100 protein-coding genes and 4 tRNA genes (1 of these 104 cut by a window edge) are annotated in these 115,014 nt (G+C 62.4%); 63 read left to right on the top strand and 41 right to left on the bottom strand.

Annotated features, from left to right (window positions below):
• Positions 1-21: 21 nt before the first annotated feature.
• A complete protein-coding gene (locus BLR92_RS12200; RefSeq protein WP_089728918.1) occupies positions 22-1,269 on the bottom strand; it encodes a NupC/NupG family nucleoside CNT transporter in 1,248 nt (415 codons plus the stop codon).
• A gap of 127 nt (positions 1,270-1,396) precedes the next feature.
• Positions 1,397-2,161 (bottom strand): glycerophosphodiester phosphodiesterase family protein, encoded by a 765-nt coding sequence (locus BLR92_RS12195; RefSeq protein WP_245704196.1) that lies wholly within the window; start codon positions 2,159-2,161, stop codon positions 1,397-1,399.
• Positions 2,162-2,323: 162 nt separating this feature from the next.
• Here BLR92_RS12195 and BLR92_RS12190 point away from each other — a divergent pair, with 162 nt between their 5' ends.
• From BLR92_RS12190 to BLR92_RS12180, 3 genes are read left to right on the top strand one after another with little or no spacing between them, the layout of a single operon-like run.
• Positions 2,324-2,899, top strand: coding sequence for a hypothetical protein (locus tag BLR92_RS12190; protein WP_089728916.1), 576 nt, complete (start codon positions 2,324-2,326; stop codon positions 2,897-2,899).
• Between the two features lie 26 nt (positions 2,900-2,925).
• Positions 2,926-3,438 carry a GNAT family N-acetyltransferase gene (locus tag BLR92_RS12185; protein ID WP_089728914.1) on the top strand — a complete coding sequence of 171 codons (513 nt, stop codon included), beginning with the start codon at positions 2,926-2,928 and terminating at the stop codon, positions 3,436-3,438.
• A 5-nt stretch (positions 3,439-3,443) separates the two neighbouring features.
• Positions 3,444-4,190 (top strand): SDR family oxidoreductase, encoded by a 747-nt coding sequence (locus BLR92_RS12180; protein ID WP_175488799.1) that lies wholly within the window; start codon positions 3,444-3,446, stop codon positions 4,188-4,190.
• A gap of 23 nt (positions 4,191-4,213) precedes the next feature.
• Here the strand turns inward: BLR92_RS12180 and BLR92_RS12175 are convergent, their stop codons facing one another.
• The gene (locus tag BLR92_RS12175; RefSeq protein ID WP_089728911.1) at positions 4,214-7,183 is read right to left on the bottom strand and encodes a LysM peptidoglycan-binding domain-containing protein; all 2,970 of its coding nucleotides are present in this window, start codon (positions 7,181-7,183) and stop codon (positions 4,214-4,216) included.
• 228 nt (positions 7,184-7,411) lie between these two features.
• Between BLR92_RS12175 and BLR92_RS12170 the strand changes: the two genes are divergently transcribed.
• The gene (locus tag BLR92_RS12170; protein WP_089728909.1) at positions 7,412-8,389 is read left to right on the top strand and encodes an NADPH:quinone reductase; all 978 of its coding nucleotides are present in this window, start codon (positions 7,412-7,414) and stop codon (positions 8,387-8,389) included.
• Positions 8,390-8,427: 38 nt separating this feature from the next.
• Positions 8,428-8,844, top strand: a complete 417-nt coding sequence (locus tag BLR92_RS12165; protein WP_089728907.1) for a septal ring lytic transglycosylase RlpA family protein — start codon at positions 8,428-8,430, stop codon at positions 8,842-8,844.
• An 82-nt stretch (positions 8,845-8,926) separates the two neighbouring features.
• Here the strand turns inward: BLR92_RS12165 and BLR92_RS12160 are convergent, their stop codons facing one another.
• From BLR92_RS12160 to betI, 4 genes are all read right to left on the bottom strand, one after another.
• Positions 8,927-11,377, bottom strand: a complete 2,451-nt coding sequence (locus BLR92_RS12160) for an acyl-CoA dehydrogenase (protein ID WP_089728905.1) — start codon at positions 11,375-11,377, stop codon at positions 8,927-8,929.
• A 228-nt stretch (positions 11,378-11,605) separates the two neighbouring features.
• Positions 11,606-13,288 carry a choline dehydrogenase gene (gene betA / locus BLR92_RS12155; protein ID WP_089728903.1) on the bottom strand — a complete coding sequence of 561 codons (1,683 nt, stop codon included), beginning with the start codon at positions 13,286-13,288 and terminating at the stop codon, positions 11,606-11,608.
• 69 nt (positions 13,289-13,357) lie between these two features.
• The gene (gene betB / locus BLR92_RS12150; protein ID WP_089728901.1) at positions 13,358-14,827 is read right to left on the bottom strand and encodes a betaine-aldehyde dehydrogenase; all 1,470 of its coding nucleotides are present in this window, start codon (positions 14,825-14,827) and stop codon (positions 13,358-13,360) included.
• The gene (gene betI, locus BLR92_RS12145) at positions 14,787-15,434 is read right to left on the bottom strand and encodes a transcriptional regulator BetI (RefSeq protein WP_175488798.1); all 648 of its coding nucleotides are present in this window, start codon (positions 15,432-15,434) and stop codon (positions 14,787-14,789) included. The genes betB and betI overlap by 41 nt, the downstream gene beginning before the upstream one ends.
• Positions 15,435-15,682: 248 nt before the next feature.
• Between betI and BLR92_RS12140 the strand changes: the two genes are divergently transcribed.
• The 5 genes from BLR92_RS12140 (at position 15,683) to BLR92_RS12120 (ending at position 17,198) form a co-directional block, all read left to right on the top strand.
• Positions 15,683-16,585, top strand: coding sequence for a choline ABC transporter substrate-binding protein (locus tag BLR92_RS12140; protein ID WP_370659224.1), 903 nt, complete (start codon positions 15,683-15,685; stop codon positions 16,583-16,585).
• A 99-nt stretch (positions 16,586-16,684) separates the two neighbouring features.
• Positions 16,685-16,761, top strand: a tRNA-Met gene (locus tag BLR92_RS12135).
• A 153-nt stretch (positions 16,762-16,914) separates the two neighbouring features.
• Positions 16,915-16,990, top strand: a tRNA-Asn gene (locus BLR92_RS12130).
• A gap of 28 nt (positions 16,991-17,018) precedes the next feature.
• Positions 17,019-17,094: transfer RNA gene (locus BLR92_RS12125), tRNA-Asn, on the top strand.
• Positions 17,095-17,122: 28 nt separating this feature from the next.
• Positions 17,123-17,198 (top strand) — tRNA-Asn (locus tag BLR92_RS12120).
• A 24-nt stretch (positions 17,199-17,222) separates the two neighbouring features.
• Here BLR92_RS12120 and BLR92_RS12115 read toward each other — a convergent pair.
• Positions 17,223-17,915 carry a Vgb family protein gene (locus tag BLR92_RS12115; RefSeq protein WP_245704195.1) on the bottom strand — a complete coding sequence of 231 codons (693 nt, stop codon included), beginning with the start codon at positions 17,913-17,915 and terminating at the stop codon, positions 17,223-17,225.
• 1 nt (position 17,916) lies between these two features.
• Complete coding sequence (locus tag BLR92_RS12110) at positions 17,917-19,137, bottom strand: helix-turn-helix domain-containing protein (protein ID WP_089728893.1); 1,221 nt, start codon at positions 19,135-19,137, stop codon at positions 17,917-17,919.
• An 84-nt stretch (positions 19,138-19,221) separates the two neighbouring features.
• On the opposite strand from BLR92_RS12110, the gene BLR92_RS12105 reads away from it, so the two are divergent.
• On the top strand, positions 19,222-20,001 hold the full coding sequence (locus tag BLR92_RS12105) for a DUF899 domain-containing protein (protein WP_245704194.1): 780 nt from the start codon (positions 19,222-19,224) through the stop codon (positions 19,999-20,001).
• 358 nt (positions 20,002-20,359) lie between these two features.
• On the opposite strand, the gene BLR92_RS12095 is transcribed toward BLR92_RS12105, so the two are convergent.
• The 14 genes from BLR92_RS12095 to BLR92_RS12030 form a co-directional block, all read right to left on the bottom strand.
• Positions 20,360-20,623 carry a cytochrome C oxidase subunit IV family protein gene (locus BLR92_RS12095; RefSeq protein WP_089728889.1) on the bottom strand — a complete coding sequence of 88 codons (264 nt, stop codon included), beginning with the start codon at positions 20,621-20,623 and terminating at the stop codon, positions 20,360-20,362.
• Positions 20,620-21,282: a cytochrome c oxidase subunit 3 gene (locus tag BLR92_RS12090; RefSeq protein WP_089728961.1), complete on the bottom strand. Its 663-nt coding sequence runs from the start codon at positions 21,280-21,282 to the stop codon at positions 20,620-20,622. Before BLR92_RS12090 ends, BLR92_RS12095 begins: the two co-directional genes overlap by 4 nt.
• The gene (locus BLR92_RS12085) at positions 21,257-22,870 is read right to left on the bottom strand and encodes a cytochrome c oxidase subunit I (protein ID WP_089728887.1); all 1,614 of its coding nucleotides are present in this window, start codon (positions 22,868-22,870) and stop codon (positions 21,257-21,259) included. Before BLR92_RS12085 ends, BLR92_RS12090 begins: the two co-directional genes overlap by 26 nt.
• 34 nt (positions 22,871-22,904) lie before the next feature.
• A complete protein-coding gene (coxB, locus tag BLR92_RS12080) occupies positions 22,905-23,936 on the bottom strand; it encodes a cytochrome c oxidase subunit II (protein ID WP_089728885.1) in 1,032 nt (343 codons plus the stop codon).
• Complete coding sequence (locus tag BLR92_RS12075) at positions 23,933-24,751, bottom strand: SCO family protein (RefSeq protein ID WP_089728883.1); 819 nt, start codon at positions 24,749-24,751, stop codon at positions 23,933-23,935. The genes coxB and BLR92_RS12075 overlap by 4 nt, the downstream gene beginning before the upstream one ends.
• Positions 24,748-25,221 carry a hypothetical protein gene (locus tag BLR92_RS12070; RefSeq protein ID WP_089728881.1) on the bottom strand — a complete coding sequence of 158 codons (474 nt, stop codon included), beginning with the start codon at positions 25,219-25,221 and terminating at the stop codon, positions 24,748-24,750. The genes BLR92_RS12075 and BLR92_RS12070 overlap by 4 nt, the downstream gene beginning before the upstream one ends.
• On the bottom strand, positions 25,214-26,290 hold the full coding sequence (locus tag BLR92_RS12065) for a hypothetical protein (RefSeq protein ID WP_175488797.1): 1,077 nt from the start codon (positions 26,288-26,290) through the stop codon (positions 25,214-25,216). Before BLR92_RS12065 ends, BLR92_RS12070 begins: the two co-directional genes overlap by 8 nt.
• Positions 26,287-26,862 carry a c-type cytochrome gene (locus BLR92_RS12060; RefSeq protein WP_089728879.1) on the bottom strand — a complete coding sequence of 192 codons (576 nt, stop codon included), beginning with the start codon at positions 26,860-26,862 and terminating at the stop codon, positions 26,287-26,289. The genes BLR92_RS12065 and BLR92_RS12060 overlap by 4 nt, the downstream gene beginning before the upstream one ends.
• Positions 26,859-27,404, bottom strand: a complete 546-nt coding sequence (locus tag BLR92_RS12055) for a DUF3341 domain-containing protein (protein ID WP_089728877.1) — start codon at positions 27,402-27,404, stop codon at positions 26,859-26,861. Before BLR92_RS12055 ends, BLR92_RS12060 begins: the two co-directional genes overlap by 4 nt.
• Positions 27,397-28,755, bottom strand: coding sequence for an NrfD/PsrC family molybdoenzyme membrane anchor subunit (nrfD, locus tag BLR92_RS12050; protein ID WP_089728875.1), 1,359 nt, complete (start codon positions 28,753-28,755; stop codon positions 27,397-27,399). Before nrfD ends, BLR92_RS12055 begins: the two co-directional genes overlap by 8 nt.
• Positions 28,752-31,829, bottom strand: a complete 3,078-nt coding sequence (locus BLR92_RS12045) for a TAT-variant-translocated molybdopterin oxidoreductase (protein ID WP_089728873.1) — start codon at positions 31,827-31,829, stop codon at positions 28,752-28,754. The genes nrfD and BLR92_RS12045 overlap by 4 nt, the downstream gene beginning before the upstream one ends.
• The gene (locus BLR92_RS12040; RefSeq protein WP_089728871.1) at positions 31,817-32,470 is read right to left on the bottom strand and encodes a cytochrome c3 family protein; all 654 of its coding nucleotides are present in this window, start codon (positions 32,468-32,470) and stop codon (positions 31,817-31,819) included. The genes BLR92_RS12045 and BLR92_RS12040 overlap by 13 nt, the downstream gene beginning before the upstream one ends.
• 124 nt (positions 32,471-32,594) lie before the next feature.
• Positions 32,595-34,319, bottom strand: coding sequence for an NAD-dependent DNA ligase LigB (gene ligB, locus BLR92_RS12035; protein ID WP_217636581.1), 1,725 nt, complete (start codon positions 34,317-34,319; stop codon positions 32,595-32,597).
• 87 nt (positions 34,320-34,406) lie between these two features.
• Positions 34,407-36,458 (bottom strand): carboxy terminal-processing peptidase, encoded by a 2,052-nt coding sequence (locus tag BLR92_RS12030; RefSeq protein WP_089728869.1) that lies wholly within the window; start codon positions 36,456-36,458, stop codon positions 34,407-34,409.
• A gap of 278 nt (positions 36,459-36,736) precedes the next feature.
• Here BLR92_RS12030 and BLR92_RS12025 point away from each other — a divergent pair, with 278 nt between their 5' ends.
• Positions 36,737-38,047 carry a M18 family aminopeptidase gene (locus BLR92_RS12025; RefSeq protein WP_089728867.1) on the top strand — a complete coding sequence of 437 codons (1,311 nt, stop codon included), beginning with the start codon at positions 36,737-36,739 and terminating at the stop codon, positions 38,045-38,047.
• 87 nt (positions 38,048-38,134) lie between these two features.
• On the opposite strand, the gene BLR92_RS12020 is transcribed toward BLR92_RS12025, so the two are convergent.
• A complete protein-coding gene (locus BLR92_RS12020) occupies positions 38,135-39,787 on the bottom strand; it encodes a thiamine pyrophosphate-binding protein (RefSeq protein WP_089728865.1) in 1,653 nt (550 codons plus the stop codon).
• A gap of 313 nt (positions 39,788-40,100) precedes the next feature.
• Complete coding sequence (rne, locus tag BLR92_RS12015; RefSeq protein ID WP_089728863.1) at positions 40,101-43,175, bottom strand: ribonuclease E; 3,075 nt, start codon at positions 43,173-43,175, stop codon at positions 40,101-40,103.
• A 572-nt stretch (positions 43,176-43,747) separates the two neighbouring features.
• On the opposite strand from rne, the gene rluC reads away from it, so the two are divergent.
• The 3 genes from rluC to sppA are packed head-to-tail and all read left to right on the top strand — an operon-like array spanning position 43,748 to position 46,462.
• Entirely contained in the window at positions 43,748-44,692 is a 945-nt protein-coding gene (gene rluC / locus BLR92_RS12010; protein ID WP_089728861.1) for a 23S rRNA pseudouridine(955/2504/2580) synthase RluC, read from the top strand.
• Between the two features lie 21 nt (positions 44,693-44,713).
• Entirely contained in the window at positions 44,714-45,364 is a 651-nt protein-coding gene (locus BLR92_RS12005) for an HAD-IA family hydrolase (protein ID WP_089728859.1), read from the top strand.
• Positions 45,365-45,394: 30 nt separating this feature from the next.
• Positions 45,395-46,462, top strand: coding sequence for a signal peptide peptidase SppA (sppA, locus tag BLR92_RS12000; protein WP_089728858.1), 1,068 nt, complete (start codon positions 45,395-45,397; stop codon positions 46,460-46,462).
• Here sppA and BLR92_RS11995 read toward each other — a convergent pair.
• Positions 46,459-47,067: a Maf family protein gene (locus BLR92_RS11995; protein ID WP_089728855.1), complete on the bottom strand. Its 609-nt coding sequence runs from the start codon at positions 47,065-47,067 to the stop codon at positions 46,459-46,461. The two genes, sppA and BLR92_RS11995, sit on opposite strands and share 4 nt — an antisense overlap.
• A 122-nt stretch (positions 47,068-47,189) precedes the next feature.
• Between BLR92_RS11995 and BLR92_RS11990 the strand changes: the two genes are divergently transcribed.
• The 16 genes from BLR92_RS11990 (at position 47,190) to BLR92_RS11915 (ending at position 61,005) form a co-directional block, all read left to right on the top strand.
• On the top strand, positions 47,190-47,717 hold the full coding sequence (locus BLR92_RS11990) for a YceD family protein (RefSeq protein ID WP_089728854.1): 528 nt from the start codon (positions 47,190-47,192) through the stop codon (positions 47,715-47,717).
• 32 nt (positions 47,718-47,749) lie between these two features.
• Positions 47,750-47,920: a 50S ribosomal protein L32 gene (gene rpmF, locus BLR92_RS11985; RefSeq protein ID WP_089728852.1), complete on the top strand. Its 171-nt coding sequence runs from the start codon at positions 47,750-47,752 to the stop codon at positions 47,918-47,920.
• A 36-nt stretch (positions 47,921-47,956) separates the two neighbouring features.
• Entirely contained in the window at positions 47,957-49,051 is a 1,095-nt protein-coding gene (gene plsX, locus BLR92_RS11980) for a phosphate acyltransferase PlsX (protein ID WP_089728850.1), read from the top strand.
• 5 nt (positions 49,052-49,056) lie between these two features.
• Positions 49,057-50,019: an ACP S-malonyltransferase gene (fabD, locus tag BLR92_RS11975; protein ID WP_089728848.1), complete on the top strand. Its 963-nt coding sequence runs from the start codon at positions 49,057-49,059 to the stop codon at positions 50,017-50,019.
• A gap of 17 nt (positions 50,020-50,036) precedes the next feature.
• Positions 50,037-50,780 (top strand): 3-oxoacyl-ACP reductase FabG, encoded by a 744-nt coding sequence (fabG, locus tag BLR92_RS11970; protein ID WP_089728846.1) that lies wholly within the window; start codon positions 50,037-50,039, stop codon positions 50,778-50,780.
• Positions 50,781-50,879: 99 nt separating this feature from the next.
• Positions 50,880-51,113 carry an acyl carrier protein gene (acpP, locus tag BLR92_RS11965; RefSeq protein ID WP_011506901.1) on the top strand — a complete coding sequence of 78 codons (234 nt, stop codon included), beginning with the start codon at positions 50,880-50,882 and terminating at the stop codon, positions 51,111-51,113.
• A 172-nt stretch (positions 51,114-51,285) separates the two neighbouring features.
• Positions 51,286-52,524 (top strand): beta-ketoacyl-ACP synthase II, encoded by a 1,239-nt coding sequence (gene fabF, locus BLR92_RS11960; RefSeq protein ID WP_089728843.1) that lies wholly within the window; start codon positions 51,286-51,288, stop codon positions 52,522-52,524.
• A gap of 6 nt (positions 52,525-52,530) precedes the next feature.
• Positions 52,531-53,337 carry an aminodeoxychorismate lyase gene (pabC, locus tag BLR92_RS11955; protein WP_089728841.1) on the top strand — a complete coding sequence of 269 codons (807 nt, stop codon included), beginning with the start codon at positions 52,531-52,533 and terminating at the stop codon, positions 53,335-53,337.
• 15 nt (positions 53,338-53,352) lie between these two features.
• Complete coding sequence (gene mltG / locus BLR92_RS11950; protein WP_089728839.1) at positions 53,353-54,363, top strand: endolytic transglycosylase MltG; 1,011 nt, start codon at positions 53,353-53,355, stop codon at positions 54,361-54,363.
• Between the two features lie 47 nt (positions 54,364-54,410).
• Positions 54,411-55,052, top strand: coding sequence for a dTMP kinase (gene tmk / locus BLR92_RS11945; RefSeq protein ID WP_089728837.1), 642 nt, complete (start codon positions 54,411-54,413; stop codon positions 55,050-55,052).
• The gene (locus tag BLR92_RS11940; protein WP_089728835.1) at positions 55,043-56,026 is read left to right on the top strand and encodes a DNA polymerase III subunit delta'; all 984 of its coding nucleotides are present in this window, start codon (positions 55,043-55,045) and stop codon (positions 56,024-56,026) included. Before tmk ends, BLR92_RS11940 begins: the two co-directional genes overlap by 10 nt.
• A 30-nt stretch (positions 56,027-56,056) precedes the next feature.
• Positions 56,057-56,392 (top strand): PilZ domain-containing protein, encoded by a 336-nt coding sequence (locus BLR92_RS11935; RefSeq protein ID WP_089728833.1) that lies wholly within the window; start codon positions 56,057-56,059, stop codon positions 56,390-56,392.
• 129 nt (positions 56,393-56,521) lie between these two features.
• Positions 56,522-57,349: a TatD family hydrolase gene (locus tag BLR92_RS11930; protein ID WP_089728831.1), complete on the top strand. Its 828-nt coding sequence runs from the start codon at positions 56,522-56,524 to the stop codon at positions 57,347-57,349.
• Positions 57,350-57,404: 55 nt separating this feature from the next.
• A complete protein-coding gene (locus BLR92_RS11925; RefSeq protein ID WP_089728829.1) occupies positions 57,405-57,974 on the top strand; it encodes a DUF1285 domain-containing protein in 570 nt (189 codons plus the stop codon).
• Positions 57,971-60,181 carry an ATP-dependent helicase gene (locus BLR92_RS11920; protein WP_089728827.1) on the top strand — a complete coding sequence of 737 codons (2,211 nt, stop codon included), beginning with the start codon at positions 57,971-57,973 and terminating at the stop codon, positions 60,179-60,181. Before BLR92_RS11925 ends, BLR92_RS11920 begins: the two co-directional genes overlap by 4 nt.
• A complete protein-coding gene (locus tag BLR92_RS11915; protein ID WP_089728823.1) occupies positions 60,178-61,005 on the top strand; it encodes a sulfurtransferase in 828 nt (275 codons plus the stop codon). The genes BLR92_RS11920 and BLR92_RS11915 overlap by 4 nt, the downstream gene beginning before the upstream one ends.
• Before the next feature lie 62 nt (positions 61,006-61,067).
• Here BLR92_RS11915 and BLR92_RS11910 read toward each other — a convergent pair whose 3' ends face one another.
• Positions 61,068-62,723: an electron transfer flavoprotein-ubiquinone oxidoreductase gene (locus BLR92_RS11910; protein ID WP_089728957.1), complete on the bottom strand. Its 1,656-nt coding sequence runs from the start codon at positions 62,721-62,723 to the stop codon at positions 61,068-61,070.
• 376 nt (positions 62,724-63,099) lie between these two features.
• Between BLR92_RS11910 and BLR92_RS11905 the strand changes: the two genes are divergently transcribed.
• From BLR92_RS11905 to BLR92_RS11870, 8 genes are all read left to right on the top strand, one after another.
• Positions 63,100-63,852 (top strand): electron transfer flavoprotein subunit beta/FixA family protein, encoded by a 753-nt coding sequence (locus BLR92_RS11905; RefSeq protein ID WP_089728821.1) that lies wholly within the window; start codon positions 63,100-63,102, stop codon positions 63,850-63,852.
• Positions 63,849-64,787, top strand: a complete 939-nt coding sequence (locus BLR92_RS11900; RefSeq protein WP_089728819.1) for an electron transfer flavoprotein subunit alpha/FixB family protein — start codon at positions 63,849-63,851, stop codon at positions 64,785-64,787. Before BLR92_RS11905 ends, BLR92_RS11900 begins: the two co-directional genes overlap by 4 nt.
• A 244-nt stretch (positions 64,788-65,031) precedes the next feature.
• Positions 65,032-65,880: a DUF3450 domain-containing protein gene (locus BLR92_RS11895; RefSeq protein WP_245704191.1), complete on the top strand. Its 849-nt coding sequence runs from the start codon at positions 65,032-65,034 to the stop codon at positions 65,878-65,880.
• Between the two features lie 26 nt (positions 65,881-65,906).
• Positions 65,907-67,280, top strand: a complete 1,374-nt coding sequence (locus BLR92_RS11890) for a MotA/TolQ/ExbB proton channel family protein (protein ID WP_089728817.1) — start codon at positions 65,907-65,909, stop codon at positions 67,278-67,280.
• A complete protein-coding gene (locus tag BLR92_RS11885; RefSeq protein ID WP_089728815.1) occupies positions 67,264-67,797 on the top strand; it encodes a MotA/TolQ/ExbB proton channel family protein in 534 nt (177 codons plus the stop codon). Before BLR92_RS11890 ends, BLR92_RS11885 begins: the two co-directional genes overlap by 17 nt.
• Entirely contained in the window at positions 67,790-68,194 is a 405-nt protein-coding gene (locus BLR92_RS11880; RefSeq protein ID WP_175488796.1) for an ExbD/TolR family protein, read from the top strand. Before BLR92_RS11885 ends, BLR92_RS11880 begins: the two co-directional genes overlap by 8 nt.
• A 53-nt stretch (positions 68,195-68,247) precedes the next feature.
• Complete coding sequence (locus tag BLR92_RS11875; RefSeq protein WP_089728953.1) at positions 68,248-69,012, top strand: energy transducer TonB; 765 nt, start codon at positions 68,248-68,250, stop codon at positions 69,010-69,012.
• Positions 69,013-69,018: 6 nt separating this feature from the next.
• Positions 69,019-70,254, top strand: coding sequence for a heme biosynthesis protein HemY (locus tag BLR92_RS11870; RefSeq protein WP_089728811.1), 1,236 nt, complete (start codon positions 69,019-69,021; stop codon positions 70,252-70,254).
• Here the strand turns inward: BLR92_RS11870 and xthA are convergent.
• Both xthA and BLR92_RS11860 read right to left on the bottom strand, forming a co-directional pair.
• The gene (xthA, locus tag BLR92_RS11865; RefSeq protein ID WP_089728809.1) at positions 70,251-71,066 is read right to left on the bottom strand and encodes an exodeoxyribonuclease III; all 816 of its coding nucleotides are present in this window, start codon (positions 71,064-71,066) and stop codon (positions 70,251-70,253) included. The two genes, BLR92_RS11870 and xthA, sit on opposite strands and share 4 nt — an antisense overlap.
• On the bottom strand, positions 71,066-71,341 hold the full coding sequence (locus BLR92_RS11860; RefSeq protein ID WP_245704190.1) for a hypothetical protein: 276 nt from the start codon (positions 71,339-71,341) through the stop codon (positions 71,066-71,068). The genes xthA and BLR92_RS11860 overlap by 1 nt, the downstream gene beginning before the upstream one ends.
• A gap of 170 nt (positions 71,342-71,511) precedes the next feature.
• Between BLR92_RS11860 and rhlB the strand changes: the two genes are divergently transcribed.
• Both rhlB and dinG read left to right on the top strand, forming a co-directional pair.
• Positions 71,512-72,786, top strand: a complete 1,275-nt coding sequence (gene rhlB, locus BLR92_RS11855) for an ATP-dependent RNA helicase RhlB (RefSeq protein ID WP_089728807.1) — start codon at positions 71,512-71,514, stop codon at positions 72,784-72,786.
• 11 nt (positions 72,787-72,797) lie between these two features.
• A complete protein-coding gene (gene dinG, locus BLR92_RS11850) occupies positions 72,798-74,948 on the top strand; it encodes an ATP-dependent DNA helicase DinG (protein WP_089728804.1) in 2,151 nt (716 codons plus the stop codon).
• 88 nt (positions 74,949-75,036) lie between these two features.
• Here the strand turns inward: dinG and BLR92_RS11845 are convergent, their stop codons facing one another.
• On the bottom strand, positions 75,037-76,116 hold the full coding sequence (locus tag BLR92_RS11845) for a 3-deoxy-7-phosphoheptulonate synthase (protein ID WP_089728803.1): 1,080 nt from the start codon (positions 76,114-76,116) through the stop codon (positions 75,037-75,039).
• Positions 76,117-76,412: 296 nt separating this feature from the next.
• On the opposite strand from BLR92_RS11845, the gene rpoE reads away from it, so the two are divergent.
• The 7 genes from rpoE (at position 76,413) to BLR92_RS11810 (ending at position 82,762) form a co-directional block, all read left to right on the top strand.
• Positions 76,413-77,018, top strand: coding sequence for an RNA polymerase sigma factor RpoE (gene rpoE, locus BLR92_RS11840; protein ID WP_089728801.1), 606 nt, complete (start codon positions 76,413-76,415; stop codon positions 77,016-77,018).
• Positions 77,019-77,222: 204 nt separating this feature from the next.
• The gene (locus BLR92_RS11835; protein WP_089728799.1) at positions 77,223-77,936 is read left to right on the top strand and encodes a sigma-E factor negative regulatory protein; all 714 of its coding nucleotides are present in this window, start codon (positions 77,223-77,225) and stop codon (positions 77,934-77,936) included.
• Positions 77,936-78,943 (top strand): MucB/RseB C-terminal domain-containing protein, encoded by a 1,008-nt coding sequence (locus BLR92_RS11830; RefSeq protein WP_089728798.1) that lies wholly within the window; start codon positions 77,936-77,938, stop codon positions 78,941-78,943. The genes BLR92_RS11835 and BLR92_RS11830 overlap by 1 nt, the downstream gene beginning before the upstream one ends.
• A gap of 25 nt (positions 78,944-78,968) precedes the next feature.
• A complete protein-coding gene (locus BLR92_RS11825; protein ID WP_089728796.1) occupies positions 78,969-79,454 on the top strand; it encodes a SoxR reducing system RseC family protein in 486 nt (161 codons plus the stop codon).
• A 107-nt stretch (positions 79,455-79,561) separates the two neighbouring features.
• A complete protein-coding gene (locus BLR92_RS11820; RefSeq protein ID WP_089728794.1) occupies positions 79,562-81,010 on the top strand; it encodes a DegQ family serine endoprotease in 1,449 nt (482 codons plus the stop codon).
• Between the two features lie 349 nt (positions 81,011-81,359).
• Positions 81,360-82,358: a YncE family protein gene (locus BLR92_RS11815; protein WP_089728792.1), complete on the top strand. Its 999-nt coding sequence runs from the start codon at positions 81,360-81,362 to the stop codon at positions 82,356-82,358.
• A gap of 92 nt (positions 82,359-82,450) precedes the next feature.
• The gene (locus tag BLR92_RS11810; RefSeq protein WP_089728789.1) at positions 82,451-82,762 is read left to right on the top strand and encodes a high-potential iron-sulfur protein; all 312 of its coding nucleotides are present in this window, start codon (positions 82,451-82,453) and stop codon (positions 82,760-82,762) included.
• Between the two features lie 164 nt (positions 82,763-82,926).
• Here BLR92_RS11810 and BLR92_RS11805 read toward each other — a convergent pair whose 3' ends face one another.
• From BLR92_RS11805 to BLR92_RS11790, 4 genes are all read right to left on the bottom strand, one after another.
• A complete protein-coding gene (locus BLR92_RS11805; RefSeq protein ID WP_089728788.1) occupies positions 82,927-83,169 on the bottom strand; it encodes a hypothetical protein in 243 nt (80 codons plus the stop codon).
• Positions 83,170-83,586: 417 nt separating this feature from the next.
• Positions 83,587-83,829: a hypothetical protein gene (locus BLR92_RS11800; RefSeq protein ID WP_089728786.1), complete on the bottom strand. Its 243-nt coding sequence runs from the start codon at positions 83,827-83,829 to the stop codon at positions 83,587-83,589.
• Positions 83,830-84,115: 286 nt separating this feature from the next.
• On the bottom strand, positions 84,116-84,910 hold the full coding sequence (locus BLR92_RS11795) for an anti-sigma factor family protein (RefSeq protein ID WP_089728784.1): 795 nt from the start codon (positions 84,908-84,910) through the stop codon (positions 84,116-84,118).
• Positions 84,907-85,446, bottom strand: a complete 540-nt coding sequence (locus BLR92_RS11790; RefSeq protein WP_089728782.1) for an RNA polymerase sigma factor — start codon at positions 85,444-85,446, stop codon at positions 84,907-84,909. The genes BLR92_RS11795 and BLR92_RS11790 overlap by 4 nt, the downstream gene beginning before the upstream one ends.
• A gap of 252 nt (positions 85,447-85,698) precedes the next feature.
• Here BLR92_RS11790 and BLR92_RS11785 point away from each other — a divergent pair, with 252 nt between their 5' ends.
• The 8 genes from BLR92_RS11785 (at position 85,699) to pdxJ (ending at position 93,784) form a co-directional block, all read left to right on the top strand.
• A complete protein-coding gene (locus BLR92_RS11785) occupies positions 85,699-86,799 on the top strand; it encodes a catalase family peroxidase (RefSeq protein ID WP_089728780.1) in 1,101 nt (366 codons plus the stop codon).
• Positions 86,796-87,368, top strand: a complete 573-nt coding sequence (locus tag BLR92_RS11780; RefSeq protein WP_245704189.1) for a cytochrome b — start codon at positions 86,796-86,798, stop codon at positions 87,366-87,368. Before BLR92_RS11785 ends, BLR92_RS11780 begins: the two co-directional genes overlap by 4 nt.
• Positions 87,369-87,702: 334 nt before the next feature.
• Entirely contained in the window at positions 87,703-89,520 is a 1,818-nt protein-coding gene (lepA, locus tag BLR92_RS11775; protein ID WP_089728778.1) for a translation elongation factor 4, read from the top strand.
• Positions 89,521-89,531: 11 nt separating this feature from the next.
• Positions 89,532-90,335 (top strand): signal peptidase I, encoded by an 804-nt coding sequence (lepB, locus tag BLR92_RS11770; protein ID WP_089728776.1) that lies wholly within the window; start codon positions 89,532-89,534, stop codon positions 90,333-90,335.
• 226 nt (positions 90,336-90,561) lie between these two features.
• Positions 90,562-91,248 (top strand): ribonuclease III, encoded by a 687-nt coding sequence (gene rnc, locus BLR92_RS11765; protein WP_089728774.1) that lies wholly within the window; start codon positions 90,562-90,564, stop codon positions 91,246-91,248.
• Positions 91,248-92,147, top strand: a complete 900-nt coding sequence (gene era / locus BLR92_RS11760; protein ID WP_089728772.1) for a GTPase Era — start codon at positions 91,248-91,250, stop codon at positions 92,145-92,147. Before rnc ends, era begins: the two co-directional genes overlap by 1 nt.
• 2 nt (positions 92,148-92,149) lie before the next feature.
• Positions 92,150-92,866 (top strand): DNA repair protein RecO, encoded by a 717-nt coding sequence (recO, locus tag BLR92_RS11755; RefSeq protein ID WP_089728770.1) that lies wholly within the window; start codon positions 92,150-92,152, stop codon positions 92,864-92,866.
• 123 nt (positions 92,867-92,989) lie between these two features.
• Positions 92,990-93,784, top strand: a complete 795-nt coding sequence (gene pdxJ, locus BLR92_RS11750) for a pyridoxine 5'-phosphate synthase (RefSeq protein WP_089728768.1) — start codon at positions 92,990-92,992, stop codon at positions 93,782-93,784.
• On the opposite strand, the gene BLR92_RS11745 is transcribed toward pdxJ, so the two are convergent.
• Positions 93,754-96,093 (bottom strand): ATP-binding protein, encoded by a 2,340-nt coding sequence (locus BLR92_RS11745; protein WP_089728766.1) that lies wholly within the window; start codon positions 96,091-96,093, stop codon positions 93,754-93,756. The genes pdxJ and BLR92_RS11745 overlap by 31 nt on opposite strands.
• A 166-nt stretch (positions 96,094-96,259) precedes the next feature.
• Between BLR92_RS11745 and cysM the strand changes: the two genes are divergently transcribed.
• The 5 genes from cysM to ppc are packed head-to-tail and all read left to right on the top strand — an operon-like array spanning position 96,260 to position 104,352.
• On the top strand, positions 96,260-97,156 hold the full coding sequence (cysM, locus tag BLR92_RS11740; RefSeq protein WP_089728764.1) for a cysteine synthase CysM: 897 nt from the start codon (positions 96,260-96,262) through the stop codon (positions 97,154-97,156).
• 1 nt (position 97,157) lies between these two features.
• Positions 97,158-98,546, top strand: coding sequence for a 23S rRNA (uracil(1939)-C(5))-methyltransferase RlmD (gene rlmD / locus BLR92_RS11735; protein WP_089728763.1), 1,389 nt, complete (start codon positions 97,158-97,160; stop codon positions 98,544-98,546).
• Between the two features lie 20 nt (positions 98,547-98,566).
• On the top strand, positions 98,567-100,861 hold the full coding sequence (gene relA, locus BLR92_RS11730) for a GTP diphosphokinase (RefSeq protein WP_089728761.1): 2,295 nt from the start codon (positions 98,567-98,569) through the stop codon (positions 100,859-100,861).
• Positions 100,858-101,694 (top strand): nucleoside triphosphate pyrophosphohydrolase, encoded by an 837-nt coding sequence (mazG, locus tag BLR92_RS11725; protein ID WP_089728759.1) that lies wholly within the window; start codon positions 100,858-100,860, stop codon positions 101,692-101,694. Before relA ends, mazG begins: the two co-directional genes overlap by 4 nt.
• 9 nt (positions 101,695-101,703) lie before the next feature.
• Positions 101,704-104,352, top strand: a complete 2,649-nt coding sequence (gene ppc, locus BLR92_RS11720) for a phosphoenolpyruvate carboxylase (protein WP_089728757.1) — start codon at positions 101,704-101,706, stop codon at positions 104,350-104,352.
• Between the two features lie 150 nt (positions 104,353-104,502).
• Here ppc and BLR92_RS11715 read toward each other — a convergent pair whose 3' ends face one another.
• The 3 genes from BLR92_RS11715 to BLR92_RS11705 are packed head-to-tail and all read right to left on the bottom strand — an operon-like array spanning position 104,503 to position 109,323.
• Positions 104,503-105,390 carry a ketopantoate reductase family protein gene (locus BLR92_RS11715; RefSeq protein ID WP_340148220.1) on the bottom strand — a complete coding sequence of 296 codons (888 nt, stop codon included), beginning with the start codon at positions 105,388-105,390 and terminating at the stop codon, positions 104,503-104,505.
• Positions 105,387-107,321: a DNA topoisomerase III gene (locus tag BLR92_RS11710; protein ID WP_089728755.1), complete on the bottom strand. Its 1,935-nt coding sequence runs from the start codon at positions 107,319-107,321 to the stop codon at positions 105,387-105,389. Before BLR92_RS11710 ends, BLR92_RS11715 begins: the two co-directional genes overlap by 4 nt.
• Before the next feature lie 58 nt (positions 107,322-107,379).
• Positions 107,380-109,323 (bottom strand): hypothetical protein, encoded by a 1,944-nt coding sequence (locus BLR92_RS11705; protein WP_245704188.1) that lies wholly within the window; start codon positions 109,321-109,323, stop codon positions 107,380-107,382.
• Between the two features lie 107 nt (positions 109,324-109,430).
• Between BLR92_RS11705 and BLR92_RS11700 the strand changes: the two genes are divergently transcribed.
• Positions 109,431-111,251 (top strand): SEC-C domain-containing protein, encoded by a 1,821-nt coding sequence (locus BLR92_RS11700; RefSeq protein ID WP_089728753.1) that lies wholly within the window; start codon positions 109,431-109,433, stop codon positions 111,249-111,251.
• A 7-nt stretch (positions 111,252-111,258) separates the two neighbouring features.
• Here the strand turns inward: BLR92_RS11700 and BLR92_RS11695 are convergent, their stop codons facing one another.
• Positions 111,259-112,638: an AmpG family muropeptide MFS transporter gene (locus tag BLR92_RS11695; protein WP_089728750.1), complete on the bottom strand. Its 1,380-nt coding sequence runs from the start codon at positions 112,636-112,638 to the stop codon at positions 111,259-111,261.
• A gap of 185 nt (positions 112,639-112,823) precedes the next feature.
• Here BLR92_RS11695 and rfaH point away from each other — a divergent pair, with 185 nt between their 5' ends.
• Positions 112,824-113,369: a transcription/translation regulatory transformer protein RfaH gene (gene rfaH, locus BLR92_RS11690; protein WP_089728748.1), complete on the top strand. Its 546-nt coding sequence runs from the start codon at positions 112,824-112,826 to the stop codon at positions 113,367-113,369.
• 16 nt (positions 113,370-113,385) lie between these two features.
• On the opposite strand, the gene BLR92_RS11685 is transcribed toward rfaH, so the two are convergent.
• Positions 113,386-114,879, bottom strand: a complete 1,494-nt coding sequence (locus BLR92_RS11685) for a putative bifunctional diguanylate cyclase/phosphodiesterase (protein ID WP_089728746.1) — start codon at positions 114,877-114,879, stop codon at positions 113,386-113,388.
• Between the two features lie 96 nt (positions 114,880-114,975).
• On the bottom strand, positions 114,976-115,014 hold the final stretch of the coding sequence (locus tag BLR92_RS11680) for a transglycosylase SLT domain-containing protein (RefSeq protein WP_245704187.1). The gene runs 573 nt beyond the window's last position; 39 of the gene's 612 nt are visible here — the last part of the coding sequence; its start codon lies beyond the right edge, outside the window; its stop codon occupies positions 114,976-114,978.

Raw genomic sequence — 115,014 nt, 5'->3', positions numbered from 1 at the left:
GGTCAAGTCAATCACGGTGCTCTACAACGACAGGAACAACCCGGCCAGCGCCGCGCTCATCAGGTTGGAGAGCGTGCCGGCGGCGACGGCCTTGATGCCCAGGCGGGCGATGTCGCTGCGCCGGTTGGGCGCCATTATCCCCAGCCCACCCATCAGAATGGCGATGGACGACAGGTTGGCGAAGCCACACAGCGCGAATACCACGATGGCCATGGCGTGCGGGCTCAGCGCATCCGGCTGGCTGGCGAGATCGGCGAAGGCGACGAATTCGTTGAGAATGATCTTCTCGCCGATGAAGCTGCCGGCGACCACGGCTTCTTCCCAGGGTACGCCGATCAAGAACGCCAATGGCGAGAAAAGGTAGCCGAGCAGCATCTCGAGGGTGATGTCGCCATAGCCGAACCAGCCGCCGATCCAGCCGAGCATGCCGTTGGCGAGTGCGATCAGCGCGATGAATGCCAGTAGCATGCCGCCGATATTGATCGCCAACTGAACGCCGGCAGAGGCACCCTCGGCCGCCGCCTCAATGACGTTGGCCGGCTTCTCGGTGGTGTCTGCCTCGATCGTCTCATCGACGCTCTGGGTGCGGGTTTCGGTCTCGGGGACGATCATCTTGGCCATCAGCAGCCCGCCCGGCGCGGCCATGAACGAGGCCGCCAGCAGGTACTCCAGCGGAATGCCCATGGCGGCGTAGCCGCCCAGCACGCTGCCCGCCACCGAAGCGAGGCCGCCAACCATCACCGCAAACAGCTCGGAACGCGTCATGCCGGCGATGAACGGCCGCACCACGATGGGTGCCTCGGTCTGGCCGACGAAGACGTTCGCCGCTGCCGAGAGCGACTCGGTGCGGCTGGTGCCCAGCAGCTTTTGCAGCGCACCGCCGAGAATATTGATGACCCAGCGCATGACGCCGATGTAGTAGAGGACCGCGATCAGCGATGAGAAGAACACCACGATCGGCAGCACGCGCAGCGCGAATACGAAGCCGCCACCATCGAAAAGCTCGAACATCCGGTCGCTGACCAACCCTCCGAACAGGAAGCTCATGCCGGCCTGGGCGCTGTCGATGACCGCCTGTACGCCGTTGCTCATGGCCAGCAGCAGTTGCTGGCCGAAGGGGATATACAGCACCAGCAAGGCCAGGCCGGCCTGGATGGCCAGGGCGCCGAGGACGGTGCGAAGACGAATGGCTCGGCGATTCTCCGACAACGCCAATGCCAGGAGCATCACGGTGACGACACCGATCACGCCCATGAGAGTCTGCTGCATGCTAGAACCTTCTGGTTTTGCGTTGTTGTGTGGCTCTCGATGGCCACACCTGCGTCCCTGCGAGAGCGGCAAGAGCAGCACGAAAGCGTGGCGGGCATGATACCGCAGCGGGCAGTCGGGGCAAACGCTAGTATGAAAGTCGTGGGACGCCGATCAGGTTAGCGGGGTCGTCGCTGATCGCGCTGTCCATGCCCCATTCGCGCAGCCGTGCAAACGCGGCTGGGTCGTTGACGGTGTAACAGAGCAGTTTGCAGGGGCTGGCGGCGATGGCGCAAGCCACATTGAGCGTCAGGCGGCGCCAGTCGACATGCAGGCTGTAGGCATCGAGACGTTGCGCCTCATCGAGCCAGCGACGTGGCGCTTTATCGTAGAGCATGCCCAGGCGCAGGCGCTTGGGATCGCTTTCCAGGCGACGCATGGCATCGAGCGCCGCGAGGCTGAACGACGATACGATCAACCGTTCACCAGGCAGCGCGGCCATCGCCCTGGGCACGGCGGCATCGACCAGTGCCTTGGCATCGCGGCCACGGCACAGCTTGATCTCGAGATTGAGGCCCATGCCCAGCTCATCGATCAATGCCAGCATGGCGTCCAGTGTCGCCATGCGCTCGCCGACGAAGTCACCCGAGAACCAGGCGCCGACATCGAGCCGGTGAGCGGCTTCGAGGCTCAGCCGTTGCAGCTTGCCGCGCCCCGAGGAGCAGCGTCGCAAGCCACTGTCGTGCCAGATGACCGGCGTACCGTCGCCGAGCAGTTGCACGTCGAGCTCGACCCAGCGGCAGCCGGCGGCGTGGGCGGCGCGCACCGCGGCCAGGGTGTTTTCCGGTGCGTGCGCCGATAGGCCGCGATGGGCGATGGTCGATGGCAGGTCGGGGAATGCGGCATCACTCACGGGGGCGAATCCTTTCAAGGCAACCGGAAGCTGAACATCGGCGAAGCCGTGAGTCTCGTCAAGTTTCGCTTGGGCTGGACTGGCATGCTTGCACAATGGGTGTCGATGGCGGCGATATGCTAGGCTTCGACGCCATTGCGATTGACGGTGATTGGAGAGTCGATGAAGGTCGTACATGTAAAGAACGAACGCCAGCGTGAGGCCTGCCTGGCGCGGCTATGTGCCGAAGTCTACGGTCACGAGGCCGGCATCGCGCCGCTGGTGACTTTTGCCGGCACCTTCGGGGTGTTGTTCCGCCAGGAGGCGGCTCGCGTGCTGGCATTGGTCGATGGTCAATCGCAGCCGGTGGCGCTGGCCCTGCTGGTGCTTGATGAACTCGGCGAGAGCATGGAAGTGGCACTGCTCACGGCGCTGGACAGCGAGCGTGTGAAGCAGCCCGCCCAGCGCCTGATCGAAGAACTGGCGCTCAAGGCGCCGCTGCGGGTCAATGCCACCGACGACGAGCAGGAGGCGATGTTCCGCGCTTGCGGTATCACGCGTTGGCTCGATGGCGCCGATGGCCAGCGTATCGGCCTGGGGCCCAAGCATAAGGAGGTGGACAGCGCGGACGGCCTGGCCAAGACCATGCGCTATGACGAGCGCGCGGTGGTGCAATCCTTCAAGCAGGACAAGACGCTCTTCGAAGATTACAAAAAACGCTTCGTGCGCGGGATTGAGTCGTTTCCGGCGACCCTCTAGAAGAATGGCGCGGTTGGGAGGCTACGATGGAAATCACGCTACGCCAAGCTAGCGCCGATGACGCGCCTGGGCTGGTCGGGATTTACAATCACTACGTCGTCGGTTCCATCGCCACCTTCGAGGAACGGCCCATCGCGGAAGCGGAAATGGCTGCGCGTCTGGCGAGCGTGCAGGCCGCCGATCTGCCCTGGTGGGTGGCCATCGACGAAGCCGGCGCTGTGTTGGGTTACGCTTACGCCACCCGCTGGAAGCCGCGCAGCGCTTACCGTCATTCGGTGGAAGTCACGGTTTATCTCGCCGATGGCATGCTTGGGCGTGGGCTAGGTAAACGCCTGGGCAGGGTGCTGCTGGAATCGCTGAGCGAGCGTAATATTCATGTGGCGCTTGCTGGCATCGCATTGCCCAACCCGGCGAGCGTGGCGCTGCATGAAGCGCTGGGCTTCGAAAAGGTCGCGCATTTACGCGATGTCGGGCGCAAGTTCGAGCGCTGGATCGATGTCGGCTATTGGCAGCGAGTCCTGCCATCGCAGTGGGAGTGAGTAAAGTGAAGAGGATCATGCTCATTACCGGCGGAAGTCGAGGCATCGGTGCCGCCACGGCAAGACTTGCCGCCCAGCGCGGTTACGCGGTGTGTATCAATTATCGCAGCGATCGCCAGGTCGCCGAGGCGTTGCTCGACGACATCCGCTCCGGCGGTGGCGAGGCCATTGCGATTGCTGCCGATGTCTCTCGCGAGGATGACGTAAAGCGCCTGTTCGCCGAGATGGATGAGCGGCTCGGCCCGGTGACGACGCTGGTCAATAATGCCGGCATTCTCGAGCAACAGATGCAAGTGGAACAGATGACCGCCGATCGGCTCGAAAGGGTGTTGGCGACCAACGTCATCGGGCCGTTTCTCTGCGCGCGGGAAGCCGTGACGAGAATGTCGACGCTTCATGGTGGCAATGGTGGTGCCATCGTCAACGTCTCGTCGGCTGCTTCGCGATTGGGCTCGGCGGGCGAATATGTCGACTACGCGGCATCCAAAGGCGCGCTGGATACCTTCACGATAGGCCTGGCGCAGGAAGTCGCCGAGCAGGGCATTCGCGTCAACGCGGTGCGTCCCGCCTTCATCGCCACCGACATGCACGCCAGTGGCGGCGAGCCGGATCGGATCGAACGCGTCAAGCACGGCGTACCGATGCGTCGCGGCGGCGAACCCCTGGAAGTCGCCAACGCCATCCTGTGGCTGCTTTCCGACGAAGCGAGCTACACCACCGGCGCGTTCATCGATATCGCCGGCGGCAAGTAGCGCCGGCTTATGCTATTCGTCCATCAGGCATAGGCCTGCGGCGACTCGATATCGAGCTGCGGCAGTATGGCATCGAGTTCGAACGCGGACCTGGGCGTCAGAGTGCCGCTTCTCGACTCGCCCAATGAGGGCGAAGCCAGTTCGAAGCCGTCGGCATGCTCATCGAACTGCGTGATATCGCCGTCGAATTTGTCGAGCGTGTTGTGCAGGTTGTCGCGCAGCGCGGTAAGCATGACCGGGCCATTCTCGTCGTCGGCAATAGCGTTGATCCACTCCACGGTGTCTTCGGGTTCTAGGCCATGCAGTTCGCCATAGCGCATCAGCAACGGTACTGCGCTATATCCCTCGCCGCTTTGGTCACTCAGCGCCTGCGCGGCTTCTTCATTGAAGCCGGCATGGCTCAGGAACTCGGCCGTGGTGGGAGTTTGAAAGCGGTTGTTGTGTTGCACGTTGCGAATACCATCCCAGGCGAACAACCCTAGGGTGGCCGCGGTGGCGACAGCGAAGCCGATCGGCCCGGCCAGGGATGAGGTGCCGAATACCGAGTAGCCGACGCCGCCAGCCACGGCGGCGTTGAGTCCTGCGCCGACGACATCGCCCCGGCTCAATCGTGCCAATGCGTCGACGCCTGCGAGCCCGGCGCCGAGAAGATGTACGAACTTACCGCCTAGCTTTAGGGCGTTGGTTGCCCCCGATCCCTCGGAAGGTTTGAGCAGCGAGTCGACAAGCTGCGCGCCATCGACACCCACGCGCGCCGAATCGAGCGCGACTTGCAGGGCGTTGCGTAACGATGGGGCTTCACCGTAGGCCTGAATGGCGTTGGCCAGACCGGAGCCGACGATAGCCATCGCGGAAGTCCTGAAGGCGCGATTGAAAGGTGTATCGCGGAAGATGGCGTCGATCTTGTCCAGCGTGTTGTTGAGATTGCGCGCCACATCGATGCTGTAGCGCTGTGGATCGAAATTGCTGTCGTGGGTTGGCACCAGGCCATGGAAAAGGTCGGAGATCTCGTTCAGATCACTCGAGGAAATACCCAGCAATGTCGCGAACTGAGGGTTGTTGTCGAGGGCTTCGTCCAGTTGCGCGTGGGCATCTTGCAGCGATGCGAGGTCGCTGGGGTCGATGTCCGCTGCCGGCAGGATCACGTTCTCGCGTAGGTAGGCGCCCGCCAGGTTCATGGCCAGCGGATTGTCGTCTCCGGTGATACCCAGCTCGGTGAAGGTTGCTATCAATTCATCGCCGGCTTCGCCACGGACCAGTTCGGGGCGCTCCTGCAGCGCTGTCGAAACCGCCAACTGCGAGTTACTGTCATCGAGCAGGCCATCGATTCGCGCCTGATGATCCGCACGCAGGTCGTCGGGCAGGCTTTGCAATTGCTGAATCTGTGTGAGCAGTTCGACGCCACTGTCGGCGAGCTGGCCCTGCAGCGTTTCTAATTGCGCCTGCCATTCGGGGTTCGCCTGCATATAGTCCGTGATCGCCGTTTCGAGCTGCTCTTCCGTCATCGCCGCGCCACCATTGACGGCCAGGAAGCTCAGTTCGTCGAGATGCGCGGCGTAGTCTTCGGCCTGGCCGGCGATGGCATGATCGCCGAACTGCTCGACCGCCGAGACGATCTGCTCGGTGAAATCGCCATGCATGCCGTCCAGCGTGGCTACCGCAAGGGCGTAGGCGGGAATGGCATCACCCTGGGAGACCGAGCTGAGTGTCGAGGCGCGCAGCGTATTCATGTCGAAAAGCGCGTGCTCGGCGAGCTGCTGTATCGCCGCATCGCCGGTTGGCGTCCCGGCAACGCGATCGAGCACGGTCATCAGCGTGGTCGTCCCTTGTGGGCCGATCGCATAGCCGGCGTAGCCATTGTCCATGAGCCGTTGCTGAGACTCTTCGATTCTCGGCACCATCGCATCGACGACTTCGGCGACAAGCTCGGGAGAGAGTCCTTCCGTCAGCGTGTCGAGGCGCTGCATCGTCTCGAGCATCGAGGCTGCGGGCCGCTCGCTGTCATCGATTTCGTCGTTGATGGGCTCGGCGGCCCAGTCGGCGGCATCGTCGATGATGGCCTGGGCCTCGCTGGAGCGATCCAGGGCATCCTGAACCCGCTCGGGAGCCTCGGCATATCCTGACTCGTATTGGCGTAAGGCCTCGGCGGGATCGTTCGCGGCTTCGGCATCGGCGATGATATCGGCGCCTGCGGCCTCGGCGATCGCTCGGGCCCCGCTCGAGCGATCCAGAGCCGCTTGCACGGCAGGCGGCGCCGCATCGTATTTATTCTCCAGCATCTCCAGAGCTTCGTCCGGGTCGTCCACGGCTTCGGCATCACTGATGATCTCACGGGCTTCCGCCTCGGCCTCCGGGCCGGCATGGCTGGTTTCCTCGAGTTCGATGCCCGTGGTTTTCGCCGCCTGCTCGATCGCCATTTGCGTCGGCCCGGCGTCCGTCCAATCGCGATCGTAAAAGCGCTGTAGCGCGGCCTGTCGTTCATCGGCGGGCAGCGATTCCAGATAGCTCGTAATGTCGGAAGACAGTTGCCCGATTTCCGCGTCGTAGTCGACCGCTGAGGGATCGTCGGCATATTCGAGCTCGTTGCCGCGCTCGCGCAGGCTGCGGGCGAAATCGTCTTCCGCTAGCGGTACGCCATCCGCGCCGCGCGCCGAGGTCGCGGCCTCTTGTGGTGAGATAGTGGGCACGAACACGACGTCGCCCGGATCGATGCTATTCGGGTTTGGCAGGTCTTCGCGCCGGTTGAGATCGAGGAGTTCGTCGAAGTCGACGTTGTGTTCCTCGGCGATCCGCGCGAGGCTATCGCCGTCTTCGACGATGAAAATGCGCTCTTCGGTTTCGTCCAGACGGCTCGAGCCACCGGCGTCGGAGCGTGCGTCGAGCGCACTCTCGATGGTTTGTTCGAAGCGCCGCTGCTGGGCCTCGCTCAAGGCCGTTACCAAGCCATCGTCTTGATAACGACGCAGTGCTTCCATATCGATCCGATATGCCATGATGGCTGCCGTCCTTAGCTGGAGATGTCGGACGATAGTGGAACGAACACATTTAACGACGATGTCGGCTATCTGACGTTTTGTTGAATCTTTTGTGATGGCCTTGCGCTTCGAGTTGCGCAAACCCAGTCGGCCGCGCGGGCGGCTATGGCTGAATGGGCTTGACCTGTCTTGCCAGCGGCGCTTGTATGGTGGGCTGGTCCCGTTAGCCGAATAAGGAATGTTGCCATGACCCAGCGTATCCAGTTTTCCCAGACCGGTGGACCCGAGGTGCTCGAGATGACCGATGTCACGCCCGCCGAGCCCAAGGCCGGCGAGGTGCGCGTCAAGAATCACGCCATCGGGCTGAACTTCATCGATATCTACTTTCGTACTGGCGTCTACCCGGCGCCTGGCCTGCCTTCCGGGTTGGGTACCGAGGGCGCCGGGGTGGTGGAGGCTCTCGGCGAGGGCGTGACGCACCTGAAGGAAGGCGATCGTGTCGCCTATGCCCAGGGCCCCTTGGGGGCGTATGCCGAGCAGCATGTGCTGCCCGCCGAGAAGGTAGTGAAACTGCCCGATGCCATCGCCTTCGAGACGGCGGCGGCGTGCATGCTCAAGGGGTTGACGGTGCAGTATCTGTTGCGTCAGACCTTTCGCGTGCAAAGCGGCGATACGATTCTCTTTCATGCCGCGGCCGGCGGCGTGGGCTCGATCGCCTGCCAGTGGGCGAGGGCGCTGGGCGTGAAGCTGATCGGTACGGTCGGCTCGCAGGAGAAGGCCGACCTGGCGATGAGTAACGGCGCCTGGAAAACCATCGACTACACCCGTGAGAACGTCGTCGAGCGGGTACGCGAACTGACCAACGGCGATGGGGTGCCGGTCGTCTACGATTCGGTGGGCAAGGATACCTGGGAAACCTCGCTGGACTGCCTGCGAAAGCGCGGCCTGATGGTCAGCTTCGGTAACTCATCGGGCTCGGTGGAAGGCGTGAATGTCGCCATTCTCAACCAGAAGGGTTCGCTCTACCTGACCCGACCGAGCCTCAATGGCTATGCCGACACTCGCGAGCGTTTCGAGCAAATGTGCAGTGAGCTGTTCACGATGCTGGAGAGCGGCAAGATCAAGGTCGATATCGCCCAGCGTTACCCGCTGGAAAAGGCCGGTGAAGCGCAGCAGGCGCTAGCCTCACGCAAGACGACCGGCTCCACGATTCTGTTGCCCTGAGTGGGCTTTTTGCAAGAAACCGGTAAGGAAACATGTGCATGATCAGGGAAATGTCACCACAGCGTTGGGCGATGGCGATACTGACGATAACCACCGTCGGGTTGCTTGCGGGTTGCGCGGGAACGCCTACCGCGTCATCGCCGTCGTCTGCCGCGTTGTCATCGTTCGACCAACGCGGTCAGGCTTCCTACTACAGCGATGCCTACCAAGGCGAGCAGACCGCCAGTGGCGAGCGCTACGACCGCAACGCAATGACCGCGGCGCACCCCTCATTACCGTTCGGGACTCGAGTGCGAGTCACCAACCTCGACAATGGCTGCGATGTTTCCGTGCGCATCAACGATCGTGGGCCTTATACCTCGGGACGCATCATCGATCTTTCCTATCAAGCCGCAGAGCAGTTGGGGATGATTCGTAGCGGAACGGCGCCGGTTGCGGTGGAGGTAATGAATTAACGTTGACTTGGAAAAGGTTGCCTTGTAGAAACGCATCGCCCCGGCCATCCAGGCCGGGGCGATTGCATTGGCAAAGATGCTGTCAGGCGGCGTCGTGCCAGACCACCTTGCCTTTCTCGGTGGCGAAGGCGTCGAAGGGGAAGTCGTCGACGCTGAGCATTTCCAGTACCTCGGCCTCGAAGCGACGCATGAAGACGGCATCTTCCTCGTTGACCAAACCGGCATCCAACGCGGCTTCCAGACGCTGCTCGGGGTGCAGGGCCTCGGCGGGCAACGTGCCCTTGGCATAGGCCTTGTTGATGGCGCGATAGATCGGCTCGGCCCGGCCGTACTCGGCGAGCAGCGCGTTGTAGCGCGCCAGCGGATTGTCCTGCTCGCCTTCCTGGTGAGTGTTCCAGGTATTGGCGATCAGTTTGTGGCGCAACGGCGTATCGCTGGAAATCGCCTCGGCAATCTCGCGGGTGAGAGCGTCTTCGGGTTTTTTCCACTTGCGGCCCAGGGGCATGACCACCGCCGCCAGGGTTTTGCCCAGCGCGCGATTGGGCAGGTTGTCGAGTAGCTCGACCAATGCCTGCTCGGCGCGGAACAACAGCGTGCGGCAACTATAGTGCAGCAGCGCGGCCTCGTGTTCGACGTTATCCCCGGCGTGCCACTGCTTGAGCACCATTGAGGTCAGGTACAGATTGGACAGCACGTCGCCGAGGCGCGCCGAGAGCATTTCGCGCTTCTTGAGGGTGGAGCCGAGACTGGCCATGGCGGCATCGGCGCACAGCCCGAAGGCGGCCGAGAGGCGCGCTACATCCTTGGCGTAGGGCGCGGCGACTTCATCGAACGGCACGCTGGGCTTGGCGATGCCCAGGCCCAGGGTGAAGGCGCGAGCGGCGTTGCCGAAAATCAGCCCGGCGTGGCTGAAGAAGGCCTTGTCGAAGGCGCGGGCATCGTTGGCGTCCTTGGCGGCCAGCTCTTCCAGCACGTAAGGATGACAGCGAATCGCCCCCTGACCGAAGATCATCAGGTTGCGGGTCATGATGTTGGCGCCTTCGACGGTGATTGATACCGGCACGGCGCTCCAGGCCTGGCCGAGGTAGTTGCGCGGGCCCAGGGTGACGGCGCGGCCGCCGTGAACATCCATGGCATCGGCCAGGATGCTGCGCTGGAACTCGGTCAACTGGCTCTTGAGAATCGCCGACGGCACGGAGGGCTTCTCGCCGTGGTCGATCAGGTTGGCGGTCTGCATGACCGCCGCCTGAGCGATGTAGGCATGCGCGGTGAGGCGTGCCAGCGGTTCCTGCACGCCCTCCATGTCGGCCACCGGCATGTTGAACTGGCGGCGAATGCGGGCGAAGCCACCGGCCCAGCCGATGGCATAGCGACCCACGCCGGAGGCGCCGGAGGGCAGGGTGATGCAGCGGCCTACCGACAGGCACTCGACCAGCATGCGCCAGCCCTGGCCGGCCATGTCCGGACCGCCGATGATGTAGTCGAGCGGGATGAATACGTCCTTGCCGACGATGGGGCCGTTCATGAACGGGCTACCGATCGGATGATGGCGGCGACCGATTTCCATGCCCTCGGTGTCGCGGGGGATCAGCGCGCAGGTGATGCCACGGTCGGCTTCGTCGCCGAGCAGGTTATCGGGATCGAACATGCGAAATGCCAGGCCGACCACCGTGGCGATCGGCGCCAGGGTGATCCAGCGTTTCTCGAAGGTCAGGCGCAGGCCGAGAACTTCTTCGTCGTTGTGCATGCCACGGCAAACGATGCCGACATCGGGCAGGGACGTAGCGTCGCTCCCCGCGCGCGGGCCGGTCAGGCCGAAGCAGGGGATCTCGCGACCGTCGGCCAGCCGCGGCAGGTAATAATCCTTCTGCTCCTCGGTACCGTATTTGAGCAGCAACTCGCCTGGCCCCAATGAATTGGGCACGCCCACCGAGATCATCAGCGTTTCGTCGACGACCAGCTTCTGAAGCACCGCCGATTGCGCCTTGGCCGAAAAGCCCAGGCCGCCATATTGCTTGGGAATGATCATGCCGAAGAAGCCTTCCTTCTTTAGGTATTCCCATAGCGCCTCGGGCAGGTCGGCGCGCTCGCGCGAGATCTCCCAGCTATTGCACATGGCGGCCGCAACCGAGCATTGGTGCTCGACGAAGGCACGCTCCTCTTCACTCAAGCCGTCATCGCGGTAATCGAGCAGGCGCTGCCACTGTGGCTTGCCCGAGAACAGCTCACCGTCCCAGGATACGGTGCCGGCTTCCAGCGCCGAGCGCTCGGTGTCGGAGACCTTGGGCGCGGCATCCTGAAAGAGCGCGAAGACGCGTGGCGAGAGCCAGGCTCGACGCAGCGCCGGCACGCCGCACGCGGCCACCACGGCGGCGCCAATCAACAGGATGATGCCCAACAGCGGGGCGCCGAACAGCAGGCCGACGATGCCAAGCACCGCCAGTACGCCCAGCGCCGCGTAGGCGCCGGCTTCGCGGCGCATCATCGCCAGCAGGCCGGCGATGGCCAGCACGATCAGGATGAGTTGCAACATGGAGGTCTCCGTGGTCGATCAACAGCGTTAGGCAATTTCGAACACTTGTTTGAATTCTCAAAGATAGTTCATTTGTTGCCGGTTGACCAGCACCGCGTGACTAGCTTTTCGTGCATTGTGGCGATAGTGCGCGGGGACGATGCAAATAAGCAAACGATGCACAAAAAAGACCCCGCGATAGCGGGGCCAAGGGGAAAGTCGAGGCAAGAAGAGCCTAGTCGCCGAAGGTCAGGTTGTAACGACGTCGCGGGCGGGCGCATTGCCGGCCACGTAGTAGGGCACATCGGCTTTGGGCAACGGCTCGCGGCCACGCACCTTGTCGGCTATTTTCTCGGCGATCATGATCGTCGGCGCGTTGAGGTTGCCGGTCGCGATCAGCGGCATGATCGAGGCGTCGATCACGCGCAACCCCTCCAGGCCATGTACGCGGCCGGCGCCATCGACCACGGCCATGTCGTCAGAGCCCATCTTGCAGGAGCCGGCGGGATGGTAGGCCGTTTCGGCATGCTGCCTGACGAATTCGTCGAGTTCGGCGTCGGTTCGTACGTCTGGCCCCGGCGAGACCTCGCGCCCGCGATAGGCATCCATCGCCGGTTGGGCGATGATTTCGCGGGTAATACGGATGGCGTCGCGGAATTCCTGCCAGTCCTTCTCGTCGGCCATGTAGTTGAACAGGATGCTTGGCGCGGCGTTGGGGTGGCGCGAGGTGAGGCGAATGCGTCCACGGCTCACCGAACGCATCGAGCCGACATGGGCCTGGAAACCATGCGCCTGGACCGCGCTCTTGCCGTTATAGCTGATGGCGATCGGCAGGAAGTGATATTGCAGGTTGGGCCACTCCTCGGCGTCGTGGGTGCGGATGAAGCCGGCCGCCTCGAACTGGTTGCTGGCGCCGATACCCTTGCCGAAGAACAGCCACTCGGCGCCGATTTTCGGCTGGTTATACCACTTGAGCGCTGGATACAGCGAGATGGGCTTCTTGCATTCGTACTGGATGTACATCTCCAGGTGGTCCTGGAGGTTCTCGCCGACGCCGGGCAATCCATGCACCACCGGGATGTCGAACTCGGCCAGATGCTCGGGGTTGCCGACGCCCGAGCGCAGCAGGATCTGCGGCGAGGCGATGGCGCCGCCGCAGAGCAGCACTTCTCGACGCGCACGAACCTCTTGCGCCTGCCCTTGGCGTGCATAGGCCACGCCGATGGCGCGCTTGCCCTCGAACAGGATACGATCGGTCACGGCGTGGGTTTCGATGGTCAGGTTGGAACGGCCCTTGGCGATATCCAGGTAGCCCCGCGCGGTGGAGGCGCGCCGCCCGTTGGGCGTAGTGGTGCGATCCATCGGCCCGAAGCCTTCCTGCTGGTAGCCGTTGACGTCGTCGGTGGCTGGGTAGCCGGCCTCGATGCCCGCCTGAATGAAGGCGCCGTAGAGCTCGTTGTTACCCTGCTTGGGCGTGGCCACCGACACCGGGCCATCGCCGCCGTGGTAGACGTTGGGACCGATATCGCGGGTCTCGGCCTTCTTGAAGTAGGGCAGACACTCGAGATAGTTCCAGTCTTCCAGCCCCGGCGTCTTGGCCCAGTTGTCATAATCCAGCGCATTGCCGCGCAGGTAGCACATGCCGTTGATCAACGACGAGCCGCCCAGGCCCTTGCCGCGCCCACACTCCATGCGCCGCCCGTTCATGTAGGGCTCGGGATCGGTCTCGAAGGCCCAGTTGTAGCGCTTGCCCTGTAGCGGGTAGGCCAACGCGGCGGGCATCTGGGTGCGGAAATCGAAGCGATAGTCGGGGCCACCGGCTTCCAGCAGCAGCACGCTGACATCGGCGTCTTCGGTCAGCCGTGTGGCGAGCACGTTGCCGGCCGAGCCGGCGCCGATGATGATGTAATCGTATTCACGAGCCTGGTTCATTAAGGGCTCTCCTGTCTGGAATCGGGCTTGCGGGCCGCCAAGGCAGCCCCATTCAACGGGTGAGGCGTCTCAGAACGCCGACTCGAAAGGCCCCATCTCGATCTGCACGGACTTGATCTGGGTATAGTGGTCGAGCGACGAAAGGCCATTCTCGCGGCCGATGCCGGACTGCTTGTAACCGCCCACCGGCATTTCCGCCGGCGATTCGCCCCAGGTGTTGATCCAGCAGATACCGGCCTCGAGGCGCTGAATCACTCGGTGGGCGCGATTCAGCCCCTCGGTGAATAGTCCCGCCGCCAGGCCATAGTGGGTATCGTTGGCGCGGCGGATGACCTCTTCTTCGTCGTCGAATGTCAGAATCGCCATCACCGGGCCGAAGATCTCCTCGCGCACGATGCGCATGTCGTCGTCGCAATCGGTGAATACCGTGGCGGCGGCCCAGGCGCCTTTTGCGAAATCTCCCTCATCCATGCGATTACCGCCGGCGAGCAGTCGTGCGCCTTCCTGCTGACCCAGCTCCAGATACGAGAGCACCTTCTCGAGGTGTTCGAAGCTGACCAACGGGCCGAAATTGACCTCTGGATCGAGCGGATCGCCGGGCTTGATGCGTGCCACGCGCTCGGCGATCCTGGCCTCGAAGGCGTCTTTCACCGAGCGGTGCACGAACACGCGGGTGCCGTTGGTGCAGACCTGGCCGCTGGAATAGAAGTTGGCCATCATTGCCGCATCGGCGGCGCGATCCAGGTCGGCGTCGTCGAACACGATCAGCGGCGACTTGCCGCCGAGCTCCATGGTCACTTCCTTGAGCGTCGAGCCGGCGGCGGCCGACATCACCTTCTTGCCGGTGCCGACCTCGCCGGTGAAGGTGATCTTGTCGATGCCAGGGTGCCCGGTGAGCATGGCACCGACATCACCCGCGCCCTGAATCACGTTGAACACACCATCGGGCAGGCCAGCCTCGGTGAGAATCTCGGCCAGCATGAGCGTCGAGAGCGGGGTGACCTCACTGGGTTTGAAGACCACGGCGTTACCGGCGGCCAGTGCCGGGGCGCTCTTCCAGCAGGCGATCTGCAGCGGGTAGTTCCAGGCGCCGATAGCGCCGATCACGCCCAGCGGTTCGCGGCGGGTATACACGAACGATGTCTCGCGCAGCGGAATCTGCGTGCCTTCGATGGCCGGAGCGAGGCCGGCGAAGTATTCCAGCGCATCGGCGCCGGTGACGATATCCACCACGCTGGTTTCGCTGATTGGCTTGCCGGTATCCAGCGTTTCGAGGTGCGCCAATTCATCATTCCGCTCTCTCAAAAGCGCAACGGCGCGATTGAGAATGCGACCGCGCTGCATGCCGGTCATCGCCGCCCAGACTCTTTGTCCCTCGCGTGCCGATTCGACGGCACGATCGACATCGACTTGCGATGCTTGTTGAACACTGGCCAGCACGTCGCCATTGGCCGGGTTGATGGTATCGAAGGTATCGTTGGAGGTGGCATCCACCCGGTTACCGCCGATATAGAGCTGCTGGATTGCGAATGTGGCCATGGTGTCCTCCTGAATGATGTGGGCTACGCGCCAATTGCTCGTTGAGATAGTCATAGGCCAGGCGGCGCGCGCGATCGACGTCGAGACCCTCGGGAGCCAGGGCGCCGCGTAGCCACAGACCGTCGATCATCGCCGCCAGCCCCCGCGCGGCATTGCGTGCCTGCTGCCTGGGCAGGCAGCGACGGAACTGGCAGCACAGGTTCGAATACAGGCGCCGGTCATTGACCCGCTGCAGGCGTTGTAAATTGGGGCGATGCATGCTCGACGCCCAGAATGCCAGCCAGGTTTTCATCACCGACTGGCTGACCTGGCTGCGGTCGAAGTTGCCGTCGATGATCGCGCGGATGTGGGCCTGTGGGGTGTCCTCGGGCAGCGTCATCCGGCGCTGGGTCACGGTATGCCCCAGGTCACCGAGAACCTGGCGCATGGTGGCTTCGAGCAGGCCATCCTTGCCGCCGAAGTAATGACTGATGATGCCGGCGGACACGCCTGCGTGCTTGGCGATGCGCATCACCGTGGTATCGGCCAACCCAACATCGTCGATGGCTTCCATGGTGGCTTGAATAAGCTGGCGTCGGCGTATCGGTTGCATACCGAGTTTTGGCACCGGACAGTCTCCTGTACTGGGCTGCCGTGAATCACGGACCGTTGGTTGATAGTGTGCTATGTTTTTATTGAACGTTCAATCAATAAAAATTATTGTTATAGTGGAAAGCGAAACGCTCCATCGCATGAAACGATTTTATCGGATTCCCCGCTGGACTGTCTGTCCGGCGGCGAGATGATCACAGACGCAGGAGACGCCAAAAAATGAATGCCAAGACCCCCACCAAAATGATTGCCAGTGGCCTGCTGATGGCCATGGCGCCCATGGCCATGGCCGAGGTACCGCAGAGCTGCCAGACGGTGAGTTTCGCCGAAGTGGGCTGGACCGATATCACCGCGACCACCGCGCTGACCCGCGAAGTTCTGGAAGGGCTGGGCTACGAGACTACCAGCAACACGAGCTCGGTGCCGATCGCCTACGCCGGGATGAAGAACGGCGACTTCGACGTGTTCCTGGGCAACTGGATGCCGTCGATGGCATCGATCAGCGATCCCTACATCGAGAAGGGCCAGGTCGACCGTTTGAATGCCAATCTCGAAGGCGCCAAATACACCCTGGCGGTACCGCAATACGTGCATGATGCCGGTGTCACCTCGGTGGAGGACCTCGACGAGCATGCCGCCAAGTTCGACAGCAAGCTCTATGGCATCGAGGCCGGCAACGATGGCAACCTGTTGATCCAGAGCATGATCGACGATGACGCCTTCGGCCTCGGCGACTGGCAATTGATCGACTCCTCCGAAGCCGCCATGCTGGCGGAGCTCGGCGCCAAGACCGGCCGTGACGAGTGGATGGTATTTCTGGGCTGGGAACCGCACCCGATGAATACCAACTTCGATATCGCCTATCTGGCGGGTGCCGATGATTACTTCGGTCCCAACCTGGGCGGCGCCACGGTCTACACCAATACACGTGCCGGTTACGTCGATGAGTGCCCGAACGTCGGTACCTTGCTCAACAACCTCAAGTTCACCCTGGATATGGAAAACCAGATAATGGGCGCGATCATGGATGGTGGCGAACAGCCGCGTGCCGCTGCGCGTAGCTGGTTGCAGGCGCATCCTGACGTGCTCGATGGCTGGCTCGAGGGCGTCACGACCGTTAGCGGCAAGCCGGGCCTGCCGGCGGTCAAGGAGGCGCTGGATATCTGAAGCGGACGTATTCCTGACGGCGCCGGAGGTGAAAAGGCAGGGTTGCCAAGGCGATTGGCAGCGGGCATAATTCGCCCCCGTCGCGCATGATGCGGCCATGGCTACGTAGCTCAGCTGGTTAGAGCACATCACTCATAATGATGGGGTCCCCTGTTCGAATCAGGGCGTAGCCACCAGAACACCGAAGCGCCCGCCAGGCTCAGCCGTGGCGGGCGCTTTCGTTATGCCGGGTCAAGCGTATCGTTATGCGATGGAGTAGGGGCCGTAGAGCGGGTCAGCCTTGACGAATACAGCGCGATGGGTATACTACGCCGCGTGTTCAAGGATGTTCCCCGATAGCTCAGTTGGTAGAGCAAATGACTGTTAATCATTGGGTCGCAGGTTCGAGTCCTGCTCGGGGAGCCAGCATCCACGAACACCGCGTCTCGGCGATTCCCCGATAGCTCAGTTGGTAGAGCAAATGACTGTTAATCATTGGGTCGCAGGTTCGAGTCCTGCTCGGGGAGCCAGCCTCCCGCCGATACCTCACATTGTCATTCCCCGATAGCTCAGTTGGTAGAGCAAATGACTGTTAATCATTGGGTCACAGGTTCGAGTCCTGTTCGGGGAGCCATCACCTTTTTTACTTCATGGTGCGCTAGTCGCTGCTGACTGCAGAGTCTCGCCTGGGCCGGCGGACGGTTCTCACCTTGCCGCTGTTTCCGCCACCACAGAAGAACCGATCGCCACCATCGGACTCTAGCCCCGAAACGCCCACGCCAGGCGGCATTTCGAGCCTCTCCAGCACCTCTCCCGTTCGAGAATCGATCTGCCTCAATTCGCTCTCGTCACCTTCCCAGGTGCCGTGCCAGAGCTCTCCATCGACCCAGGTGACCCCGGTGACGAAGCGGTTGGACTCGATGGTGCGAAGAACCGCTCCCGTTTGGGGGTCGACTTGCTGGATCTTCCGCTCCCGATGCTGCCCCACCCAGAGCGACCCTTCGGCCCACGCTAGCCCCGAAATTCCGCCGCCGGGGGGCGTCGGGATCGTGGTCAGCACCTGGCCGGTCTGCGGGTCGATCTTCTGGATGCGATCCTCGGCGATCTGAAACAGGTATCGGCCGTCGAAGGCCGTTCCTGCATTCGCGGCGACATCGATCGAGCGTAGTGTCTTCCCGCTCGCTGGGTCGAGGGCGTTCAGCTTGTCGCCGGACGCGAACCAGATGTGCTGACCGTCATAGGTGACCCCATGCACACTATCGGCACCCGGAAAGGGGCCATGCTCATGAAGAATTTCGGCTGCTGATCGTTTCATGTCTGCATCCTTTTCACTTGGGATTGAGGCTTCCATGTTAGTCACCGGCTAGTGGAGCGGGGAGTAACAAGGTTGTCGGGAACCCCGGCACGGGTGGGGTCAGCCAACGACGAGCTCGACCGCGACCAAACGACTGCACCTTGCCTGTCGCTGCAAGTGAGTCGAGCGCGCGCTGCACGGTGCGCTGGCTGGTGCCGAGAGCAAGTGCCAAGGCCGAGCTCGACCACGACTCACCGTCGGCGAGAAGGGCGAGCAGCGCCGCATGTCGCTCTTCGACGGGCGGCGCCAGCACGACGATCTCGCGTGCGTTGAGCGCCACCAATTTGAATCCTCGCCTTGTCGCGCTTACGCCGGCCAGCATCCGAAGCTCCGCGCGGAGTCGCCCGATTTCGACCCGCAACCGCGCACGGTGCGATTCATCGCTGAATGTCGTTCGGAATGCCCGCGCGATGAGCGTGTCTCTCGCCACGTCCTTGGGCCATGCTTCGCCCAGCGTGCGTGCGAGCGCGAACAGCACGGGACGCGTTGCGAGCGAGACCGTTAAGCTTGCGCCACGCACGACATGACGGCACGCGTCCACGACGAGTGTTTTCGATGCCAGTAGCGTTTCAACTTCCTCGAGTGGAAGGAGTCGCTCCTCGTCGTGCGCAATCAGGCGTGCCGCGGGCGTGGCCAGCACGAGAGTTGCGCTTTCGACCTCTGCCATCAACGCAGGGATACCGGCATCGCGCGCGTCGTGCTCGGCTCGAGCGAGTGCAGCGCGTGCCGTCTTCGTCCGCAGGCGGCGTATCGCGAGCCCCGTAACGACCAGCTCGTGGGCGGCCCTCAACGCGGGCGGGAAGTGTGTGGGATCGAACTCGGCGAGCGTACGTTCGGCCTCGTCGAGGCGCCCGATCAGGAGCAGGCGTCGGGCTTTGAGATTCCGTGCATGCGCGGCGTTCACCCGGTCGCCGTGCTCTTCGAGTGTCACCCGCGCTATGTCGAGCGCCTTCACGGGCCAGCCGAGGTCGCGCGAGACCAGCGCGATCTCGGCCTCGGCGACGACACACCGCGCGCGGGCCACGGCCTCTTTCGGGCCGAAGGCGCGCGCCGCACTGCGCAGGAGCAGCTTCGATCGATCGAACTCGCCGAGTTGCGCCATCGCGATGCCGCGAAGCGCGAGCGCCGGCGCATCGTCGCGCAGCGCGACGCGCTTCAATGCGCCGAGGGGATCACCCGACGCCAGTGCATGCGCCGCAGCCGTGATCAGCGAGTCCATCGGAATCCCGTCACACTTGTTACTCCCACCGCTCGATGTCCAATGCATAGGCTATCTCATCACCAACGACCATTCAGGAGAAGAATGATGACGAAGCACATGATCGGGACACGTGAGGAATGGCTGGCAGCGCGGCTCGAGCTGCTCGAGGCGGAAAAGGAGCTCACGCGCCGCAGCGATGAGCTGGCGCGGCGACGTCAGGAGCTGCCGTGGGTCCGTGTCGACAAGGAATACCGATTGGAAACCGATGAAGGGAGCGCCTCGCTGGCAGACCTCTTCAGAGGGCGTTCGCAGCTCCTCGTCTACCACTTCATGTTCGGGCCTGACTACACGGCAGGGTGTCCGTCCTGTTCGGCGATCGCAGACGGGTTCGACGGCTTTGCCGTCCACCTCGAGAACCACGATGTAGCGATGAGCGCGATCTCACGCGCTCCGCTCGACAAGCTGCAGGCATTCAAACGGCGGATGGGATGGACGTTTCCCTGGGCGTCCTCACACGGCAGCGATTTCAATTTTGATTTCAGCGTGGGGTTCACCGAAGAGCAACGGCGCGAAGGGAGAGTCGAATACAACTATCGGGGCGAGGTGGCGTTTGAGTGGCGCGCGGGCCAGGAAGGTGGCGGCGAGGGAGCGGAAGCCAAGTTCGCCGCGATGAGTGGAACTGACGTGGCCACGTACCATCGAGAGAGGCCGGGTATGAGCGCGTTCGTGCTCGAGGACGGCGTCATCTACCACACCTATTCCACCTATGCGCGCGGGCTGGATGGCCTCTGGGGCATGTACCAGTGGCTCGATCGCGCGCCCAGGGGGCGCAACGAGACGGGCGCCTGGTGGCGCCACCACGACGAGTACGACGAGCGCTGAGCCAAAATAATGGATTTCGTTGGCGCAAGCGGGGGATGGGAGATATCACGACATGGTTACCGGCAGACGCGCCTGCGGCGCCATCCGTCATGAAAGCCGCACCGAGGACTCCTTCGGCGCAGCCGACTGGTTATGCCTTGCGGCCGCGCCGACGTTCGCAATCATGGCACTGCTTACGGGTGTTCTTGGTGACGGCTCGCTGGATATGCTCTGCTCAGCTGCGCACAGTACGTCGCCGCTGAGCGGAATGGTTCCGATGTACTTGCTGATGAGTGTCTTCCACTCGGCGCCCTGGCTGAGGCTGATCTCCAACTGGCGAAGCCGTCCATGGAGTCGATGAAATGGGTATCATGAAGTATTAGCGCGTCAGATAATCGGCGAGCGTCAGCACGACCAGGAAGCCCAGCCACAGCACGCCGCCCACGCCGAAGACGCGCAGCAGGGCATTGGCGTGGCGCAGTCCCATGAACAGGATGATGACCAGCGACGCCATCGCCAGCGCGCATAGCGCGACCGTGGTCCAGGCGAGCCAGCCAGCCAGCCAATGGGTCGCCGCCACGGCGCAGGCGAGCAGTGCCAGTAACGCTAGCCAGGTCAGCAGGTAAAGGCGGTAGTCGGTCATGAGCGCAGTAAATAGAGTAACGAGAAAACGACGATCCACAATACGTCGACGAAAGCCCAGTAGAGCCCGCTGATCTGGACTTGCCGCGCGATGCGGGGCGGGTCGCGCCAGCGCCATGTCAGGATGGCGATGACACTGAGTAACCCAAGGCCAACCAGCATGTGAAAACCGTGCAGGCCGGTCAGGGTGAAGTAGAAATTGAAGAATAGCTCGGCCTGCTGAGGATGCTCACCCGGATATTCGAAGGGCAGCCCGAGAACGGGCATCAGGTGGTGTTCGTATTCGTGATACCACTCATAGCCCTTGATACCGATGAATATCGCGCCTAGCGCGATGGTCGCGAGCAGCATGACCAGCGTGGCGCGCCGCCGGGTGTTATTGACCAGTTGTTCGGCGAGCGCCATGGTCAGGCCGCTGGTAAGCAACAGCGCGGTATTCAGCGAGCCGAGCATCAGATCGAGATGGCCGGCGGCGGCGGCAAAGGCCTCGCCATGGATCACTCGAAATACGATGAAGCCGGCGAAGACACCGCCGAACAATAGCAGTTCGGTGGACAGGAACAGCCACATGCCGAACAGGTTGGACTGGACCTGCTGGTCGATGTCATTGAACTGTTCGGCGACCTGCCCGGCTTCATTCAGCGGTTGGGTCGTAGGCATAGGCCGACTCCGTGACACGCGGTATGCGGTGGAAGTTGTGCTTGGTCGGCGGCGAATCGGTCCACCATTCCAGGCCCTTGGCTCGCCATGGGTTGCCGCCGGCAGCGGGCCCGAAGCGCAGCGACCAGAACAGGTAAAACAGCGGTAGTAGATAACCGATCGCCAGCACGCCCGCCCCCAGCGACGACATGACATTCAGCACCTGGAAATCGACGGGATACTCGTGGTAACGGCGTGGCATGCCCAGGTAGCCGAGGATGAACTGCGGGAAGAACGTCAGGTTGAAACCGATGAACAAGGCCAATGCCGCGACCTTGGACCACAACTCCGAGTACATCCGACCGGTCATCTTCGGCCACCAGAAGTGCAGGCCGCCGAGATAACCGGTGACCATGCCGCCGACCATGATGTAGTGAAAATGCGCGGTGACGAAGTAGGTGTCGTGAACGTGAACGTCGATGGCGATGGACGCCAGAATGATGCCGGTAAGCCCGCCAATGGTGAACAGGCCGACGAAGGATAGCGCGTAGATCATCGGTGCTGTGAAGGTGATTCGCCCCTTGTAGAGCGTGGCCGTCCAGTTGAAGGTCTTGATCGCCGAGGGCAGGGCGACCAGGAAGGTGAAGAACGAGAACATGATGCCGGCGTAGATACTCTGACCGGCGACGAACATATGATGGCCCCAGACGATGAAACCGAACACCGCGATCGACATGATCGAAATGACCATGCCGTGATAGCCGAACACCGGCTTGCGCGAGAAACAGGCGATGATCTCCGAAACCACGCCCATGCCGGGCAGGATCATGATGTAGACCGCCGGGTGCGAATAGAACCAGAACAGATGCTGGAAGAGTAGCGGGTCGCCGCCCAATGCCGGGTCGAAGATACCGATGCCGAGCAGCCGCTCGACGACGATCAGCATGAGCACGCTGGACAGCACCGGCGTTGCCAGCACCATGATCAGGCTGGTGGCATAGTTGGCCCAGACGAACAACGGCAGGCGGAACCAGCTCAGCCCGGGGGCGCGCATCTTGTGCGTGGTGACGATGAAATTCAGCCCGGTGAGAATCGACGAGAAGCCGACGATGAACACGCCTGCCGCCGCCGCGATCACCGCGCTATTGCTGAACATCGTCGAGTAGGGGGTATAGAAGGTCCAGCCGGTATCGACGCCACCACCGATCACCGCCGCCAGTGTGAACAGCCCACCCAGGGTGTAGATATACCACGACAGCAAATTGAGCCGGGGAAACGCCAGGTCCCTGGCGCCGACCATCATCGGTATCAGGAAATTGCCGAGCGTGGCGGGAATCGAGGGAATCAGGAAGAACCACACCATCACGATGCCGTGCAGCGAGAATAGCTGGTTATAGGTATCGGCGCTGACCAGGTCGCCGGGTGGCGTGATCAACTCGAGACGGATAAGCAGCGCGGCGGTACCACCGAGGAAGAAAAACGCCGTGATCGATGCCAGATACAGCCAGGCGATGCGCTTGTGATCGGTGGTTAGCAGCCAGTCGCGCAGACGGAAGCCTTCGCTGAGATAGTGCTCGCGAGGCCAGCGTGGGTCCGTGGCTACGCTCATGGCTTTCTCCCTTCGCTCATGGCTCTTGGCCCGCTCATGGCTGCGCTTCTCCCTGGGTTGGGTTCTGAGATGGGTTGGTCTTCCAGTCCAGCGGCTCGAGTGACTTGATGTAAGCGATGATCTGCAGGATTTCACCCTCGCTGATCTGACCGGAGTAACTCGGCATGATCGGATCGAAACCCGCCACCACGTGTTTTTGCGGCTGCACGATGGAGTCGTGCAGGTAGGCTTCATCGGCGATCATCGTGGCTCCGCCGGCCAGTGGCACCGCGCGGCCGAAGACACCGGCCAGGCTGGGTGCCTGAATGCCGGTCTTGCCCATATGACAGCCGCTACAGCCGTAGCTCTGGAACAGCTGCGCTCCGCTCACCGCTGGTGCTTCGCTCTCGCCCTGGCGGGTCAGCCATTGCTGGTAGTCGGCCTGCTCCATGACCACGATCTTGCCGCGCATCTGGGCGTGATAACTGCCGCAGTATTCGGCGCAGAACAGCCGATACACGCCCGGATTGTCGGCCGTGAACCAGACCTCGCGATAGCTACCGGGCAGCACGTCGCGCTTGAGGCGAAAGGCCGGCAGGTAGAAGCTGTGAATGACGTCCTGGGACGTGACCCGCAAATTGATGGTCTCGTCGACCGGGACGTGAATGGTGTTGATCTCGCGTGTGCCGTCCGGGTGTTGGACCTTCCACATCCATTGTTTGCCAATCACATTGATGGTCATCGCCGCGGATGGACCCCGAAACATGTCCAGATACAAGCTGCTGGCCCAGCCGAATAGCCCCATGAAGATCACCAGCATGATCGCCAGCACGCCGAGTTCGACGCGGCGATGAGTGTGCTCGCTGGATTGGCTCTCGCGATTGGCTCGGCTGTTGGCACGATAGCGATAGCCGAGGACCGCGATCAGCGCGAAGACGACCACCGTCAGCAGGCCGCATATCACGACCAACGCGATATACAGCGTATCGATTCGGCCAGCCATCGCGGATGCCTGCTCCGGCATCAGCGTCAGGCCCTTCGATACCTCGGGCAGGTAGTCGGGTAACGCGCTTGTCTCTGAACTCATGAGTGCTCCCGCCGTCGCATCCAGATTACCGCGCCTACCAGGGCCAATGCCGTGCCGCCACCAGCCACGCGCAGCAGATTCATCACCGCCAGGGTGTACTCGCCGGTTTCGGGGTCGTAGCGATAGCAGCGCAGCAGTATCCGATCCACCGGGCTGCCGATTTCACCCTGGCCGGCCTTGGTCAGTGCCAGGCGCAGATCCGGTGTCGCGGGGCGGATTCCCAGCAGGTATTGGCTGATGGTGCCGCCGGGCGCGATGATTGCCAGCCCGGCTGGGTGCGCGTACTGGCCGCTGGCTTCGTCATAGGCATATTCAAAGCCCAGCGAATTGGCCAGGGCATCGATGGCCGGTTTGCGCCCGGTCAGCAGGTGCCAGCCATCGGTCAGCTCGCCATGGCGACGGTGCAGTTCGTGCTTGATGCGCTGGGCATCCGCCGGCCCTTCATCGGGGGCGATACTGACCACCGCGACGCGGTAGGCATCGCGATCGAACGGTAGATTCTCGGTCGCCGCGGCGATGCGGTCGAGCAGCATCGGGCACAGTTGCGGGCAGTTGTACCAGGCCATGGCCAATATCAGCGGCTTGTCGCGGATCAGCGAATCGAACGCCAGGTGATTCCCTTCGGCATCTTGAAAGCGCAGCCCGCTGGGCAGTTTCGCGCCGATATGCTGTTGGTAGTTGACCTGTTCGATCATCGCCTGTTGCTTCTCGGGCGTTGGCACGGCCAGCACGCAAGCGGGCAGCAGCGACAGTGCGAGACAGAAATAGCCCGCCACGTAGCCCGTCAGGCCATGAACGGCGCGTCGTGTTCTCATGGGCTTGCCTCCTCGGCGCCGTTGGCGGGCGGTGGCGCTACCCACTGAGTCGCGGCATCGGGATCCGGATTGGGCGGCAGGCGCCGGTCGGGCACCGGCCCCTGGCGTGGCGGTAGGCCGCGCTCGACCAGTAGCGTCATGGCACGTTCGATGGGTAGACGAACGATATTGGCTTGACGATCGACCCAGCCGTAATGGGACATTTCGCGTGTCATGCGTGCTTCGAATGCCGCCAGGTCGGATTGTGGCGATGGTTGTAGGGCCGGCGCGGGGCTCTCTACCGGAGCCATGAGCGAAGTTTTGTCCGCAAAGGGATCATCGATAGACGGCGGTGTCGACCAGACCGTGTTCAACAGCACCCAGACCAGACCCAGGCCCAGTGGTACGAAGACGACCATGAATACGATTACGACAAGCGGTACGCGTGCGGGGGCATCGCGCATCTCGTGGCGCGGTTCACTATCAGCCATGACGACCCCCCTGCTCGATTGCACGTCCCGTCAGGTTCTCGCTCAGGTTCCTGTTCAGATTCGTGGACAACGCGCGTGACAGCCATAAGTAGCCAAGACCGCCAACCGCAATCAGCGCGGCCGGCCCCAGCCAGGCCTGGTTTGCCGGCCATTTGGAAAAGGCTGGCCACAGCATCCATTGCATATGCAGGACATGGCCGACCAGGCAGATCGCTGCCGTCACTTGTAGCCAGCTCGCGCGGCGCTTGAGCGATGACGACAGCAGCATCAAGAAAGGCACGAACAGGAACAGCGCGAATGCCAGGCGTCCGATAGGCCGCCAGGAGCCGCTGGTGCGTTGCAGATACCAGCCGATTTCGTGCGGCATGTTGCCGGACCAGATGATGATCAACTGTGAAAAGGCCATGAACGCCCAGCCAAGCAACATGCCGAGCCACAGGTTGGCGATATCGCTGCGTATTGCCGGGCGCAGCATTGGCGCACACAGCAGCAGGCCGAGCGCCATGGCCGAGGAGACGGCTAGCGTCATCAGTTCGAGGCCGAAGACATCCGAATAGAATTTCGGCTCCAGCGACATGAACCAGTCGAAGCCAAAGAAAGTGAAGGCCAGTACCCATAGGATGGCACCGGGAGCGTGGGCGCGACGATGCTGGCGCGGCTGGCACAACCACCAGGCCAGTCCGCCCCAGATCAACGCGTACAACAGATTGCGTATGACGAAGAATGGCATATTGAGATACAGCAGCTTGTGGCGCACGACCTCCGGCAACGTCTCCACCGGCGCCGTCCAGGGCATCAGCCAGCTCATGCCAAGCAGCGGCACGAGCATGGCCAGCAGGAACAGGTGCGTGGTCGACGCCAGCGCTTGCCATAGATAGCGACTCTCGTTGCCCCAGGCACCACCGGTCAGGCCATGGATCAACAGCACCGCAACCGCACCAAGCGGCAACATGCCCCAGGTCAGGGTCGCCACCAGCCAGGCCTGAAGGAAGGAACGCAGGTCGATGGCTACGCCCAGCAGGCAAACAGCCAGAGCGACGATGACGATAATCATGATAGCGCGTCTCATGGCGTCACCTTAGTTGCGTCGCCACGCTTCAGCCGTTGACGAACATCGGCGGGCACATCGGCCAGGCTGGCGTGGCGCGCGAGTTGCAGCGCGCGGATATACGCCGCGATGGCCCAGCGATCCTCTGGCGCCACGCGGTCGCGGTACGCATACATCACCCCGAAGCCGTCACTGATGACGTCGTAGAAATGCCGTAGCGGTGCCTGGCGCAAACGCTCGCTGTGAAAGGTCGGTGGCTGAGGAAAACCGCGCTGTACGACCATGCCGTGGCCGCTGCCGGTGCGTGCATGACAGGGCGAGCAATAGATATTGAAACGCTCGCGACCGCGTTCGAGCAGTTCGGCGGTCAGTGGCATCGGCAATTCGTCCGGTACCGGGCCGAGACGGGCATCGCGAGCGACGCTGCCGGGCACCGGAGTCAGCGCCGATTGGTCGTCGGCCCATTCTGGCGCCGCCTCGAATGTCTCGTACTTGGCCTGATCTTCCATGTGCGGTTGATCGCAGGCGGCTATGCTCAAGGTCATGCTCAAGGCCAAGAGGGCAGCGATACATGGGCGTGCGAGGCGCGTCATCGTGGCACCTCCTGAATTTCCTGCGCATGCAATTCTCGCAGGCGCTCCGACAGGCGCTGGCGGTCGTCACTGTTCTCGAACGAGAGCAGCACGAAGAACGCATCGTCGCTGGCGCGCAGGAAACTCTCGGCCTCGAAGGCGGGGTGATAAGGCTGGGGCAAACGGTTGCCGGCGATCATCGCCACCACCGCGCCGATGACCGCGGCGAGCAGCCCTAGCGCGACCACCACCGGGATAAACGCTGGCCAGCTATGTAGCGGTTTGCCGCCGACCACATAAGGGTAATCGACAACCGCGCTATACCACTGCATGTAATAGCCGGCGATCACCACGCCAATCGTCAGCGCCAGTGAGACGATCGGTACCCAGCGTGGCCGAAACGCCAGCTTCTCGGCCACACCCGCGACCGGATAGGGGCTGAAAACCTCCAATCGGCGGTGGCCGTCGGCGCGCAGGCCGGTCAGCGCGGCGAGCAGCGCCTCGGCGCTGTCGAAACGTGCCAGCAGCGAGACGGCCGAAGCGGCATGACGCGGATCAGCCATCGTCTCGCCCTCCGCGCCGAAGGGCGATCAGCGCACGCATGTCGTGCATCGACATCAGCGGCATGATCCGCACGAACAGCAACAGCAGGAAGCCGAACAGCCCCAGCGAACCGAAGTAGGCAGCCCAGTCCCAGCCAGTGGGCCAGTTGATATCCCAATTGGCGGGCATGTAGTCGGCATGCGTCGAGGTGAAGACGATCTGAAAGCGCTCCAGCCACATGCCGAGATTGCTGGTCAACGCCAGGCACAACATGGCGATGCCGGAGCGCCGCACGCGCTTGAACCACAGTAGCTGTATCAACACGGCATTGCAGAAGATCATGCTCCACCAGACCGGCGCATAGGGACCGGTCCAGCGGTCGATATACACGTAGCGGTAATAATCCTCGCCGGAATACCAGGCGGTGAACATCTCCTGGGTATAGGCATAGGTGACGGCCAGCCCGAACAGCAGCATCATGCGGCCGAGATAATCCAGATGGATATCGGTGACCAGGTCGCGCAGGCCGAACAACGAGCGTAGCAACACCGCCAGCAGGGCCACCGTGGAAAAGCCCGAGAACAAGGCGCCACACACGAAATAGGGCGGAAAGATCGTGAAGTGATAGCCCGGCACGATGGACACCGAGAGATCCAGCGAGATGATGCCGGTAACCGTGACCACGATCGGCGTAGCAACCGCGGCAAGAATCATCGTGGCCTTTTCGTAGCGCGCCCAGTGGGTGGCCGAGCCGCGCCAGCCGAGCGCCAGGATCGCGTAGAAATATTGCTGGAAGCGATGGGTCGCCCGGTCGCGCAGCGTGGCCAGATCCGGCAACAGGCTCATGAACAGAAATAACGACGTAAACACCAGATACATGGTGATGGCGAAGAAGTCCCATACCAGTGGGCTGCGCCACTGCGGCCACAGGTCCATGGTGTCCGGATAGGGCAGCAGGTAGTAGAAGAACTCCGCCCGCCCCAGATGCAGCAGCGGGTACATACCGGCGCAGACGATGGCGAACATCGCCATGGCCTCGGCAAAGCGATTGATCGAAGCACGCCATGGCTGTCGCGTGAGCAGCAGCACCGCCGAAATCAATGTGCCGGCATGGGCAATACCGATCCACCAGATGGTATTGACGATCGGCAAGCCCCAGGCCACTGGAATATTCAGGCCGAAAATGCCCACGCCGGTGGAAAACAGCACCCAGATTGCCACCAGTAGCATCAGGGTAAGCAGCGCGCAGATGACCAGCGCTATCCACCAGCCCAGCGGCGAGCGCTGATGCAGCACCAGATCGCTGATGCGCTGGGTCAGGCGGGCGTGAGTCAACTCCCTCGGAAGCAAGGGTTGCGGCTCGTGGCTCATGCGCGCTGCCCTCCCGAGGTATCGGTTGATGGGGCGGATGGCGTGTAATGGCCGACCGTCGTCCGCGCCTTGTGCGTCGCTTGATCCACGGCCATTGCCGTCGTACTGGATTCCAGCGCCGGATTGGGGTTGGTGACGGCAGCGAGATAAGTGGTGCGTGGGCGCACGTTGAGATTCGCTAGCATGGCGTAATGCAGTGGGTGCTCTTTTAGCCGTGCGACCTCGCTATCCTCACGGTTGAGATCGCCGAAAACGATGGCCCGGGTCGGGCAGGTCTGCTGGCAGGCGGTCTGCAGTTCGCCCTCGTTCAGTCCACGGCCTTCGAGCTCGGCATCGAGCGTTCGGCGCATGATGCGCTGTACGCAGTAGGTACATTTCTCCATCACTCCTTCCGCGCGCACGGTAACTTCCGGGTTTTGCACGGCCTTGGGCAGACTGTAAGTGGCTTCCTGGCCAGTGTATTGGAACCAGTTGAAACGGCGCACCTTGTAGGGGCAGTTCTGCGAGCAATAGCGGGTTCCCACGCAGCGGTTGTAGACCATCGCGTTCAAGCCGCTGGCGGTATGCTGCGTGGCGCCGACCGGGCAGACATACTCGCAAGGGGCATTTTCGCAGTGCATGCAGGTCACCGGCTGAAAAACCAGTTGTGGATCGTCGAGCGGGCCTTCGAAGTAGCGATCGATACGAATCCAGTGCATCTCGCGGCCGCGCTTGACCTCCTCGGGGCCGACGATGGGGATATTGTTCTCCGCCTGGCAAGCGGTCACGCAGGCATTGCAGCCGATACACGACGACAGATCGATCACCATGCCCCAGGCGTATTGCGACTTGCGCTCGGCGGGCCAAGGCTCGGGGTACAGCGACTCGTGGGGAATCTCATGCTGGGCGAAGCGCGGGTTGTTTCGATACGTCTCCAGGCTGGCGACCCGGATCAGGTCGCGGTCCTCGATGGCATGGTGATTCTGGGTGGTCGCCAGTTCGCGATGTTCGCCGGTCGCTTCCAGGCTGGCCGGCATCGCCCAGCGCGTGGCAACGCGCTGAAGCCGATAGGCGTCGCTGCCGATGCCTTCGGCGACATGCCCGGCGCCAGGGCGCCCATGGCCGAGGGTAAGCGTCACGCTATCGTCCGGCATGCCCGGCAGAATGTAGACCGGTACCTCGACATGGCGCTCGCCGACAGCGAGGCGCACCACATCGCCCTCGCCGAGCCCGCGCGCCTCGGCCAGCGCCGGGGCGATCAACAGGGCATTATCCCAGGTCAGCTTGGTCAGCGGCCTCGGTAGCTCCTGCAACCAGCCGTTGTTGGCATGGCGACCGTCCCATAGCGCGGGGTCGGGACTCAACTGCAGAACGAGCTCGGCATCGGTGGGCGCGCTTTCCGGTAGCGCGTTTTGCCAGTTGGGCTGTGGTGCCACGCTGCCTGGTGCGGCGGCGCTGTCGGCGATCATGCCGTCATGCAGCCAACGCCGCCAGCGGGCTTCAAAATCTCCATTGCCGTCGCGCTCGCGCCAGAAGGCCATCAGCAGTTCGCGTGGGTCGCCTTCGACGCCGTCCAGCAGGCCGCGATAGAACTGCAACGACGTAAGACCGCCGTGCAGCGGGCGAATCATCGGTTGCAGCAGGCTGATGGTGCCGTCGTGAGCACGGGCATCGCTCCAGGTTTCGAGTGGATGCGTGGCGGGGATGTGCCAGTGCATGAGTCGCGCGGTTTCATCGAAAGTTTCGCCGAAATGGCAGCGCCAGGGCACTTGGCCACAGGCCTCGGCGAAGCCCAACTCGCCCGGCGCGTTATAGGCCGGATTGCTGCCCATCACGATCAGGCTGTCGATATCGCCGGCCCGCATGGCCTCCACCAGCGCAGCAAGCGGCATGGCGCGATGGCTGGCATCTACAGGCTCGATAGCTGTCACGGTGTTGCCGTAAGCTCCCAAGCGATGGTTGATGGCCTGGACGATGGCATGCACCGCGGCCGGTTGCTGATCGCCGGCGACCAGCGCCACGTCGGGCGCCTGGCGCCTCAGGTCGTCGGCGACGGCGCTTAGCCAGGCGTCGTCGAGGGCTGGTTCGCTGGCTTTCAGCCCTGCGATACCCAGCGCCGTGGCGAGCTGGCGGGCCAGTATCTCGATACGATCGGCGCGTAGCCTGAGGCGATGATCGGCGACACTGCCGGTGATGGTAGGCGTGGCTTCGGCGACATACAGGCGGGTTAGCGCGTTGTCGTTGTCGCGCGGACGCCGGCCGGCCATCAGGTCGCGAGCGTAGCGCAGGAAACCTGGCTGACTTTGCAGGAAATCGGCATCGAGCGAAACCACCACCCGAGCGCGTTCGAAGCGGTAAACGGGCTCCACCGTGGTGCCGAACAACTGCTGAGTGCCGTCGTACAGCGAGCCGCGATCGACAGCGACGTGCCGGTGCCAACGCGCGCGGGGCCAACGCGCCAGCAGCGCCTGCAATTGGGCGAGTTCGCTCGGCGAGGTCAACGAGCCGGTGACGATGGCCAATCCCTCGCCCTGGCTGGCGCTCCATGCCCTTCGCTGGCTTTGCAAGTCGGTGAGAAAATTCCGGTAGGGTGCGACGTGGCCGCGCTGTTTGACGGCGCTGGCGCGGTCGGGGTCGTAGAGCGACAGCACGGATGCCTGCGAGAAGATGTCGCAGGCACCGAGCGTCGAGGGGTGCTCGGGATTGCCCTCGAGTTTTACCGGGCGGCCTTCGTGAGTCTGGGCCAATACGCCATGCGCGTAGCCGTCGATCAATGCGCTGGTGGCGTACTGGCGGGGGATGCCCGGCGTCAGGCCCTCGGGCATGTCCACATAGGGCACGATCCGTTCTTCGGGCTGGTTTTCGCAGCCCGTCAGCCCGGCCAGCGCGAGGCTCGCGGCCATCAGCTTGAGCACTCGACGGCGCGCCACCGGGGCTTCCCATAGTGCATGCCAGCGTGGGAATTCATCGGCGAGAAATTCAGCGAATTTCGGCTGTTCGGCCAATTCCTCGAGACTGCGCCAATACTGCACGCCGCGCCGACCGTCGAGCTCGCCACGCAGCGATTGCCAGTTGCTGGCCTTCATCGGTGGCATGTCGCGCACTCCTTGAGGGTGTCGGGGTGAATGCGGTAACGCTGCATCAACATCTGGCCGGAGGCGCCATCGGTCGCTGGCGAGTAGCCCATGCTGGTGATTTCATCAAGTGGGCGCAGGTTGGGGGCGGGGTTGCGGTGGCAACTCAGGCACCACTTCATGGTCAGCGGTGCTTTTTGTACTGTCATCGGCATCTTGTCGACGCGGCCGTGGCAGGACTCGCAACCGACCCCATTGTTCACATGAGCGCGATGGCTGAAGTAGACGTAGTCAGCGAGATCGTGAACGCGGGTCCAGCTCAGTGGCGTTTCGGTGGTCAGGCTTTGGCGAACCGGCGCTAGCATTTCGGCATTGGTCCACTCTTGGGAGTGGCAGGTCATGCAGGTCAGGGTCGGTGGAATGCCGGCGAAATCCGAGGTTTCAACGCCGCTATGGCAATACCGGCAATCCAGCCCCAAGCCGCCGACATGATGTTGGTGGCTGAACGGCACGGGTTGTTCGGGAGCGTAACCGACATCCGTTTGATAGGGAGAGCGGTAAACGACATAGGCGAACACGCTGATCGCCACGAGCAATGCCAGAATCCCCACCAAGATGACGACGGCCAGCGAATTCGCCCGACGGCGAAACAAAGGCGCCATCCTGCTTCCTTTGGGTTCTTCTTGATGTCCTTGTCGACACCGCCGTGGCGATGCCAGCTACTTAACTATAGGAAATCGTTATCAGTGCTCGCTAAATAACGATCGGTCCTAAGATTATTAGCTATTAGCGTAGCAGACCCCGTTCGGTAAGCCGTGAAAGCAGGGCGTCGATGGTCGGATGATGGAAGAATTGCATGAGCTGAGCGGCTCGGGTTTCCCCGATACCGGGTTGTCGTTGCCACTCCGGGGAATTGCGTTGGCGAAGCTGGGCTAGATCGACATGCCCGCGGGCATCCAGCAGCGCGTCTGATGGCACCGGCGGTAGCCCCAATGCGCGGAGCCAGGTAAGCGGAGCCTGCCGAAGGTCGGCCTGGAAGGTGGCATGCCATTGCTGGGCGCGTCGCGCTCCGACACCGGGTAGCGCTTTCAGTGTGACGATGTCGAGAGTCATCCAGTCCAGGAGGTCGTCGACCAGCCCACCCTCGACCAGGATACGCCAGCTACCTTCGGCGATGCCGGGCATGTCGAGCCCCTGATCGCTGGATAGCCAGGTGAGACGGGCCAGGAACTGTTGCCGGCAGCCATCGCCGAGCGTCAGGCAGCTCAACTCATGGTAGTCCTCCGTCGATGGAGCGCTTAGTTCGGGGCGAGGGATGGCTGCCAGCGTCACCTCATCGACCTGCGGAATGATCATTCCGGCAAGATGGATCGACACCTGATCGCCGGGGCGCACGTCGAGTTCTCGCCAGTGAGCCAGCGAGCCCAGGCTGACGCGGCTTACCGTACGATCGTTCAACTCGATGGGTGCCAGATGAGCGACCGGCGTGATGCGTCCGGTGCGGCCGATGCTGAATTCGATGGCGGTCACCAGCGCCAGGCTGCGCTGTGCCGGATGCTTCCAGGCGATGGCCCAATCCGGCGGTTCGGCTTGCCAGGTTCGTGGAGCGGGGCGCTGGCCCTGACGTACCACCACGCCATCGGTGGCAAAGGGCAGTTCGTGGCGATACCAGTGCTGGCGCTGCTCGGCCACGCCCGCCAGGCTGTCGGCGGGTCGCGTGTATTCGCGTGAGTCGGTGAGCCCCCATCCGGCCAACCGCTCGAGCCGGGCAAGCATGCTGGCAGGCCCGTCGGGCCAATCCCAGACGAATAATCCAATCGTGGCTGCCGCTTGCGTCGTTAGCCGTTCTCGGGCCATGAGGCCAACCACGGCGGCGCGCGCGCCGGCGGTGCCATCCTCGGATTGGATATGGCCGGGACGCCGAAGATACAATTCGCCCTGCAGTACGACGCGTGCTGGCGCGTCGCTCAGTCGCTTGGGGATGGCGTCGATGCGCCGGGCCTTGGCCAGCCAGTTCTGACCCCGCTCGCCATCGCCGCGGCTGATGGCCGCTGTCAGCTCACCCTGGCGATAAACCAGAGTGATCGCCACGCCGTCGACCTTGGGCTGAATCCACAAGGCGTGCGCCGCGTGGTGTTGCAACCAGTCCGCCATGGCCTGGCGATCATCGGCCTTATTCAGGCCGGTCTGCGGAATCGGGTGGGTGAGCGGTACGTCGGAGATCGGTTCCGTGGCTGGCGGCGAGGAAGGTGCGAACCCGAAACAGCTGCGCCAGTGGGCCTGGCGACGCTTGGCGGCATCGTAGACGCCGTCATCGACCAGGCGCCGACCCTGGCGGTAGTAGGCGTGATCCCAGGTGGCGATACGCGTCTGCAATCGATCGAGTGCGTGACGTGCTTGAGTCTCGTTCCACTGTGGACAGGGCGCCTCTTGCGCGTTGGCAGTGCCTGCCAGCGCCATCAGACAGAGCAGCAGGAACGTTGCCCATCTGGCAGGCAGGAATCGAAGCATGAACACTCTCTGGCCGTGCAGGTAATCCCGCGTTGCGCAACACAAGCGAAGTTACCCACGGCGGGACCGTGGGCAACTGGTGAGGACTCAGGCGGTGCCGATCAGGCGGGCATAGTCGAGCAGTATTTCGGCGCTTTCGACCACTTGGGCGCGGTCGACCGGCTCGACATTGTCTTGGTCTTCGATGTTGTTCGCTTCACGTGCCTGCGCCCAGTCTTCCAGCGGTTCGAGCCCGAGGGCGCGGCGACGCTGATTCTCCAGCGCCAGTTGCTCGTTTTCCTGGGCCTGCATTTCACGCTTGCGCTGTTCGCGGTTGAGGCTGATGGTCGTCTGCTGCTCGCGCAGCTGCCCGATCAACTCGGCCTGACGCTCCAAGTAGACGAAATTGGGGTTCTCGGCGATCCGCGCTTCGTGACGTGCCTCGAGCGTTTCCAGATAACGTTCGGGCTCACCGTACTGGCGATACTGAACCGCGCGCACGGTATCCCATGGCAGAGCATTGTCGAGACTGCTCTCGCCGATCAGGTCGGGGTCGACCAGGCTGGGGAACAAGATGTGTGGCAGCACGCCGCGATGCTGGGTGCTTGCGCCGGAAATCCGGTAGAACTTGGCACGAGTCAGCTTGATCTGGCCGTGGCTCAGTTCGTTGAGCGTCTGTACCGTGCCCTTGCCGAAGGTGCGGCTGCCGATGATCAGGCCGCGTCCGTAATCCTGAATGGCGCCGGCGAGGATCTCGGAAGCGGAGGCCGACAGGCGATTGACCAGTACCGCCAGCGGGCCATCGTAGAGCGTGCCGCTATCGGTGTCGCCGTACAGGCTGATGCGACCGCGCGCATCGCGAACCTGTACGGTGGGGCCGCGGTCGATGAACAGGCCGATCAGCGAATTGGCTTCCTGCAGGGCGCCACCGCCATTATTGCGCAGATCGAGCACGATGCCGTCGACACTGGCTTTCTTGAGTTTGACGATCTCCTCGGCAACATCGCGCGTGGTACTGCGGTAGTCTTCCTCGCCAGCCTGCCAGGCGTCGAAGTCGACATAGAAGGTGGGAATGTCGATGACCCCGATACGGTGTTCGCCATCGCCACGTTGTAAGGTGATTATTTCGCTGCTGGCCGCCTGATCCTCCAGCTTCACGGTGTCACGGACGATCTTCACGACATGCGTTTGGGTGACGTCCACCGCCTTGGCGGGGATGATATCCAGGCGCACGGTGGAGCCCTTGGGCCCACGAATCAATTGCACGACATCATCGAGGCGCATGCCGACCACGTTGACCATCGGGCCTTCTTTACCCTGGCCAACGGCGACGATCCGGTCGGCCGGCTGCAACACGCCGCTTTTATCGGCTGGGCCGCCGGGTACCAGGCTGGCAACCTTGACGTATTCGCCTTCGCTTTGCAGCAAGGCGCCGATACCCTCCAGTGACAGGCGCATCTGGATATCGAAGGATTCGCTCTGGCGCGGCGACAGGTACGCAGTATGTGGATCGATGGTGCCGGTGACGGCCGCCAGGAACAGATCCAGCACGTCCTCCGGGTTGGTCTGGCGCAGCCGCGAAAGCTGGCCTGTGAAGCGCTCGTGCAGCGTGTCCTGAACTTCCTCGGGAGTCTGGTCGCTCAATGATAGCGACAAGGCGGCGTTCTTCAGGCGCTTGGTCCATAGCTCGTCCAAGGCTGACGGGCTACCGGCCCAAGGCTCGTCCTCGCGCTCCAGCGCCAGGCGCTGGTTACCGCTGTAATCGAAATCGAGACCGGACTCGACCTGATCGATCAACCATTTCAGGCGTGCTTCCAGGCGTTCATGGTAGCGGCCATACAAGGCATAGACGCCTTCGAGCCGTCCTTCGCTGAGCGCATCGTCGAGAGACGTAGCGAGATCCGTGAAGGCATCAACGTCTCGCTGGAGCAGATAGGCGCGCTGTGAGTCGAGAATGTCGAGAAAGCGCTCGAAGGCCCGTTGTGACCATTCGTCGTCGAGATCGATATCGGAATAGTGGCCATAACGCAATGACTCGGCAACATCGACTGCGGCTTGGCGCTGGGCATCCGTGGGGCTAATCCCGGCGAATGCCGGGGCACACAGCACAAGCAGTAGTAAAACGGCTACCGTGCGCCGAGTGGCTGCAATCAGGCTCATCAATGAAGCACTCCCGGTTTCATGTACACTCTGTTCCCTAGATGACCGGTATGAGCTGTGCATGCCGGTTAGCCATTGTAGCACCTGTGTCGCCATACACAGACCCCCAACGGCCCGTCAGACATGACACTAAACGATTGAAAGAAAAATTAAGATATGCCCCGGCCTTTTTCGTTAAATTGCGAGCTATCACGTTTCACTGAAACACAAAAGATCGTTTCGAATGGCCTCTAGTCGTTTACGAACGGGCCAGCCGGATAGATTCCCAGAGGACGAACATGCCCTACGACCCTACCTTAGAACGATTACTGACATTTCTGCAGTCTTCTCCGACGCCTTGGCATGCTACGGCGAATATGGCGCGTCGCCTGGAGCAGACAGGCTTTCGGCGTCTCGACGAGACGCAGCCGTGGGCCCTGAGCCCCGGTGAGCGTATCGTGGTGACTCGCAATGACTCGTCGTTGATCGCCTTGCAGCTACCCGAAGGCCCGCTCGATGCATTGCGGCTGATCGGTGCGCATACCGATAGTCCTGGCCTGCGTCTCAAGCCGAATGCAGCGATTGTCGGACGCGATTGGTTGCAACTCGGGGTGGAGGTGTACGGCGGGGCATTGCTGGCGCCGTGGTTCGACCGTGATTTGGGTCTGGCCGGGCGCGTGCATGTGCGGCGCGCGGATGGTCGTCTGCAGGGCATGCTACTCAATATCGAGCGCCCGGTGGCGATCGTGCCGAGCCTGGCCATCCACCTCGATCGCGAAGCCAACAATGGCCGTGCCATCAATGCGCAGACGCAGATGGCGCCGGTACTGCTGCAAGGCGGCGAGGGCAAGGACTTCGACCGACTGCTCAAGCGTTGGCTTTACGAGCAGCACGATTTGGAAGACATCGACATCCTCGATTTCGAGCTGTGCCTCTATGATACTCAGCCACCGAGACGGGTCGGTGTCGACGGGGAACTGATCAGTAGCGCGCGTCTCGACAACTTGTTGTCCTGCTTCATCGGCATGGAAGCCTTGCTCGATAGCGATGGGACCCAGGGCGCGGTACTGGTGGCCAACGATCATGAAGAGGTGGGTAGTGCCAGTACCTGTGGCGCGCAGGGGCCGTTTCTGGCGGATGTGCTGCGCCGGGTGCATGCGCAGTTCGATAATGCGCATGAAGGCGACGGCGAGGAGAGCTGGTTCCGGTTGCTGCAGGCGTCGCGGCTGATCTCCTGCGACAATGCTCATGCGCTGCACCCCAATTTCCCCGACAAGCACGACGCGGCCCATGGGCCCGCGATCAATGGCGGGCCGGTGGTCAAGATCAATGCCAACCAGCGTTATGCCACCACCAGCGCCACCGCCGCGTTGTTTCGCGATCTGTGTCGCGAGGTGGGGGTGTCGTCGCAGACGTTCGTCTCGCGTGCCGACATGGCATGCGGCAGTACGATCGGGCCGATCACCGCGGCTGAACTGGGCATTCCTACGCTGGATGTCGGCGTGGCGCAATGGGGCATGCATTCGATACGCGAGACAGCCGGTAGCAGGGACCCGGATTATTTGATCCGGGTGCTGACGGCGTTCATCAACCGTCGCGAATTAAGTTGAGCTGAAATCTCGAAAACCGTGTCCCGCGTTCATTCCTGAACGAATGAGACGTGGAAGGGAGCGGTTACGAGAAATCGCCGAGTATACTCAAGCTCTTCCGGTGAGGTGGAGTTTTGGTGACAGGGCCTCCGGCGACACTCTCAAATCGAGAATGGCCGGTTTGCCCGCTTTCCGGGCCTCCTCGAATGCGTCCAGGAAATCCTCGTCGTTAGTCACAGTTGCGCCATGGGCACCATAGGCGCGGGCAAGTGCGGCAAAATCAGGGTTCGTCATTTGCGTGCCTGAGGGTCGACCAGGATAATGTCGTTCTTGATGCATCCGGATCGTTCCGTACATGCCGTTGTTCGATACCAGAACGATAACATTGGCACCATATTGGCAAGCAGTTCCAAATTCCTGCGCAACCATCTGAAAGCAGCCGTCTCCGGCGAGGCAGATCACATCGCGATCAGGGTGGCGCAGCTTTGCGGCAACCGCGGCTGGTAAACCATAGCCCATCGAACCCGAGGTGGGAGCCAGCTGCGTTCGCCAGCCACGGTAACGGTAATAGCGATGCAGCCACGCCGAATAATTGCCCGCGCCATTGGTCATGATCGCATCATCATCGAGCACTTCGTTGAGCCTGGTGATTACTTGCTCCATCCGTAGGCTGCCCGGCGTTTCCTGCGGTTGCTGCCACTGCTCGTAATCCGCTCGCGCCATGCGAACCCATTCGTCCCGGCTTGCTAGGGGTGCGTACGCGAGGTCAGCCAGTTGTTGAACCAGCGCGCCTGCATTGGCGATGACAGCCAGTTGTGGACGGTAGACCCGACCAATCTCGGAGGGATCGCTATGGACGTGAATCAACGCTTGTCGCGGTATCGGCGGCGTCACAAGGGTATATCCACTGGTGGTCATCTCACCCAAACGGGCACCTAACGAGAGGATGACATCGGCTTCTCGTACCCGGTTAGCCAGGGTGGGATTGATACCAATGCCGATATCGCCGACATAATTGGGATGGCGGTTATCGAGGTAGTCCTGGCATCGAAACGCTGCCCCGACGGGCAGCACGGCTTTCTCGGCGAACCGACCAAGCGCCGCGGCCGCCGCGGCCGACCAGCCACCACCTCCCACGATCACCAGCGGACGATCAGCCTTCGACAGGCGGTCGAGGATCGCGTCGATGTCGTCCTGCGATGCCTTGCCAGAGGGCAGAGCAGCCGAAGGCACCACTGTTGTGTTGCAAGCTGATGTCAACATGTCTTCTGGCAGGGCCAGCACTACCGGGCCTGGCCGTCCGCTCTGCGCGACATGGAAAGCATGACTGACGTACTCGGGAATGCGATCCACACGATCGATTGTCGCTACCCACTTAGCCAGGGGGCCGAACATGGCGCCATAGTCCACTTCCTGGAATGCTTCGCGATCCCGTTGGCCGCTGGCGACCTGGCCAACGAAGAGGATCATTGGCGTGGAATCCTGAAACGCGACATGCACGCCGCAAGAAGCATTGGTCGCGCCAGGTCCTCGGGTCACAAATGCAATGCCTGGCTTTCCAGTCAACTTACCGTCAGCCTCGGCCATCAAGGCCGCACCACCTTCGTTGCGGGCGACGATCGTATCGATCCCGGACTCGTACAGCCCGTCCAGCGCGGCAAGATAGCTTTCGCCGGGAATGCAGAAGACCCGGTCGACGCCCTGGGCTTTCAACGAGTCAATCAGGATGTGTCCGCCTTGCTGGCGAGCGGTCTCAGTCATGGTGCCTCCGGATGAATGCCACAGAGAGTCTTCGCGCGCAGCCAAGCGTTGCGCGGCACGCTCGAACCGGTCACGCGTCGCCCGCCTGCTTGATTTCCTGGAAAAATCTTTCAACCAGGTTGCAATCCTTGTAGCAGTGCCCGCTCGCACAGTCATTGAAAATAAATTTGATATTCGACCAAAGGAGGTGAGGCCCATTTCTCGAACGTCGAAGTTAGCACATGGCTCAAAACACAACGCCCGCGAGTCCTGGGACTCGCGGGCGTGCGGTGTAGCTGACCGTAAAGCTCGATCGTAAAACCCGACCGTAAACTCAGTGGCCGTCTTCGGCCTGGCTATGCCGGTGCTTCTCGCGCGGATCGTTATGGGCTCGACGAGCACGGCGACGACGGGTTGCCGGCGCGGCATCGTTGCTCGCCGGTTTACTCGCCTTCTCGGTCTCGTCTGTCGCGCTTGCGGCTTGTTCCGGCTCGGCGCTGGGCTTGGCGGATTCGGGCTTTTGCGCCGCTTCCTGCCCAGTGCGGGCGTCGACTTGAGCGGACTCGGCAGGCGTGGTGTGTTCGGCGTTAGTGTCAGCCGGTGCTTCCGGCGCCGGTTCCGCGCCATACAGCTTGGGCGGTTGCGGAGCCTGGGCCGGTTGGGCATTCGCTGCGGGCTCGTCGGTTGCGGGCTCGGTATTAGCCGCCGGGGCTTTCGCTTTCACGGCGGCCTTCCCGGGCGCATCCTGGGCCTTTGCGTCGTCGCCTTGTGCTGCCGTTGAAACCGGCTTGGCCGTGGCTTCACGCTTTCTCGCCCTGGCCGGTTTTTTCTCGGGCTTGGCGGCAGCGCTCGGTGCTTCGGTTTCGGCATTCTCGACCACAGACGACTCGTCGGCCTGTTGCCTGGCCCCTTCGCTCGTGCCTTCCGAGGGCTGGGCCGCGGCGGGTTGTGCTTCAGGCGTTTCAGCAAGAGTCTGCTCGGCAGATGCTTGCGGTGTTTCCTGGCGCTGGGCAAAGGCCGCGCGATCCGCGGTTTCGCCGTTATCGGCAGGCTCAGGCTGCTCGGGCTTGCGTTCGGCCTTTGCCACGCTCTTGAGTTCGGGCTCGGGCTTTTCCGCTGCCACTTCGGCGACCGGGGCAGGCGGCTCGGCGCTGGCTTCGGCCTGCAAACGCGCCTGCTCGGCGGCGGCCTGAGGATTCAAGGCGTGCTTGCGGCTGCGCTGGCGCGGGTTGTTGCGCGTGCGCTTGGGCTTGCCGTCGGTCTCGGTCGGTGCCTTGGCCTGTTCTTCGGGCTGGGGTTTGGCGCTGCCCTTGGTTTCGTCGCGGCGCGGTTTGGTATCGGCCTTCTGGGCCCGTTCGGCCTTCTCGGCTCGCTCCGGTTTCTGTGCGGTTTCTTCCTGGCGAGACTTGCCGCGCTGAGCCGGCTTGCCTTCGCTCTTGGCGGGGCGGTTGTCCTTGGTGGCGGTGCGGCTATCAGTCTCCGAGCGGTTGCCGCGCGGTGCGCGCCGATCGTCACGCTGTTCTTCGCGCTTGTCGTCACGCCGGCGGCGGTTGCCACCGCTACGTCCGCCGCGCTCGCCACGTGATTCGCCGCCGTCGCGCGGTGCCGCGCCCTGGCGCTGGCTAGGGCCGCTCGTGCGACGCCCACGCTCCTTGTCGGTATCGGAGGAGGGCGTTTGCTCGTCGCCACCCAGCAGCTTGCCAAAGAAGCCTTTGAACAGTGTCAGCACGCCCGGAGAGGCGCCGTCGGCTTCGACAGTCGCGGGCTTGCGGGCTTCGACCGGCTTCTGCAATGAATCCGGTGCCGGCGCGCTGTGGCTCACGGTCTTGACCGCGGCTTCGGCGCGTTGCACGGGCTTGGCGAACGCCGAATCGGGCTCCTTGCCGACCTCGGTCTCGGTGGACAGCTCAAAGCTGGGCTTGTCGCTGTCCTCGTCATTGAGATGGTCGTCGCGCAGGCGCTGCACGTCGTAGTGCGGCGTATCCATCTCGGGGTTGGGCAGCATGATGACGCGGACATCCTGGCGGCGCTCGATGTCGACCAGGCTGGCGCGCTTCTCGTTGAGCAGATAGGTCGCTACCGGTACCGGCAGGATGGCGCGAATGTGCGCGCTGCGCTCCTTCATGGCCTCTTCTTCGATCAGGCGCATGACCGAGAGTGACAATGAACGTATGTCACGGATGGTACCTTGGCCGTCGCAGCGCGGGCAAACCACGCCACTGGTTTCGCCCAGCGAAGGGCGCAGGCGCTGGCGGGACATTTCCATCAGGCCGAAACGCGAGATACGCCCGATCTGCACGCGCGCGCGGTCGAGCTTGAGCGCGTCGCGCATACGGTTCTCGACGTCGCGCTGGTTGCGCGCCGGCGACATGTCGATGAAGTCGATCACCACTAGTCCGCCAATGTCACGCAGGCGCAACTGGCGAGCGATCTCGTCGGCCGCTTCGAGATTGGTCTGCAGCGCGGTTTCCTCGATGTCGCTGCCACGCGTGGCGCGCGCCGAGTTGATATCGATGGAAACCAGCGCCTCGGTGTGGTCGATGACCACCGCGCCGCCCGAAGGCAGCTTCACTTCACGCTGATAAGCGGTTTCGATCTGGCTCTCGATCTGAAAGCGCGAGAATAGCGGCACGTCGTCGGCGTAGAGCTTGATCTTCTGCTGGTAGGAGGGCATCACCTGGCGAATGAAACCGAGCGCCTCCTGATGCACCTCGGGATTGTCGATCAGCACCTCGCCGATGTCCTGGCGCAGGTAGTCGCGCATGGCGCGAATGATGACGTTGGATTCGCGATAGATGAGGAACGGCGCCGAACGCTTGCCGGCTTCCTCGGTGATCGCTTCCCATACCTGGACCAGATAGTCCATGTCCCACTGCAGCTCTTCGGCACTGCGACCGATGCCGGCCGTGCGCACGATCACGCCCATCTTGTCGGGCAGCGTGAGCTGGCTCATGGCGTCCTTGAGTTGGGCGCGCTCTTCACCCTCGATGCGGCGTGAAATACCCCCGGCGCGAGGGTTGTTGGGCATCAGCACCAAAAAGCGCCCGGCCAGGCTGATAAACGTGGTCAGGGCGGCGCCCTTGTTGCCGCGTTCTTCCTTGTCGACCTGAACGATGACTTCCTGGCCTTCCTTGATCACTTCCTTGATGTTGATGCGGCCGGAAGGCTCCTTGGTGAAATATTCGCGGGAGATTTCCTTGAGCGGCAAGAAGCCGTGGCGGTCGGCGCCGAAATCGACGAAGGCGGCTTCCAGGGAGGGTTCGACGCGGGTGATCTTGCCGCGGTAGATATTGGCTTTCTTCTGTTCCCTGGCGCCGGATTCGATATCCAGATCGTAAAGGCGTTGTCCATCGACCAGCGCGACGCGCAGCTCTTCGGGCTGGGTCGCATTGATGAGCATCCGTTTCATAGTGTCTCGCTGAGTGTGGCGCGCCGGAGGGCGGCCGCTGCAATTGCGTCGGCGACGGCGAACCGCGTCGTGCTTCGTGCTGTGCTCAGCGCATGTCGTGAATGCGTCATCAACGCCAGACCCAAGAGGGCGGGCGCTGCTGGATCATGTTGAGTACGCGGCGGTGGCAGGACATGTTTCGGCGGGACTGTTCGATTCCCGTCCGGCCCTGCGGACTACCGCCAGACACCTGGCATTGTTCGATTCGTCGACGCCGGCCACCGGCACGGTATTGATATTCCCCGTGGCGCTATGGACCGTCCGTTTTGGGTGGGATCGGCCTGGGGCCCGGGCGTGGCGTAACGTCGTTTCTGCTGCTTTGGCGGCAAGGCATGAGAGTCAAACCCAAGCCTTGTCGCCGTATTCGTCGCTCGGGCCTGCGTGCGTGTCGTGCAGGCGCAAAAAATCGGGCATTCATTCCCATTGGAGCGAGTTCGGAATATATCAGTAAAGCGGCACGTCAGCAATTGGCGCGGGTCGTCGCTCAGTGCGATAGAATGCGCCTTTTGCCAAGTCCGTTCGAGGAAGAGTGCATGGCCGAAGGTCGCGAAGTCCAATGGGTGGAAATCACCGATGCCCAGGCTGGACAGCGCATCGACAACTTCTTGCGCACGCGCCTGAAAGGCGCTCCCAAGGCGTTGATCTATCGCATCGTGCGCAAGGGCGAGGTGCGGGTGAACAAGAAACGCATCAAGCCCGATTATCGTCTGGAATTCGGCGACCTGGTACGTATTCCGCCGCTGCGTCTGGCGCCCGAGGAGGCGGTGCGCGAGGTCAGCGACAACCTGCGCAATTTACTGGCTGGTAGCGTGCTGGTGGAAGGTCCCGACTGGTTGGTTATCAATAAGCCTTCGGGGCTGGCGGTGCATGGCGGCAGTGGCGTGAAGATCGGCTTGATCGAGGCTCTGCGCCAAGTGCGCGAGGACCTGGACTTTCTCGAATTGGTACACCGCCTGGATCGCGACACGTCGGGTTGCCTGCTGCTGGCCAAATCACGCACGGCGCTGGTCACGCTCAATACGGCGCTCAAACAGCACCAAATGGACAAGCGCTACCTGGCGCTGGTGGAAGGGCGCTGGCCGGCGCGGCGCGATTTCGTCAGTGCTCGCCTGGATCGTTTCGAGGCCGGCAATGGCGAGCGCCGGGTGCGGGTCGATGCCAATGGCAAGGTCGCGCGCACGCGCTTTGCGGTGCGCGAGAGTTTCCCCAACGTCACGTTGATCGAGGCCGAGCCGGTGACCGGCCGTACCCACCAGATTCGCGTGCATGCCGCGCATGCCGGCCATGGCTTGCTGGGAGACGACAAATACGGCAGCCGCGAAGGTCAGCGTCAAGCGGCCCGACTGGGCCTGGAGCGCCTGTTTCTGCATGCGGCCTCGCTGAGCTTTCCCGAGCCCAATAGTGGTCGCCCCGTGCAGATCAAGGCGCCGCTCGGTGAAGAGCTGGAGTCCGCGCTGGCGCGTGCTCGCGCGTCGTGAAATGAATAGGCTGGAGGCTGAATGCGCTATCGACTGCTGATTTTCGATTGGGATGGCACCTTGATGGATTCCGAGGCGCGCATCGTTGCCTGCATGCAAGCGGCGGCGCGTGACGTCGGTTGGCCGGATCTAAGTCCTGCGTGCGTGCGCGATATCATCGGTTTGGGGCTGCCCGAAGCGATCGCGCGAATGTGTCCGGGGATGGCCGACGATCAGGCCGAAGCGCTACGCTTGCATTATTCGCGGCACTTTTCAGCCGCCGATCAAACACCGATGACGTTCTTTGAGGGTGTCGAAGCAGGCATCCAGCGGCTGCGCGATAACCCGCGAACACGCCTGGCGGTGGCTACCGGCAAGAGTCGGCGCGGCCTCGATCGGGTGTTCGGGGCTACCGGCAGCGGCGCCTGGTTTCATGCCAGCCGCACCGCCGACGAAACGCTTTCCAAGCCGCACCCACGCATGCTCGAGGAGTTGCTTGCCGAAACCGGCATCGGCGTCGACGAGGCACTGATGATCGGCGATACCGAATACGACCTGGAAATGGCCCGCGCACTGGGCATGGATCGTATCGCCGTCACATACGGCGTGCATGCTCGGGAGCGCCTGCACGCATGCGAGCCTGTTTTCGCCGCTGACACCTTTCCCGAATTGATCGATTGGCTGCATGCCTGATCGTACTGACGACCGCCAGCGAGACTGCCGATGAGTGACGACGAACGCTACGACCAGTGGACCCAGGGCCCCCAGGTCGATCCTGAGAAGCCGGGCCGGGAAGCGTCGGCCCAAACACCGTCGGACGAGGATGCCGATACGCTGCGCGAGCGCCAGCGACTGGCGCAGCTCGAGATGATGGATCGCTGGATTGGTGGCGTGCTCACCGAACAGCGTCGCACGCGGCGTTGGAAACTATTCTTTCGTTTTCTGTTCGCAGCGCTGATTCTGGCTTCATTGGCGCTGGGTGCGTATGGGGTGTTCTTGGCGAGCAGCGTGCCGCTGCCTACGGGTAAGCATTTGGGCGTGGTCAAGGTCGAGGGCGTGATCGATGCCGACTCCGCGGCCAGCGCCGAGCGCATCATCGAGGGGGTGCGTCGGGCATGGGAGCACCCGGAGGCCCGCGCGGTGGTGTTGCACATCAACAGCCCCGGTGGTAGCCCGGTGCAATCCCAGCGCATCTACGACGAACTGCGTCGCCTGAGCGCCCTGGGTGACAAGCCAATCTACGCAGTGGTCGAGGACATCGGCGCCAGCGGCGCCTATTACATCGCTGCCGGTGCCGATGCCATCTATGCGGCACCGGCCAGCCTGGTGGGCTCGATCGGGGTGATCTACGCGGGCTTCGGGCTCGAGCAAGCGATCGAGCGACTGGGTGTCGAGCGGCGCGTCTTCACGGCGGGCGAGAACAAGGCGTTTCTCGATCCGTTCAGCGAAATCGCCCCCGACCAGCAGGATTTCTGGCAACAGGTGCTGGAAACCACCCACCGACAGTTCATCGATGACGTCAAGGCCGGTCGGGGCGACCGGTTGGTCGATGACCCGCGGTTGTTCTCGGGGCTGATCTGGACTGGCGAGCAAGCGCTCGAACTGGGGCTCATCGATGGCTTGAAGAGCCTCGATCAGTTGGCCCGGGAGCGGCTGGGCGAACCCCGCACGCGCGATTACACGCCGGCGCTCGATCCATTCGAACGTTTCTCGCGGCAGTTCGGGCGTGTCGCCGTCGAGTGGCTGGGGCTGCCAAGGACGGTTTCGCCGCTGCGCTATGAGCTGCCTTAGTCGTCGGAAACCGGGTCCAGCAAGGGATCAATGCCGGCTTCGCGTAGCAGCGCGCACAGGCGAATGAGTGGCAGGCCGATCAGGGTGTTGGGGTCGTCGCCCTCAAGGCGCTCGAACAGGGTGATGCCTAACCCCTCCATGCGAAAGCTGCCGGCGCTGTCGAGGGGCTGCTCGCGCGCCACGTAGCGTTCGATCTCGGCGTCGCTGAGCTTGCGAAATACGACATCGAAACGTTCGTGACAGACCCGGTGCCAGGCGCGCGAGGTGTCGATCACCGCCAGGCCGGTAATGAAGCGCACGCGTTGGCCGGAAAAACGCGCCAGATTGGCTCGGGCAGTAGCCGTATTGCCGGGCTTGCCGAGTATCTCGCCATCGAATACCGCGACCTGATCCGAGCCGATGACGATATGCTTGGAATAATCGGCGGCGATGCGTTCGGCCTTGGTGAGCGCCAGACGATGCACCAGCGCCTCGGGTGTCTCATTGGGATGGGGTGTTTCGTCGATATCGGGACTGGCCCAGGCGTAGGGAATCTCCAGCCTGTCGAGCAATTGGCGACGCCAGCGCGAGCCCGAAGCGAGAACCAGGCGTCGATGGTTATTCATGCGGGTAATTCCTTGTCGTGGATCGAATTGCTGGCCAGTTTGCCGCGTCATGCCTTGTCCTGTATAGCGCGGTGCAAGCTGCGCTTTGACAGGCCTCGGGGGAATCCCTATTATTGCGCGCCATGTTGACCACAAGACTTCCTATCCGGGTCGAGCCTTATCGGCTCGCCGCCAATGCCGAACGCATCGAGGGCCTGATATCGCTCGCGGGCATGACGCGTTTTGCTGAAGAAGCCGGCGAGCAGCAGGGCGATGGCGAGGTCCGCCTGGATTTCGGCATCGACACCCAGGGGCGGCGTTTCATCGAAGGGTGGCTGAAGGCCGACGTGCAATTGCCGTGTCGGCGCTGCCTCGAGCCCATGCCGGTAACTCTCGAGAGCCATTTCCTGTTGGGCATGGTGGCTAGCGATGCACTGGCGGCGGAGCTTTCGAATGCGTACGAGCCGGTATTGGTGGAAAACGAACAGCTTGATCTGCTGCCGGTGATCGAGGATGAACTCATCCTCAGTCTGCCGCAGGTCGTTTATCACGATGAAACCCAGTGCGCGGTTTCGCGGGATCAGATGGCCAGTGGCGAGGACTCCGAGGTTGTGGAAGAGCCGACGGAAAGCCCCTTCGACGTGCTGCGTACGTTGAAGGACAAACACTGAATTCAACCCGATACACTCTGGAGTGATAGCTCATGGCAGTTCAACAGAACCGCAAAACCCGTTCCAAGCGCGGCATGCGTCGTAGCCACGATGCCTTGTCCTCACCGGCACTCGCTCAGGACAAGGAAACCGGCACCACGCATCTGCGCCACCATGTCTCCCCGGACGGCTTCTACCGTGGTCGTAAGGTCGTCGACGTTTAAGTCGGCGATTGCTCTGGCAGCGTTTCCTATCTAATCGTGCGGATTGCCATCGATGCGATGGGCGGGGACCTCGGTCCCCGCGCTACCGTTTGGGGCACGGCCGAAGCGCTGCTCGTCCATCCTGAGCTCGAAGCGTGCCTGTATGGGCCGCTCGATATGCTGGAAGCCGAGCTGGCGCGTCTGCCCAGGCGGCTGCATGGGGTCGGCTCACGTTTGCTTCCCAGTCATGCGCCGCGGATCATTCCCCAGGATATGAAGCCCTCCAGTGCATTACGCGCGGCCCGGGACTCCAGTCTGGCGCTGATGCTCGAGGATGTCGCATCCGGACGCGCTGCGGCCGGGGTCAGCGCCGGCAACACCGGTGCGTTGATGGCACTGTCTCGGCGTGCGCTGGGCACGGTGGCGGGAATACCCCGCCCGGCTATCAGTACCGCCATTCCCACTCAGGGTGGCGGTCGCTGCTATATGCTCGATATGGGCGCCAATATCGAAGCCTCGGCACAGCGGTTGGTCGAGTTCGCGCTGATGGGCAGCGTCATGGCACGCCAGGTCGATGGCCTGGCGCGTCCGCGCGTGGCGCTGCTCAATGTCGGCGTCGAAGCGACCAAGGGCACCGCGAGCGTGCGCCAGGCCGATGCCCGGCTACGAGACATGCCGGAGATCAATTACATCGGCTTCGTCGAGGGCGATGGCGTGTTCAACGGCAGCGCCGATGTCGTGGTTTGCGATGGCTTCGTCGGCAATATCGTGCTCAAGGCCAGTGAAGGTCTGGCGCGAATGCTGGTCGAGCGGGTGCAGGCGACCTTCGATGCCCATTGGGGTAGTCGGCTGGTCAGCTGGTTGGCGCGACCGGCGCTGCACCGGGTCAAGCGTCGGCTCGACCCGGTGCGTTACAATGGCGCCAGTCTGTTGGGGCTGGCAGGCATCGTGATCAAGAGTCACGGGCGTGCCGATGCCCAGGGCTTCGCCTGTGCCGTGTCACGGGCGGTGCAGGAGGTTCGCATGAATCTACCGGAGCATCTCGAGCGTGAGTTGGGCCAGCGGTCCGCTATCGCGTCGATCGCGTGCGGTCGACGCGATAGCGGGTTTCCAACCCGTTCGCAGTCCCAAGATTTCAATCCTGAAAGGTGAATGCCATGACTCAATCCCTGGCCCTTGTATTTCCGGGGCAGGGCTCCCAGCACCTAGGCATGCTGCGGGAGCTGGCCGAACGCTACAGCGTGGTACGCACGACCTTCGAGGAAGCCGCCGATGCGCTGGGTTACGACCTCTGGCATGTCGTGCAGGAAGGCCCTGAAGAAGCACTCAATGCGACGGCCTGCACGCAGCCGGCGCTGCTGACCTCGAGTGTCGCCGTGTGGCGTGTCTGGCAAGAGCTCGAAGGGCCGCGACCGCTTGCCATGGCCGGTCACAGTCTGGGCGAATACAGCGCCATGGTGTGTGCCGGGGCGCTGACTTTTGCCGAGGGCGTGCGCCTGGTCAAGTTGCGCGGCGAGGCCATGCAGGATGCCGTTCCGGCCGGCCAAGGCGCCATGGCCGCGGTACTGGGTCTCGACAACGCGGCGGTCGAGACCGCCTGCCGCGACGCCGCCCAGGGTGAAGTGGTAGCGGCGGTCAACTATAATGCGCCCGGCCAGGTGGTGGTTGCCGGCCAGAAAACCGCCGTGGACCGAGCCATTGCGTTGTGTCAGGAAGCCGGCGCCAAGCGGGCGTTGCCGCTACCGGTGTCGGTGCCGTCGCATTGCGCGCTGATGATGCCGGCCGCCGAGCGGCTGGCCGAGGCGATGGAATCCATCGAGATCAAGATGCCGCGCTATACGGTGGTACAGAACGTCGATGCCCAGGCGCCTGGCGATGTCGAGACGCTCAGGACGCGGCTGATCGAGCAGCTCTACCGGCCGGTGCGCTGGACCGATTGCATCGAATCGATGGTCGGCCAGGGTGCGCAGGTCTTTATCGAATGCGGTCCGGGCAAGGTGCTCACCGGACTCAACAAGCGTATCGCCCGCGGTGCCAAGGGACTGGCGGTCAACGATCCCGAAAGCTTGTCCGCCGCGCTCGAACTGGCGCGCGAGACGCTCGACCAGCCAGACGCATGACTCATTGAGGAGCCATTATGACGAGCGAACGCAGAATTGCGTTGGTTACCGGAGCCAGTCGTGGCATCGGTCGTGCCATCGCCCATGAGCTCGGTCGCCAGGGTCGATTGGTCATCGGTACCGCGACCAGCGAACAGGGTGCCGATAGAATCGATGCCGATTTCAAGGCACAGGGCATCGAGGGCGCCGGTCGCGTGCTCGATGCCACCGACCAGGCCAGCGTCGATGCGCTGATCAAGGCCGTTGGCGACGAGTTCGGCGCGCCGACCATTCTGGTCAATAATGCCGGCATCACGCGCGACAATCTGTTGATGCGCATGAAAGAGGACGAGTGGGATGCGGTGATCGACACTAATCTGAAGTCCGTCTATCGCGTTACCAAGGCTTGTGTGCGTGGCATGACAAAGGCGCGTTTCGGGCGGATTGTCTGCATCAGTTCGGTAGTCGCGACCATGGGCAACCTGGGCCAAACCAACTATGCTGCCGCCAAGGCCGGCATGGAAGGCTTTGCGCGTGCTCTGGCGCGTGAAGTGGCATCTCGCGGAATCACCGTTAATGCAGTGGCTCCGGGCTTTATTGCCACTGACATGACCGAGGCGCTGCCGGAGGCTCAGCATCAGGCACTGCTTACCCAGATTCCGCTGGCGCGGCTGGGCAAGCCCGAAGAGATCGCCGCAGTCGTGGGGTTTTTGACCAGTGACGCCGCCGGTTACGTTACCGGTGAGACACTGCAGGTCAACGGTGGAATGAACATGCGTTGAGGCTGCGGTCGACGCCTTGGTTGCGTCGGCTTGGGGCCGTCTATAAACTACCCGGCAGTTTTTGGCTGGCGGATATGTACCACTAGGAGTGAAGACACAATGAGCACCATCGAAGAGCGCGTGAAGAAGGTTGTGGCCGAGCGCCTGAACGTCAAGGAAGAGGACATCCAGAACACTTCTTCCTTCACCGAAGATCTCGGCGCGGATTCTCTGGATACCGTCGAGTTGGTGATGGCGCTCGAAGAGGAATTCGATACCGAAATTCCCGACGAGGAAGCCGAGAAGATCACTACCGTTCAGGAAGCGATCGACTACGTCGTTGCTCATCAGTAAGTGATGTAATGCGGTCTCGACCGCTGGCAAGCACGAAAGCCGTTCTGGAAACAGAGCGGCTTTCGTTTTTGTGCACTGCCGACCCATAGCCAGTATGCTTCGGGTATAATGCGCGCAGCGATGGTGCGCCGGGCGAAAAGCGTGCCGATTATGGACGTCAGGAGGAGAGCTGATGCCTCGTAGAAGGGTCGTGGTGACCGGGCTGGGTCTAGTGACACCGGTCGGTAACACCGTCAAGGAGAGCTGGGACAATATCCTGGCAGGCAAGAGTGGCATTGCCCCGATCGAGCATTTCGACACCAGTGGCTTCAATACCCGCTTTGGCGGTTCGGTGAAGGACTTCGATATCAGCCCTTATCTGAATCCCAAGGATGCACGCAAGATGGACCTGTTCATCCAGTATGGGATTGCCGCAGGCAGCCAGGCGATCGACGATGCCGGTCTCGAGTGCGACGAGCGCAGTGCCCACCGTATCGGCGTGGCCATCGGTTCGGGCATTGGTGGTCTGCCAATGATCGAGCACAATCACAACGCGCTCAACAGGGGCGGCGCCCGGCGCATCTCGCCATTCTTCGTGCCTGGCTCGATCATCAACATGATCGCCGGGAATCTGGCGATCCAGCACGGTTTTCGTGGCCCCAATATCGCCATCACGACCGCCTGCACCACGGGTACTCACAACATAGGCTATGGTGCGCGCACCATAGCCTATGGCGATGCCGATGTGATGATCTGCGGTGGTGCCGAGATGGCGACCACGCCGTTGGGCCTGGGTGGCTTTTCCGCGGCGCGTGCGCTGTCGACGCGCAATGACGAGCCGACATCGGCCAGTCGGCCTTGGGACCGCGATCGTGATGGCTTCGTGCTCTCCGACGGTGCCGGGGTGCTGGTGCTCGAAGAATACGAGCATGCCAAGAAGCGTGGCGCAACCATCTATGCCGAGCTCAAGGGGTTCGGCATGAGCGACGATGCCCATCACATGACGGCGCCGCCGGAAGACGGTCGCGGTGCGGCTATGGCCATGAGCAACGCGATTCGCGATGCCGAACTCGATCCGTCGCAGATTGCGTATATCAATGCCCATGGCACTTCCACGCCGACCGGCGATCTGGCCGAGAGTCGTGCCGTCGAGCGGGTGATGGGCAATGCGGCATCGAATGTAGCGGTCAGTTCGACCAAATCGATGATCGGCCACCTGCTGGGCGCCGCCGGTGCCGTCGAGGCGGTCTTCAGCATACTCGCGCTGCGCGACCAGGTAGCTCCGCCGACCATCAACCTGGACAACCCGCAGGAAGGCTGCATCCTCGATTACGTACCGCATACCGCGCGCGAAATGGCCATCGGCTATGCGCTGTCCAATTCCTTCGGTTTTGGCGGCACCAACGGCTCGCTGATCTTCGGCCGCGCCTGAACCGGCATGCACGACACGGTAATACCCTTCGACGATCGCGGTTTTGCCTATGGGGACGGTCTCTTCGAGACCGTCCTCGTGCGCGATGGCGAGCCGTTATTGTGGGAAGCGCATATGGAGCGGCTCGCGCGGGGATGCGTTCGGCTTGGTTTTGTCGGCCCCGAGCGCGCCATGCTCGATACGCTGCCGGCTCAGGCCGGCCAGGGTTTGCATGTACTCAAGCTGGTGGTGACGCGTGGTCGCGGTGGTCGCGGCTATCTACCACCGGCTGATCCGCAACCCAGCCTGCGCTGGCAATTCTCGGCGTTTGCTCCCCATCAGGAGCGCTGGCGCGAAGGTATCCGCGTGCGGTTATGCCGGCTTCGCCTGGCAATTCAGCCGTGCCTTGCCGGTCTCAAGCATCTCAATCGCCTGGAAAACGTGCTCGCCCGCCAGGAGTGGAACGACCCCGACATTGCCGAGGGCCTGCTGTGCGATAGCGCAGGGCGGCTGGTGGAGGCGACTTGCATGAATCTGTTCTGGCAGCGCGACGGTCGCTGGGAGACACCACGACTCGATGCCTGCGGCGTGGCCGGAACGTTGCGCGCGGCGCTGCTGGCCGAACGGCCGATCGCCGAAGTCGCGATGGATACTGACGAACTCGCTGGCGTCGATGCCCTATGGCTGGGAAATTCGGTGCAGGGCGTGTGGCCGGTGGCGCGCCTCGACGATGCCGAGGGTAACACCGTCGCTCGCTGGCCGATCACGGCGATTCATCGGCCACTCCAGAACGCTGGCCACGCCTTGCTCGGTTATCCGGGGTTGGCCGACTGAACGAATTGATTAAGGATGACTATGCGTTGGGTGAAAGTCCTGCTGATCGTGGCGATCATTGCCGCACTATCGGCCTTTGCCGGTTTTCGCTACTGGCAAAGCCGCCTCGAGGCGCCGATTGCTATCGAGGAGTCGACGATTTATGAGGTTCCCCGCGGGGCCAGCTTCGATCAGGTGATGGGGGATCTCGACGAGCGAGGCATCATTGCCGAAGCCTGGCCTTTTCGCCTGCTGGTGCGTGTCTTTCCCGATGAGCTACCCGCGCTGCGCGCCGGTGAGTTCATGCTCGAACCGGGCATGAGCGGTCGCAAAGTGATCGGGCTGCTGGGCAGCGACAACGTGGTGACCTACCCGTTGACCATCCCCGAGGGGTGGACCTTCGAGCAAATGCGCGTATTACTGGCGGCGGCACCCAAGCTGCAACATAGTACCGCCAAGATGAGTGATGCCGAGGTGATGGCCGCGCTGGGGCACCCCGGCGAGCATCCCGAAGGGCGCTTCTTTCCCGATACATACCAGTATCACAAGGGTATTAGCGATCTGGAAATACTCAGGCAAGCCTACCAGCGCATGGAAAAGACTCTGGCGGCGGTATGGGCCGAGCGCGACGACGGCCTGGTCATCGATTCCGCCTATGAGGCGCTGATCCTGGCCTCGCTGATCGAGCGGGAAACCGGTGTGGACGGCGAGCGGCATCGCATCGCCGGCGTGTTCGAGCGCCGCCTGGAACGTGGCATGCGCCTGCAGACGGACCCAACGGTCATCTATGGCCTGGGCGACGACTACGACGGCAACATCACGCGCGCCGACCTGCGCCGGTCGACACCCTACAATACCTATGTGATCCCGGGTTTGCCGCCGACACCGATCGCCATGCCTGGGCGCGCCGCGCTCGAGGCAGCGGTTCATCCGGCCGAGGGCGATGCGTTGTATTTCGTTGCCACGGGCGATGGTGGCCACCACTTCTCGAGTACCCTGCGCGAGCATAACGCGGCGGTGCAGCGCTACATCCTAAATCGCCGATAGCGCGGCTGCCATTACGACTGGGTACGATGCAGGGAGTCACAAGACACATGCAGACACGCGGACGCTTTATCACGCTCGAGGGTGGCGAGGGGGTTGGCAAGAGTACCAACCTCGGCCTGGTATGCGATTTTCTCGAGGCGCGCGGTATCGAGGTGGTGCGGACTCGCGAGCCGGGTGGCACGCCGCGTGCCGAAGCCATCCGCGAGCTGCTGTTGGATCCGACGCCCGGTGAACCGTTGTCCGGCGACGCCGAACTGTTGCTGGTGTTCGCCGCTCGCGCCCAGCACCTGGAGCTCAAGATTCGCCCGGCGCTGGAGCGCGGGGCCTGGGTGGTCTGCGATCGCTTTACCGATGCCACTTTTGCCTATCAGGGCGGGGGACGGGGTATCGATGCCGAGCGTATCGCCATGTTGGAAACGCTGGTTCAGCAGGGGCTGCAGCCAGATCTGACCCTGTTGCTCGATATGTCGGTCGAAGCCGCCCAGGCACGGGTGGTAGCCCGTGGCGGCGAGCGCGATCGCTTCGAACGTGAGCGCGGCGAGTTTTTCGCCGCCGTGCGCGAAAGCTATTTGCAGCGCGCCAGGGCGGCGCCGCAGCGCTTCGCGATCGTCGATGCATCGCGTTCCCTGGACGCCGTTGGCGAAAGTATCGAGCAGTGTTTGACTCAAAGGTTGGCGGCATGGACATGATCCCACTGCCTTGGCAGCAGTCGCACTGGGAGCGACTGACGCGCCTTCAGGATGAAGGGCAGCTACCCCATGCGCTGTTGCTTTCCGGCGCGCAGGGGGCGGGGACCCAGGTATTGGCCGACGCGCTGGTGGCGCGCACGCTATGTCGCGCGCCCACCTCGACCGCCTGCGGCCAGTGTCATAGTTGCCAGATGCTCACCGCCGGTTATCATCCCGATCTGCTGCGCGTGTCACCGGCGGAGAAAAGCCGCCAGATACGCATCGATCCAATCCGCAACGTCAACGCCTTTGTTGCCCAGACCGCCCAGCAAGGCGGCTATCGGGTGATCGTACTGCAACCCGCCGAAGCGATGAACGTGGCCGCATCCAACGCGCTGCTCAAGAGCCTCGAAGAGCCGGGGGAGCGTACGCTATTCATCCTATTGGCGGATATTCCCTCGCGCATGTTGGCGACCATCCGCTCGCGCTGCCAGCACTGGGCGCTGGCTGTGCCGGCGCCCGAGGAATGCCTGTCCTGGTTGCGTGAGGCGCTGGACGAGGGCGCTGACGCCATGTTCTGGCTGCGCGTGGCCGGTGGGCTTCCCTTGTTGGCCCGTGAATTGGCCGGCGCCGAGTCGCGCGTGCTGCGCCAGGAACTCCAGGAACTGTTCGATGCCTTGGTGCGCGGTAGTGAGCCGGTGGCCGAAGCGGCGCGTCTCGATCGTCAGGCGGTCGAAGGTATCCTGTGGTACGGTATTGCCTGGCTTGAAGACTTGATTCGCCTGGGGCTATCGGGAGATACCACGCAGGTACGCAATCCCGATCTGCTGCCTTTGTACCGCCAGGCCGTGAAGAATGCCCGTGTGCGCGACTGGTTCCGCCTGCTCGACTATGCCCGTGAGCAGCGACGCTTGCTGGTCGCCGGGGGCAACCCCAATCCCCAGCTAGTGCTAGAAGCCTGGCTGGTCCGCTGGTCCGCCCTGTTGCGCTCCTGATCGGAGCCGGGCTCGTTGCGAGGCACGCCAATGGTTGGCCAAAAAGCGCTATCACTGACGATCCGCGATACCCAGACTCTGCTGTCGGCCTACATGCCGACCCTGGAGCGGGGTGGCATCTTCGTGCCGACTCAGGAGCGCTATGCTCTTGGTCAGGAGGTCTTCGTGTTGTTGACGCTGCCCGATGAGAGCGAGCGTTTGCCGGTCACCGGCCAGGTGGTGTGGATATCACCGCCGGGAGTCTCGGGGCGGCGCGTGCCGGGTATCGGCGTTCATTTCAGCGCTGATGACCAGGTCGTGCGCGATCGCATCGAGAACCACCTGGCGGGGCAGTTGGATAAGGGCACGCCCACTTACACCCTGTAAGAGAGAAGAGGGAGAGGGAAGAGGGAAGGCAACCCGTAGCCGATATTTTCTTCTTTCTTCAAGGCGCGTAGCGCCGTTCTTCCAGCTTCAAGACGCAAAGCGTCGTACTTACGTCATAATGGATTTGTCATGTTTGTCGATTCCCATTGCCATCTCGATCGCCTCGACCTTTCCGCCCATGGCGGTAGTCTTGACGCCGCGCTCGATGCCGCGCGCGCGCGTGGCGTGCATCGGTTCCTGGCTATCGCCGTTACCCTCGAAGACGTTGCCGGCCTGGCCGAGATCGCCCGTCAGCATGACGATGTGGTGATTTCGGTGGGCGTGCATCCGCTGCATCGCATCGAATCCGAACCCGATGTCGAGACGATCAAGGCCTGCGCCGAGCGTTTCGAGGCCGTCGCCATCGGCGAGACCGGCCTCGATTACCATTACGATGGCGTTGCTCACGACGTCCAGCATGAACGCTTTAAGCGCCACCTGATCGCCGCGACTGAGCTAGAACTGCCGGTCATCGTGCATACCCGTGAAGCCAAGGAAGATACCCTGGCGCTGATTCGCGAGTACACCGATCCGGCTGTCGGCGGCGTGCTGCACTGTTTCACCGAGGATCTGGACATGGCCCGCGAGGCCGTGCGGCATGGATTCATGATCTCGCTGTCGGGCATCGTCACGTTCCGCAATGCCGAGGCGATTCGCGAGCTGGCGCGAGCGATACCGTTGGATCGCCTGCTGATCGAGACCGACAGCCCCTATCTAGCCCCGGTACCGCACCGTGGCAAGCCCAACGAGCCGCAGTGGGTCGTCGAGGTCGCCGAGGGCATCGCCCGTGAGCGGGGTATCAGCGTCGATGAAGTGGCAATGCAGACGACCGCCAACTTCTATCGGTTGTTTAATGCCGCGGCACCCCAGGCCTCCGACGATATGCGCCAGGTGCTGGTGGATGCCAATCTGATTTGATCGCTAACCGTGATCGGCGCCACACTCGATCGCTGCTACAGGGAGTGGACGACACATGTCGCTGGAACCGTTGCTTTCCCAGATCGAACCCGATGGCAAGATCCCGCCGGTCGATCAATGGAACCCGAGCCATTGCGGCGAGATGGACCTGGTGATTCGCGCCGATGGCAGTTGGGTGCATGAAGGTACACCGATTGGCCGCCCGCGTCTGGTGAGGTTGTTATCGACCGTGCTGCGCCGCGAGGCCAATGGCGACTATTGTCTGGTGACGCCGGTCGAGAAGGTCCGTATCCGTGTCGAGGATCATGCGTTTCTGATCGTCGATGCCGAGTGCGAAGGCGAGGGCGACAGCTCTATCTGGTGGCTGACCACCAACGTCGGCGATCGCGTGGCGTTGGGTGAGTCGCACCGTCTGCAAGTTAGCGAGACTCCCCAGGGTGAGCCGGTGCCGGAAGTGGCGGTGCGCTTCGGCCTCGCTGCGCGGCTCAACCGCAATGTCTATTACCGCTTGATCGAACTCGCCCACGAACGTAAGCCACGCGACGGCCAGGCATTGATGGAACTTGGTCTGATTAGCGACGGCGTCTGGCAACCATTGGGGCGTATCGACGCGGAGCAGGCGTGAGGCTAACCGAAGAACAGCAGGCCGTGATCGGCCATGGTAGCGGCCATGCGCGGGTTGCGGCAGTGGCCGGAGCGGGCAAGACCACCACGCTGGTTTTGCGGGTGTTGCATCTGCTGGCCGAGGGTGTGCCGGCACGGCGTATTCTGGTGTTGATGTTCAACCGCGCCGCGCGTGAAGACTTTACCGCCAAACTCGTGTCGCTGGCACCAACCGGTCAAGCGCTCCCCGAGGTGCGCACTTTCCATTCGATTGGTCATCGTCTCACCCAAAGCCTGACGCGCTGGGGATATTTACCACCGCGTGAGTTGCTGAGCGCCGACTGGCAACGCGAGCGACTGCTGCGCCAGGCGGTAATGCTGGCGCTCGGCGGGGCGGATGATACGACGCGTGAAACGGCCCTCGAAGCCGATCGAATCGAGGCGTTGGGAAGTTTCTGCGAGCTGGTCAAGGCTGAGATGATTGGCTCCGGCGAGTTCTATGAGCGGCTCGATTTCGGGCCGAATACCGAGCATTTCGTCGATTCCTACGAGCAACTGGAATCGTTGCTCGAACAGCACGGGCGCATGACCTACGCCGACCTGCTCTATAGACCGTTGCGCTGTCTGCAAGCCAATGACGAAGCCCGCACCCGCGTTCAGGGTTTTCTCGATCACGTGATCGTCGATGAATACCAGGATATCAACCAGGCTCAGCAGTGCCTGCTCGCCATGCTGGCGGGGCAGCGAGCCGCCGTGATGGCGGTCGGCGATGCGAATCAATGCATCTATGAGTGGCGCGGCGCGCGTCCTGATTACATGCTCGAACGTTTCGCCGCCACTTTCGGCGAGTCCAGCGACTATCCGCTGTCGACCACGTTTCGCCATGGTCACGCGCTGGCCCTTGCGGCCAATCACGCCATACGCGCCAATCGCCGCCGCCCCGACCAGCTATGCCTGGCCGCATCGGAGAATCCACGCACCACGCTCGACGTCGGCCAAGGCGGTGGCCAACTGATCGACGAGTTGAACGCCTGGCGGCGTAGCGGTCGGGGTCTGGATCAGGCTTGCGTGCTGGTGCGTAGCTGGGCGCTATCGGTATCGGTGCAGTTGCAGTTGCTGCGCGCCGGCATTCCGTTTCGCCTCGCGCGGGAAGATCGCTTCGTTTTTCGCCTGCCGCTGGTCCAGGCGCTGGCCGGTTATCTGCGCCTGGCGCGCGATGCGCGGCTGCTGCACGATCCCGCGCATTTGCTGTTACTACTCTCGCAGCCGACGCCGTTCGTGGCCCGCGAGCGGCTGCAGGCGCTGGCCGGGCAATTGGCACAGAGTCAGACCTGGCCGGAACGTCACGACCCTCTGCTGGCCAGTCTCAAGCCATTTCAGCGGCGCAATCTCAAGCGCCGTTGGGCGTTACTCTGTGAATTGCCCAAGCGGGCGGCGTTGCCACCGGCGCGGCTGCTCGAGCTGATCGTCGAGCGTCTGGATGCCGAGAAAGTGCTCAAGCGTGCCGCCGCTCGTCGCGAGAAGGGCGAGGAGGACGTGCGCCTGCTCGACGTGCTGATCGAGCAGGCCGAGGAATCGGCCCAGGCGCCGCAGGATTTCATCGATCTGCTGCATCGCCCGGTGGAGAATCGCGCCGATGGCGTATTGATTACCACGGTACACGGCGCCAAGGGTCTCGAGTGGCCGCTGGTAGCGCTATGGGGTACCAACGAAGAAGACTTCCCGCACTACACGCGTGACAATCCATTGGATGACGAGCGGCTCGAAGAAGAGCGGCGATTGTTCTACGTTGCGATTACCCGGGCCCGCGAACGCCTGCTGATGTTGCACGATGGCGGCGAGCATCGCCCGAGTCGTTTCATCGCCGAGAGTGCCTGGCAGGATGGCAATCGGATTGCGCAAGCGTTGCATGAGGACACAAGCGATGCAGTATCGGTTGCGGCGCCGACGCTCGTTGGGCGTTATCTCGGCGCGCTGAATGTCACGCTGGCGCTGCAGCAGGCTCGCGAAATGCCTGCGGCTGGTGCATTGGCGGCCTATGGTAAAGGAACGAGCCACACGCCGGGGCAACGGGTGCGCCATGAGGTATTCGGCGACGGTGAGATCATGGTCGTCGAAGGCGATCCGGCCAACCCGGTGATCGAGGTGCGCTTCGAGCATGCCGGGCGTCGGCGCCTGATCGCCGGGCGTGCGCCGTTGGAGATTTTGCAAGGAGACCCGATGACATGAGCGCCAAGCAGCCACTGATCGATGCCGCGACGTTGCAGGATGCGCTGATGGCCGGTGAGCCATTGTGCATTCTGGATTGTCGCGCGCGACTGGAAGAGAGCAGCGCCGGACGACGCCTGTGGGAAGCCGAGCATATTCCCGGTAGCCAGCATGTCGATCTGGATGGCGACCTGGCCTCGTCGCCTGGCGAAGCGGGGCGTCATCCTCTGCCCAGTGCCGCTGCGTTTAGCGCGACACTACAACGGCTAGGGGTTTCACCCGAGGTGCCGGTAGTGGTCTACGACGATCGTGGCGGCCAGTTGGCGGCGGCGCGTGCCTGGTGGATGCTGCATTGCTGGGCGGGGCATCCCGATGTTCGGGTGCTCGATGGGGGATTGACGGCATGGCAGCGTGAAGGCGGCGAGATGACACACGGCGTCTCCCTCGCGGCATCGAGCGACTGGCAGCCCGAGTTCAACGAGCGAGCCCTGGTCGGCGCCGATAGTGTGCTTGCGTCGAGCGACATGAAGATCGATGCCCGCGCCCCGGAGCGCTTTCGCGGCGAGGTCGAGCCCATCGATCCGGTTGCCGGGCACATTCCGGGTGCCGTATGTCGGCCCAGCGCGGCGAACCTGAGCGCCGACGGGCGCTTCAAGCCCGCCGCCACGCTCGATAGCGAACTGCCACGACATGACGGAGCGATCAGCTATTGCGGCTCCGGCGTCACCGCCTGCCACAACATTCTTGCTTACGCGGTCATCGGTCGCGATCTACCACGCCTGTATGCCGGCTCCTGGAGCCATTGGATTACCGATCCAAAGCGACCCGTTGCCAGCGGCGATTGACGACAAACCCCCTGATTGATGAATCAGGGGGTTTGCATGACTGGCAGGCCTTGGCGCCGATTTTACATATTGGGGTAATTGGGCCCGCCGCCGCCTTCCGGCGCGACCCAGGTGATGTTCTGCGCCGGGTCCTTGATATCGCAGGTCTTGCAGTGGATGCAGTTCTGGAAGTTGATCTGGAAGCGGGGCTGGCCGGCGTCGTCTTCGACGACTTCATACACTCCCACCGGACAATAACGCTGCGCCGGCTCGGCGTATTTGGGCAGGTTGTCGCGAATCGGGATGTCCGGATCCGACAGCCTCAGGTGGCAAGGCTGATCTTCCTCGTGGTTGGTATTGGACAGAAACACCGAAGAGGGCTTGTCGAAGGACAGCTTGCCGTCGGGTCTGGGGTAGTCGATCTTTTCGCTGTGCTCGGCCGTTTGCAGTTGGGCATGGTCGGCGCTGGTGTCGTGCACCGCCGGCAGCTTGCCACCCAGTAACTGATCGGCGAAATTGTAAGCCCCGCCCAGCACGATGCCGTACTTGTGGATCGCCGGGCCGAAGTTGGCGGTTTCGGCCAGTTCCTTGTAAGCCCAGCTTTGTTCCCATTGGGCGGTGAAGGCGGTCAGCTCCTGACCACCCGCATCGGCGCCTTCATCAGCGGAGGCGAGCGTCTCGAAGACCGTTTCGGCGGCCAGCATGCCCGATTTCATCGCCGTGTGCAGACCCTTGATCTTGGCGAAGTTCAAGGTGCCCGCGTCGCAGCCGATCAACAGGCCGCCGGGGAAGGTCATCTTCGGCAGGCAGTTGAGTCCGCCCTTGGTGATCGCTCGCGCACCGTAGGCCACGCGCTTGCCGCCCTCGAGGTATTGCTTGAGCAGCGGGTGGTGCTTCATGCGCTGGAATTCGTCGAACGGCGATAGATGGGGGTTGCGGTAGCTCAGATCGACGATCAACCCCACCACCACCTGCTGGTTTTCGGCGTGGTAAAGAAAGAAGCCGCCATGGCTGTCCTTGCCCAGCGGCCAGCCGGAGCCGTGCAGCACCAGGCCGGGCTCGTGCTTGTCGGCGGGCACGTCCCACAGTTCCTTGAGGCCGATGGCGTAGTGCTGCGGGTCCTTGCCCGTGGCTAGATCAAAGCGCTCGATCAGGCGCTTGCCGAGGTGTCCGCGCGAGCCTTCGGCAAACAGCGTGTACTTGGCGCGCAGCTCCATTCCCGGCATGTAGCCGCTTTTCTCGCTGCCATCGGCGGCCACACCCATGTCGCCGGTGACGATACCGCGCACGATACCGTCATCGTCGATCAACACGTCCTGAGCGGCGAAGCCGGGGAATATCTCCACGCCCAGCGCCTCGGCCTGCTCGCCCAGCCAGCGGCACAGATTACCGGCGCTGATCACGTAATTCGGTGAATCGCCGCCGACGTTGTGCATGGTTTTGGGTACCAGTGCATTGGGCAGCTTCTGGGCCGATTCGGCGTTCTTGAGCAGGTAGACGTCATCGCGGGTCGCCGGGGTGGTCAGCGGGGCGCCGCGCTCGGCCCAGTCGGGAAACAACTCGTCGAGGGCGCGGGTCTCGAATACCGCGCCGGAGAGGATGTGCGCACCGACTTCGGAGCCTTTCTCGACCACGCAGACACTGAGCTCGCGTTCGGCCTCGTTGGCTTGTTGCATCAGGCGGCAGGCAGCGGCCAGGCCGCTGGGGCCGGCGCCGACGATGACCACGTCAAAATCCATGGATTCACGTTCCACGATTTGTCTCCTCTTGTTTCGTGCCAGTGTAGCGAGGTGTTGTTGTGTTGGCTGCCAGCCTGTCACGGTGTACTGGAAAGCGGGGCGTCAGGTGCTCACTATAATTAAAACGGTCGTTTGCTTCCACTCGGGGTTCATGCTAATGATAATGGCAAAATGCCAACGATCTAGCGACCCATAGACCGAGTACGACGAAGGCATGATGTCCTGGTGGTGGCGGCAAAAACAAACCAAACGCATTATTGGGCCGCCGATTAAAGCTATGGCACTATACATTTTTTTCAGATTCGATCGTCTATCAAACGCTTGCATGAATATATGCCTACGGGTTCTAACCGAGCAATAACCAAGCGAGGAAGCCATGAAAGTACTCGTCGCGGTCAAACGCGTCATCGATTACAACGTCAAGATCCGCGTCAAGGCGGATAACAGTGACGTCGACCTGACCAACGTCAAGATGGCCATGAACCCGTTCTGCGAGATCGCTGTGGAAGAAGCGGTACGCCTCAAGGAGAAGGGCGTGGCCAGCGAGGTCGTGGTCGTCACCATCGGTCCCAAGGCCGCCCAGGAGCAGCTGCGCACCGCGCTGGCGCTGGGTGCCGATCGCGCCCTGCATATCGAGACCGACGAGCGCGTCGAAGCACTGACGGTGGCCAAGCTGCTCAAGCGGGTCGTCGATGACGAACAGCCCGGCCTGACGATCCTCGGCAAGCAAGCGATCGATAGCGACAACAACCAGACCGGCCAGATGCTCGCCGCGCTGACCGGCCTGGCTCAGGGCACCTTTGCCTCCAAGGTCGATGTCAAGGATGGCACGGTCGACGTCACCCGCGAGATCGACGGTGGCCTGCAGACCGTATCGCTCAAGCTGCCGGCCATCGTCACCACCGACCTGCGCCTCAACGAGCCACGTTACGCCAAGCTGCCCGACATCATGAAGGCCAAGAAGAAGCCGCTCGACGTCAAGACCCCGGCGGAGCTCGGCGTCGAGCTCGTCGCCAAGCTCACCCAGCTGAAGGTCGAGACCCCGGCCGAGCGCCAGGGCGGCATCAAGGTCGCCTCGGTGGACGAGCTGATCGACAAACTCAAGAACGACGCCAAGGTGATTTCATGAGCATACTGGTACTCGCCGATCATCATGACGGCCAACTGGCCGGCGCCACCGCCCACGTGGTCGCCGCCGCCCAGCAGATCGCCGACGCAGACGGCGGCGACATCGACCTGCTGGTCGCCGGGGAAAACGTCGGCGCGATCGCCGAACAGGCGGCCAAGCTCGACGGCGTCAGCCGCGTGCGCGTCGCCGACAACGGCGTCTACGCCCACCAGCTCGCCGAGCCGCTGGCCGACCTGCTTGCCGCGCTGGCCGACGACTACAGCCATATCCTGGCCAGCGCCTCGACCACCGGCAAGAACGTCCTGCCGCGCCTCGCCGCGCTCAAGGACGTCTCGCCGCTCTCCGATATTCTCAGCGTCGAAAGCGCCGACACCTTCAAGCGGCCGATCTACGCCGGCAACGCCATCGCCACCGTGCAAAGCGCCGAGACGCTCAAGGTGCTCAGCGTCCGCGCCACCGCCTTCGACGCCGTCGGCGAGAGCAACAGCGCCCCGATCGACACTGTCGACACCGTCGTCGACAACCGCCTGTCGAGCTTCGTCGGCGAGGAACTCGCCCAGAGCGAGCGCCCCGAACTGGGCGGCGCGCGGGTGGTCATCTCCGGCGGGCGCGGCATGGGCAGCGGCGACAACTTCAAGCTGCTCGACGGCATCGCCGACAAGCTCGGCGCGGCGATCGGCGCATCAAGGGCGGCGGTCGACGCCGGCTTCGTGCCCAACGACATGCAGGTCGGCCAGACCGGCAAGATCGTCGCCCCGGAGCTGTACATCGCCGTGGGTATCTCGGGCGCCATCCAGCACCTGGCGGGGATGAAGGACTCCAAGGTGATCGTCGCCATCAACAAGGACGAGGAGGCGCCGATCTTCCAGGTCGCGGACTACGGATTGGTGGGAGACCTGTTCCAGATCCTGCCGGAGCTCGAGCAGAAGCTATAGGGAAGATCGGATCTTCCAGGTGGCGCTCTCACAAATTCAGCGGCCTGGTCGGCGATCTGTTCCCGATTCTGCCGGAGTTGGAAAGCAAGCTGTAACCTGCTGCGATAACGTCTCTGGCGCTAAAACCGGCTTCTAATCTGGAGCCGGTTTTTTCATGGTTCGCTTTTGCATATTATTGATAATTGTTCTTGTTTGTATTAGCGTAGGCGCTCTTTTTTCAGTGCGCCGCATGGAGTTTTCAGGGATGCGCGGCGCTAGCGAGGAGTCGATGATCGCGGAAAACAAGCTGCGTAAGCGGTTGCGCCGGCCTTGGCATTTATCGGCGGTGTTGCTGTTGGGTATCAGTGCGACGGTGCCGGCGCAAGATGCGTTGCGTGAACAGAGCATCGCCGCGCAGCAGGCTCAGGCCGAGTTGCAGGATAAGATCGACACGGCCGACGATGCCACGCGCGAGGCGCTGCGTGAGTTGCGCGCCACCGAGCGGGAAGCGCACCGATTGCGTGCCTACAATGCGGAACTGGCGCCGCTGATCGAGCGCCGGGCCGCCACCATCGAGCAGCGCGAACGGGCGCTGGATCAGCTTTCGGTAACACGCGAAACGCTGCCGGTATCGATGCGTGACATGGTCGAAAGCCTGCGCCGGTGGATAGAGTCCGACATGCCGTTTCTGCGCGAGGAGCGTCTGGCGCGCGTCGAAAGTCTCAAGACAATGCTCGTCAATCCGGCGATGACGCCCGCCGACAAACTCGATCGTCTGCTGGGTGCCTGGCGTGCCGAGCTGGATTACGGCCGCGAGATCGATGCTTGGCGTGGCTCGCTGGTAGGCAATGCCGATCGCCAGGTCGAGTATCTGCGCCTGGGTCGCGTAGGCTTTTACTATCTAACCCCCGATGGCGATGAAGGCGGTGTTTGGAAAGCCTCGGCCGGTGAGTGGCAAGCGCTGAATGACGATCAACTCGGCGAGTTGCGCAAGGGGTTGAGCATTGCCCGCGAACAGCGCGCCCCCGAGCTGTTGGCACTACCGGTTTCGGTCGAGGTGACCCAAGGCCAGGCTCGCAATGACCAGAAGCGGAATAAAGAGGCGCGCTCATGACAAAGCGATTGAGGTTCGCTGCATCTATGGCGTTGTCGGCTGTCGTGCTCTGGATGCCGCTTGCCCAGGCAGCTCCCGGAACACCGGCCAGTGAGAGCCGGCAAGATTCTACGGAACAGGTGCTGCAGGCATTGCGTGCCGACAGCGCGGCGGCCAGTGCCCGCGATAGCCAGCGCCTGGCCGAGTTGCTCGATGATCGCGAGGCGCTCGATGCCGCATTGGCCGAAGCACGCGAATCGCTGGCGGCGGCCAGCGAGCGTCGGGAAGCCCTGGAAGCACGCCAGGCGGAACAGCAGCAGCGCCTGGCGGAGCTAAGCCAGCGGCGCGATAGCGAAGTCGGCGATCTCGACGGGGTTTACGACGTCGTGCGCCGCCACGTCGGTGAGTTGCGCGATGCGCTGGGCGAAAGCTGGTTGACCGTGGGTGGCGGCGCACGATTGCCGCAGCGCCTGGATGAGCAGGGGCTTCTCGATGTGGCGACGCTACAGGCGCTGAATGAAAGCCTGGTGGCGTTGACCGTGCAGAGCGGTCGTGGCGTTCGTTTCACGGCCCCGGTCGCCGATAGCGAAGGCAAGGTGGCACCGCGCGAAGTGATCCGCCTGGGGGCGCTCAGCGCCTTCAGCGAAGGGCAGTTGCTGCGCCAACCCGACGGTGAAGGGCCACTGGCGGTCGCCGAGCGTACGCCGACGTCGGTCACCGAGAAACTGCTGGCCTTCCAGCAAGGCGAGGGTGACGTCATTGCGCTGGACCCTACCCAGGGCGAGATTCTCGCCGCGCTGGCCCAGCAGCCCAGCCTTTGGCAGCGCTTCCAGCAAGGTGGCGCCGTCGGTTATGTGATCGTGGCGCTGGGGGTGGCCGGCCTGCTGGTGGCGTTGGCCCAATACGTTTACCTGCTGGTGGTGTCGCTGCGCCTGCGCCGACAACTCCGCGAGCCTGAAACATTGCGTGACGATAACCCACTGGGGCGCGTATTGACGCGCTTCGATGCACTAGGCGAGGGCCATGCCCCGGAGGCTCTGGAGGCACGCCTGGACGAAGCCATTCTCGCCGAGCAGCCGCGTATCGAGCGCGGCCAACCGATCGTCAAGCTGATCGCCGCGATCGCGCCATTGCTGGGGCTGTTGGGTACCGTTACCGGGATGATCGTCACATTCCAGTCGATTACCACCTTCGGCACCGGCGATCCCAAGCTAATGGCCGGTGGGATCAGTCAGGCGTTGGTGACTACCGTACTCGGGCTGATTACTGCCGTGCCACTGCTGTTTGCGAATACCGCATTGTCCAGTCGTAGCCGTGAGCTTGTCGGCGTGCTCGAAGGACGTGCCAGTGCCATGCTGGCCGATCATCTGGAATCCCGGCGCGCCGCGCCAGAGAGCCGTCGCCATGCCGCTCCTGCTTGAGCCGCTGAGCCGGTTGATCGATGCCGGTGGTGTGGTGCTGGTGATCATCGTGGCGGTTTCCAGCGCACTGTTCGCCATGGTGCTGGAGCGCGGCCTGTACTGGCACTTCACTCATCGCCGTGCACGGCGCGAGGTGATCGAGCGCTGGATTGCCCGGCGCGAGCATGCCAGCTGGAGTGCGTTGACGCTACGCGAGGTATGGACCCGGGAATTGATCGCACGCCTGCGCCGACCCTTGCCGTGGCTCAAGCTGCTGGTGGCGCTGTGTCCGCTATTGGGACTGCTTGGCACCGTGACCGGCATGATCCATGTCTTCGACAGTCTGGCATTGAGCGATATCGGTCAGGCCCGGGCCATGGCCGATGGCGTCGCGCGGGCCACTCTGCCGACCATGGCCGGCATGGCCGTCGCGGTGGTGGGACTGTTGTTCACTACCCGTCTCGAACACGTGATCCGGCGCGAGGACCAGCGGTTGCATGATCGCATGGCGCGCGCCGTGGAGGATTCTCATGCGTAGACGTCGGCTACAGGCCGGTAGCGAAACCACCGATATCGATCTGACGCCGATGCTCGATGTGGTTTTCATCATGCTGATTTTCTTTATCGTCACCACCAGTTTCGTCAAGGAGAGCGGGGTGGAGATCGAGCGGCCCGAGTCGTCGGCGGCATCGCCGCGACCCGATGCCCAGGTGATGGTGGCGATTACTGCCGAAGGCGCGGTATGGGTCGATGGCCAGCCGGTGGATATCCATCGTGTCGGCTCCGAGGTCGCCGAACTGGTCAGCGACGAGGGAGGCGTGGTGCTGCAAGCCGATCGCAGCTCCACCACCGGGCTGCTGGTCGAGGTCATGGACCGCATTCGTGACGCCGGTGTCGATAAGGTCGCCGTCGCGGCGACACGAGGGAGCGGTTGATGGGGGTGCGGCCAGGGCTGTCGAACGCACCGTATGGGCGAGCGCGGACACTCTTGAGACAGAGCCTGGGTTCGCTGGGCGGTGTGCTGCTGGCCCTGTTGCTGTTCACCCTGCTGGCGCTATTGGTTGCGCCACCTGAAGACGACCGCCCGGTGATCGAGATGCCGGTGTCGGTATCGATGGTCGAAGCGCCAACGCCGCAACCCTCGGCCGAGGCACCGGCGCCGGCCGCGCCTTCGCCACCGGTGTCAACGCCGCCGCCACCGCCGCCCGCGCCGATGCCGGCGCCGAACCTGGATAGCGCCATCGCCATTCCCACTCCTGAGACGCCGCCCTTGGAGGTCTCGAAAGTACCGCTGGATACCCGGCTGCCTGAGTTGACGGCCATCGAGCCGGAACCCGAGCCGGAACCGGAGCCGCAGCCCGAATCGCCCCCTCAGCCAGCGCCCGAACCGGCACAGCCATCGCCATCGCCATCGCAGGCGCTGGCCCGTACCAATGAAGCGCCCAGTGAGCAATCCGGCGGGGGGGCGCCGTCCTCGGCTCAGGGGGTGATCGACTCGCCGCAACCGACGAGCCGCATACCGCCGGAGTATCCGTCGCGTGCCCTGCGGCGTGGGCTCGAGGGCTATGTCGAGGTGCGCTTCACGATTCTGCCCGATGGCAGCGTCGATGCCGACTCGTTGCGGGTGATCGATGCGCAGCCGCGCCACACCTTCGAGCGAGCCGCGATGCAAGCGATTTCGCGCTGGCAGTTTTCCGAATCCGCGGGTACGCGCGAAGCGCGCCAGCGTCTGGAATTCAGGCTGGAGGGATAGCGAGCGATGCCTTATCGAATGAGCGGATATTGGCTGATTGCAGTGACAATTGTCGCCAGCCTGACGATGCCGATACCGGCCAGCGCGGCGCCGGCCCTGCGCCCGGATATGATTCGCAGTCTCGAGGGCATGCAGCAGCGTCTCGCAAGCGGCGATGACGATGTGGCCGGCGACGCCCAGAGCGCCGCCGAACGCCTCGAGGGTGGCAATGCCGCCGACCGCTGGGCGCGGACACTGTTCCTGAAGCTCGCGGCTACCGCCCTGGCTCGGCAAGGCGAGTATATTCGTGCCGCCGATCTATTCGCTACCGCGAGGAGTATCGAAGGCATCGATGCCGAGCAACGCCATCGATGGCTCAATCAGGAAGCGCGTTTGCGCTTGAGCGCCGGCCAGACACAGGCTGGTGTCGAGTTGCTGGCGCGCTGGCTGGAACTGGGCCAGGGCGAGGCGGAGGATTTCTGGCTACAGGCACAGGCGTTGGCAACCCTGCAGCGCTGGTCACAAGCCGCTGACTGGATCGATCGGGCGCGCCAGGCTTCCGCATCGCCAAACACTCGGCAAATGCAGTTGGCGGCGAGCGTTTATCAACGAGCCGGTCGTGAAGACGCTGCGCTCGACGTGCTCGATGGGCTGCTTGCCGGCGATGGCGACGACCCCGATGTCTGGCGCCGCGCCGCCGGCCTGGCCCAGCGGCTGGATCAGCCTGGCCGAGCGGCGGCGATCTGGGAGGCCGCCTGGCGACGTGGCGTGTTGACCTCGGACGCCGATCTGCTGCAGTTGATCCGCCTGCACATCGCCGGTGGCACGCCGGCGCGTGGCGGCGAATACCTCGCTGAAGCCCTGGCCAGCGATCGCCTGGATGACAGCCTGGAGAACGCTCGGCTATTGGCCGAAGCGTGGAGCGCGGCACGCCAGCGCGACAAGGCGATCAAAGCCTGGCGTGAGGTGGCGAAGCGCAGCGGCCGCGCCGAGGATTGGCAGCGTCTGGGTGAGTTGGCCTATGGCTGGGGGCGCTGGCGGGTCGCCGCCGAGGCGTTGAGCCAGGCTAGCGAGGCAGGGGGCGATGTTGCGCGCAATGGCTTGCTGGAAGGTGTGGCGTATATCGAGCTAGGCAAGCGTCAGGCGGCCCGACGCGCCCTCGAGGCGGCACGTCAGGCCGGGTCGAAACGGGCCGAAGCCTGGCTCTCGATGCTGGAGGACGGCGCCGATAACCGGGATGACAGCAACGCTAGCCGGGGTTAGATCTCCAGTTCGGCCCATACCGGCGCATGATCCGACGGCCTGGGCATGGCACGCAGGTCATAATCGATACCCGATTGACGCACCCTCGGCACCAGCGCCGGACTCACCAGAATGTAATCGATACGCAGCCCACGCTTGGGCTCGCGATCGAAGGCGCGCGAGCGATAATCGAACCAACTGAAATAGTCGCAGGCTTCCGGGTAACACAGACGATAGCAATCCTGCATGCCCCAGCTCTTGATGCGTCCGAGCCACTCGCGTTCGATGGGCTGAAAGCTGGTCTTGCCCTCGCGCAGCCAGCGCTTGCGGTTGGATTCACCGATACCGATGTCGATATCTGCCGGTGAGATATTGAAATCGCCCATCACCGCCACGCGTTGCTCGGGTTGATGGTCCTCCTCGAGCAGTCGCGATAGCTGGGCATAGAAGCGCTGTTTGTAAGGGAACTTGGTTGGATGCGCGATATTCTCGCCCTGGGGGAAATAGCCGTTCCATAGCGTGATCGGTTCACCGTCCGCGGCGATCAGGCGTGCGCCGATCAAGCGCCGCTGGGCATCTTCGCCATCGTCGGGGAAGCCGTAAAAAACCGCTTCGGGTTGCTGGCGGCAGAGCAGGGCGACGCCGTAGTGGCCCTTCTGACCATGGTAGTAAACGTGATAGCCCAGGGCGCGAACTGCCTCGAGAGGAAATTCGTCGTCATGAACCTTGGTTTCCTGCAGGCCGATGACATCCGGCTGGTGGGCCTCGACTAGCGCTTCGAGCTGATGCAACCGAGCGCGCAGGCCATTGATGTTGAAAGAAACCAATCGCATCATGTCGCTCCGTTGTCGTTCTCGCTCTCGTTACCGGCCTCGCTGCCGTTCTCGCCGTCATGTTGGCCATGCACATCGATCGTGGGCGCGCTGCGTTCGCGTGCCAGCTTACGCTCGGCCTGAAGCTTGCGTTGCTGACGCTTCTTGTCGGTATAGCGTTTCGATGACGCCACCTGGTCGGGATTTTCGTGGCGCCATTTACGGTAATCCTTGCGTCGACCGGTGCGTATGGTCACCTTGTCGGCCATCGAGCGAGTCTTCTTTGCGCGCGTCATGAGTGACTATTTCCTGATTCGGACATGCGCGCATTCTAGCAGTCATGCGTGGCCTGCCGACAGCTATCGCGGATACGGCGTTCATCGACGCGCCCTCGTCGGTAAGGGCTGGTACAATGGGGGCTACGCTTTCGCTACACATTCACTGACACCGGACAGAATCCAAGCCTATGAGCGAGTCGGAAAAAACCTCGGCACCCGCGCAGAACCGTAAGCCAAAACGTCGTCGTCGCAAGCCGCGCAAGCCGCAATCGAGCTGGGACCTGCGCCAGTTTCAGGTGCCGGCGGTGGCGGGTAAGCAGCGTTTTCACGACTTCGATCTACCGCTGCCGCTGATGCGCGCGATTCATGCCCTGGGCTTCGAGTATTGCACGCCGATTCAGGCCGAGGCGCTGAGCCAAACCCTGCTGGGTGGGGACGTGGTCGGCAAGGCCCAGACCGGCACCGGCAAGACCGCCGCCTTTTTGATCGCGATACTCACGTATTTCCTCGAAGAGGAGGCGCCCGACGGCCAGAAGCCCGGCGCGCCACGCGCGTTGATCGTGGCGCCGACGCGTGAACTGGCGCTGCAGATCGAGAAAGACGCCAAGGCGCTGGCACGCTTCACATCGCTGAACGTGGCCAGCGTGGTGGGTGGCATGGATTATCAGAAGCAGCGCGAAAACCTCGGCAAGACGCTCGATATCCTGGTCGCAACGCCGGGCCGCCTGCTCGATTTTCATGAAAAGCGCGACGTCGATCTGACCCAGGTCGAAGTGCTGGTGCTCGATGAAGCGGATCGCATGCTGTCGATGGGTTTCATCCCCGACGTCAAACGCATCATCCGCCATACCCCGAAGACCGAGGAGCGCCAGACGTTCCTGTTCTCGGCGACCTTCACGCCGGACATTCTCAATCTGGCCAGCCAATGGACGCTCAAGCCGGCGCATGTCGAGATCGCGATGACCGTGGAGAACGCCGCCGATATCGATCAGCGCGTCTATATGGTCAGCGATGAGGACAAGCAGCGCCTGCTGATCAACCTGCTCAGGCAGGAACACTTCGAGCGGGTGATGGTCTTCGGCAACCGCCGCGATCTGGTGCGCAAGCTTGACAGCCTGCTGCGCAAGGCCGATATCAACGTGGCGATGCTCTCGGGTGACGTGCCGCAGAATCAGCGCATCAAGACGCTCGAGCGCTTCCGCGAGGGGGAGCTTAGCGTGCTGGTGGCGACCGACGTGGCCGGGCGCGGCATTCATATCGATGACGTCAGCCATGTGATCAATTACACGCTGCCGGAAGATCCGGAAGACTACGTGCATCGCATCGGGCGTACCGGGCGTGCCGGCGCCAAGGGCGTGTCGATCAGTTTCGTCGGCGAAGAAGATGCCTTCTCGTTGCCCGAGATCGAAAATTACATCAATGACAAGCTGCCCTGCGAGCATCCGCCCGAAGGGCTGTTGTAAGGAACCGCTGCATGCTCGACGAGGCCCTGAAGGGCGAGATCCAGGCCGCTTACCGCCAGGTGCTCGAGAGCCTCGACCTGACTCCGCGCTATGGGCAGCGGCTGATGATCGCCGAGATCGCCCGTACGCTGGCCGGCATCGAGGCCGATGACAGCGGTCGCCGGCTGTCCAACGAGCACGTCTGCGTGCTCGAGGCGGGCACCGGTACCGGCAAGACGCTGGCCTACCTGCTGGCAGCATTGCCGGTCGCCAAGGCGCGTGGCAAGCGGTTGATCGTGTCCACCGCCACGGTGGCGTTGCAGGAGCAGGTGCTGCATCAGGATCTGCCATCGTTGCAACGCCACAGTGGCCTGAGCTTCGACTTCGCGCTGGCCAAGGGGCGCGGGCGTTATCTGTGCGTGGCCAAGCTCGACCAGGCGCTGGATGGCGTCGAGGACAATCCCACCTATTCGCTGTTCGAGCAGGCCCTGGAGTCGCGTGCTGGCGATGACTTCCATGGCTTGGTCAAGGAGCTCACCGAGGCCTATGGCAGCGGGCGTTGGGAGGGCGATCGCGACAGTTGGCCAGTGGCCATCGACGATGCCCACTGGCGGCGCCTGACCACCGATCATCGCCAATGCACCAATCGCCGCTGCGGGCATTTCAGCGCCTGCGCGTTCTTTCGCGCGCGGCGTCATCTCGATCAGGCCGACGTGATCGTCGCCAATCATGATCTGGTGCTCGCCGATCTGTCGCTGGGCGGCGGGGTGGTTCTGCCATCGCCCAAGGACTGCATTTATATCTTCGACGAAGGCCATCATCTGCCCGACAAGGCGCTGGAGCATTTCTATCATCGCTTCGGCGTCAACGCCACGCTGCGCTGGCTGCGCACATTGAAGAAGTCACTCACCGAGTTGAACGCAGCGCTGGCGACCCAGCCAACGCTGGTGCGGCTGCTGGCCGGTTTTCCTGAATTGATCGCCTCGCTGGAGCCGCGCCTGGGCGAAGCTTACGGCTTGGGACACCAGCTTGCCGATTTGCCTAATGGCTTGCCCAAGAGTCATGACGCCGAAACGCGCCATCATCGCTTTGCCATGGGCCGCGCCCCCGAGGCACTGCGCGAGCTGGCTTCGGCATTGCTGGTTCCTTTCGCCGAACTGGCGCGCAGCCTCGAGACCATGGCCGATATTTTGCGCGAGAGTCTCGATCCTGATAAGGCCACCGGTCTGGATCGTGAGCAGGCCGAGCCCTGGCTGCCGCTGGTCTCGCTGTTGCACGGTCGCGCCCTGGAAGCGCATGCGTTATGGCAGGCAATGGCCGCCGACGATACCCAGGGCGAGCCGCCGCAGGCACGCTGGTTGACCTTCGACAACCAGGGCGGTGAAGCCGAACTGACCTTCTCGGCGAGTCCGGTATCGGCGGCGGAGACCCTGGCGCGTTATCTGTGGGGGAGTTGTTACGGGGCGGTGGTAACTTCAGCGACGCTGACCGCGCTGGGGCGGTTCGAGCGCTTGCAGGAACGCGCGGGCCTGGCCAATCGCTACCGTTACCAACGCTTGCCGAGCCCGTTCGATTACTCCAAGGCGGTGCTCAGCGTGCCGCTCGAAGCGGTCGATCCTGCCGATCGCGAAGGGCACGAGCGGGCCATCGTTGCGTTCGTCGAGGCGTTGGGCGAAAAGGAGGCCGTGCTGATGCTGTTTTCCTCGCGAGCGCAGTTGCGCGCTGTCGAGAAGGCCTTGCCGAAGACACAGCGCGAGCGCGTACTGGCTCAGGACCGGCTGCCCAAGCGCGAATTGATCGAGCGCCACCGCAAGCGGGTCGATGCCGGCGAGGGCAGCATCATCTTTGGCCTGGCCAGCTTCGCCGAGGGCATCGATCTACCCGGCGACTATCTGACCCATGTGGTGATAACACGGCTACCGTTCGCGGTTCCCGATGACCCGGTGGGGGCCACGCTGGCCGAGTGGATCGAGAGTCGTGGTGGCAATCCGTTCATGCGCATTTCGGTACCGGATGCCTCGATCAAGCTGGTCCAGGCTTGTGGCAGGCTGATCCGCAAAGAGGACGATCGAGGGCGCATTACCTTGCTCGACCGGCGCGTGCTGACCCGGCGTTACGGGCGTGCGCTGCTGGACTCACTGCCGCCGTTTCGACGCGAGATCGACGGTCAGCCGCAAGTCTGAATCAATACGCATGGTTAAAAGCAGCGAGCCCGCTGGTGGCGGGCTCGCTGTTGTGTCGTTCGCACGCTCGGTGCGTGGAGAGCATCGGTCAGAGAACGTTACGACGGTTGCCAAGCACCGGCTTGAGCTTGTCGTCCATGCGATGGAAGGCTTCCTCGGTGGTCTGCCAATCGATGCAGGCGTCGGTAATCGAGACGCCGTACTCGAGCTGGCTGCGGTCCTCGGGGATCTTCTGGCTACCCCAGCCGAGGTTGGATTCGACCATCAGGCCGATGATCGAACGGTTGCCTTCGAGCAGCTGGTTGGTGACGTTCTCCAGCACTAGGGGTTGTAGCGCCGGATCCTTGTTGGAATTGGCGTGCGAGCAGTCGATCATGATGTTGGCCTCGACGCCGGCCTTGTGCAGTTCCTGCTCGGCGAGCGCCACGCTGACGCTGTCGTAGTTGGGCTTGCCATTGCCACCGCGTAGCACGACATGGCCGTAGGCATTGCCGCGCGTGCGGATGATCGCTACCTGGCCTGCCTGGTCGATACCCAGGAAATTGTGTGGATGCGCCACCGACTTGAGGGCATTGACCGCGACGTCGAGGCTGCCATCGGTACCGTTCTTGAAGCCGACCGGGCAGGATAGGCCAGAGGCCATTTCGCGGTGGGTCTGCGATTCGGTGGTACGCGCGCCGATCGCCGACCAGCTGATGCAATCCTGCAGATACTGCGGTGAAATCGGGTCGAGGGCTTCGGTGGCCAGCGGTAGGCCCATTTCGGCGAGTTCCACCAGCAGGTTGCGGGCGATGTGCAGGCCTTCCTCGATCTCGAAGGAGTCATTGATATGCGGGTCGTTGATCAGCCCCTTCCAGCCGACGGTGGTGCGTGGCTTCTCGAAGTACACGCGCATCACGATGTACAGGGTGTCGCTGACCTGGTCGGCCAGGCGCCGCAATTGGCGGGCATAATCGCGTGCCGCGTCGACGTCATGGATCGAGCAGGGGCCGACGACGACCAGCAGGCGCGGATCGTCACCATCGAGAATTTTCTGGATGGTGCGACGCCCTGTGATCACGGTCTCCTCGGCGGCCTCGGTCAATGGGATTTCCCGTTTCAGGGCTTCGGGAGTGATCAGGACGTCCTGCGCCAGGACGTTGAGATTATTAACCTGCTGTTCGGACATTCAGCTACCTGCGACAATTTCGTGCTGGGAAGGAATGCCACTACTATCGCCCGTCGAGCGTGGAAAAATCAATGACGTAAAGGAACTGCCGGCTTCATCGATGGTCAATAGCGCGCTGGCGATACCTGACCCGCCTTGATGGAACGTCAATAAACAGGAACACTTATGCCAGCAATTACAGTCAGCCAACAGGGCCTCAGGTCGATTTCATGACACCCAAGCGACTTATGCCGCCCGCGCGGCGCAGTGGTTCCAGTGTTTGCCTGTTTCGCCTTTCCCGCGCTGGGAGGGGTTGAATGGGTACCCGGGAAACCGACCAACAGCTTGTCGAGCGAGCTCAGAAAGGCGACAACCGCGCCTTCGATCTGCTGGTGAAGAAATACCAGCACAAGATCATCGGCCTGATCGGTCGTTACGTGCACGATCATGCCGAAGTTCAGGATGTGGCTCAGGAGGCATTCATCAAGGCCTATCGTGCGCTAGGCAAGTTTCGCGCCGAGAGTGCCTTTTATACCTGGATGTATCGTATCGCGATCAACACGGCGAAGAATTACCTGGTCTCCAAGGGGCGCCGCCCGCCGGGCAGCGACCTGGATATCGCCGATGCCGAAATCGTCGATCACAGCGGCCGGTTGTCGGATATCGAAACGCCGGAAGCGGCCATCGCCCGCGACCAGTTGGAAGCCGCCGTGTTCGAGGCGATCGAAAGCCTGCCTGAGGATCTACGCACCGCCATCACGTTGCGTGAGCTCGATGGTCTTTCCTATGAAGACATCGCCAATATCATGCAGTGTCCGGTAGGCACGGTGCGCTCGCGGATTTTCCGTGCTCGCGAGGCGGTCGACCGGCATATTCAGCCGTTAATGAGTACGTCTCGTGCCCAGGACATGATTCATGAGTGAGCCGGTAATAAATTTGTGGCATGGCACTGAACTGTCTGCCGCTTGTGGCGTCACATTCAATGTTCGCACCGCCCGGGTGCGTGGGGAGAACGGCACTGGCGCTGTTGATATGCGCCCGGGTCCTTATCGACTCGAGAGCCGGGTCGAAAGTATCGGGTCGACTGGCAATCGACCTTTCGTCTTGTCGAGATTGGGGGTGTGAGAATGAAGGATGATCTACGGGAGTCGTTGTCTGCCTTGATGGACAACGAGGGCGATGAACTCGAGCTGCGTCGTGCCTTGAAGGCGCTCGATGGTTCGCCCGGTGATGCCGAGGCGTGGCGCCGCTACCATTTGGCGCGTAGCCTCATGCACCGCGACCGTGGAATCGACGTATCCACCGATCTGTGCGCGGGCATCATGGCGCGTATCGAAGCCGAGCCCCTGCCGCATGTCTCGGATGACGTAGCGTCGCGCCGGCACGTCTCGCTGCCTTTTGGCGGCGGCGCCGCCATCGCTGCCGCGGTTTCGTTAATGGTGATCGGCGGGGTTCAGTTCTATAACAGCGCCGGTTCGAGTGCCGTCCCTGACGTGGCCAGCGGTATCGCGACGACCGGCTCTTCCCCCGAACTGGCGTCTTCGAATGCCCAGCCCGTATCGGCGGCGAACGCCGAACTCCCCGAGATAACGCGTCCCGCCGCCAATTTGCCGCTGTTCCAGACACCGGTGGGCGACGGCTTGATGGCGGTGGGCATGGGCAGCGACGTGCCGCTGTTCATGGCGCCCAATCAGAGCCAGTCGCCGCGCGCGGAAGTCGAGCAAGCCCGGCTGCTACAAAGTTACCTTGAACGCCATGCCGAAGGATCCGCCTATCGTTCGGGTGAATCCTGGATGCCATTGTTACGCGTCTCGGCGCAGGAACCGCTGAGTCAGCGCTGATGATTCGACCGTCTTTCGCCGCTTTCACAGCGGCCGCTACCTGCATGTTGCTGGCGAGTCCTCCGGGGTTCGCGGCTTCTTCCGAAACGTCGGGATTCGATTGCCAGCAGTTGGCCGAGCGCGAGAAGCCCGATACGCCGGCTGAATGGCTCGAGCGCAGCCTCTGGGCCGGGCACTGTTATATCTTCCAGGCTCGCGCCGTGCGTATCACCAGTGAAGGCGTGCGCACCCTGGCGTTGTCGCACGACATCGAAAACGGCATCGAACGCGAAGTGGCCAGTTATCTGGATGGTCCCGCAGTGGTTTACGAGCGTCACGGGCGCATCGCTCAGGATGTTGCCACTGGGGAGGCGGATGCCGATACGATCGGTCAGAATCGTGCTTCACCGTCTTCGATCATGTCGCGCCTCGATCAACACTACCGCTTATCCATCGAGGGGCAGGAGCGTATTGCCGGGCGACCCAGCGTGCGAATCGATGTCGAACCGCTGGACAACATGCGTTACGGCCACCGGCTATGGCTCGACCGCGAAACCGCCTTGCCGCTCAAGCAGGTACTGGTCGATATCGACGGCCACATCCTGGAAACCTTCCAGATGACCGAGTTGGCCCAGCCGCGACTCTATGATGATTCGGTGGCTTTTGGGCCGCTACAGGATATTCCTCCGGACCCCTGGCAACCGGAATGGTTGCCGGCCGGTTACGAGCCCTTGCCACTGCCGGTTTCACGTAGCGTCACCAACACCCCCTTGAGTCACCGTCTGTACAGTGACGGTCTGTCGAGCTTCAGTGTGTTCATCGAGCCGCTGGTATCCGACGATCGCGTGTTGCTGCCCGGCATTCACCGGTTGGGTGTTTCCCATGCGGCGGTTCGTCACCTGCGCCTGGGCGAGCGAGTCATGCAGGTGGTGGTCATGGGCGAGATGCCGCCCCAGGTTCTGGGGCGTATCGCCGCGCGGCTGGAATACCGCCCCGTAAGCCGTCGTGTCTCGGGAGTGACGCAATGAACGCGAACGCTGGAACGTGAAAGCCATGAAGGTGAAAACCACAGCCGGGCACTCACATGCCGAGGCCAGCTGGTTGGAGGAGCGCGCTCGTGTGGTGGCCACCTTTGCTGGCGGCGCCTGGGTCGAAACCGAAGCCAAGGCAGGTTGTGGTGGTTGCGCAGCCAGACAGGGCTGTGCCAGCGGTTTTCTGGCGCGTTGGCGTCGTACGCCGCGCCTCGCGCTGCTGACCGATACGCAGCTGCATGTCGGTGAGCGTGTAACGATTGGGCTGCCGGCAGGGCGGTTCCTACAGGGCGCACTGATCGTTTATGGCTGGCCGTTGTTGCTGGCGATCGTTGCGGGCGGCGTGGCGGAGCGGCTATCGGCGCCAGGCCATGTCAGCGTGCCGTTGGCATTCGCCGGCGGCCTGGCATTGGGTCTCCTCGCCAGTCGCTTACAGTTACGGCGACACCAGCGTCGTTATCGCCCGTGCTTGCTCGGCATCGAACGCACCCTGGACCATGGGGCTTGAGCGCGGCATTTTCGCGCACCGCTGAACTCTCGTCGGGCGCTGTCATCCAAAGCTCCCAGGCAATCAATAACGCCGTATCCGTACCAGAACTGAAGCAGGAGTTCTCAATGCAACGCATCACACGACAATTCTCCTTGTGGCTGTTGCTGATGGTGGCCGTTTTCGGTTTACAGGTCGCTCAGGCGCAGGAGCAACAAAAGCAGCAGGTACAGGGATTGCCCGACTTCACCGAGCTGGTGAAGCAGGCGGCGCCGGGGGTGGTCAATATCGCCACCACGCGCGAAGTCGAGCGTGGTCAACTACGCGGGCCGCAAGGGCAACAAATTCCCGAGTTTTTCCGCCATTTCTTTGGTGACCAATTCCCTGGCGCTCCTGGTCCTGGTGGGGGCAGTGAAGAGCGGCACTCGCTGGGCTCCGGCTTTATCATCAGCGAGGATGGCTACATTCTGACCAATGCCCATGTCGTCGATGGCGCCGATGAAATCGTAGTGCGTTTCAGTGATCGCCGTGAACTCGAGGCCGAATTGGTCGGCTCCGATATCAAGACCGATATTGCGTTGCTCAAGGTCGATGCCAGCAACCTGCCTGCGCTGAATATAGGCAGTTCCAAGGATCTCCAAGTCGGTGAGTGGGTCGCCGCCATCGGTTCGCCGTTCGGTTTCGATCATTCCGTGACTGCGGGTATCGTCAGTGCCATCAATCGCACGCTGCCCAGCGACGCCTATGTGCCGTTCATTCAGACCGACGTGGCGATCAATCCCGGCAACTCCGGCGGGCCGTTGTTCAATCTGGAAGGTGAAGTGGTCGGGATCAACTCGCAGATATTTACCCGCAGCGGTGGTTTCATGGGCTTGTCCTTCGCCATCCCGATCGATGTCGCAATGAATGTCGCCGACCAGCTACGTGAAGACGGCAGTGTCGACCGTGGCTGGCTGGGAGTCGTCATTCAGCCGGTGTCACGCGATCTGGCCGAATCGTTCGGGCTCGATGAACCACGCGGTTCGTTGATTGCCGAGGTGGCGCCGGATTCACCGGCATCCAAGGCCGGCCTGCAGGCGGGCGACATCATCCTTGCCGTGGATGATAAAAAGGTCGATGAATTCAGCACTCTACCGCGCCTGATCGGCCGCCTGGCGCCGGGCGACGAGGTCGAACTGAAGGTGCTGCGCAATGGTGAGCGGACTACCGAGACGGTGACCGTGGGCGACTGGCCGAAACACATGCTGGCTGGCACGGGCGGTCAGGACGACCCCCAGACCCGTCTGGGCGTTGCTGTCAGCCCGATCCAGGACTCCGAACTCGAACGTTTGGGTCTGGAAGGCGGGGTGCGCGTGCAGCAAGTTGCCCCCTCCGGCGTCGCCGCCGAGGCCGGGCTGCGTCCGGGTGACATCATCGTGTCGCTGGACCAGCAGACCATCGACTCGCCCAATGAGCTCGCCGAGGTGTTGGGACAGGTCGACCAAGGCAGTGCGGTTCCGATGCGCATCATCCGTGACGGTCACCCCTTGTTCGTGGCGCTGCGTTTCGAAGAGCAGAAACAAGAATCGGACGAGTGACATCCGGCGAGACACACGACCGATCAGCATTGTGCTGATGTGACGACGGGGCCCTCAGTGGCCCCGTTATTTTTTAAATATTTCTAAAAAACGAGCACATACGTACAAGTACTGGCCCACCATACCGAGAGACCGGCTTTCAGCAGGCCGGTACCTCCCGCAACGCGGCAGATGACAATGTAGATACCGTCGCCCACCGGGTTTTATTCCCTGACTCAGGGAATAAAACCCGGTGGGAAGCGTCCTCTTTGCGCAACAGGAGCCTTGGGTCGTATGGCGGCCGCCAGGCGCGCCCGCTCATCGTACCGTTGGCACATGAACATCTCCTCTCCAACTCACAGGACTCGACATGACCTTGATCAGTCACCTGCCAACCAGGCGGCCTCTGCGCCTGGCGCGAATCTGCTGCGCCGTTGCGCTTGCTTGTAATCTGGGCATTGCCAGCGCCGCCGAACTTCAGGAGCCGTTTCCCGCACCGATCTATGTAACTCTGCAAACGAGTAACGCAGTGGAAAACATGCCGATAGGCCAGACCTGGGACGGGCTGGCCAGCGCCCATTTCAATGCCGTCGGTCCGGATGGCAACCTCATGCTGGTCAGTAGCAAGGATTTGCCGGAGGTCTATCTACTGGACGTACACAGTGGCGAGAAGCTCGCAACCTTCGAAATCGGTCCGACGCCACAAGGCGTAGCCATCGGCCCGAATGGCCGCTGGGGACTTGCTGTCAGCGCCGGTAGCGGTGTGGTCGCGGTTATCGACATGAAGGCGCAGAAACTGGTCAAGTCCATCGCCGTCGGTAAGGTGCCGCACAACGCGCGGTTTACTGCCGACGGCAAGCTTGCTTACGTCACCCTGCAAGGCGGCGGGGGCGTGGCGGTGGTGGATATGCAGACGTTGACGAAAGTCGACGAGTTCCCAGTGCCGGGTATCAAGGGACCGCACAATCTCGACCTTTCCGCCGATGGAAATACCCTATGGATACGCGACCTCGTTGGCAAGGTCGCCGCAGTGGATCTCGCGACTGGCAAGGAGCTTGCGGTGATTCCGGTTGGCCTGGGTCATGCCGGTATCGACGTGGTCCCGGGTGGTCAATACGTGTTTACCGGCGCGATTGCCGACCATGTGGTGGATGTGATTGATCCGGACACGTTCAAGGTCATCAAGCGCATCGATGTTGGCCAGGGACCGCATGGTGTCCGCGCTAGTCGTGATGGGCGCTGGGTTTACGCCGCCGTCACCGGTACCGACAAAGTGGCGGTTATCGACACCCGGACGCTGGAGGTCGTGAAGCAGGTGCCTGTTGATGGCGAGTTGCCGTTCTGGCTCTCCGTGGTCGGCAACGACTGAATCAACCCAGCATTTTTTGCGACTAACGACGGTTGGCAGGCCGCTGACGCGCCTCGCCAGCCGTTGCTTTCCAGCAACATGAGGACAATTCGATGACAGACCCACTCGATCTATTAATCTCCCGACGTGGCACGCTTCGGTTTCTGGTCGGCGCCGCCGGCTCGGCTGCCAGCCTGCCGCTGCTGGCATGGCCCGTTTCGGCGCGTGCCGGTACGCTTCCAGCGTCCGGCACGGCGAGCAAGTCGGCGCTACAATACCAAGATCACCCCAAGGGCACGTCGTCCTGCGCGAACTGCGCTAATTTCATACCTGGAAAGAACCCCGATGCCGCTGGGCGTTGCATTATCGTTGCCGGGGATATCAGCCCCAAAGGCTGGTGTCTGGCCTATGCTGGGAACGGTTGAAATAGGCGTGCAATCGATCGACGTACGTTTCTAGGACTCCCGATTGATTCATGATTTTTCCACGCTGATTATCAAAAAATAAGGCGCCTCAGTTCGAGGCGCCTCACTGGAGAAGAAGTGATACTGGCAATAGCTATCAAGCTTCTGCTCTATCCATCAAATGCTCAGGCATTGTCTTCGGTTATGATCATGCGAATGATTTCTCTCAAATCTTCCACTTCTTGCTCAAGGGCTACTACTCGAATTTCTTGATTCTTCTTTTTGGCCTGTGCCTCAATTTTATGCTGCTGAGCCCGCTCTTGAATTTCATGCATTTTCTTTTGAATCATGACGGAGTCAGACGCAAAGGAGGTGCCTGTTGCTAGCACTGCAGCCAGAATCGCAGTGCCTAATAGAGTATGTTTCATTTTTCATCCTTACTAATGTTTAGAGCGTTAGTTGCAAGTCGTGCATTGCATGCCACTGTCAGACGTGTAACGGCAGAGATTATTCCCTCCATGTGGCATAATTTGTCGAGACCGCTATTTTTGATGATAGTGGAGATTCCCCACCGGGTTGTACGTCATACCGGCCCCATGGTGCTGAGTAGTCGAGTGTGCGTGACCCCGGCGCGTATTGTCCGGAGATATCAGCATCAAGGGTTGGTGTCTGGCCTATGTTGGGAATGGTGCAACCGGTCGACATACAGCTCTAGAACTCCCGGTTAATCCATGACTTGCCCAACCTGCTTATCAAAAAATAAGGCACCTCGACTAGATACGCCTTATTAGAAAAGAAGCTATATTGATAATGGCTATCAAGCTTCCTCTCTATCCATCAAATGCTCAGGCATTGTCTTTGACTACGATCATGTGAATGATCTCACTCAAATCTTCAACTTCCTGTTCGAGAGCCGCTATTCGAATTTTCTCACTCTGCTTCTGGGCCTGCGCCTCAATTTTATGCTGTTGGGCGCGCTCTTGAATTTCATGCATTTTCTTCTGGATCATAATGGAGTCAGACGCAAAGGAGGTGCCTGTTGCTAGCACTGCAGCCAGAATCGTGGTTCCTAATAGCATGTTTTTCATTATTCATCCTTACTGATTTAATGCTTGGGTCGGCGGGGAAATTATGGAAGCACTGGATAGAACCTCGGTTAAAACTATTAGCAGCATCTATGTCATGGGATTGGTCCTCATCTTCACTATGAAATGGTTTCTTGCATTCACCATGCGCAACGGGAGTGTCATCGATTGTTAGAAATAATCATCCCCTCATGCTAATAACTACTCTGTCGCGTTTCCCTTACCCATCAAGGATGATGGTTCAGGTTTTTAGTTATGCGTGATCTGTTCGTGTGTATTCGATGTTACGTCAGCTGTTGCGCAGCATTGATTTCAGTATCGCGGCGTTAGGATCATTGGGTTGGCTGACAATAGCGTAGTTATAGTCGTCGCGAGACCAGTATTGAGCCAGGAGTTGGCCATCGATGCGCTTGCCAGGTTCTAGCCGGTGATGGTTGGCACCAGGTGGACGGATGTACATCATCATCTGACGTCCGTGCTGGTCGTGATAGAGCACCATGGCGGAAGGGCCTTGCTCGGTGACGAGCAGGCGAGCATCGGCTATCTGCAGGCCAGCAGCACTCAGATCCGGTGGCATCACACCATCGTTGAAGTGGGTCTGGAACAGCTGAGTTATCTGTTCGCGACTCACCTCGGCCGGCGTGGCGCGGGCAGTCCCGGCAGCGGCGTTAGTGTCGAGAGTTGTTGCGGTTGACGTGTTGTCGGTGAACAGGCGATAGGCTTGCAGCGCATCCTGCATGGGTGGCACTGGATCGGCTGTCATCATGTCATGAGCTTGCCAGCCACTCGTCAGTCCAGTGCCGAGAACCATGACCATTGCTGCTGCGGTGGCGAACCTGGTGTGTTGACGGTGGCGTTGCCGCTGGCGAATGCGGGCCGGGTCCAGCGCGGAATTGCTTGGCCATTGCTGGGGGTTGGCAAAGGTTGCGCGCAGTCGTTGGGCATCCTGTCGCCAACCGTCGAGCTGTGTGGCGGCTTGCGGGTTGGCGGCGAGATAGGCCTCGACCCACTGGCGTTGTTCGGCATCCAATTGATCGTCCAGGTAGGCATGCAGATCGTATTCCGTCGGATGTCTCGTGTTCATTTCAACCTCCGCAACGTCGGCGGTGTCCGACGACTGTCTTGACGAGGTGCTACATGATACTCGCCTTCGCCTAGTGCACGCATCGCCTTGCGAGCCCGCGAGATGCGCGACATTACCGTGCCCATGGGAATGTTCAGCGTGTCACTGATCTCGCGATAGCTCAGCCCTTCAACCGAGACTAGCATTAATAGTGCGCGTTGTTCGGCAGGTAACTGCTCGAAGGCATCCAGCGCCGAATGAGCGACGGCGATGTCCTCTGCCGAGGGGCTGGTCGGCGAATCGCCGGTAAACAGTTCCAACAAACGAGCGTAGCGTTTCGAGCGCCGCCGGCTATCGATGAACCGGCGATAGAGAATCGAAAACAGCCAAGCGCGCAGATCGCCATCGGTATGGCGTTGCTGCCAGCTACTTAGCGCTTTTTCCAAGGTTGCCTGAACAAGGTCGTCGGCGTTGGCATGATCCTGGGTCAGCGACAAGGCGAAGCGTCGCAAACGAGGCAGTAATTCGCGTAGCTGATTATCATCGAGCGTAGACATGGCGGTTCTCATTGGGACCGTTAGCTGCAAGTCGTGCGTTGCATGTCACTGTCAGACGTGTACTGACAGTGATTATTCCCTCCATGCGACAGGATTTGTCGAGATCGTTGTTTTTGATGATGGTGGGAATAATCCACCAAGTTGCACGTCATACCGGTTCCATGGTGCTGGGTAGTCGAGCGTGCATGACTCCGGCGCCGCACTGCCGTTGCTTAGCCGCTCTCGCTGACAGCGGTGCCCCAAGGAAACCTTATGACACGTAAACTCTCCAAACCGCCGTATCTTTTCTTGCGCTTGGGCTCCATCGCGGTAGCGCTGATCATTATGGCAACGGCCTTCGCTTATGTTTCTGGCTGGCTGGACCCTCAGCGGCTGACACCGGATCGTATTATCAACACTTTCGAAGCCAATGCCGGCATTCACGAGGGGTACCGGCGCAACCACGCCAAGGGAATCTGTGTCAGTGGTGAGTTCGTCAGTAATGGCAATGCCACAGGATTGTCTCGAGCCAGTGTGTTCGAGCGTGGTCGCCGGGTGCCGGTGGTTGGACGCCTGGCAGTTCCCGGGCCCAATCCTGTAATTGCCGATGGCAAGCCGCTGGTGCGTAGCTTTGCGTTACGTTTTTCACTACCAGGAGGCGAGGAGTGGCGCACCGCGATGAACGCGATGCCGGTTTTTTCCGTGTCCACACCGCAAGCGTTCTACGAGAAACTCGAGGCGTCAAAGCCTGATCCCGAAACCGGTAAGCCCGATCCACGGAAAATAGCTGCCTTCTTCGCCGCGCATCCGGAAACCCAAGCGTTTCGCGACTGGGCAAAAACCGCCCAACGATCGTCTAGCTATGCCAATCTCGCCTATAACAGCCTGAATGCCTTCCGCTTCATTGATGCCAGCGGCAACGTTCAGGTCGTGCGTTGGGGGTTAGTGCCGGAAGCGCCATTCACGCCAATCCGCGATGCCCAGTTAAAAAATCCCGATTTCCTCTATTCGGAGTTACAAGCGCGTCTCGAGCAGGGGCCGTTGCGTTGGCATCTCGTGGTGACGGTTGCCGGCCCCGGCGATCCGACGGATGACGCCACTAAACAGTGGCCGGATTCTCGGCGCAAGGTCGATTCTGGCACGCTGACCATCAAACGCATGCAGGATCAGGAACATGGTGCTTGTCGCGACATCAATTACGATCCGCTGATTCTACCCGAGGGTATCGAAGGCTCCGATGACCCGCTGCTAAGCGCGCGCTCCGCTACCTACTCCGAATCCTTCAACCGGCGCGCTCGCGAACAAGCCGAGCAACCGCCTTCCAGCGCATCGACGGATGATGCACATGATGACAGCCAGGAGACGCAATCATGAGGAATTCCATGCATCACCAAGCGGGCTTTTCCCTGATCGCTCGAGTGCTTCACTGGCTGATGGCGCTGATGGTCATCACCATGTTGTTTGTGGGGGCTGGCATGGTCGCCACGGTTTCCGAACGGCATGCCTGGCTATTGCAGCTGCATAAACCGCTAGGCATTACCATTCTGCTGCTAGTGATCGTGCGCATCGGCGTGCGTTGGGCACATGGCACGCCGCCGCTGCCGAGCGATCTGCCACTATGGCAAAGACTGGCAGCCAAGCTGTCACATCTGGCGCTCTATGCCTTGATGTTGGCGATGCCGCTGATCGGCTGGACGATGGAGTCGGCCGGTGGCTATCCAGTGATATTGTTCGATGGTGTCACGCTACCGGCATTGGTCGAGGCTTCGCCAGGGCTTTATAGCACGCTGCGTTTCATGCATACCTGGCTCGCTTACACGCTGTTTTTAATCGTTCAGTTGCACTTGGCGGCGGCACTGTTTCACGTGCTGGTACGGCGCGACAGTGTAATGCCCAGCATGTCCACCGGGCCGCTACCTGGCGCTAAGCGCTCAAAGGGATGAGCTCAGTTGACCGAAACGAGATAGCGGTTTCAAGTGCAGTGAATCGCCCTGGATTCCGTAGATACCTCCAGACTTTATTTTGACCTCCGCTGGAGGCGTTATCGAGTCGTTCCCGAAAGGATCGACGCCTCCTGGCAGTCCACTAAGTGTGATCTTTCAGTAGATGCCGTCTTACGTATCAGCGTGCAACAGCTAATGCTGGATCGAACGTCAACCGCGCCGAGTATGGCCTTGCTGTCCTTGGCGCGGGCTTGTCGGTACAATGGCCGCAAATTTCCCCTCGGTACGCCCATCCACGGCACGGGCGTGCAATCAGCATGGCGGTCCTAGCTTAATGACAGACAACGCAAGCCCCGGTCGAATCAAGCATATTCGAAATTTCTCGATCATTGCCCACATCGATCACGGCAAATCCACCCTGGCCGATCGTATCATCCAACTGTGTGGCGGCCTGACCGAGCGCGAACTCAAGGAACAGGTGCTCGACTCGATGGATATCGAGCGTGAGCGTGGCATCACCATCAAGGCCCAATCGGTGACGCTGGATTACAAGGCCGACGACGGCGATATCTATCAGCTCAACTTCATCGATACGCCAGGCCATGTCGATTTCTCCTATGAAGTATCGCGCTCGCTATACGCCTGCGAGGGTGCACTGCTGGTGGTTGACGCCGCGCAAGGCGTCGAGGCGCAATCGGTCGCCAACTGCTATACCGCGATTGCCCAGAATCTCGAAGTGCTGCCGGTGCTCAACAAGATCGACCTGCCGCAGGCCGATCCCGATCGAGTAGCCCAGGAGATCGAGGAAATCATCGGTCTCGATGCCGTCGATGCCTGCCAGGTGTCGGCCAAGACCGGGGTCGGCATGGAGGGCTTGCTCGAACGCCTGGTGCGCGACATACCTCCACCCCAAGGCGATGTCAACGCGCCACTGCAGGCGTTGATCGTCGACTCCTGGTTCGACAACTACCTGGGCGTGGTGTCGTTGGTCAGGCTGTTCGACGGTACGCTGAAAAAAGGCGACAAGATTCGCATGAAGTCCACCGGGCGCGATTGGGAAGCGACCGAAGTCGGCATCTTCACCCCCAAGCGTCAGCAAACGGGCATCCTGCGTGCCGGCGAAGTGGGCTTCGTAGTTGCCGGTATCAAGGACATTCACGGCGCCCCGGTGGGCGATACCATCACCCATGCCAAGACCCCGGATGTACCGCGATTGCCTGGCTTCCAGAAGGTCAAGCCGCAGGTCTATGCCGGTATGTTCACGATCAGCGCCGACGATTACGAGGACTTTCGCGATGCGCTGGAGAAGCTGGCGCTCAACGATGCCTCGCTCGACTACGAACCGGAGAACTCCGATGCGCTGGGCTTCGGTTTCCGGGTCGGCTTCCTCGGCACGCTGCACATGGAAATCGTCCAGGAGCGTCTCGAGCGCGAGTACGGCCTGGACCTGCTGACCACGGCGCCGACCGTAGTCTACGAACTGGCAATGGACAATGGCGAGATTCGCTACGTGGCCAACCCGTCCAAATTGCCCGATATGGCCAATGTCGATGAAATGCGCGAGCCCATCGTCAGGGCCAATATCCTGGTACCGCAGGAGTTCGTCGGCAACGTGATCACCGAATGCGAACTGCGTCGTGGCACGCAGCTCGACATGCAATTTCTCGGCAACCAGATTCAGTTGGCTTACGAGTTGCCGATGAGCGAAGTGGTGATGGATTTCTTCGATCGCCTGAAGTCGATCTCACGCGGTTATGCCTCGCTGGATTACAGCTTCGAGCGTTTTCAGGCGGCCAAGCTGGTGCGCCTGGATGTGTTGATCAATGGCGACAAGGTCGATGCGCTGGCGGCGATTATCCACCGCGATCATGCGCATGGTCGTGGCCGCTCGTTGGTCGAGAAGATGAAGGAGTTGATTCCACGCCAGATGTTCGATGTCGCCATTCAGGCGGCGATCGGGGGTCAGGTGGTCGCTCGCTCGACGGTCAAGGCGCTGCGCAAGAACGTCACTGCCAAGTGCTACGGTGGCGATGTGTCGCGCAAGAAGAAACTGCTTGAAAAACAGAAAGCGGGTAAGAAACGCATGAAGCAGGTAGGTAAGGTGGAAATACCTCAGGATGCCTTCCTCGCGGTACTCAAGGTGAACGACTAGGAACCCTACGCATGGATTTTTCGCTTCTGCTGGTGGTGGCCGTCGCCGTCACGGGATTGATCTGGCTGCTCGATGTCATCTGGTGGCGGCGTAATCGGCGGGCCAGGGTCGCGACGGCCGAGGCTGGCGCGGGTTCCACGCTGGGTCACGATGCGCGCCACAAGCTGTCCAAAGAGCCCTGGCCGGTCGATTATGCGCGCTCGTTCTTTCCGGTATTGCTGGTCGTACTGCTGCTGCGCAGCTTTCTGGTCGAGCCGTTCCAGATCCCCTCGGGATCGATGCGTCCGACCCTGGAAGTCGGTGACTTCATTCTGGTCAACAAATTCACTTACGGGTTACGCCTGCCGGTGATCGATACCGAAATCGTCGATTTCGGCAAACCCGAGCGCGGCGACGTGATGGTTTTCCGTTTTCCGCAGGAACCTTCGGTCAACTTCATCAAACGAGTGATCGGCCTGCCTGGCGATCATATCCGTTACGAGGGCAAGCAGCTCTACATCAACGGCGAGCCGGTGCCCAAGGAGTTGATCGACGCCAACCCGGAAACGGCGCCGGGCGAGGCGAAGTTTCGCGAGGTTTTCGATGGCGAAGCCCACACCATCTACAACAGCCCGAACGACCCCGGCCCCTATATGCGCGAGGTGGTGGTGCCGGAAGGCCATTATTTCATGATGGGCGACAACCGCGATCATTCCAACGACAGCCGCTACTGGGGATTCGTGCCGAAAGAGAACATCGTCGGCCAGGCTTTCGCGGTGTGGATGCACTGGGAAGGCGGGCTGCCGAGTTTCACTTCGGTACGCCTGATCGATTGACTATATTTGGGCTTGAAGCGCCCTCAAGACCTATGGGATTGCTGAATAAATAGCCGAGCGAAATGATGCGGGCGTCGCTACGTTACGAGACGCACGGAACACAGAAGACGAGACATAACATGAGGTTAGGTGAGTCTTCGGGTACCGCGCAACGAAGTAATTCGTTGGGGGCGCCGAGCCCGCGTAGGCATGTATACAGTGATTCCCTATCAAGAGCAGGAGATTCGTGAGTACCACGCAAACCGCCTTCAGCCGTCGGATCGGCCATTCATTCCGCGATCCGAGCCTGCTGGAACTGGCACTAACCCACCGCAGCTACGGTGGCGATAATAACGAGCGCCTGGAGTTTCTCGGCGATTCCATCGTCAACTTCGTGATCGGCGAGGCGCTCTTTCAGCGCTTTCCGCAGGCGCGCGAGGGCCAGCTTTCGCGGCTACGCGCGCGGCTGGTCAAGGGCCAGACCTTGGCGGAGCTGGGGCGTGAATTCTCACTCGGCGAGCATCTACGCCTCGGCTCGGGAGAAATGAAGAGTGGCGGCTATCGGCGCGATTCGATTCTCGCCGACGGGGTCGAGGCGGTGATCGGCGCCATCTACCTGGATGCGGGCATGGATGCGGTCAAGGCGCGCGTGCTGTCATGGTATGGCACTCGCCTGGAAGCGATCGATCTTCAGGATACCCAGAAGGACCCCAAGACCCGGCTTCAGGAATTTCTACAATCTCGCCAGGCGCCGCTGCCGCGCTATGCGGTGGTCGCCGTCGAGGGCGAGGCCCATGACCAGACGTTTACCGTGGAGTGCCATGTGGAAATGATCAATGAGCACACCATCGGCGTCGGTGCCAGCCGTCGTCATGCCGAGCAGCAAGCCGCCGAGCAGGCGCTGGCGCTGCTCGAGCCACGAGGAGAGCGTTGATGAGTCAGACGTGCGGTTTCGTCGCCATCGTCGGGCGGCCCAATGTCGGCAAGTCGACGCTGATGAATCGTATTCTCGGCCAGAAGATTTCGATCACCTCGCGGCGCCCGCAGACCACTCGGCATCAGGTGCAGGGCATCAAGACCGAGAATGATGCCCAGTTCATCTACGTCGATACGCCGGGCATGCATATCATGGGCAAGGATCGCAACAAGGCGATCAATCGCTTCATGAACCAGGCCGCCAGCCAGGCGTTGCGCGATGTCGACTGCGTGGTGTTTCTCGTCGATCGTAGCCGCTGGACCGAGGAAGACGACGTAGTGCTGGAAAAGCTTACCCACGTCAAGGCGCCGGTCATCCTGGCGGTGAATAAGGTCGATCGAATCGAGGACAAGGCCGGACTGTTGCCCTGGCTGGCCGCGCTGCAAGATAAACGCGAGTTTGCCGCTATCCTGCCGATCTCGGCCAAGAACGGCACCAACGTGGCCGAGCTGGAAGCCGAGGTGGCCAAGCATCTGCCGCAAAGCATTCATTACTTTCCCGATGACCAGATCACCGACCGCAGCCAGCGCTTCCTGGCCGCCGAGCTGGTACGCGAGAAGGTCACGCGGCAACTGGGTGACGAATTGCCGTACCAGATGACCGTCGAGATCGAGGAGTTTCGCGACGAGGGGCGTATCGTGCATATCAGTGCGCTGATGCTGGTCGAGCGCCAGGGTCAGAAGAAAATTCTAATCGGTGAAAACGGCGAGCGCATCAAGAACATCGGTCGCGAAGCGCGGCTCGACATGGAAAAGGCCTTCGGCGCCAAGGTCATGCTCAACTTGTGGGTCAAGGTCAAGCGCGGCTGGTCCGACGATGAGCGCGCACTGAAGAGCCTGGGCTACGACCTGGATTGAGCATGCAACCCCAGCCGGCCTATCTGCTGCATAAGCGCCCCTATCGCGAGACCAGCGCGTTGGTCGAGCTGATCACCCTGGATCATGGCAGGGTGAGCGCCGTGGCGCAGGGCGTGCAGCGTGCCGGTAGCAAGTCGCGTGCGCGGTTGCAGCCTTTTGCGCCGCTACATGTGACCTGGATCGGCACGGCTGAGCTCAAGCGTCTACGACTGATGGAGTCGAGCGGCTCGGCGGCGCTGCTGGCCGGCGAGGGCTTGTTGTGCGGCCTGTACGCCAATGAGTTACTGACTCGGGTGCTGCCGCCCTTGTTACCGGTTGGCGAGGTTTTCGCGTTCTACACCGCGCTGTTCGATGCGTTGCCCAATCCCGAGCGTCGCGCATCGGCGCTGCGGCGCCTGGAAGTGGCGGTGCTCGAGGCGCTGGATGCCGAACCGATCTTTCTCGATGCCGACGAGCGCGAGTTGGACCCCCAGGGACGCTATGTCTATCGTGCCGAGAACCGACGCTTTACGCTGGCGCCCCAGGGGCAGGGCGTGGACGGGCGAACCTTGCGCTTGCTGGCCCAGGGCGATTGGACGCAGCCGGGGCTAGCCGGGGTCGCCAAGTCGCTGTCACGCGCGGCGCTGGCGCCACTGCTGGGAACGGCTCCGCTGCGTTCACGGCAATTGATGCAGCGATTGGCGGCCCGCCGCCGCACCGAGCTGCGCCCGGAGAAGTAAGACGTGACTTCGCCACTTGAAGAGGGAAGAAAAGCCGATACCCTGGTCTTCCGTCTTCCGTCTTCCGTCTTCCGTCTTCCGTCTTTACTCTATCTTCTGATTCCCCCTACCCAAGAGAAAGCCATGCATCCTCCTCGAATTCTGCTCGGCGTCAACATCGATCATGTCGCCACCCTGCGCCAGCTTCGCGGCACCCGCTACCCGGACCCGATCCAGGCGGCGCTGCTTGCCGAGGAAGCCGGAGCCGATGGTATCACCGTGCACCTGCGCGAGGATCGCCGGCATATTCAGGAGCGTGACGTGCGCCTGCTGGCCGAGGTGCTCAATACGCGCATGAATTTCGAAATGGCGGTTACCGAGGAAATGATCGCGATCGCCGAGGAACTGCGCCCGGCGCATGTCTGCCTGGTGCCGGAGAAGCGCGAGGAACTGACCACCGAGGGTGGGCTCGATGTGGTTGCTGGGCACGAGGCTATCGCCGGCGCTTGCCGGCGGCTGGCCGCTGCCGGCTGTGAGGTATCGTTATTCGTCGACCCCGACCCCGAGCAGATTCGTGCGGCCGGCAAGGCCGGCGCGTCAGTCGTCGAACTGCATACCGGCGCTTACGCCGAGGCGCATGGTGAAGCGGCGCGGATCGAACATGCCCGGATTGCCGCCGCCGCCGAACTGGCCGGCGAACTGGGGCTGATCGTCAACGCCGGCCATGGCCTGCATTATCACAATGTCGAGGCCATCGCCGCGATTCCCGGCCTGCATGAACTCAACATCGGCCATGCAATCGTCGCTCGTGCGCTGTTCGTGGGGCTAAAGGAGGCGGTGGCCGAGATGAAGCGGTTGATCATCGCTGGCCAGGAAGCCGGTTTCGTGGCGTCACTCGACGAGCATGATCATGACGAGGCAGGTGGTTGCTGCGATTGATCGCGCTCGTCCGACCAGTCACGTAGGCGCTGAATGGCGTCGAAAATAGCCTCGAGCATTGCATCGATATTGCCGCTTTCCTGTGTTCGCAGGCGGGTCTCCAGTGTGTCGACGAGCATGGTCAGTTGAGGAACGCCACAGTAACGACAGGCGCCGTTGAGATGATGCACTGCATCGAGCAGGGCGCCTGGATCGCCGCCGGCACGGGCCTGGCGAATCGCGGCTTCGCTGTTGTCGAGGCCATCCAATAGCAGCGCGAGCACATCATTGGCCAAGCTCGCGGAACCACCGGCCGTGGCCTGCCCCAATAGCCTATCGACAACCGGCAGGTCGTCCGCCCGGTAGATCGCCTCGGCTGAAGGCAGGCCAAGATAATCCTCCAGCACTCGTGCCAGGTCATGCTCGTCGATTGGCTTGGTGAGTACCTGCTGCATGCCTGCATCGAGCAGCGCCCGCGCCTCGTCCTCGAGCGCATGAGCGGTGAGCGCGACGATCGGGCAGTGGGCCCAGGCGCCATCTAAACGGCGTAGCCGGCGCAAGGTTTCGACCCCGCTCATGCCGGGCATGCGAATGTCCATCATGACCAGGTCGACGGCCTCGTCGTCGGCCAGCGCCAATGCTTGCTCGCCGCTTTCGGCCAGCACTGACGCAATGCCTTGGCGTGCCAGTAACTCACCGATCAGTAGCCGATTGGAGGCGACATCGTCGACCACCAGTACGCGGGGCCGATCGCCTGGGTGTGACTGGGTCGCGGCTTTCCGCGCGGCCGGCTCGTCGTTACCCTCCAACTGCTGCCTTACCGTGCGGGCCAACTGGGCGCGGGTGACCGGCTTGTAAAGAATCTCACTGGCGCCTGGCAGCATCGAATCGTCGAGATCGTAGGAGTTGCCGTTGACCAGGACCACGATCGGGCAGCTCAGGCTGGCCAGATGAAGGCCCCAGCGTGCCAGCGCGGATGGCTGCAGGTCGTCGTTATCGAGGGCGACGATCAGCAGCTCGGGAGGCGAGGGGAAGCCCTCGCCAAGCTGTTTCTCGTCGACGATTCGCACCTGTGCTCCCCAGTTGTCGAGTAGGTGGCTGAGTGCCTGGCGCGTTGGTTTGTGGCGTTCACAGAGCGCAATGCCTGGTTCGGGTAGTTGCAGTTCCGCCGTGCGTTCACCGGGAGGTGTCGGGCCGAGCAGCGGCAAGGTAAAGCTGAAGGTGGCGCCCTGTCCGGCCTGGCTTACGACGCTGATCTCGCCGCCCATCTGCTCCACTAGCTGTTTGCAGATCGTCAGCCCCAGCCCCGACCCGCCGTATTGACGCGAGCGGTTGGCGGAGCCCTGATTGAAAGGCTGGAATAGCTGCTTTTGTACCTCGGGAGAAAGGCCGATGCCAGTATCGCTGACCTTGACGCGCAGCGTCGTTTCACCGTCCTGGGTGTCGATGACGAACACTCTGACGATCACATCGCCACGCTCGGTGAACTTGATCGCGTTATGCACGAGATTGGTCAGCACCTGCTTGATGCGCAGTGGATCGCCAAGCAGTTCGGCGGGCACATCGTCGTAGACCAGCCCCAGCAGTTGTAGCCCCTTCTGCTGCGAGGTGGGCGCCAGCAATACCAGCACTTCATCGACCAGTGTCACCATGTCGAGGGTGACCGATTCCAGTTCGAGCTTGCCGGCTTCGATCTTGGAAACATCGAGAATGCCATTGATCAGCGTCAACAGGTTGTTCGATGCCGTTTCGACGTGGCTCAGCCACTCGCGCTGACGACTATCCAGATGGCTGCGACCCAATAAACGACAAAAGCCAATGATGCCATTCAGCGGTGTGCGAATCTCATGGCTCATGTTGGCGAGAAATTCCGACTTGCTGCGGTTGCCCTGCAATGCCCGGCGGCGTGCCATGTCCAGTTCGACGTTCTTGACCTCGATGGTTTCCATCGATTCCTGCAACTCTCGCGTGGTCCACTCGATCTGTTGCCGGGTATTCTCGCGGGCGTGCTGCAGATGCCTGCCGAGCGCATCCATCGCGTTGGAGAACGCGACGAGCTCGCGGGGCGCTCGATCATCCGGGCGGTAGCCATAATCACCGCTGGCGAAGCGGAGAAGCGCTTGCCGTTGCGCCTCCAGTGCCATGAACAGGCGCCGCTGTGCGGTGTATGTCACTACCAATGCCACCAGTACCGACAGCAGTAGCGCGATGACCGGCCACGCCAAGACATGGTTTGCCTGTGCCTGTGCCAGCAGATAGATGGCACCGATCGACAGCAGCATGAGCGGCGTGCCCAGTAATAGGGGAAACAGGCGAAACTTCAACGACATGGCGACGTCCGGCGACGATGATCGAGAGTGCCAGTATGCCACAGCAGGGGGGCTCACCTGTCCAGTAAGGGTCGGCGAGGATATAATGCGGGATTAACTCTGCGACGCATCGGTCATTTCATTCGACGCCTGCGAGTGGGGCGTCGGGCCAGTAAGGAAAGGTCTCATGCAATTTCCCACCCTCGAAGACATGGTCGGCAACACGCCGTTGGCTCGCCTGCAACGCATCGACGCCGGGCGCAACAATACCTTGTTGGCCAAGCTGGAAGGCAATAACCCGGCCGGATCGGTCAAGGATCGCCCGGCGCTGTCGATGATCGGTGAAGCCGAGGCGCGCGGTGAAATCGTACCTGGCGATACGCTGATCGAAGCGACCTCGGGTAACACCGGCATTGCGCTGGCCATGGCCGCCGCCATCAAGGGCTATCGAATGGTGCTGATCATGCCCGACAGCGCCTCGAGCGAGCGCAAACACGCCATGGCCGCCTATGGTGCCGAACTGATAACCGTGACCAAACAACAAGGCATGGAGGGCGCCCGCGATCTTGCCCAGTCGATGATCGACCGGGGCGAGGGCAAGCCACTCAACCAGTTCGCCAATCCCGACAATCCATTGTCGCATTACCGGACCACCGGCCCCGAGCTGTGGCGGCAGACCGACGGCACCATCACCCATTTCGTCAGTTCGATGGGCACCACGGGCACCATCATGGGCGTGTCGCGCTATCTCAAGGAGCGCAATCCCCAGGTGCAGATCGTCGGCCTGCAACCCGAGGACGGCGCAAGCATCGCCGGTATCCGCCGTTGGCCTGAGGCCTACTTGCCGAGTATCTTCGATGCGTCGCGTGTCGACAGCGTACTCGATATCGGCCAGCACGAAGCCGAGGAGCATATGCGCCGGCTGGCCAGGGAAGAGGGCATCCTGGCCGGCGTTTCGTCGGGCGGTGCCTTGGCCGGGGCATTGCGCGTCGCCGAGCGGGTCGAGAACGCGGTGATCGCGTTCATCGTCTGCGATCGGGGCGATCGTTACCTGTCCACCGGCCTGTTCGCCCCCGGAGTTTAAGATGGCCATGCTGGGCAAGCGGCGTCCCGAGCGGACGCCGTCGCGGCGTTCCCTTTCCGCCAACAACGGTGCCGAGGACGAGCGTGACGAGCGAGCGGGCCTGTCGATTCTGCGTCTGGCGCACGATGGACGTGGCGTAGCGCGCGACGCCGCCGGCAAGACGCTGTTCGTCGATCAGGCGCTACCCGGCGAGCGGGTCAGCGTTGCCGTGCACCGTAGCCGCAAGCGTTTCGATGAAGCACACGTCCGCGAATGGCTGCAAACCTCGCCCGAGCGGGTCACGCCTGCCTGTGTTCACTATACTCACTGTGGTGGCTGCGATTTGCAGCACTTGGCGCTGGAGGGTCAGCGTCGCCACAAGCGTGAGGTGCTGATCGATCAGTTGGCCCGCCAGGGCGTGGCGCTGGCCTCGCCGCCATCGATACTGGCCGGTTCGGCGTGGGGTTATCGGCGCCGCGCGCGGCTCGGTGTCAAGGTCGATGCAAAGGGGCAAGCGCATCTGGGATTTCGCGCGCGCGGTAGTCACCATCTGATCGATATCGAAGAGTGCCCGATTCTGGTGCCGCGACTCGCCGCGCTGCTGGCACCGCTGCGCCAACGGCTCGGCGAGTTGGCCGCGCCGCGCCAGGTTGGCCATATCGAGCTCATCGACGGCGACGATGGCGTCGCCGTGGTGGTTCGTCAACTGCGCGCCAACCCTGAAGATGCCCGCGCCTGGCAGGGCTGGGCCGAAGCACAGGGCGTCCGGTTGGCGCTGTTCGAGGGGCGCGAGAATCCCGCGCTGAGATGGCTCGGCTGTTCAAGAGCGCCCGAGCTGCGCTATACCCTGTTGAGCGAGGCTCGACAGCTAACGCTGGAGTTTGCTCCGGGCGACTTCTTGCAGGTCAATGCCGAGGTCAATCAGGCGCTGGTATCGACCGCGCTCGATTGGTTGCGGCTGACTGGCGCCGAACGGGTATTGGATCTGTTTGCCGGGGTGGGCAATTTCACGCTGGCGCTGGCAGCGCATGTCGCCGAGGTGGTCGCCATGGAAGGCAGTCAGGCAATGGTCGAGCGTCTGGCCAGCAATGCCAGGCGCAACGATCTGCACAACATACAGGCACGCCAGGCCGACCTGGCACGCGCGCCGCTGCTCGAACCGTTCGATCTGGTGGTGCTCGATCCACCCCGCGACGGCGCCGAGTCGGTATGCCGCGCACTGGCCGAGAGCACCGGGGCGGGGACGGCGCCGCGCGTGCTGTATGTATCCTGCGATGCGGCGACCCTGGCGCGGGATGCGGCATGTCTCGTGCAAGGTGGCTATCGCATTACGCATGCCGCTATCGCCGATATGTTCGTACAGACCGCCCATCTTGAATCCATGCTGCTGTTCGAGCGTGAGCGCGGTTAGCAGGGGAGGAACCCAAGGACATGGTCAAGGTCCGTGAAGAACAACCGATAACCGAGACGGGCGAGATCGATATCGAGCAATGGCTCGCACGCCTGCAGGACGATGTCGCTCTGCGTGATGTCGATGAGATGCGCGCAGCCTGCGAGCTGGCCGAGCGCCTGTCACGCGGGGCCGAGAAACCGCATAACGCCTGGCTGGCGGATGATTCGAGTTTTCGCACCGGCCTGGAGATGGCCGATATCCTCGGTGAGCTCAGGCTCGATCAGGAGACCCTCGAGGCGGCGGTGCTCTATCGCGCCGTGCGCGAAGGGCGAATCAGTGTCGAAGGCGTCGAAAAGCGCTTCGGCGTTGAGGTTGCGCGGCTGATCGATGGGGTGCTCAACATGGCCGCGATCAGTCAGCAGCAGACGCCCAGTCACGGCATGTCCCAGCACAACCAGCAGGACAACCTGCGCAAGATGCTGGTGACGATGATCGACGACGTGCGCGTGGCGTTGATCAAGATTGCCGAACGCACCTGCGCGCTGCGCCAGGTCAAGGACGCCCCGCGCGACAAGCGCCTGCGTGTGGCCCGTGAGGTCTTCGATATCTACGCGCCGCTGGCGCATCGGCTGGGTGTCGGCCACCTCAAGTGGGAGCTCGAGGATCTGTCGTTTCGCTATCTCCACGAAGACGACTACAAGGCCATCGCCGAGCTGCTCGCCGAGAAGCGCATCGACCGCGAGCGCTACATCCAGGTGGTGGTTGCGACCCTCGAGGGGTTGCTCGAACAGCAGGGCATCACTCACTACGACGTCGACGGCCGCGCCAAGCATATCTATTCGATCTGGCGCAAGATGAAGCGCAAGCACATCAATTTCTCGCAGGTCTATGACGTGCGCGCGGTGCGCATTCTGGTGCCTACGGTCGCCGACTGCTACACCGCGCTGGGGGTCGTTCACTCGCGCTGGCACCATGTGCCCAACGAATTCGACGACTATATCGCCAATCCCAAGAGCAACGGCTATCAGTCGCTGCATACGGCATTGGTCGGCCCCGAGAGCAAGGTGCTGGAGATTCAGATTCGCACCTTCGCCATGCATGAGGAGTCCGAACTCGGGGTCTGCGCGCATTGGCGCTACAAGGGTCACGATGTCAACGGCAAGAGCCGTGGCTACGAGGAGAAGATCGCCTGGTTGCGCCAGGTGCTCGAGTGGCAGGATGAAGTCGGCGACATCGGCGATATCAGGGAGGGGTTGTCCAACGACGTAGCGCCGGATCGCATCTACGTGTTCACCCCCGACGGCCACGTCATCGACCTGCCGCGCATCGCCACGCCCATCGATTTCGCCTACCGCGTGCATACCGAGGTTGGGCATCGTTGTCGGGGCGCCAAGGTCGATGGTCGTATCGTGCCGCTGACCTACCAGCTCAAGACCGGCCAGCAAGTCGAAATTCTTGCTGCCACCAAGGGTGGGCCGAGCCGCGACTGGGTCAACCCTAACCTGGGCTTCGTCAAGACCTCGCGGGCGCGTTCCAAGATTCAGGCCTGGTTCAAGTATCAGGCGCGTGACCGCAATCTCGAAGAGGGTCGTGCGCTGTTCGAGAAGGAGTTCCGTCGTCTCGACCTCGAAGGTTTCGATCTGCCTACGCTGGCCAAGGCGGTCAACTACCAGAGCCCCGATGACATGTACGCGGCCATCGGCGCCAATGACCTGCGCATCGGCCAGGTGCTGCACCAGGCTCAGCAATTGTTCGGCGATACCGATGACGAGGAACAACTCGACCGCCTGTTGACCAAGCCCAAGCGCAATGTCGGCAAGGCGCCGGGAGCGGGTATCACCGTGCTGGGGGTCGGCAATCTCAAGACCAGCATGGCCAATTGCTGCCACCCGGTGCCCGGCGAGCAGATCATCGGTTACATCACCCAAGGGCGCGGCGTGACCATCCATCGCCAGGATTGCCCTAATGTTTTGCAGCTACGCGCCGATGAACCCGGACGCATCGTCGACGTGGAGTGGGGCACGCAAGCGCGGACGCAATACCCGGTGGATGTCGAGATCGAGGCCTGGGATCGTTCGGGACTGCTGCGCGACGTAACGCACGTGCTCAGCAACGATCGCGTCAATGTACTGTCGGTGAATACGGCTACCGACCGGGACGACAACGTCGCGCGCTTGAAGATCACACTCGAAGTCGACGGTCTGGAATCGCTAGGGCGGGTTTTCTCGCGTATCCAGCAATTGCCCAACGTCATCGACGTCAAGCGACTGCGCAGCGGCGCCAGATTCAGTGGTAAACACGCTAGTGATAAAAAGAGCGGAGCACAGGGATGAATCACGCGACACGTCACACCCTCGACGATCTTCTGACGTTGATGGCGGTACTGCGCGACACCGAGCAGGGTTGTCCGTGGGACGTCAAGCAGGATTGGGACAGCATCGTGCCGCACACCATCGAAGAAGCCTATGAAGTGGCCGACGCCATCGAACGGCGCGCCTTCGATGAGCTGCCCGGCGAGCTCGGCGACCTGCTGTTTCAGGTGGTCTATTACAGTCAGTTCGGCCGTGAGGAGGGGCGTTTCGATTTCCATGACGTGGTCGATACGCTGACCGCCAAGATGATCGACCGGCATCCGCATGTTTTTCCCGACGGCACGCTGGCCTCGCGACGCCAGGGCGTGAGCGCCGCCGATGTCGAGACGGCTCAAGTCAATACGCGCTGGGAGAGTCTCAAGGCCGAGGAGCGCAGCGCCCGCGAAGCGACATCGATACTCGCCGATATTCCGCGCACGCTGCCGGCATTGGCGCGGGCGGCCAAGCTGACCAAGCGGGCGTCTTCGGTGGGTTTCGACTGGCCCGATACGCGCGGCGTGCTGGCCAAGATTCGTGAAGAGCTCGACGAGGTCGAAGAAGCGTTGGATGCCGGCGATAGCGAACACGCCCGCGAAGAGGTCGGCGATCTGCTGTTCGCGGTGGTCAATCTGGCACGCCGGCTCAAGGCCGACCCCGAACAGGTGCTGCGCGCCACTAACGCCAAGTTCGAACGGCGCTTTACGCATGTCGAGCGCGCCCTGGCCGAGCAGGGACGAACGCCCGATGCGACTAGCCTGGAAGAGATGGACGGCCATTGGAATATTGCCAAACGCCTCGAACGAGATAACGCCTAGGAGAGTCTGATGAGTCATGACCTACACGAATCGCTGCGCGACAACGTTCGGGTATTGGGCGATAGCCTGGGCCGCACTATCGCCGACGACCTGGGCGACGGCTTCGTCGACAAGATCGAGACGATCCGCGGCTTTGCCAAGACCGGTCGCCAGGATGGTAGCGCCTCCCAACGCGAACTGATCAATTATCTGCGCGGCCTGCCGGATCAGGACCTGCTACCGGTGACCCGCGCCTTCAACCAGTTTCTCAACCTGGCGAATATCGCCGAGCAACACTACCGCGCGCGTTTTCGCCGCGTCGAAGATTACAAGCCCGGCTCGCAGCCGGCGCTCGGCGAGCTGTTCGAGCGTATCCGCGAAACCGGCCACAAATCGCGTCAACTGGTCGAGACCCTGGCCAACATGCGCGTCGAACTGGTGCTCACCGCGCATCCTACCGAGGTCATCCGCCGCACGCTGATTCAGAAATACGACGCCATCGACGATTGCCTGACCGCCATGGAAGGCGCCGTCGATTACCCCGAAAAGGCTGCGCGTGCGCATGGTCGTTTGCAGGAGTTGATCAGCCAGGCCTGGCATACCGACGAGATTCGCCACGAGCGGCCTACCCCGGTGGACGAAGCCAAGTGGGGTTTCGCGGTCATCGAGAACTCGCTGTGGCAGGCGGTGCCCGATTTTCACCGCGATCTCGACAGCCTGCTGCTCGATGCTGCGGGCGAGCGACTGCCGCTGGATGCCGCGCCGCTGCGTTTCGCCTCGTGGATGGGCGGCGATCGTGACGGCAATCCCAACGTTACCGCCAAGGTCACCCGCGAGGTGTTGCTGCTGGGGCGCTGGATGGCCGCCGATCTCTACCTGCGCGATCTCGAGCAACTCAAGGTCGAGCTGTCGATGTGGAAGGCCAATAGCGCCTTGAAAGCCGACGTCGGTGACGAGCCCGAGCCTTATCGTGCGTTGCTCAAGCGACTGGTGACACGCGTCGAATCCACGCGGGACTGGGCCAAGGCCTGCCTGGATGGCAAGTCCTACGATGGCGGACCGATCATCGAGACCCGCGATCAACTCTATGCGCCGCTGCTGGCCTGTTATCGCTCGCTGTGCGACGTCGGCCTCGACGGCATCGCCAACGGCGTGCTACTCGATACACTGCGCCGCGTCGCAGTGTTCGGCGTGACGCTGACCAAGCTCGATATCCGCCAGGAATCCAGCCGTCATAGTCAGGTGTTCGACGAACTCACCGCGTATCTGGGGCTGGGCCACTATCACGAGTGGGATGAATCCCGGCGTCAGGAGTTTCTGCTCGAGGAATTGGCCTCCCAGCGTCCATTGATTCCCCGGCGTTGGGAATGTTCCGTCGAGACTCGCGAGGTTCTCGATACGTTTCGTACCATCGCCGGCGAGCACCGCGAAGCGTTGGGCACCTATATCATCTCGATGGCCGGGCAGCCTTCCGATGTGTTGGCGGTGGCGCTGCTGATGAAGGAAGTCGGTGGCGACGTTCGCCTGCCGATCGCGCCGCTGTTCGAGACGCTCGACGACCTCAACCGATCCGGCGAAGCGATCGATCGGTTGCTGTCGTTGCCGGGGTATCGGCGTTTGGCGGGCGATCGCCAGGAAGTGATGATCGGCTATTCCGATTCCGCCAAGGATGCCGGTCAACTGGCCGCCGCCTGGGCGCAGTATCGTGCCCAGGAAACCCTGGTCGAAGTCTGTGAGCGCCACGGCGTCAGCCTGACCCTGTTTCACGGTCGGGGCGGCACCGTCGGGCGTGGTGGTGGCCCGGCACACGCGGCGATTCTGTCGCAGCCGCCGGGCTCGGTGAACGGCAGCCTGCGCGTCACCGAGCAGGGCGAGATGATCCGTTTCAAGTTCGGTCAGCCGGATATCGCCCTGCGTTCGATGGAAATCTACGCCTGCGCGGTGCTCGAGGCCACGCTGTTGCCGCCGCCCACGCCGGAGCCCGAATGGCGCGAGGAAATGGATCGTCTGGCCGATATCGGGCATAGCGCCTATGTCACCGTGGTACGCGAGACGCCGGACTTCGTGCCGTACTTTCGCGCGGTGACGCCGGAAGGCGCGCTGGGGCGCTTGCCACTGGGATCACGCCCCGCCAAGCGCCGCCAGGAAGGCGGCGTCGAATCGTTGCGCGCCATTCCATGGATATTCGCCTGGACGCAGACCCGTCTGATGCTGCCGGCCTGGCTGGGCAGCGGCGAGGCCTTCGCCACGCGCATGGAAGAGGAAGGTGGCCTGGAGCGGCTACGCGAAATGCGCGACAAGTGGCCGTTTTTCGGCACTTACCTCGACATGCTCGAGATGCTGCTGGCCAAGGCCGATGTCGATATCGCCGCTTACTACGAGCATCGCCTGGTCGACGAGCCTTCGCTGAAGGCACTCGGTAAACAACTGCGTGAGCGGCTACAGCACCTGGAAAGCAGCCTGCTGGAGATTCTCGATCAGCATGAGCTGCTCGAGAAAACGCCGCTGATTCGCCAGGCCATCGACGTGCGCAATCCGTATATCGACCCGCTGCATGGCTTGCAGGCCGAGCTGTTGCAGCGTAACCGCGATGCCGATGGGGCGATCAGCCCGGCGCTGTCACGGGCATTGATGGTGACCATGGCGGGGATCTCCGCCGGCCTACGTAACACGGGATAATGACAGCTATAAGCTGTAAGAGCGCCGCTACGCGGCTGGAAGCTGGAAGAACGGCGCTACGCGCCTTGAAGAAAAACCCTAGGGGCAAGATCATTCTTAGCTTCTAGCTTCTAGCTTCTAGCTTCTAGCTTCTAGCTTCTAGCTTCTAGCTTACCCCGGCGTTTCCCGATACAGCGCCGTCAGCACCGGCACATCGAGCCCGTGGCGCATGGCCGCATCGAGCAGCGGGCCGAGGATGGCGTCGCGTTCGGTGGGTCGATTGGCGAGTACGTCCTGTAGCATCGAGGCGCGGTTGCTGGCCGTGCCTTCGATCACCTTCCAGATCATTGCCGACCAGCCGCTCTCAGGCGCTTCGATGCCTTCGGCGTGCATGATGGCGGTGACTTCCGCGATGACCGCGTCGACCATCGGCCGAAAAGGGCGGTCGCGCAGTTGGCCGTTGCGAATGCGAAAGCGTGCGACGAGTGGGTTGATCGCCGCGTTGATCGCGAGCTTATGCCCTAGCCGCTGGCGAATGTTGCTGCACGGCTCGGCGCTCAAACCGGCGCTGGTGAGGCGGCTGGCGATCCGTGCGGCGAGATCCTGGTGGCAACCATCGAGATGACCGATAAAGGTGTGGCCATGACCGGCATGTACCACGCCGTCGTCGCCTTGGGTATAGGCGCCTTCGGTTGTCGTTGCGCAGAGTACCGGGCCGGGCCAGCGTCGCGTTAGCGGTTCCTGCACTTGATAACCGTTTTGCCATAGCACCAGCGGCGTCTCATCAGCGATGCAGACGGCGAGCTCATCGAGTGCCGCCTCGGCGGCATAAGCCTTGGTGGTCAAATGAATCACGCCGAGTTGGGCTGGCGCCTGGTTCGTGGTGATCCGTGCCACCTTGTGGGCCAGGGTTTCCCCTTCGGGCGTCGTCAACGACAGTGGTTGGGTGCTGGCCTTTCTTCCGACCAGCGCGATCGGCACTTGCCCGCTTAGTCGCGTGGCCAGCAAACGACCCAGGGCGCCGGAGCCGAGGATCAGCCAGTCGCCGCCCGACATCATGAGCCCGAGCTACCGCGCCTGGCGGTCGATGCCGAGGTGCGACGGCGTGTCGTCTTGCGTTTGCCCCCACTCTTGTTAGCGCGCCGCTTGGGCGCGGCCTCGAATCCTTCGGCGCTGCCCAATGCCTGACGCATGCGCTCGGCATCGGCGCTGGCCAGCAGCGTGCGCAAATCGACGATCAAGGCATCGAGAAACGGCGCGGCCTGATCGTTGCCTTCGGCGATAGCGCGTAGCCGTTGCTCCCAGAGCGCCGTGCGTTCGGGGCGGGTGGCGGGCTCGGGTAGTGCCGCGATCAGCGCCTGACCGGTGTGGGTGGCACGCAGGGCGCTTGCCTGGCGTACCAGATAGCGACGATCGAGCAGCGTTTCGATGATGTTGGCGCGGGTGGCCTCGGTGCCCAGGCCGTCGGTATCGCGCAGGGTGCGCTTGACCGCTGGGTCTTCGACGTAGCGAGCGACGTTCATCATCGCCTTGATCAGGCTGGCGTCGGTGAACGGCTCCGGCGGGCGTGTCTCTTTGTCCTCCACCGCCTGGTCGATGACTCGGGCGGCTTCGCCTTCACTCAGCGGTGGCAACGGCGGCGCGTCGTCACGGCTGGCGAACAGCGGCTTCCAGCCGGCGACGAGAATCTCGCGACCCTGGGCATGAAAGCGCTCGTCGAGCACCGTGAACTGCGCCTTGACGTCGCGGGTTTGCAGCGCCGGGTAGAACTGGGCGAGTACGTTGCGGGCAATCAATCGGAATATATTCGCTTCGCTAGTCGACAAACGGCTGAAGTCGGGTGTCGCGCCGCTGGGAGCCAAGGCATGGTGAGCGCCGACCTGCTTGTCGTTCCAGGCCTTGGAGCGCAGCGAGAAGTCGGCATCGGCGAGCCACTCCTCGAGCGTCGGATCATTGGCGCAGGCATTGCCCAGCGTCGCGCGGGCCTCGGCCCAATGCGCCTGGGGCAGGTAGCGGCAATCGGAACGTGGATAGGTGATCAGGCGGTGGCGTTCGTACAGCGACTGGCAGATATCGAGCACAACCTTGGCCGAGAGCTTGTAGCGCCGCGAGGCATCGACCTGCAGCGCCGACAGCGAATACGGCAATGGGGCGGCCTGGCGTTTGTCTTGCGCCTCGAGGCTTGTCAGCCGGCCTTCGGCGCCGGGCAGTCGCGCGGCCAGATCAACAGCAGGCTGGCGCTTCATCAGGCGCCCCTGATCGTCCAGCGGATGCGTCTCGCCGGGCTGCCACCAGCCGCGCACGATACCCTGGGCAACCTGGAAATCCGCCCATAGCACATGAAAAGGGCGCGGCACGAAGCGGGCGATATCGAGGTCGCGGCGTACCACCAGCCCCAGCACCGGGGTTTGCACTCGCCCCACCGAGAGCACACCGTCATGCCCGGCCTGGCGGCCGGTCAGCGTCCAGGCGCGTGACAGGTTGATGCCATACAGCCAATCGGCGCGGGCACGCGCTTCGGCGGCGTGATATAGCGTCTGATAAACGGCGTTATCCTGCATCTGCGCGAGGGCCTTGTGTACCGCCGGGCGGTTGAGATCGCTGATCAACAGCCGCGACACCGGACCGCGCCAGCCCAGATGCTCGATGACCTCCTGGACCAGCAATTGCCCCTCGCGATCCGGGTCGCCGGCATGTACCACCTCGCTTGCCTGTTTGAACAGGGCACGCAGCACCTTGAGCTGGCCGCGTGCCTTGGGGCGGGGCGTGAGTCGCCAGCGCTCGGGGACGATCGGCAGATGATCGAGACGCCACTGCTTATAGCGCGGATCGTAGACGTCCGGGGCGGCCTGTTCCAGCAGATGGCCGAGGCACCAACTGACCCGTGTATCGCCGACGCGCAGTGCGCCTTCTTCACGGCTCACGCTGCCGGGCAGGGCATCGGCAATGGCCCGGGCTAGGCTGGGTTTCTCGGCGATGATCAGGCGCATGAAGGAGTGTTCCGATTTTGGGTCTGGGTATTTTTACAGTATCGGTCGCTGATGCCAATCAATTCAGCGCGCGGCGTGCCTGGACCAACGCCCGATACCAGTCACGCGGCGGCGCGCCGACGGCGGGTGGCCGCTGGCTCAAATAGCTGACATTGCGTGTGTCGCCGCGCGAATGGCTCGCCAGGTAATTGGAAAGCATATTGAGGGTGGCTTCGCGGGCCGCGTACTGATCGATGAGAAACGCCTTGGCGGCGGGATCGAGTTCGACGCGATAGTGGCGGACCAGCGCCAGGGCTAGTGATTCGGCGGTACGCGATAGATCGACGTCGATTTCCTTGACCATCGCCGCGCCGAGCGCGGCCTTCGCCGCCGCCGACAGGTTGGGTTCGATCTGGCCGAAGTCGGCGGCATTCGAGCTATTGATGGCACGTTGGACCTCGGGTCGCGAGAGCTGAATATGCGGCTCCAGCGCCAGGGCGATTTCGATGGCCAGGCGTTTGGCGGCATCGACGCCGACGGTCAGCAGGGAGTCGCGCTCGAGTTGCTGATGGTGCTGAAGATGCCGCTCCTCGCTGGTGCCGGTTGCGAGGTGTTTGGCCAAATGCTTGCAGACCTCGGCCTTGGCGGCATCGTCGAGCGCGATCACATGCTCGCGGATACGCAGGCCACGACGGCCAGGGCCGAGGCGCAGGCTTGTGCTTTCATCGCTCAGGTCGGTGCTGATGGCTTCCCAGCGCTGCGACATCTTGAGCAGTTGGGCGTGGCTGCGGCCGACTTGCTCGTAAGCGCTGTAAGCGGCCTTGTAGAGTCGAATGGCATTGCTCAGCAGATCGGCCTTGCGGCGCAGCGCGCCACGGCGGTCACTCTGGCCGGCGGCGACGGCCTGGGCGAGATGCTGAGTCTGCTCGGCGAGCGCGTCCATGGCCTGCTGCGAGCGCTCGAGCAATACCTCGGCGCGCAGTCCGGCGGCGGCGTCCTCGACCAAGGTGCCCGATTGCTCGGCAAGATAGGCGGTCAACGCCTTGAGTCGTGACAACCCGGTGGCCTGGGCAATGCGGTGGCGAGCGCGGGCTTCCTCGAGGCTATCGAAGGCTCGCGCCAGCCGCCAGCGACCCTTGTATTCGAAGGTCAGCATGGGAATCTTGCGCCCGCTGATCAGCTCGAAGGCGAGGATCAGCATCTCCTCGACGTCCTGTAGCGTCATCAGCAATTCATCGTTCTGGCCGATGGCGGCCAGAATACGCTCGATGAAGTTGTCATCGCGGGTTACGCCACGCCGCAGGTTGGGCGCCTGACCCTCGAAGCGTTCGCGCAGCAGGGCAGTGGCATTGGGTGCCAGTTCGGCCAACTCGGCGAACTGGGGCTCGAAGGTTTCGCCATACAGTGCGATCAGGTCGCGGATGCGCGCATGCAGGCCGACGCGCCGATAGATATCGATCTGGGCGAGAATCCGCGCGCTATCACGATCGTCGAGCAATTCGATGGCGGCCAGTTCGACCCCTTCCGGCGATAGATCCTGCTTGCGCAGCAACATGGCGGCGGCCTCGCGGCGCCGGGCATCGCCCTCCAGGCTCTCGACGATCAGATTGCGCGTCACCAGTAGCAGCTCGGGCAGGCTCTTGATGACGCGCTCGATCTTGCCGGCGGTCTTTTCCGCCCGGCGCCCGCCAGTGAGGTTATAGACGAGATTGGCGATGATCCCCGCCGCGCCGGTAATCACCGTATAGGAGATGAAAAAGACATAGTTCTCGGCGGTGGGTGCCTTGCCGTAGCCGAGCAGATAACCGCCCCAGGCGCCGAGCAGCGTGACCGGGCCGGCGGTCCACAGGATCTGCAGCAGGTTGACCGACCACGGCACCTTTTCCACCGCCGAGGTGATGCGGCGAATCTCGTCGCGCCCTTCGCGCTCCAGACGAATCTGGGGTGTTTCGGCGGTGGTCGTGGATGGGCGGAGAAACGGCAGTCGCAAGTCGTTGGTCCTTACGCGGTAGGGCTTGGGCATTAGCCAAGGTCGTAACCTAGCATTTGCCATAAGCGCTGCGCTAGATGTGATGAGCGTGATCGGGCCGGCATGTTAGACTGTTGCGATTTTTACGCGGGAGGGTGGCGATGCTGGCGATGTGGGTGGAACAGCTGCTGGGCTATGCTGGCGGCGCGCTGGCGGCGATCCGCGACGATGAACATTACCCGTCATTGATGGCTTGGGCGCGTGGCGAGGGCGCCCGACGCTTGGGCGGCAACCTGGCGCTGGCCCAGGCGCTGGCGCCGGAGTTATGGAACCAGACACCGCTCGAGCGATTGGATTTCGCCTGCGAACCCCTGGCGCGGCCGGGGCGTAACGAGCCCTGCTGGTGCGATTCGGGGCGCAAGACCAAACATTGTTGTGGCGATGTCACCTTGCCGGGGCCGGTACCGGAGCACCTGATGTGGATGCTGTCGCTACGCGAATGGAAGGGCGACACCCTGAAAGCGGCACTGGACAGCGGTCGGGCGCCCGCCCAGTCGCTGCTCGAGGCTGGGTTGATCGCGGCTGAGAGTGGCCAGCGCGGTCGTGCCCAGCAAATCCTCGAGACCCTGTTCGACGCTGCCGACTGGAGCGGGTTGCCGGAGCAGGCCGAGCCTGCCTTCGAATTGCTGATCGATATCTACCAGGAGCGCGGCTTCCATCGCAAGAAGGCCGCATTGCTCGATGCGATTCTCGACCAGGGACCGCTGTTTCTGCGCGGCGTGGCGCTCGAACGGCTGTGCCTGATGCATCTCGACAGCGACGATCTGGCTAGCGCTCGCGAAGCCTTCGTGCGCGCCCAGCAGACGTTGCCCGATTCGCCGACGCTGGCCTACATCGAGGCCATGCTGTTGCTGCATGAAGGGCACCCGGATGAAGCCGGCGAGCGGGCGCGCTTCTGGTTCCGCCGGCTGGCGCGCCGGGGCGATCTCGATCCCGACCAGTTGCAATTTCTGGCCGACCTGGCCGACAACCCCGGCGCCACGCTCGCCGAGCAGATGGTCAATTCCGAAGAAGCGCTGGCCGAACCGCTGATCAGCCTTCAGGCATTGCTCGAGGCCCTGTCCGGCGCACCGCGCCTGACCTTTCGCCACGCCGAGGATGGCAGCCTGGAATACCACTCCAGCGCACGTGAGGATACCCTGTTCGCCGCCTGGCAATCGGCCTTCAAGGTCGAGGTGGATGAAGATGCCGCCTTGGGTTTCAAGGAGGATCCCTGGCCCTATGCCGGCGAGTGGCTGGGTGAAGTCTGCGCGCATCCCGAGTGGCTGGATTCGCCCGAAGTCGTCCAGGCGCTGACCATGGCGCTGGCCAGCCGCTTCGGCAGCCTGCCGTGGATGGCCGAGTCGTTCTTCGAGCCGTTGGCGATTCGCTTCGAGCGTTGGCTCAGCCAGCTCGAGCAGGAGGGTGGCCGTTTCGCCTGGGACGAGGCCGACAATGCGCTGCTGCTGCGCACCGGCCTGGCCCTGGTGGTCGGCATGGAGCGCGGCGCTCGCCGGCGCTCGCGCCAACTGGCGGAGCGATTACTGGTACTGGACGAACAGGACAGCCTCGGCCTGCGCGAACTGGTGCTCGACCAGTTGCTGCGCGAGGGCCGCGACGAAGAAGCCGTGACCCTGAGCTACCAGCGTGAGCCGAATGACGAAGGGCCGCTACTGGGCGTGCTGATGGGGCGCGTGCTGGCGCTGTATCGCCTGGAACGCCTCGACGAGGCCCTGGATTCCCTGCGTGCGGTGCATGCGCTCAATAGCCAGGCGATCGCCATGATGTGCGCCGACAATCCGCGCCCGGTGCCACTTGCATTGGAGGTGCCGGAGCCGGGTACCAAGGCCGAGGCCTGGCAGTACCGGGCCCTGATGCGCGACCAGTGGGCCACGACCCAGGGAGCGCTTGCGTGGTTGGCCGAGCAGCGCCGCGACCTGTGAGCGCCGGCTAGCCCTTGGCCTGGCCCGTCGCGGGCTCGTTGGCCGGTACCAGCGATCGATCGCGACTGATGCGCCAGGCCAGCCAGACCGCCGGCAGGCCGAGTAGCGAAGCCACTATGAAGAACACCATATAGCCTTGGCTGGCCACCACCAGCCCCGAGAAGCCGCCGATGAACTTGCCGGGCAACGTCATCAGCGATGAGAACAAGGCATATTGGGTAGCGGTATAGGCGCGCGAGGTCAGGCTCGAAAGAAACGCGATGAATACCGTGCTGGCCAGGCCATTGGCGAGGTTGTCGCCGATGATCGTGACTATCAACATGGGTATCTGGTCTCCGATCACCGCCAGCGCGGCGAAGAGCAGGTTGGTCAATGCCACGATCAGCGCGCCGGCCACCAGCATCGGGCCGATGCCGTAGCGCACCACCAGCACACCGCCCAGGATGCCGCCGGTAATACTCATGGCGATGCCGAACAGCTTGGTCACGTTGGCGATCTCGGCCAGCGTGAAGCCAAGATCGATATACAGCGGGTTGGCCATCGCCGCCATTGCCAGATCGCTGATCCGGTAGATACCCACAAATACCAGCAGCCACAGCGCCTTGCGTCCATGGCGGGCGAAAAAATCGGTGAAGGGGCAAACCACCGCGCCGATGGTCCAGGCCGCCAGGTGCCGCCAGGCGCGCGGTTGGCCCCGGCTCGTGCGCAGAAAAGCCCGTACGCGTGGCTCATGGGCCAACTGCACGCCGAGTGAGGAGCGTTGTGGCTCGGGGCGCATCAGCACCGTCAGCATGCCCACGCCAACCAGTGCCGCCATGGCCAGGTAGGCCCAGTACCAGGATGCCAGCGCGGCGATGTACAGCGCCCCGGCGCCGGCGGCCAGTAAGCCGCCGCGATAACCGATGATATAGGTCGAGGCCATCGCCGCCTGGACTTCCTCGGCGGCGGATTCGATGCGAAAGGCATCGATGACGATGTCCTGGGTCGCTGAGCCGAACGCGACCAGCAAGGCGAAACCGGCGACCGCCGCCAAGCCATCGAGCGGGTTAGTATGGGCCAGCCCAACCAGGCCGGTGGCGATGGTCACCTGGGCGAGTAGCATCCAGCCGCGGCGTTGGCCGAGGGCACTCGTCAACAATGGCAACGGTAATCGGTCGACCACCGGCGCCCAGAAAAATTTGATCGAGTAGAGAATCCCGACCCAGGAAAAAAAGCCGATGGCTGCGACCTCGACATTGACGTCGCGTAGCCAGGCAGTCAGCGTCGAGAACACCAGCAGGAAAGGCAGCCCGGCGGAGAAGCCGAGAAACAGCATGGCGATCACCGGCGCCTGTCGGTAAACGACCAGGGCATCGCGCCATGAGCGATGCGCGGAGGAGTGAGTCATGAAAGGGCGGTTCTCCTGGCGTGGGCAGTGTATTGCCATGACGCGGTCAATCGCGCGGGCATCGATGATAGACTAGGCGCTAACTTACGTGCTTCGTGCCAGACAGATCAATGCTTTGCACGCTAGCAGGACGTAACTCGAACGGTGCGAGAGAAAGGCTATCAACAATTGGACAGCAGAGCGCTATGAATGAACGAATCGACAACCGCGATCCTCTGAATGGCGATGCGACCCCGCGTTGGTATCTGATCCAATGCAAGGGCGGCGAATCCTTTCGCGCCGCCGAACACTTGGACAACCAGGGTTACCAGGTCTTTCATCCCGTGCTTCAGGTACAGAAGAAACGTCGCGGCAAGTTGTGCTGGCTCGACGAGCCGCTGTTTCCCTATTACCTGTTCATCCGCCTCGATCGACTGGATAGTAACTGGCGCCCGATTCGCTCGACCCGGGGGGTGCTCAAGCTGGTCGGGTTCGGCGACGAACCACTGCCGGTGGCCGACGATCTGATCGAGATACTGCGCGATAATGCGAGTGTCGAAGCGCCAGCGCAGCAGGCCAACGTGTATTTTCGTGCCGGTGAAATCGTCGAAATCACCGAGGGGCCGTTTCGCGCGCTGCAAGCGGTCTTCGATAGCCAGAAGGGCGAGGAGCGCGCGATCGTGCTGCTCAGCATGCTGCAAGGTCAGCAGCGCCTGGAAATACCGATCGAGCATCTGCGACGCAACGAGTAACCAGCCAGGCGTCTGCTCAACCGCCAAGCGTGCCGTTTGGCCGGGCGGAGACTACCAGCAGATGATTCTGGTATTCCTCGAGCCAGGCCGTCACGTTTTCGGCGTCCAGCGCCCGCGAGATCAGAAACCCCTGGGCCTGATCGCAACCGGCTTGGGCCAGTAGCGCCAGGTGTTGCGGGGTTTCAACGCCTTCGGCGATGACCTGCAGGCCGAATTTATGCGCCAGATCGATACTGGCATCGACGATTAGCGCATCTTCGGGTTGGTGGGGCAGATCGATGACGAACGACTTGTCGATCTTGAGCACGTCCAGCGGCAGGCAGCGTAGCTGGGTCAGCGATGAGTAGCCGGTGCCGAAGTCGTCGATGGCCACCTGACAGCCTTGTTCGCGAAGCTCGCCGAGCAAGTGGGCCGCCAGCCCTGGGTCGCGCATCACGGTCTGCTCGGTAACCTCCAGCATCAACAGTCGCTGATCGACTCCGTACCTGTTTAGCCAGCCGACCAGGCGCTTGGCCAGATCCACATCCTCGAGATCCGCAGCGGACAAATTGACCGCTACGTGCTGCGGCCTGCCGAGTGCTTGCCATGCAGCCATCTGGCCGATGACATGTTCGAGCATCCAGTCGCTGAGCAATGGCATGTGCCCGGACTGGGTGGCCAATGGCAGGAACTCGTCGGGCTGCAGCAGGCCCAGGGAAGGGTGCTGCCACTGTAGCAGCGCCTCGAAGCCCTCGACGCGGCCATCGGCAATGCGAATCTTGGGTTGATAAACCACCCGCAACTGCTGCTCGCGAACGGCACTTACCAGGTCGCGAAGCATGATGCGTTCCTGGTCATGGTGTTGATCGAGCCCGCTCTGGTAGCCGTGATAGCCGTCTCGGGCCTTGCGTGCCAGGGTTAGCGCAATGCCCGAGCGACGCAGCAGGCGCAGTGGTTCCTGGCCATGTTCCGGATAATGCAGATCGGAAATCGAGATCGAAGGAATCAGCGTCGTCCCTTCCAGTTCCAACGGTTGGCACAAGCGCTCACGCAGCCGATCGGCAAGACGTTCGCGCGCGGTGGGGGGAATCACCAGCATCACGAACTCGTCGCCGCCGAGCCGATACAGGCGGCCACGATGAAACTCCAGGCGCATCAGGCGTCGAGCCAGCGCCACCAACAGCTGATCGCCGACAGCGTGACCCAGGGTATCGTTGATCTGCTTGACGTTATTGACACTCAGCCGGATCAGCGAGAACGGTTGATTGTGGTCGACCAGTCTTTCGAGTTCACGCAAGGCGCTCTGGCGGGTGCCGACACCGGTCAGTTTATCGATATCCTGAGGCTGTAGTTGCGTCTGCCAATTGAGCAAACGTGCCTGAAGCCCGCTCAAGCGGGTTTGCTGGTGCCCCGATAGGCGCCTGAGGCGGCGACGGGACGGGTGCAACAGACGCCCGGCGAGACGGCTCGTGCCCAGTGCCAGGCAGAGCAGCGATAGACCCAGGCAGCGACGCAAAGTGGCGAGAATCATGCGGGCGGTACCTGATATGACGAGAGAGGATTCAAACTTCGATACGCATGGTTGGCATTAAGATACGCGATGCTGGAAAAAGTTGCCTGCACTCGATTACGCGTTGCCAGTGATCCACCAACGCTCGATCCATGC

The sequence above is a fragment of the Modicisalibacter muralis genome (genome assembly GCF_900102945.1).
Taxonomy (GTDB): domain Bacteria; phylum Pseudomonadota; class Gammaproteobacteria; order Pseudomonadales; family Halomonadaceae; genus Modicisalibacter; species Modicisalibacter muralis.
Note: the sequence above shows the minus strand (reverse complement) of the source record. Positions and strands in the feature narration are given on the sequence as shown.

Bases quoted from the DNA above. Each gene is read 5' to 3' on its own strand.
- BLR92_RS12200 (WP_089728918.1), bottom strand. From the start codon at position 1,269: ATGCAGCAGACTCTCATGGGCGTGATCGGTGTCGTCACCGTGATGCTC.
- BLR92_RS12190 (WP_089728916.1), top strand. From the start codon at position 2,324: ATGAAGGTCGTACATGTAAAGAACGAACGCCAGCGTGAGGCCTGCCTG.
- BLR92_RS12185 (WP_089728914.1), top strand. From the start codon at position 2,926: ATGGAAATCACGCTACGCCAAGCTAGCGCCGATGACGCGCCTGGGCTG.
- BLR92_RS12175 (WP_089728911.1), bottom strand. From the start codon at position 7,183: ATGGCATATCGGATCGATATGGAAGCACTGCGTCGTTATCAAGACGAT.
- BLR92_RS12170 (WP_089728909.1), top strand. From the start codon at position 7,412: ATGACCCAGCGTATCCAGTTTTCCCAGACCGGTGGACCCGAGGTGCTC.
- BLR92_RS12165 (WP_089728907.1), top strand. From the start codon at position 8,428: ATGATCAGGGAAATGTCACCACAGCGTTGGGCGATGGCGATACTGACG.
- BLR92_RS12160 (WP_089728905.1), bottom strand. From the start codon at position 11,377: ATGTTGCAACTCATCCTGATCGTGCTGGCCATCGCCGGCCTGCTGGCG.
- betA (WP_089728903.1), bottom strand. From the start codon at position 13,288: ATGAACCAGGCTCGTGAATACGATTACATCATCATCGGCGCCGGCTCG.
- betB (WP_089728901.1), bottom strand. From the start codon at position 14,827: ATGGCCACATTCGCAATCCAGCAGCTCTATATCGGCGGTAACCGGGTG.
- BLR92_RS12140 (WP_370659224.1), top strand. From the start codon at position 15,683: ATGGCCATGGCGCCCATGGCCATGGCCGAGGTACCGCAGAGCTGCCAG.
- BLR92_RS12115 (WP_245704195.1), bottom strand. From the start codon at position 17,915: ATGGAAGCCTCAATCCCAAGTGAAAAGGATGCAGACATGAAACGATCA.
- BLR92_RS12110 (WP_089728893.1), bottom strand. From the start codon at position 19,137: ATGGACTCGCTGATCACGGCTGCGGCGCATGCACTGGCGTCGGGTGAT.
- BLR92_RS12105 (WP_245704194.1), top strand. From the start codon at position 19,222: ATGATGACGAAGCACATGATCGGGACACGTGAGGAATGGCTGGCAGCG.
- BLR92_RS12095 (WP_089728889.1), bottom strand. From the start codon at position 20,623: ATGACCGACTACCGCCTTTACCTGCTGACCTGGCTAGCGTTACTGGCA.
- BLR92_RS12090 (WP_089728961.1), bottom strand. From the start codon at position 21,282: ATGCCTACGACCCAACCGCTGAATGAAGCCGGGCAGGTCGCCGAACAG.
- BLR92_RS12085 (WP_089728887.1), bottom strand. From the start codon at position 22,870: ATGAGCGTAGCCACGGACCCACGCTGGCCTCGCGAGCACTATCTCAGC.
- coxB (WP_089728885.1), bottom strand. From the start codon at position 23,936: ATGAGTTCAGAGACAAGCGCGTTACCCGACTACCTGCCCGAGGTATCG.
- BLR92_RS12075 (WP_089728883.1), bottom strand. From the start codon at position 24,751: ATGAGAACACGACGCGCCGTTCATGGCCTGACGGGCTACGTGGCGGGC.
- BLR92_RS12070 (WP_089728881.1), bottom strand. From the start codon at position 25,221: ATGGCTGATAGTGAACCGCGCCACGAGATGCGCGATGCCCCCGCACGC.
- BLR92_RS12065 (WP_175488797.1), bottom strand. From the start codon at position 26,290: ATGAGACGCGCTATCATGATTATCGTCATCGTCGCTCTGGCTGTTTGC.
- BLR92_RS12060 (WP_089728879.1), bottom strand. From the start codon at position 26,862: ATGACGCGCCTCGCACGCCCATGTATCGCTGCCCTCTTGGCCTTGAGC.
- BLR92_RS12055 (WP_089728877.1), bottom strand. From the start codon at position 27,404: ATGGCTGATCCGCGTCATGCCGCTTCGGCCGTCTCGCTGCTGGCACGT.
- nrfD (WP_089728875.1), bottom strand. From the start codon at position 28,755: ATGAGCCACGAGCCGCAACCCTTGCTTCCGAGGGAGTTGACTCACGCC.
- BLR92_RS12045 (WP_089728873.1), bottom strand. From the start codon at position 31,829: ATGCCACCGATGAAGGCCAGCAACTGGCAATCGCTGCGTGGCGAGCTC.
- BLR92_RS12040 (WP_089728871.1), bottom strand. From the start codon at position 32,470: ATGGCGCCTTTGTTTCGCCGTCGGGCGAATTCGCTGGCCGTCGTCATC.
- ligB (WP_217636581.1), bottom strand. From the start codon at position 34,319: ATGCTTCGATTCCTGCCTGCCAGATGGGCAACGTTCCTGCTGCTCTGT.
- BLR92_RS12030 (WP_089728869.1), bottom strand. From the start codon at position 36,458: ATGAGCCTGATTGCAGCCACTCGGCGCACGGTAGCCGTTTTACTACTG.
- BLR92_RS12025 (WP_089728867.1), top strand. From the start codon at position 36,737: ATGCCCTACGACCCTACCTTAGAACGATTACTGACATTTCTGCAGTCT.
- BLR92_RS12020 (WP_089728865.1), bottom strand. From the start codon at position 39,787: ATGACTGAGACCGCTCGCCAGCAAGGCGGACACATCCTGATTGACTCG.
- rne (WP_089728863.1), bottom strand. From the start codon at position 43,175: ATGAAACGGATGCTCATCAATGCGACCCAGCCCGAAGAGCTGCGCGTC.
- rluC (WP_089728861.1), top strand. From the start codon at position 43,748: ATGGCCGAAGGTCGCGAAGTCCAATGGGTGGAAATCACCGATGCCCAG.
- BLR92_RS12005 (WP_089728859.1), top strand. From the start codon at position 44,714: ATGCGCTATCGACTGCTGATTTTCGATTGGGATGGCACCTTGATGGAT.
- sppA (WP_089728858.1), top strand. From the start codon at position 45,395: ATGAGTGACGACGAACGCTACGACCAGTGGACCCAGGGCCCCCAGGTC.
- BLR92_RS11995 (WP_089728855.1), bottom strand. From the start codon at position 47,067: ATGAATAACCATCGACGCCTGGTTCTCGCTTCGGGCTCGCGCTGGCGT.
- BLR92_RS11990 (WP_089728854.1), top strand. From the start codon at position 47,190: ATGTTGACCACAAGACTTCCTATCCGGGTCGAGCCTTATCGGCTCGCC.
- rpmF (WP_089728852.1), top strand. From the start codon at position 47,750: ATGGCAGTTCAACAGAACCGCAAAACCCGTTCCAAGCGCGGCATGCGT.
- fabD (WP_089728848.1), top strand. From the start codon at position 49,057: ATGACTCAATCCCTGGCCCTTGTATTTCCGGGGCAGGGCTCCCAGCAC.
- fabG (WP_089728846.1), top strand. From the start codon at position 50,037: ATGACGAGCGAACGCAGAATTGCGTTGGTTACCGGAGCCAGTCGTGGC.
- acpP (WP_011506901.1), top strand. From the start codon at position 50,880: ATGAGCACCATCGAAGAGCGCGTGAAGAAGGTTGTGGCCGAGCGCCTG.
- fabF (WP_089728843.1), top strand. From the start codon at position 51,286: ATGCCTCGTAGAAGGGTCGTGGTGACCGGGCTGGGTCTAGTGACACCG.
- pabC (WP_089728841.1), top strand. From the start codon at position 52,531: ATGCACGACACGGTAATACCCTTCGACGATCGCGGTTTTGCCTATGGG.
- mltG (WP_089728839.1), top strand. From the start codon at position 53,353: ATGACTATGCGTTGGGTGAAAGTCCTGCTGATCGTGGCGATCATTGCC.
- tmk (WP_089728837.1), top strand. From the start codon at position 54,411: ATGCAGACACGCGGACGCTTTATCACGCTCGAGGGTGGCGAGGGGGTT.
- BLR92_RS11940 (WP_089728835.1), top strand. From the start codon at position 55,043: ATGGACATGATCCCACTGCCTTGGCAGCAGTCGCACTGGGAGCGACTG.
- BLR92_RS11935 (WP_089728833.1), top strand. From the start codon at position 56,057: ATGGTTGGCCAAAAAGCGCTATCACTGACGATCCGCGATACCCAGACT.
- BLR92_RS11930 (WP_089728831.1), top strand. From the start codon at position 56,522: ATGTTTGTCGATTCCCATTGCCATCTCGATCGCCTCGACCTTTCCGCC.
- BLR92_RS11925 (WP_089728829.1), top strand. From the start codon at position 57,405: ATGTCGCTGGAACCGTTGCTTTCCCAGATCGAACCCGATGGCAAGATC.
- BLR92_RS11915 (WP_089728823.1), top strand. From the start codon at position 60,178: ATGAGCGCCAAGCAGCCACTGATCGATGCCGCGACGTTGCAGGATGCG.
- BLR92_RS11910 (WP_089728957.1), bottom strand. From the start codon at position 62,723: ATGGATTTTGACGTGGTCATCGTCGGCGCCGGCCCCAGCGGCCTGGCC.
- BLR92_RS11905 (WP_089728821.1), top strand. From the start codon at position 63,100: ATGAAAGTACTCGTCGCGGTCAAACGCGTCATCGATTACAACGTCAAG.
- BLR92_RS11900 (WP_089728819.1), top strand. From the start codon at position 63,849: ATGAGCATACTGGTACTCGCCGATCATCATGACGGCCAACTGGCCGGC.
- BLR92_RS11895 (WP_245704191.1), top strand. From the start codon at position 65,032: ATGCGCGGCGCTAGCGAGGAGTCGATGATCGCGGAAAACAAGCTGCGT.
- BLR92_RS11890 (WP_089728817.1), top strand. From the start codon at position 65,907: ATGGCGTTGTCGGCTGTCGTGCTCTGGATGCCGCTTGCCCAGGCAGCT.
- BLR92_RS11885 (WP_089728815.1), top strand. From the start codon at position 67,264: ATGCCGCTCCTGCTTGAGCCGCTGAGCCGGTTGATCGATGCCGGTGGT.
- BLR92_RS11880 (WP_175488796.1), top strand. From the start codon at position 67,790: ATGCGTAGACGTCGGCTACAGGCCGGTAGCGAAACCACCGATATCGAT.
- BLR92_RS11870 (WP_089728811.1), top strand. From the start codon at position 69,019: ATGCCTTATCGAATGAGCGGATATTGGCTGATTGCAGTGACAATTGTC.
- xthA (WP_089728809.1), bottom strand. From the start codon at position 71,066: ATGCGATTGGTTTCTTTCAACATCAATGGCCTGCGCGCTCGGTTGCAT.
- BLR92_RS11860 (WP_245704190.1), bottom strand. From the start codon at position 71,341: ATGACGCGCGCAAAGAAGACTCGCTCGATGGCCGACAAGGTGACCATA.
- rhlB (WP_089728807.1), top strand. From the start codon at position 71,512: ATGAGCGAGTCGGAAAAAACCTCGGCACCCGCGCAGAACCGTAAGCCA.
- dinG (WP_089728804.1), top strand. From the start codon at position 72,798: ATGCTCGACGAGGCCCTGAAGGGCGAGATCCAGGCCGCTTACCGCCAG.
- BLR92_RS11845 (WP_089728803.1), bottom strand. From the start codon at position 76,116: ATGTCCGAACAGCAGGTTAATAATCTCAACGTCCTGGCGCAGGACGTC.
- rpoE (WP_089728801.1), top strand. From the start codon at position 76,413: ATGGGTACCCGGGAAACCGACCAACAGCTTGTCGAGCGAGCTCAGAAA.
- BLR92_RS11835 (WP_089728799.1), top strand. From the start codon at position 77,223: ATGAAGGATGATCTACGGGAGTCGTTGTCTGCCTTGATGGACAACGAG.
- BLR92_RS11830 (WP_089728798.1), top strand. From the start codon at position 77,936: ATGATTCGACCGTCTTTCGCCGCTTTCACAGCGGCCGCTACCTGCATG.
- BLR92_RS11825 (WP_089728796.1), top strand. From the start codon at position 78,969: ATGAAGGTGAAAACCACAGCCGGGCACTCACATGCCGAGGCCAGCTGG.
- BLR92_RS11820 (WP_089728794.1), top strand. From the start codon at position 79,562: ATGCAACGCATCACACGACAATTCTCCTTGTGGCTGTTGCTGATGGTG.
- BLR92_RS11815 (WP_089728792.1), top strand. From the start codon at position 81,360: ATGACCTTGATCAGTCACCTGCCAACCAGGCGGCCTCTGCGCCTGGCG.
- BLR92_RS11810 (WP_089728789.1), top strand. From the start codon at position 82,451: ATGACAGACCCACTCGATCTATTAATCTCCCGACGTGGCACGCTTCGG.
- BLR92_RS11805 (WP_089728788.1), bottom strand. From the start codon at position 83,169: ATGAAACATACTCTATTAGGCACTGCGATTCTGGCTGCAGTGCTAGCA.
- BLR92_RS11800 (WP_089728786.1), bottom strand. From the start codon at position 83,829: ATGAAAAACATGCTATTAGGAACCACGATTCTGGCTGCAGTGCTAGCA.
- BLR92_RS11795 (WP_089728784.1), bottom strand. From the start codon at position 84,910: ATGAACACGAGACATCCGACGGAATACGATCTGCATGCCTACCTGGAC.
- BLR92_RS11790 (WP_089728782.1), bottom strand. From the start codon at position 85,446: ATGTCTACGCTCGATGATAATCAGCTACGCGAATTACTGCCTCGTTTG.
- BLR92_RS11785 (WP_089728780.1), top strand. From the start codon at position 85,699: ATGACACGTAAACTCTCCAAACCGCCGTATCTTTTCTTGCGCTTGGGC.
- BLR92_RS11780 (WP_245704189.1), top strand. From the start codon at position 86,796: ATGAGGAATTCCATGCATCACCAAGCGGGCTTTTCCCTGATCGCTCGA.
- lepA (WP_089728778.1), top strand. From the start codon at position 87,703: ATGACAGACAACGCAAGCCCCGGTCGAATCAAGCATATTCGAAATTTC.
- lepB (WP_089728776.1), top strand. From the start codon at position 89,532: ATGGATTTTTCGCTTCTGCTGGTGGTGGCCGTCGCCGTCACGGGATTG.
- era (WP_089728772.1), top strand. From the start codon at position 91,248: ATGAGTCAGACGTGCGGTTTCGTCGCCATCGTCGGGCGGCCCAATGTC.
- recO (WP_089728770.1), top strand. From the start codon at position 92,150: ATGCAACCCCAGCCGGCCTATCTGCTGCATAAGCGCCCCTATCGCGAG.
- pdxJ (WP_089728768.1), top strand. From the start codon at position 92,990: ATGCATCCTCCTCGAATTCTGCTCGGCGTCAACATCGATCATGTCGCC.
- BLR92_RS11745 (WP_089728766.1), bottom strand. From the start codon at position 96,093: ATGTCGTTGAAGTTTCGCCTGTTTCCCCTATTACTGGGCACGCCGCTC.
- cysM (WP_089728764.1), top strand. From the start codon at position 96,260: ATGCAATTTCCCACCCTCGAAGACATGGTCGGCAACACGCCGTTGGCT.
- rlmD (WP_089728763.1), top strand. From the start codon at position 97,158: ATGGCCATGCTGGGCAAGCGGCGTCCCGAGCGGACGCCGTCGCGGCGT.
- relA (WP_089728761.1), top strand. From the start codon at position 98,567: ATGGTCAAGGTCCGTGAAGAACAACCGATAACCGAGACGGGCGAGATC.
- mazG (WP_089728759.1), top strand. From the start codon at position 100,858: ATGAATCACGCGACACGTCACACCCTCGACGATCTTCTGACGTTGATG.
- ppc (WP_089728757.1), top strand. From the start codon at position 101,704: ATGAGTCATGACCTACACGAATCGCTGCGCGACAACGTTCGGGTATTG.
- BLR92_RS11715 (WP_340148220.1), bottom strand. From the start codon at position 105,390: ATGATGTCGGGCGGCGACTGGCTGATCCTCGGCTCCGGCGCCCTGGGT.
- BLR92_RS11710 (WP_089728755.1), bottom strand. From the start codon at position 107,321: ATGCGCCTGATCATCGCCGAGAAACCCAGCCTAGCCCGGGCCATTGCC.
- BLR92_RS11705 (WP_245704188.1), bottom strand. From the start codon at position 109,323: ATGCCCAAGCCCTACCGCGTAAGGACCAACGACTTGCGACTGCCGTTT.
- BLR92_RS11700 (WP_089728753.1), top strand. From the start codon at position 109,431: ATGCTGGCGATGTGGGTGGAACAGCTGCTGGGCTATGCTGGCGGCGCG.
- BLR92_RS11695 (WP_089728750.1), bottom strand. From the start codon at position 112,638: ATGACTCACTCCTCCGCGCATCGCTCATGGCGCGATGCCCTGGTCGTT.
- rfaH (WP_089728748.1), top strand. From the start codon at position 112,824: ATGAATGAACGAATCGACAACCGCGATCCTCTGAATGGCGATGCGACC.
- BLR92_RS11685 (WP_089728746.1), bottom strand. From the start codon at position 114,879: ATGATTCTCGCCACTTTGCGTCGCTGCCTGGGTCTATCGCTGCTCTGC.